General features: G+C 71.9%; 116 protein-coding genes and 2 tRNA genes (2 of these 118 only partly in view). 42 read left to right on the plus strand and 76 right to left on the minus strand.

All coding sequences use genetic code 11. From position 1 onward, the window contains the following. Positions 1-1092, minus strand: partial view of a type I restriction-modification system subunit M gene (locus tag IEX47_RS09840; RefSeq protein ID WP_188783840.1) — the 5' portion only. The gene continues 480 nt to the left of window position 1, outside the view; the window shows 1092 of its 1572 coding nt (coding positions 1-1092); it begins with the start codon at positions 1090-1092; its stop codon lies off the left edge, out of view. A gap of 350 nt (positions 1093-1442) precedes the next feature. Between IEX47_RS09840 and mobF the strand changes: the two genes are divergently transcribed. Next, complete coding sequence (mobF, locus tag IEX47_RS09845; protein WP_188783841.1) at positions 1443-3995, plus strand: MobF family relaxase; 2553 nt, start codon at positions 1443-1445, stop codon at positions 3993-3995. A 58-nt stretch (positions 3996-4053) separates the two neighbouring features. Here the strand turns inward: mobF and IEX47_RS09850 are convergent, their stop codons facing one another. Further along, on the minus strand, positions 4054-4995 hold the full coding sequence (locus tag IEX47_RS09850) for a helix-turn-helix domain-containing protein (protein WP_188783842.1): 942 nt from the start codon (positions 4993-4995) through the stop codon (positions 4054-4056). Between the two features lie 106 nt (positions 4996-5101). Between IEX47_RS09850 and IEX47_RS09855 the strand changes: the two genes are divergently transcribed. The 4 genes from IEX47_RS09855 to IEX47_RS09870 all read left to right on the plus strand — a co-directional run bounded on the left by IEX47_RS09855 (position 5102) and on the right by IEX47_RS09870 (position 6696). After that, entirely contained in the window at positions 5102-5350 is a 249-nt protein-coding gene (locus IEX47_RS09855) for a helix-turn-helix domain-containing protein (protein WP_188783843.1), read from the plus strand. 3 nt (positions 5351-5353) lie between these two features. After that, complete coding sequence (locus IEX47_RS09860) at positions 5354-5662, plus strand: hypothetical protein (RefSeq protein ID WP_188783844.1); 309 nt, start codon at positions 5354-5356, stop codon at positions 5660-5662. A gap of 183 nt (positions 5663-5845) precedes the next feature. Continuing rightward, positions 5846-6364 carry an excisionase family DNA-binding protein gene (locus tag IEX47_RS09865; RefSeq protein WP_188783845.1) on the plus strand — a complete coding sequence of 173 codons (519 nt, stop codon included), beginning with the start codon at positions 5846-5848 and terminating at the stop codon, positions 6362-6364. 2 nt (positions 6365-6366) lie between these two features. Then, a complete protein-coding gene (locus tag IEX47_RS09870; protein ID WP_188783846.1) occupies positions 6367-6696 on the plus strand; it encodes a PIN domain-containing protein in 330 nt (109 codons plus the stop codon). An 86-nt stretch (positions 6697-6782) separates the two neighbouring features. Here the strand turns inward: IEX47_RS09870 and IEX47_RS09875 are convergent, their stop codons facing one another. Next, positions 6783-7544, minus strand: a complete 762-nt coding sequence (locus tag IEX47_RS09875; protein WP_188783847.1) for a helix-turn-helix transcriptional regulator — start codon at positions 7542-7544, stop codon at positions 6783-6785. A gap of 203 nt (positions 7545-7747) precedes the next feature. Here IEX47_RS09875 and IEX47_RS09880 point away from each other — a divergent pair, with 203 nt between their 5' ends. Both IEX47_RS09880 and IEX47_RS09885 read left to right on the plus strand, forming a co-directional pair. Further along, positions 7748-8992: a DUF6880 family protein gene (locus IEX47_RS09880; RefSeq protein ID WP_188783848.1), complete on the plus strand. Its 1245-nt coding sequence runs from the start codon at positions 7748-7750 to the stop codon at positions 8990-8992. Positions 8993-9114: 122 nt separating this feature from the next. Continuing rightward, a complete protein-coding gene (locus tag IEX47_RS09885; RefSeq protein WP_188783849.1) occupies positions 9115-10365 on the plus strand; it encodes an ATP-binding protein in 1251 nt (416 codons plus the stop codon). A gap of 232 nt (positions 10366-10597) precedes the next feature. On the opposite strand, the gene IEX47_RS09890 is transcribed toward IEX47_RS09885, so the two are convergent. The 7 genes from IEX47_RS09890 to IEX47_RS09920 all read right to left on the minus strand — a co-directional run bounded on the left by IEX47_RS09890 (position 10598) and on the right by IEX47_RS09920 (position 16673). Beyond that, positions 10598-10795 (minus strand): DUF255 domain-containing protein, encoded by a 198-nt coding sequence (locus IEX47_RS09890; RefSeq protein WP_188783850.1) that lies wholly within the window; start codon positions 10793-10795, stop codon positions 10598-10600. A 429-nt stretch (positions 10796-11224) separates the two neighbouring features. Further along, the gene (locus IEX47_RS09895; RefSeq protein ID WP_229662775.1) at positions 11225-11989 is read right to left on the minus strand and encodes an FAD:protein FMN transferase; all 765 of its coding nucleotides are present in this window, start codon (positions 11987-11989) and stop codon (positions 11225-11227) included. After that, positions 11986-12495 (minus strand): FMN-binding protein, encoded by a 510-nt coding sequence (locus IEX47_RS09900; protein ID WP_229662776.1) that lies wholly within the window; start codon positions 12493-12495, stop codon positions 11986-11988. The genes IEX47_RS09895 and IEX47_RS09900 overlap by 4 nt, the downstream gene beginning before the upstream one ends. Beyond that, positions 12492-13829, minus strand: coding sequence for a ferredoxin reductase family protein (locus IEX47_RS09905; RefSeq protein ID WP_188783851.1), 1338 nt, complete (start codon positions 13827-13829; stop codon positions 12492-12494). The genes IEX47_RS09900 and IEX47_RS09905 overlap by 4 nt, the downstream gene beginning before the upstream one ends. Continuing rightward, complete coding sequence (locus tag IEX47_RS09910) at positions 13826-14410, minus strand: hypothetical protein (RefSeq protein ID WP_188783852.1); 585 nt, start codon at positions 14408-14410, stop codon at positions 13826-13828. Before IEX47_RS09910 ends, IEX47_RS09905 begins: the two co-directional genes overlap by 4 nt. Before the next feature lie 89 nt (positions 14411-14499). Next, complete coding sequence (locus IEX47_RS09915) at positions 14500-15945, minus strand: sensor histidine kinase (protein ID WP_188783853.1); 1446 nt, start codon at positions 15943-15945, stop codon at positions 14500-14502. Then, positions 15945-16673 (minus strand): response regulator transcription factor, encoded by a 729-nt coding sequence (locus IEX47_RS09920; RefSeq protein WP_188783854.1) that lies wholly within the window; start codon positions 16671-16673, stop codon positions 15945-15947. Before IEX47_RS09920 ends, IEX47_RS09915 begins: the two co-directional genes overlap by 1 nt. 94 nt (positions 16674-16767) lie before the next feature. Between IEX47_RS09920 and trxA the strand changes: the two genes are divergently transcribed. Then, entirely contained in the window at positions 16768-17130 is a 363-nt protein-coding gene (gene trxA / locus IEX47_RS09925) for a thioredoxin (protein WP_188783855.1), read from the plus strand. Positions 17131-17142: 12 nt separating this feature from the next. On the opposite strand, the gene IEX47_RS09930 is transcribed toward trxA, so the two are convergent. Then, the gene (locus IEX47_RS09930) at positions 17143-17364 is read right to left on the minus strand and encodes a hypothetical protein (protein WP_229662777.1); all 222 of its coding nucleotides are present in this window, start codon (positions 17362-17364) and stop codon (positions 17143-17145) included. 14 nt (positions 17365-17378) lie between these two features. After that, positions 17379-18272, minus strand: coding sequence for a mycothiol conjugate amidase Mca (gene mca, locus IEX47_RS09935; RefSeq protein WP_188783857.1), 894 nt, complete (start codon positions 18270-18272; stop codon positions 17379-17381). 41 nt (positions 18273-18313) lie between these two features. Between mca and IEX47_RS09940 the strand changes: the two genes are divergently transcribed. Continuing rightward, positions 18314-18709, plus strand: coding sequence for a DUF4307 domain-containing protein (locus IEX47_RS09940; protein ID WP_188783858.1), 396 nt, complete (start codon positions 18314-18316; stop codon positions 18707-18709). A gap of 132 nt (positions 18710-18841) precedes the next feature. Here the strand turns inward: IEX47_RS09940 and greA are convergent, their stop codons facing one another. The 5 genes from greA to IEX47_RS09965 all read right to left on the minus strand — a co-directional run bounded on the left by greA (position 18842) and on the right by IEX47_RS09965 (position 23440). Continuing rightward, the gene (gene greA / locus IEX47_RS09945) at positions 18842-19339 is read right to left on the minus strand and encodes a transcription elongation factor GreA (protein ID WP_188783859.1); all 498 of its coding nucleotides are present in this window, start codon (positions 19337-19339) and stop codon (positions 18842-18844) included. 131 nt (positions 19340-19470) lie between these two features. Next, positions 19471-20670: a threonine ammonia-lyase gene (gene ilvA, locus IEX47_RS09950; protein WP_188783860.1), complete on the minus strand. Its 1200-nt coding sequence runs from the start codon at positions 20668-20670 to the stop codon at positions 19471-19473. After that, positions 20667-21959, minus strand: a complete 1293-nt coding sequence (locus tag IEX47_RS09955) for an AI-2E family transporter (RefSeq protein WP_188783861.1) — start codon at positions 21957-21959, stop codon at positions 20667-20669. Before IEX47_RS09955 ends, ilvA begins: the two co-directional genes overlap by 4 nt. 10 nt (positions 21960-21969) lie before the next feature. Then, on the minus strand, positions 21970-22284 hold the full coding sequence (locus IEX47_RS09960) for a YidH family protein (RefSeq protein ID WP_188783862.1): 315 nt from the start codon (positions 22282-22284) through the stop codon (positions 21970-21972). Next, positions 22277-23440: a cystathionine gamma-synthase gene (locus tag IEX47_RS09965; RefSeq protein ID WP_188783863.1), complete on the minus strand. Its 1164-nt coding sequence runs from the start codon at positions 23438-23440 to the stop codon at positions 22277-22279. The genes IEX47_RS09960 and IEX47_RS09965 overlap by 8 nt, the downstream gene beginning before the upstream one ends. Before the next feature lie 58 nt (positions 23441-23498). On the opposite strand from IEX47_RS09965, the gene msrA reads away from it, so the two are divergent. After that, entirely contained in the window at positions 23499-24134 is a 636-nt protein-coding gene (msrA, locus tag IEX47_RS09970; RefSeq protein WP_188783864.1) for a peptide-methionine (S)-S-oxide reductase MsrA, read from the plus strand. Here msrA and IEX47_RS09975 read toward each other — a convergent pair. Next, the gene (locus IEX47_RS09975) at positions 24118-24699 is read right to left on the minus strand and encodes a hypothetical protein (RefSeq protein ID WP_188783865.1); all 582 of its coding nucleotides are present in this window, start codon (positions 24697-24699) and stop codon (positions 24118-24120) included. The two genes, msrA and IEX47_RS09975, sit on opposite strands and share 17 nt — an antisense overlap. On the opposite strand from IEX47_RS09975, the gene IEX47_RS18110 reads away from it, so the two are divergent. Next, positions 24698-24973 (plus strand): DUF6131 family protein, encoded by a 276-nt coding sequence (locus tag IEX47_RS18110; protein ID WP_188783866.1) that lies wholly within the window; start codon positions 24698-24700, stop codon positions 24971-24973. The genes IEX47_RS09975 and IEX47_RS18110 overlap by 2 nt on opposite strands. Before the next feature lie 96 nt (positions 24974-25069). Continuing rightward, positions 25070-25477, plus strand: coding sequence for a hypothetical protein (locus tag IEX47_RS09985; protein WP_188783867.1), 408 nt, complete (start codon positions 25070-25072; stop codon positions 25475-25477). Positions 25478-25481: 4 nt separating this feature from the next. Here the strand turns inward: IEX47_RS09985 and IEX47_RS09990 are convergent, their stop codons facing one another. Then, positions 25482-26384: an alpha/beta hydrolase fold domain-containing protein gene (locus tag IEX47_RS09990; RefSeq protein WP_188783868.1), complete on the minus strand. Its 903-nt coding sequence runs from the start codon at positions 26382-26384 to the stop codon at positions 25482-25484. A gap of 67 nt (positions 26385-26451) precedes the next feature. On the opposite strand from IEX47_RS09990, the gene IEX47_RS09995 reads away from it, so the two are divergent. Together IEX47_RS09995 and IEX47_RS10000 are read left to right on the plus strand one after the other, a co-directional pair. Beyond that, on the plus strand, positions 26452-26928 hold the full coding sequence (locus IEX47_RS09995) for a YchJ family protein (RefSeq protein ID WP_188783869.1): 477 nt from the start codon (positions 26452-26454) through the stop codon (positions 26926-26928). Positions 26929-26932: 4 nt separating this feature from the next. Further along, on the plus strand, positions 26933-27160 hold the full coding sequence (locus IEX47_RS10000) for a DUF167 domain-containing protein (protein ID WP_229662779.1): 228 nt from the start codon (positions 26933-26935) through the stop codon (positions 27158-27160). Positions 27161-27165: 5 nt separating this feature from the next. On the opposite strand, the gene IEX47_RS10005 is transcribed toward IEX47_RS10000, so the two are convergent. Further along, the gene (locus IEX47_RS10005) at positions 27166-27945 is read right to left on the minus strand and encodes a sulfite exporter TauE/SafE family protein (RefSeq protein ID WP_188783871.1); all 780 of its coding nucleotides are present in this window, start codon (positions 27943-27945) and stop codon (positions 27166-27168) included. 2 nt (positions 27946-27947) lie between these two features. Then, on the minus strand, positions 27948-29342 hold the full coding sequence (locus IEX47_RS10010; RefSeq protein WP_188783872.1) for a cystathionine beta-synthase: 1395 nt from the start codon (positions 29340-29342) through the stop codon (positions 27948-27950). 70 nt (positions 29343-29412) lie between these two features. Here IEX47_RS10010 and IEX47_RS10015 point away from each other — a divergent pair, with 70 nt between their 5' ends. Next, positions 29413-30426: an SGNH/GDSL hydrolase family protein gene (locus IEX47_RS10015; RefSeq protein ID WP_188783873.1), complete on the plus strand. Its 1014-nt coding sequence runs from the start codon at positions 29413-29415 to the stop codon at positions 30424-30426. A gap of 109 nt (positions 30427-30535) precedes the next feature. On the opposite strand, the gene IEX47_RS10020 is transcribed toward IEX47_RS10015, so the two are convergent. Together IEX47_RS10020 and IEX47_RS10025 are read right to left on the minus strand one after the other, a co-directional pair. Then, entirely contained in the window at positions 30536-31402 is an 867-nt protein-coding gene (locus tag IEX47_RS10020) for a Bax inhibitor-1/YccA family protein (protein ID WP_188783874.1), read from the minus strand. A 138-nt stretch (positions 31403-31540) separates the two neighbouring features. Beyond that, positions 31541-31996: a MarR family winged helix-turn-helix transcriptional regulator gene (locus IEX47_RS10025; protein WP_229662780.1), complete on the minus strand. Its 456-nt coding sequence runs from the start codon at positions 31994-31996 to the stop codon at positions 31541-31543. A gap of 113 nt (positions 31997-32109) precedes the next feature. Here IEX47_RS10025 and IEX47_RS10030 point away from each other — a divergent pair, with 113 nt between their 5' ends. Together IEX47_RS10030 and IEX47_RS10035 are read left to right on the plus strand one after the other, a co-directional pair. After that, the gene (locus tag IEX47_RS10030) at positions 32110-32670 is read left to right on the plus strand and encodes a YceI family protein (protein WP_188783875.1); all 561 of its coding nucleotides are present in this window, start codon (positions 32110-32112) and stop codon (positions 32668-32670) included. Positions 32671-32724: 54 nt separating this feature from the next. Then, complete coding sequence (locus tag IEX47_RS10035; protein ID WP_188783876.1) at positions 32725-33036, plus strand: GNAT family N-acetyltransferase; 312 nt, start codon at positions 32725-32727, stop codon at positions 33034-33036. Between the two features lie 15 nt (positions 33037-33051). Here IEX47_RS10035 and IEX47_RS10040 read toward each other — a convergent pair. Beyond that, positions 33052-33125: transfer RNA gene (locus tag IEX47_RS10040), tRNA-Leu, on the minus strand. 57 nt (positions 33126-33182) lie between these two features. On the opposite strand from IEX47_RS10040, the gene IEX47_RS10045 reads away from it, so the two are divergent. Further along, positions 33183-33980 (plus strand): alpha/beta fold hydrolase, encoded by a 798-nt coding sequence (locus IEX47_RS10045; RefSeq protein WP_188783877.1) that lies wholly within the window; start codon positions 33183-33185, stop codon positions 33978-33980. On the opposite strand, the gene IEX47_RS10050 is transcribed toward IEX47_RS10045, so the two are convergent. The 11 genes from IEX47_RS10050 to mfd form a co-directional block, all read right to left on the minus strand. Continuing rightward, the gene (locus IEX47_RS10050; protein WP_308423267.1) at positions 33977-34810 is read right to left on the minus strand and encodes a uracil-DNA glycosylase; all 834 of its coding nucleotides are present in this window, start codon (positions 34808-34810) and stop codon (positions 33977-33979) included. The two genes, IEX47_RS10045 and IEX47_RS10050, sit on opposite strands and share 4 nt — an antisense overlap. Positions 34811-34837: 27 nt before the next feature. Continuing rightward, positions 34838-35185, minus strand: a complete 348-nt coding sequence (locus IEX47_RS10055) for a hypothetical protein (RefSeq protein ID WP_188783878.1) — start codon at positions 35183-35185, stop codon at positions 34838-34840. A gap of 78 nt (positions 35186-35263) precedes the next feature. Continuing rightward, positions 35264-36202, minus strand: coding sequence for a Ppx/GppA phosphatase family protein (locus tag IEX47_RS10060; protein ID WP_229662781.1), 939 nt, complete (start codon positions 36200-36202; stop codon positions 35264-35266). Further along, on the minus strand, positions 36199-36723 hold the full coding sequence (locus IEX47_RS10065) for a DUF501 domain-containing protein (RefSeq protein ID WP_229662782.1): 525 nt from the start codon (positions 36721-36723) through the stop codon (positions 36199-36201). The genes IEX47_RS10060 and IEX47_RS10065 overlap by 4 nt, the downstream gene beginning before the upstream one ends. Then, positions 36720-37250, minus strand: a complete 531-nt coding sequence (locus IEX47_RS10070) for an FtsB family cell division protein (RefSeq protein WP_188783879.1) — start codon at positions 37248-37250, stop codon at positions 36720-36722. Before IEX47_RS10070 ends, IEX47_RS10065 begins: the two co-directional genes overlap by 4 nt. A 7-nt stretch (positions 37251-37257) precedes the next feature. Next, the gene (gene eno, locus IEX47_RS10075) at positions 37258-38535 is read right to left on the minus strand and encodes a phosphopyruvate hydratase (RefSeq protein ID WP_188783880.1); all 1278 of its coding nucleotides are present in this window, start codon (positions 38533-38535) and stop codon (positions 37258-37260) included. Positions 38536-38626: 91 nt separating this feature from the next. Next, positions 38627-39025, minus strand: coding sequence for a MazG nucleotide pyrophosphohydrolase domain-containing protein (locus IEX47_RS10080; protein WP_188783881.1), 399 nt, complete (start codon positions 39023-39025; stop codon positions 38627-38629). Then, a complete protein-coding gene (locus IEX47_RS10085; protein ID WP_188783882.1) occupies positions 39022-39696 on the minus strand; it encodes a hypothetical protein in 675 nt (224 codons plus the stop codon). The genes IEX47_RS10080 and IEX47_RS10085 overlap by 4 nt, the downstream gene beginning before the upstream one ends. 81 nt (positions 39697-39777) lie before the next feature. Then, positions 39778-40263, minus strand: a complete 486-nt coding sequence (locus IEX47_RS10090; protein ID WP_188783883.1) for a hypothetical protein — start codon at positions 40261-40263, stop codon at positions 39778-39780. A 42-nt stretch (positions 40264-40305) separates the two neighbouring features. Then, positions 40306-41955 (minus strand): LuxR family transcriptional regulator, encoded by a 1650-nt coding sequence (locus IEX47_RS10095; RefSeq protein WP_188783884.1) that lies wholly within the window; start codon positions 41953-41955, stop codon positions 40306-40308. A gap of 108 nt (positions 41956-42063) precedes the next feature. Continuing rightward, complete coding sequence (gene mfd, locus IEX47_RS10100) at positions 42064-45576, minus strand: transcription-repair coupling factor (protein ID WP_188783885.1); 3513 nt, start codon at positions 45574-45576, stop codon at positions 42064-42066. Between the two features lie 113 nt (positions 45577-45689). Here mfd and IEX47_RS10105 point away from each other — a divergent pair, with 113 nt between their 5' ends. Next, positions 45690-46166 (plus strand): hypothetical protein, encoded by a 477-nt coding sequence (locus IEX47_RS10105; RefSeq protein ID WP_188783886.1) that lies wholly within the window; start codon positions 45690-45692, stop codon positions 46164-46166. Between the two features lie 53 nt (positions 46167-46219). Here the strand turns inward: IEX47_RS10105 and IEX47_RS10110 are convergent, their stop codons facing one another. Continuing rightward, positions 46220-47017 (minus strand): 3'(2'),5'-bisphosphate nucleotidase CysQ, encoded by a 798-nt coding sequence (locus IEX47_RS10110; protein WP_188783887.1) that lies wholly within the window; start codon positions 47015-47017, stop codon positions 46220-46222. 147 nt (positions 47018-47164) lie between these two features. On the opposite strand from IEX47_RS10110, the gene IEX47_RS10115 reads away from it, so the two are divergent. Continuing rightward, positions 47165-47683 (plus strand): AMIN-like domain-containing (lipo)protein, encoded by a 519-nt coding sequence (locus IEX47_RS10115; protein ID WP_188783888.1) that lies wholly within the window; start codon positions 47165-47167, stop codon positions 47681-47683. Between the two features lie 34 nt (positions 47684-47717). Here the strand turns inward: IEX47_RS10115 and pth are convergent, their stop codons facing one another. The 5 genes from pth to glmU all read right to left on the minus strand — a co-directional run bounded on the left by pth (position 47718) and on the right by glmU (position 52491). Beyond that, a complete protein-coding gene (gene pth / locus IEX47_RS10120) occupies positions 47718-48299 on the minus strand; it encodes an aminoacyl-tRNA hydrolase (protein ID WP_188783889.1) in 582 nt (193 codons plus the stop codon). Positions 48300-48495: 196 nt separating this feature from the next. Further along, on the minus strand, positions 48496-49149 hold the full coding sequence (locus IEX47_RS10125; protein ID WP_229662783.1) for a 50S ribosomal protein L25/general stress protein Ctc: 654 nt from the start codon (positions 49147-49149) through the stop codon (positions 48496-48498). Positions 49150-49327: 178 nt separating this feature from the next. Then, positions 49328-49762 (minus strand): 50S ribosomal protein L25, encoded by a 435-nt coding sequence (locus IEX47_RS10130; protein ID WP_188783891.1) that lies wholly within the window; start codon positions 49760-49762, stop codon positions 49328-49330. Positions 49763-49957: 195 nt separating this feature from the next. Next, positions 49958-50938, minus strand: a complete 981-nt coding sequence (locus tag IEX47_RS10135) for a ribose-phosphate diphosphokinase (RefSeq protein ID WP_188783892.1) — start codon at positions 50936-50938, stop codon at positions 49958-49960. A gap of 134 nt (positions 50939-51072) precedes the next feature. Next, positions 51073-52491 carry a bifunctional UDP-N-acetylglucosamine diphosphorylase/glucosamine-1-phosphate N-acetyltransferase GlmU gene (glmU, locus tag IEX47_RS10140; protein WP_188783893.1) on the minus strand — a complete coding sequence of 473 codons (1419 nt, stop codon included), beginning with the start codon at positions 52489-52491 and terminating at the stop codon, positions 51073-51075. Positions 52492-52579: 88 nt separating this feature from the next. Between glmU and IEX47_RS10145 the strand changes: the two genes are divergently transcribed. Next, positions 52580-53398 carry a COG4705 family protein gene (locus tag IEX47_RS10145; RefSeq protein ID WP_188783894.1) on the plus strand — a complete coding sequence of 273 codons (819 nt, stop codon included), beginning with the start codon at positions 52580-52582 and terminating at the stop codon, positions 53396-53398. Here IEX47_RS10145 and IEX47_RS10150 read toward each other — a convergent pair. Together IEX47_RS10150 and IEX47_RS10155 are read right to left on the minus strand one after the other, a co-directional pair. Continuing rightward, positions 53336-54043, minus strand: coding sequence for a sensor histidine kinase (locus IEX47_RS10150; protein WP_188783895.1), 708 nt, complete (start codon positions 54041-54043; stop codon positions 53336-53338). The genes IEX47_RS10145 and IEX47_RS10150 overlap by 63 nt on opposite strands. A gap of 5 nt (positions 54044-54048) precedes the next feature. Continuing rightward, positions 54049-54711 carry a response regulator transcription factor gene (locus tag IEX47_RS10155; RefSeq protein WP_188783896.1) on the minus strand — a complete coding sequence of 221 codons (663 nt, stop codon included), beginning with the start codon at positions 54709-54711 and terminating at the stop codon, positions 54049-54051. Between the two features lie 149 nt (positions 54712-54860). On the opposite strand from IEX47_RS10155, the gene IEX47_RS10160 reads away from it, so the two are divergent. From IEX47_RS10160 to IEX47_RS10175, 4 genes are read left to right on the plus strand one after another with little or no spacing between them, the layout of a single operon-like run. After that, positions 54861-55184, plus strand: coding sequence for a hypothetical protein (locus IEX47_RS10160; RefSeq protein ID WP_188783897.1), 324 nt, complete (start codon positions 54861-54863; stop codon positions 55182-55184). Between the two features lie 54 nt (positions 55185-55238). Beyond that, positions 55239-56363, plus strand: coding sequence for an alcohol dehydrogenase catalytic domain-containing protein (locus IEX47_RS10165; RefSeq protein WP_188783898.1), 1125 nt, complete (start codon positions 55239-55241; stop codon positions 56361-56363). Continuing rightward, positions 56363-56818: an acyl-CoA thioesterase gene (locus IEX47_RS10170; RefSeq protein WP_188783899.1), complete on the plus strand. Its 456-nt coding sequence runs from the start codon at positions 56363-56365 to the stop codon at positions 56816-56818. Before IEX47_RS10165 ends, IEX47_RS10170 begins: the two co-directional genes overlap by 1 nt. Continuing rightward, positions 56818-57729 (plus strand): alpha/beta fold hydrolase, encoded by a 912-nt coding sequence (locus IEX47_RS10175; RefSeq protein WP_188783900.1) that lies wholly within the window; start codon positions 56818-56820, stop codon positions 57727-57729. Before IEX47_RS10170 ends, IEX47_RS10175 begins: the two co-directional genes overlap by 1 nt. A gap of 6 nt (positions 57730-57735) precedes the next feature. On the opposite strand, the gene IEX47_RS10180 is transcribed toward IEX47_RS10175, so the two are convergent. The 5 genes from IEX47_RS10180 to IEX47_RS10200 form a co-directional block, all read right to left on the minus strand. Next, a tRNA-Gln gene (locus tag IEX47_RS10180) sits at positions 57736-57817 on the minus strand. A gap of 44 nt (positions 57818-57861) precedes the next feature. Next, entirely contained in the window at positions 57862-58302 is a 441-nt protein-coding gene (locus IEX47_RS10185; RefSeq protein WP_188783901.1) for an SRPBCC family protein, read from the minus strand. 37 nt (positions 58303-58339) lie between these two features. Next, positions 58340-58591: a DUF6752 domain-containing protein gene (locus IEX47_RS10190; RefSeq protein ID WP_188784064.1), complete on the minus strand. Its 252-nt coding sequence runs from the start codon at positions 58589-58591 to the stop codon at positions 58340-58342. Beyond that, the gene (locus IEX47_RS10195) at positions 58575-60143 is read right to left on the minus strand and encodes a class I SAM-dependent methyltransferase (RefSeq protein WP_188783902.1); all 1569 of its coding nucleotides are present in this window, start codon (positions 60141-60143) and stop codon (positions 58575-58577) included. The genes IEX47_RS10190 and IEX47_RS10195 overlap by 17 nt, the downstream gene beginning before the upstream one ends. Continuing rightward, the gene (locus tag IEX47_RS10200) at positions 60140-60571 is read right to left on the minus strand and encodes an FAD synthase family protein (RefSeq protein ID WP_188783903.1); all 432 of its coding nucleotides are present in this window, start codon (positions 60569-60571) and stop codon (positions 60140-60142) included. The genes IEX47_RS10195 and IEX47_RS10200 overlap by 4 nt, the downstream gene beginning before the upstream one ends. 103 nt (positions 60572-60674) lie before the next feature. On the opposite strand from IEX47_RS10200, the gene IEX47_RS10205 reads away from it, so the two are divergent. Together IEX47_RS10205 and IEX47_RS10210 are read left to right on the plus strand one after the other, a co-directional pair. Next, positions 60675-61808, plus strand: coding sequence for an ATP-dependent DNA ligase (locus tag IEX47_RS10205; protein WP_188783904.1), 1134 nt, complete (start codon positions 60675-60677; stop codon positions 61806-61808). 61 nt (positions 61809-61869) lie between these two features. Beyond that, on the plus strand, positions 61870-62427 hold the full coding sequence (locus IEX47_RS10210) for a hypothetical protein (RefSeq protein ID WP_188783905.1): 558 nt from the start codon (positions 61870-61872) through the stop codon (positions 62425-62427). A gap of 27 nt (positions 62428-62454) precedes the next feature. Here the strand turns inward: IEX47_RS10210 and IEX47_RS10215 are convergent, their stop codons facing one another. Then, positions 62455-63780 (minus strand): lipase family protein, encoded by a 1326-nt coding sequence (locus IEX47_RS10215; RefSeq protein WP_188783906.1) that lies wholly within the window; start codon positions 63778-63780, stop codon positions 62455-62457. Positions 63781-63860: 80 nt separating this feature from the next. Beyond that, entirely contained in the window at positions 63861-64937 is a 1077-nt protein-coding gene (locus IEX47_RS10220; protein ID WP_188783907.1) for a DNA polymerase domain-containing protein, read from the minus strand. Between the two features lie 83 nt (positions 64938-65020). Here IEX47_RS10220 and IEX47_RS10225 point away from each other — a divergent pair, with 83 nt between their 5' ends. Beyond that, positions 65021-66064 (plus strand): winged helix DNA-binding domain-containing protein, encoded by a 1044-nt coding sequence (locus IEX47_RS10225; RefSeq protein ID WP_188783908.1) that lies wholly within the window; start codon positions 65021-65023, stop codon positions 66062-66064. Between the two features lie 38 nt (positions 66065-66102). On the opposite strand, the gene msrB is transcribed toward IEX47_RS10225, so the two are convergent. The 14 genes from msrB to IEX47_RS10295 form a co-directional block, all read right to left on the minus strand. Then, positions 66103-66504, minus strand: coding sequence for a peptide-methionine (R)-S-oxide reductase MsrB (msrB, locus tag IEX47_RS10230; RefSeq protein ID WP_188783909.1), 402 nt, complete (start codon positions 66502-66504; stop codon positions 66103-66105). A gap of 47 nt (positions 66505-66551) precedes the next feature. Further along, on the minus strand, positions 66552-67070 hold the full coding sequence (locus tag IEX47_RS10235; protein WP_188783910.1) for a cysteine dioxygenase: 519 nt from the start codon (positions 67068-67070) through the stop codon (positions 66552-66554). A gap of 156 nt (positions 67071-67226) precedes the next feature. Next, positions 67227-69275 carry a S9 family peptidase gene (locus IEX47_RS10240; RefSeq protein WP_188783911.1) on the minus strand — a complete coding sequence of 683 codons (2049 nt, stop codon included), beginning with the start codon at positions 69273-69275 and terminating at the stop codon, positions 67227-67229. A 62-nt stretch (positions 69276-69337) separates the two neighbouring features. Continuing rightward, positions 69338-70105, minus strand: a complete 768-nt coding sequence (hemQ, locus tag IEX47_RS10245) for a hydrogen peroxide-dependent heme synthase (protein ID WP_188783912.1) — start codon at positions 70103-70105, stop codon at positions 69338-69340. A gap of 5 nt (positions 70106-70110) precedes the next feature. Beyond that, a complete protein-coding gene (gene hemG, locus IEX47_RS10250; protein WP_188783913.1) occupies positions 70111-71478 on the minus strand; it encodes a protoporphyrinogen oxidase in 1368 nt (455 codons plus the stop codon). 144 nt (positions 71479-71622) lie between these two features. After that, entirely contained in the window at positions 71623-72183 is a 561-nt protein-coding gene (locus IEX47_RS10255) for a flavin reductase family protein (RefSeq protein WP_188783914.1), read from the minus strand. Beyond that, on the minus strand, positions 72180-73352 hold the full coding sequence (locus IEX47_RS10260) for an LLM class flavin-dependent oxidoreductase (RefSeq protein ID WP_188783915.1): 1173 nt from the start codon (positions 73350-73352) through the stop codon (positions 72180-72182). Before IEX47_RS10260 ends, IEX47_RS10255 begins: the two co-directional genes overlap by 4 nt. Before the next feature lie 9 nt (positions 73353-73361). Beyond that, positions 73362-74579 carry an SfnB family sulfur acquisition oxidoreductase gene (locus IEX47_RS10265; RefSeq protein ID WP_188783916.1) on the minus strand — a complete coding sequence of 406 codons (1218 nt, stop codon included), beginning with the start codon at positions 74577-74579 and terminating at the stop codon, positions 73362-73364. Beyond that, entirely contained in the window at positions 74576-75709 is a 1134-nt protein-coding gene (sfnG, locus tag IEX47_RS10270) for a dimethylsulfone monooxygenase SfnG (RefSeq protein ID WP_188783917.1), read from the minus strand. Before sfnG ends, IEX47_RS10265 begins: the two co-directional genes overlap by 4 nt. 125 nt (positions 75710-75834) lie before the next feature. Further along, positions 75835-77085, minus strand: coding sequence for an acyl-CoA dehydrogenase family protein (locus IEX47_RS10275; RefSeq protein ID WP_188783918.1), 1251 nt, complete (start codon positions 77083-77085; stop codon positions 75835-75837). A 41-nt stretch (positions 77086-77126) separates the two neighbouring features. Continuing rightward, entirely contained in the window at positions 77127-78383 is a 1257-nt protein-coding gene (locus tag IEX47_RS10280) for an acyl-CoA dehydrogenase family protein (protein ID WP_188783919.1), read from the minus strand. Positions 78384-78396: 13 nt separating this feature from the next. Further along, positions 78397-79323, minus strand: coding sequence for a MetQ/NlpA family ABC transporter substrate-binding protein (locus IEX47_RS10285; protein WP_188783920.1), 927 nt, complete (start codon positions 79321-79323; stop codon positions 78397-78399). Positions 79324-79422: 99 nt separating this feature from the next. Further along, positions 79423-80094, minus strand: coding sequence for a methionine ABC transporter permease (locus IEX47_RS10290; protein ID WP_188783921.1), 672 nt, complete (start codon positions 80092-80094; stop codon positions 79423-79425). After that, entirely contained in the window at positions 80091-81104 is a 1014-nt protein-coding gene (locus IEX47_RS10295) for a methionine ABC transporter ATP-binding protein (RefSeq protein ID WP_188783922.1), read from the minus strand. Before IEX47_RS10295 ends, IEX47_RS10290 begins: the two co-directional genes overlap by 4 nt. A gap of 286 nt (positions 81105-81390) precedes the next feature. Between IEX47_RS10295 and IEX47_RS10300 the strand changes: the two genes are divergently transcribed. Continuing rightward, complete coding sequence (locus IEX47_RS10300; RefSeq protein WP_188783923.1) at positions 81391-82296, plus strand: LysR family transcriptional regulator; 906 nt, start codon at positions 81391-81393, stop codon at positions 82294-82296. Positions 82297-82305: 9 nt separating this feature from the next. Here IEX47_RS10300 and hemE read toward each other — a convergent pair whose 3' ends face one another. Further along, positions 82306-83361 carry a uroporphyrinogen decarboxylase gene (gene hemE / locus IEX47_RS10305; protein WP_188783924.1) on the minus strand — a complete coding sequence of 352 codons (1056 nt, stop codon included), beginning with the start codon at positions 83359-83361 and terminating at the stop codon, positions 82306-82308. A 70-nt stretch (positions 83362-83431) separates the two neighbouring features. Between hemE and IEX47_RS10310 the strand changes: the two genes are divergently transcribed. Continuing rightward, positions 83432-84031 carry a DUF3000 domain-containing protein gene (locus IEX47_RS10310; RefSeq protein WP_188783925.1) on the plus strand — a complete coding sequence of 200 codons (600 nt, stop codon included), beginning with the start codon at positions 83432-83434 and terminating at the stop codon, positions 84029-84031. A gap of 2 nt (positions 84032-84033) precedes the next feature. Beyond that, on the plus strand, positions 84034-85335 hold the full coding sequence (locus IEX47_RS10315) for an HRDC domain-containing protein (protein ID WP_229662784.1): 1302 nt from the start codon (positions 84034-84036) through the stop codon (positions 85333-85335). A gap of 19 nt (positions 85336-85354) precedes the next feature. Here IEX47_RS10315 and IEX47_RS10320 read toward each other — a convergent pair whose 3' ends face one another. The 4 genes from IEX47_RS10320 to hrpA all read right to left on the minus strand — a co-directional run bounded on the left by IEX47_RS10320 (position 85355) and on the right by hrpA (position 91812). Further along, a complete protein-coding gene (locus IEX47_RS10320; RefSeq protein ID WP_188783926.1) occupies positions 85355-86713 on the minus strand; it encodes an ABC transporter substrate-binding protein in 1359 nt (452 codons plus the stop codon). A 64-nt stretch (positions 86714-86777) separates the two neighbouring features. Next, positions 86778-87170: a type II toxin-antitoxin system PemK/MazF family toxin gene (locus IEX47_RS10325; RefSeq protein ID WP_188783927.1), complete on the minus strand. Its 393-nt coding sequence runs from the start codon at positions 87168-87170 to the stop codon at positions 86778-86780. 192 nt (positions 87171-87362) lie between these two features. Then, a complete protein-coding gene (locus IEX47_RS10330; protein WP_229662785.1) occupies positions 87363-87947 on the minus strand; it encodes a hypothetical protein in 585 nt (194 codons plus the stop codon). Positions 87948-87966: 19 nt separating this feature from the next. Further along, positions 87967-91812, minus strand: a complete 3846-nt coding sequence (gene hrpA / locus IEX47_RS10335; protein ID WP_188783928.1) for an ATP-dependent RNA helicase HrpA — start codon at positions 91810-91812, stop codon at positions 87967-87969. A 199-nt stretch (positions 91813-92011) separates the two neighbouring features. Here hrpA and IEX47_RS10340 point away from each other — a divergent pair, with 199 nt between their 5' ends. The 3 genes from IEX47_RS10340 to IEX47_RS10350 are packed head-to-tail and all read left to right on the plus strand — an operon-like array spanning position 92012 to position 95654. After that, positions 92012-92407: a hypothetical protein gene (locus IEX47_RS10340; RefSeq protein WP_188783929.1), complete on the plus strand. Its 396-nt coding sequence runs from the start codon at positions 92012-92014 to the stop codon at positions 92405-92407. Further along, positions 92407-94485 carry an ArnT family glycosyltransferase gene (locus tag IEX47_RS10345; RefSeq protein WP_188783930.1) on the plus strand — a complete coding sequence of 693 codons (2079 nt, stop codon included), beginning with the start codon at positions 92407-92409 and terminating at the stop codon, positions 94483-94485. Before IEX47_RS10340 ends, IEX47_RS10345 begins: the two co-directional genes overlap by 1 nt. Further along, the gene (locus IEX47_RS10350) at positions 94482-95654 is read left to right on the plus strand and encodes a bifunctional glycosyltransferase family 2/GtrA family protein (protein WP_188783931.1); all 1173 of its coding nucleotides are present in this window, start codon (positions 94482-94484) and stop codon (positions 95652-95654) included. The genes IEX47_RS10345 and IEX47_RS10350 overlap by 4 nt, the downstream gene beginning before the upstream one ends. Here IEX47_RS10350 and IEX47_RS10355 read toward each other — a convergent pair. Next, positions 95644-96252, minus strand: a complete 609-nt coding sequence (locus IEX47_RS10355) for a TetR/AcrR family transcriptional regulator (protein WP_188783932.1) — start codon at positions 96250-96252, stop codon at positions 95644-95646. The two genes, IEX47_RS10350 and IEX47_RS10355, sit on opposite strands and share 11 nt — an antisense overlap. 72 nt (positions 96253-96324) lie before the next feature. Between IEX47_RS10355 and IEX47_RS10360 the strand changes: the two genes are divergently transcribed. From IEX47_RS10360 to IEX47_RS10370, 3 genes are read left to right on the plus strand one after another with little or no spacing between them, the layout of a single operon-like run. After that, positions 96325-97836: a flavin-containing monooxygenase gene (locus tag IEX47_RS10360; protein WP_188783933.1), complete on the plus strand. Its 1512-nt coding sequence runs from the start codon at positions 96325-96327 to the stop codon at positions 97834-97836. Next, complete coding sequence (locus IEX47_RS10365; RefSeq protein WP_188783934.1) at positions 97833-98663, plus strand: SDR family NAD(P)-dependent oxidoreductase; 831 nt, start codon at positions 97833-97835, stop codon at positions 98661-98663. The genes IEX47_RS10360 and IEX47_RS10365 overlap by 4 nt, the downstream gene beginning before the upstream one ends. A 45-nt stretch (positions 98664-98708) precedes the next feature. Further along, the gene (locus tag IEX47_RS10370) at positions 98709-99551 is read left to right on the plus strand and encodes an SDR family NAD(P)-dependent oxidoreductase (RefSeq protein WP_188783935.1); all 843 of its coding nucleotides are present in this window, start codon (positions 98709-98711) and stop codon (positions 99549-99551) included. A gap of 62 nt (positions 99552-99613) precedes the next feature. Here the strand turns inward: IEX47_RS10370 and IEX47_RS10375 are convergent, their stop codons facing one another. The 3 genes from IEX47_RS10375 to IEX47_RS10385 form a co-directional block, all read right to left on the minus strand. Next, positions 99614-100795, minus strand: a complete 1182-nt coding sequence (locus IEX47_RS10375) for a S53 family peptidase (protein WP_188783936.1) — start codon at positions 100793-100795, stop codon at positions 99614-99616. 144 nt (positions 100796-100939) lie between these two features. After that, entirely contained in the window at positions 100940-102256 is a 1317-nt protein-coding gene (locus tag IEX47_RS10380; protein ID WP_188783937.1) for a threonine/serine exporter family protein, read from the minus strand. Positions 102257-102293: 37 nt separating this feature from the next. After that, complete coding sequence (locus IEX47_RS10385; RefSeq protein ID WP_188783938.1) at positions 102294-103439, minus strand: FUSC family protein; 1146 nt, start codon at positions 103437-103439, stop codon at positions 102294-102296. Positions 103440-103551: 112 nt separating this feature from the next. Here IEX47_RS10385 and IEX47_RS10390 point away from each other — a divergent pair, with 112 nt between their 5' ends. Both IEX47_RS10390 and IEX47_RS10395 read left to right on the plus strand, forming a co-directional pair. Beyond that, entirely contained in the window at positions 103552-104973 is a 1422-nt protein-coding gene (locus tag IEX47_RS10390; protein ID WP_188783939.1) for a WS/DGAT/MGAT family O-acyltransferase, read from the plus strand. A 26-nt stretch (positions 104974-104999) separates the two neighbouring features. Next, the gene (locus tag IEX47_RS10395) at positions 105000-105782 is read left to right on the plus strand and encodes a phosphatase PAP2 family protein (protein ID WP_188783940.1); all 783 of its coding nucleotides are present in this window, start codon (positions 105000-105002) and stop codon (positions 105780-105782) included. On the opposite strand, the gene IEX47_RS10400 is transcribed toward IEX47_RS10395, so the two are convergent. After that, on the minus strand, positions 105743-106966 hold the full coding sequence (locus IEX47_RS10400) for a site-specific DNA-methyltransferase (protein ID WP_229662786.1): 1224 nt from the start codon (positions 106964-106966) through the stop codon (positions 105743-105745). The genes IEX47_RS10395 and IEX47_RS10400 overlap by 40 nt on opposite strands. Before the next feature lie 3 nt (positions 106967-106969). Beyond that, positions 106970-107311 (minus strand): hypothetical protein, encoded by a 342-nt coding sequence (locus tag IEX47_RS10405; protein ID WP_188783941.1) that lies wholly within the window; start codon positions 107309-107311, stop codon positions 106970-106972. A gap of 102 nt (positions 107312-107413) precedes the next feature. Here IEX47_RS10405 and IEX47_RS10410 point away from each other — a divergent pair, with 102 nt between their 5' ends. Next, positions 107414-107791, plus strand: coding sequence for a hypothetical protein (locus IEX47_RS10410; RefSeq protein WP_188783942.1), 378 nt, complete (start codon positions 107414-107416; stop codon positions 107789-107791). A gap of 18 nt (positions 107792-107809) precedes the next feature. Here IEX47_RS10410 and IEX47_RS10415 read toward each other — a convergent pair whose 3' ends face one another. Next, positions 107810-108094, minus strand: coding sequence for a hypothetical protein (locus tag IEX47_RS10415; protein WP_188783943.1), 285 nt, complete (start codon positions 108092-108094; stop codon positions 107810-107812). 40 nt (positions 108095-108134) lie between these two features. On the opposite strand from IEX47_RS10415, the gene IEX47_RS10420 reads away from it, so the two are divergent. Both IEX47_RS10420 and ddaH read left to right on the plus strand, forming a co-directional pair. Continuing rightward, positions 108135-109325: a class I SAM-dependent methyltransferase gene (locus IEX47_RS10420; protein ID WP_188783944.1), complete on the plus strand. Its 1191-nt coding sequence runs from the start codon at positions 108135-108137 to the stop codon at positions 109323-109325. Between the two features lie 41 nt (positions 109326-109366). Beyond that, positions 109367-109469: the start of a dimethylargininase gene (gene ddaH, locus IEX47_RS10425; RefSeq protein WP_229662787.1), read on the plus strand. Its footprint extends 758 nt past the window's final position; 103 of the gene's 861 nt are visible here — the first part of the coding sequence; it begins with the start codon at positions 109367-109369; its stop codon lies beyond the right edge, outside the window.

The raw sequence follows: 109469 nt of genomic DNA on the forward strand, positions 1-109469 counted from the left end.
GAACTCAACGATCGCCGCCGTGCCGTTGACCGCGAGCCAGCTGAGGATGTGCATCGTGAAGGCCAGGTCGGCCTTCGACTTCGGCGCCAGGACACCAGCGGGGGCGTAGCGCGGGTCGTTGATGAGCAGCGGGTTGGCATCGCCGTCCCACTTGATCGAGTACGGCGGGTTGGACACGATCGCCTCGAACGGCTCATCGTCCCAGTGCGCCGGGTCGATCAGGGTGTCGCCGTGGGCGACGTCGAACTTCTCGTACGGGATGTCGTGCAGGAACATGTTGATCCGGCACAGGTTGTAGGTGGTCAGGTTGACCTCCTGGCCGAAGTAGCCCTGGCGGACCTTGCCGTGGCCGAGGACCTTCTCGTACTTCAGCAGCATCGAGCCCGAGCCGCAGGCCGGGTCGTAGACCTTGTTGACCTCGGTCTTGCCGACGACGGTGATGCGGGCGAGGAGCTCGGCGACTTCCTGGGGCGTGTAGTACTCCCCGCCGGACTTGCCGGCCGCCGAGGCGTACATCTGCATGAGGTATTCGTAGGCGTCGCCGAACAGGTCGTTGTTGTTCTCGCGGAAGGTGCCGCCGAGCGGGAGGTCGCCGATCGCGTCGAGCAGCTTGACGAGCTTCTCGTTGCGCTTGGCGACCGTGGGGCCGAGCTTGCTGCTGTTGACGTCGAGATCGTCGAAGAGGCCCTTGATGTCGTCCTCGGAGTTCGCACCGACGGCTGAGCCTTCGATGTTCTTGAAGACGCGGCTCAGGGTCTCGTTGAGGTTCTCGTCGTGGCGTGCCTTCTCGCGCACATTGGCGAACAGGTCGCCAGGCAGGATGTAGAAGCCCTTCTCCTTGACCGTCTCCTCGCGGCCGAACTCGGCGTCGGCGTTGGGCAGGCGGCGGTAATCGAAACCCTCGTTGCCGGCCAGCCGCTCGGCCTCGTCGAGGTACGCGGTCAGGTTCTCGGAGATGAAGCGGTAGAAGAGCGTGCCGAGGACATAGGTCTTGAAGTCCCACCCGTCGACGCTGCCGCGCAGGTCGTTGGCGATCCGCCAGATGGTCTTGTGGAGTTCTGTCCGCTCAGCTTCTTTGCTCGTCACGCTCACGGTGCGCAGTCTTCCAGTCGCCGCCGACGAATCCTCCGGAACCGCTTGATCGTGTCCAGATCGACCGTGGCCCGGGCGCCGTCAAACGCGCCCGTCCCTCATGTCCCGCATCTCTCTCCCCACCGTCTCCCGTCCTTCCACTTTGCCTGCCCCTGCCCCTGCCCCTGACGTCCATCACCAACCACCAATGGCTCCACAATCTCGCTCTCATCTGACCCCTTCTCACACCCCCTTCCAGCGGCACGCATGCTACGAGAGTTCGTAGCGGGACGGGCGCCGATGTACCGCCTGACCTGTGGTTTCACGGTCATCGACGGTTGTTGAGGGAGGTCGTTCGCGTGCACGGCGGGATGAAGATCTACCGCGGCGCCGCCGCCGCTGCGCGCCACTACGTCGAGGCCGATCGCTCCCGAGCCGACGACTACTACCTCGCCGAAGGCAGTGGCGTCGCGATGCACTTCGCGGCAACTCCGAACAGCGTCGAGCCGCGAGCCGATATGGACGGCGAGACGTACGAACGATGGGTCGCCGGATACGACGTCGGTTTCGACAAGCTCGACCAGCGAATGCCGCCGAAGGGGCGACTGCGGAAGGACGACAAGGGCGTGCGATTCGTCGAGGTCACCGTCAACGGGCCGAAGACCTGGTCGCTCGCGGCCGCCCTGCACCCCGAGATCGCCGAGGCATACGACGCTGCCCAGATGGCGGCGGCCGAGGAGATCATCGGCTGGCTCGCATCGCATGCCACCACCCGGGTCGGGCCACGCGGCAACCAGGTGCAGATCCCGGTGGAGCAGATCGAGGCGGCCGTCGTACGCCATTTCACCTCCCGGGCCGGCGACCCACACAGGCACCTGCACCTCCAGATCAACGCCCGCGTGTTGGTTTCGACAGGCTCAACCACCGGATCGGTGTGGCGTGGGCTGCACACGGTCGGGGTTCGCGACAGCCTGGAGGCGATCAACGGGATCGGGCACGCCGCGGTGATGACCAACCCGGGGTTCCGGGAGGCGCTGGCGAGACGAGGGTTCATGCTGGACGCTGACACCGGCGAGGTCGTCGAACTGGCGCCGTACACGGGAGCGTTCAGCGCACGGGCGAAGCAGATCGAGGCCAACGTCGACACCTACGAGGCTGAGTGGCGCTCCGAACATCCCGGCGAGGAACCCGGGCCGGCGCTGCGGCAGGCATGGGATCGGCGAGCGTGGGCCGACGCGCGGCCGGACAAGGTGGTGCCTACAAACGGTGAGGAACTGCGGCACCGCTGGATGGAGGAGTTGCACGAGCTCGGCTACGTCTCGCCGGCGCCAGGCGCTCCGCTACCCGTGCTGCGGACGGGCGCCGTCGACCGCGACGGCGTCGTCGAGCTGGCTCTCGTCCGGCTCGGCTCACGTCGCTCGGCGTGGAACGCGGCCGACGCCCGGGGTGAGGTCGAGCGGATCATCGCGTCCGGCGGAGGCGTGGTCGACCGGGCCGTGCGCCGTGAGTTGGCAGAGGATCTGACCGCTCGCGTCGTCGCCGCATCACGCCCGCTACTCCCCCGATCGGACGTGCCCGAGCACGTGCGTTCGTTCACGTCGGTCGACGTGCTGGCGGTCGAGCACGAGATCGTCGACCGCCTTGCGACTCGCGCCCAAGCCAAGACGATCACCGTGATCGAGGGCGCGGCCGGGGCTGGCAAAACCGCCCGTCTCGCGGAAACCCGCGAGCGAGCGATCGCGGCCGGGCGTCGGATGGTCGTGGTGACACCGACTCTCAAGGCGGCCCAGGTCGCAGAGGGAGCGATCGGCGCGGCGTCGTACTCCGCAGCCTGGCTGCTCCACCAGCACGGCTTCCGCTGGGACGAGGACGGTCGGTGGAGTCGAGGCGACTCCGTGCCCGATGTCAGCGCCCGACTGCGTCGAGGCGACCTGCTCGTCGTCGACGAGGCGGGCATGGTCGATCAGGACACTGCCCGCGCGCTACTCCGTCTGGCCGACGAGACCAAGGCCCTGGTGATTCTGGTCGGCGACCGCCATCAGCTCCCCGCCGTCGGCCGTGGCGGGGTGCTGGATCTGGCGATCAGGTACGCACCCGATCGCGTGCAACAGCTCGACGGCGTACGCCGCTTCAAGGACCTCCGCTATGCCGAGCTGTCGGTGCGGATGCGGACGGGCACCGCGCCCGGCGAGGTGTTCGATGAACTCCTCGCCCGCGGCGAGATCGTCATCCACGCCAGCGACGTCGAGCGGACCCGACGCCTTGCCGCTGAAGCCAGCGTCGGCAAGCTCGTCGTCGCCGACACCCGCGAACAGGTTGGACGGGTCAACGCCTTCGCGCACCGGATCCGCAAGGCGACCGGTGAGGCCGACGAGCAGGTGCTGACCGCGGCAGGTGAACGGCTCGGCGTCGGCGACACCATCGCGACCCGGCGCAACGACCGCGATGCCGGCGTCGCGAACCGCGAGTTGTGGACCGTCGTCTCGTGCGATCGCGGCGCGCTCACCGTCAGGGGCGAGGCGGGGACTCGTGTGTTGCCGCCCGACTACGTGCGCCGCGATGTCGAGCTCGCCTACGCCACGACCGCCTACGGCGCGCAAGGCGCCACTGTCACCGAGAGCCATGTGTTGGTCGGCGAACACACGGGCGCTGCGTCGGCGTACGTCGTGATGACACGCGGCCGCGAGCGAAACGTCGCGCACCTCGTCGCCGAATCCGTCGAGGACGCGCGCAAGCAGTGGTGCGACGTGTTCGGCCGGGACCGTGCCGATCTCGGACCGGCGCACGCACGGGAGGCTGCGGTCGAGGCGATCGAGCGCTACGGACCGAAGGCTCGCAGGCATCGGCCGGTTCCGAGCCTTCCGCCCGAATTCGACCACCGCCGCCCCGCGCCGTCGTCATCGGGCCCGGGCATCGGATTCTGAAGCGCCATCAGCGCAGAGCAGCTGCTGGAGTACCCGTAGCCGGAGGAAGTGTTCGAGCTCAGTCCGATCGCCAGAGCGTGATCAGTTGGAGGCCGACGTCGAGCCTGTCGTCGTAGGGCTCGACCGTTACGCCGACGACGCACCCGGGTCCGCTCGGTGCAAGCACAACGTTGTGGCCGTTGCCCAAGTCCGCCCACCTCCGCGCGAACTCGACTCCAGCGTTCCAGGTGGCTGGGGCGGCGGGGTGCCGCGACGTCGCCAGCTGAGTGGCGAGCCGTTCGGCAATCTCGGCGACGGTCGCTGCCGGTTTCATCCCGTCGCCGCCCGCCGTCGCCTCTGGAGGCCGCGGGTCGAAGCGCGTCCGGATGAACCGCACCCGCGGCTCCTTCGGAGCCGGCGCCCTCCTTGGCACTGCTTCGTGTCCGCGGACCCACGCTTCAGCCGTGAACGAGTCGTCCCCTCGGCCCAGGATCCGCACGGTGTCCGGGTGGGTCGGTCCTCGCGCGATCACAATCGGCCACTTCCACGCCTCGCGGACCGCGTCCGGGAGTTCGAGCTCCTCCCAGACGTCGACCAGGAGGGGGCCGTCGATCCAGCGGATCATCTCCTCGGGCGAGCCACCTTGGAGCAACTGCTCGTAGACACCCTTGCGCTGCGCACGGTCGTGCATGTCCCACTGCTGGACCGGCCCGTCGCCGATGAGGTCGGGGAACGCCAGGATCGCGAAGCAGTCGGGCGTCTCGACGTGCCAGAGGGTGCTCGGCACCCAGAAGTGCCCGACTCCGGGCGCCTCGTGCTCGACCCAGTCGATGAGCCGGCGCAGGTTGAGGTCGTACCCCGCGGCCTCGAGGATCCGCGCGGCGACCTTGAGCGTTGGCGACTTCAGACCACGTTCGTACGCCGACATCGTCGCTTGCGACGTACCGGATCTGGCGGCCAGCTCAGCCTGCGTCAGTCCGCTGGCTCGTCGTGCGACTTCGATCAGGTACGCCCGATCCATCTCTCGACGATATCCGATCGAACGTATTTGGCGCTCTGTGCGGCACGGCCCTCACACCTACCTGTCGCCCACGATCCTCGCGGGCCAACGCCTGACAGGAGGAACCATGAACAGCAACACCCACGACATCCCGTTCCACGCGCGCCACGATGACGAGCTCCTCACGCTCGACGACGTCGCCGAGATCCTGCGGACCCCGGTGAACACCGTCCGCTGGTGGCGACAGGAGGGCACCGGCCCGGAGTTCTTCAAGATCGGGCGGCGCCTCTACACGACCGTCGGCGACCTGCGGACCTTCATCCGCACCCAGCGCCTCGCCTCCCAGCCGGTCCTCGGCAAGCCGAAGGCGGTGTGAGCCGTGCACTGGCCGCCCGACGCCGGAGACGACACCGACCCGCGGCACGTCTTCCTCGACGCGCACGACGTAATGGCGCGCTACGGCTGGGGCAAGACGAAGGGCTACCAGAATCTCAAGGACCGCTCGTTGGTCCCGGCACCGGTCATGACGCATCCGGATCGGTGGCGGCTCGACCAGCTCCTGGCTTGGGAGGAGAAGCGGATGGTGCTGGCCGAGGCAGCGTTGAAGGCTCTGGTCGCGCCCGACCAGGAGCCGACGACCGTCACCGACCTGCTCCCCCAGCCCAAGCGCCAACGCCGGTCGGCGTGACCGCCGATGCCGCGAAGTTGTCAAGTTGTATTTGGTTCGGGCACAACTCAACAACTTGGTGCGAGCGCTTGAAGCGCCTGCTGTCCGGTCGCCGCCCCGACAGGATGCCGACCCGCTCCGGTGATGGCCCGCCGTCGGATTTTGAAGCCAACGCTTTTCGAATATTTCGAGTAGGGTGGAGTAATGGCCACCGTAGAGAAGGCCGCTCATCTGCGGCAGTCGAAGACATACCTGCCTGACCATGAGCGCGAAGAGCTGCTCCAGTTCGCCCAGGTGCTGAACGGCATCAACATCGCCGCCGACAAGCCGGGCCAGGCGATGCTGGTCGGCCCCGACGGTAAGCAGGTGCCGATTCCGGCCGAGCTGTTCCAGGTGCTGGAAGAGGCGGCCAACGTGTTGGCGCTTGGCGACGGGATCTCGATCTTGCCGTACGCGGCGAAGCTCACCACCCAGGAGGCTGCTGACTTCCTCGGGATGTCACGCCCGACCTTCGTCAAGATCCTGGAGTCGGGTGCCATCGAGTTTGAGAAGGTGGGCCGTCATCGTCGCGTGAGACTGCGTGACGTGGTGGCCTACCAGACACGCGCCCAAGGCGAGCGCCGCGCGGCGTTGGCCGAACTCGCGAAGGACTCGATCGAGCACTACGACAAGCTGCCGAAAGGCGTGCCTCCACTGAAGCGGCTCTCAGAAACTGAGGGCTGAGTGTGGCAACTTTCCCAGCGCTCTTCGATACCAACGTCCTCTTCGGCTTCCACCTCAACGATGTCATCCTCGGTCTGGCCGAGCGCGGCCTGTTCCGGCCTTTGTGGTCGGAGAGGATCCTCGACGAGTTGTCGAAGAACCTGACGGAGCACGGCATCCCAGACGCGAGCGTCAAGAGACGCGTCGATGCCATGAGGCATGCGTTCCCGGATGCAACGGTCAGTGGCTTCGACGATCTGATCGGAACGATGACGAACGACCCGAAGGATCGTCATGTTCTCGCGGCAGGCATCCGCGCGAACTGCGAGGTGCTCGTGACGTTCAACCCCTGATTTCGCCAGCGCCGTTCGCCGGTACCTCTGACGCGAGATCGCGCCACGACTCCACTCGATCTCGGTGCGAGGTGCCTTGAACTCCATCACGCCACGCGCCTCCCCATGAGGATGTCGGCCTGCTCGACCATGCGGTCGATCCCACCGTAGGCGTCGATGACGACCTGGTCGCGAGCAACGACCGTCGTGCCGTCGATGTTGACCCGCCCGATCTCGCTGACACCGTCGAAGGGGATGAGAGTGATCCGCATCCCGAACGTGCCAGGCTCCTTGCGCACGAGGCTCGCTGCGCCGGCACCGCCGACGATGTCCTCGACGTACAGGACCGGCCAAGCCTCACCAGCGCTGGAGCGGTAGAGGTTGGCCCCGGCGTCGCCGGTGAGGGCGTAGTCGATTCCAGCCGCGCGAAGCGACTCAGCGACCTCATCCGCGGACGGTCCCGCTGCGAAGTCCACAGCACCGGGTCGCCGGGTCAGGCGAGCAGCGCGACCAGCACGGAACAGCAGGTCGGCTTCCTTGCCGGGTGCGACGCGCCCGTCAGCATCGAGGAGTCCGATGCGCGCCCAGCGCTGGCGCCACACTTCGACGCCCGGCGTCGACGAGACGTCGAGATTCGGGTTGAGCGCGAGACGTGCGGTCGCGATCGCATCAACGTCCGCTACGCCGGTGAAGCCGATCGGCTCCCCGAGCACCGTCAGGATCTCCTGGGCCAGATCGAACGACGGGCTCACGGCGCCGGACTCAATCCGCGTGACCGTCGTTGGAGCAACGTCGACCAGTGCCGCGAGCTGACGAGCACTCAGCCCGTTCGCGCGGCGCAGTGCCGAGATGCGCTCGGCCAGATCCATGCCCCGACTGTACGTGCCTGTTGCATATACGCAACATGTTAAGAATCGGCCGGAAAGTTGACGCGTCATCGCAACGAGTTAGGTCACGCAACACGCCGAGACCCGAGACGTCCCTGCGAAGTTGAGTAGATCTATTCGATCGAGATCTGGCTACTCAAGAACGCACGGGACTCGACATGGCGGCGTGCTGCAAGACTCCCCACATGCCGCCGACCCCGCTGACCGGCCTCGCCGAGCACGTGCTGCCCTTGATCCGAAGCCGGAGCGACCTGCACCGCTGGAGCGCGGCCAATGCCCACGGCCGCGACATGCACGAGGCGATCGACATCCTGGAGCAGGACGGGGCCGCCGGACCCACCGAGCGGTACGCCGTCACCCACAAGGCTCTCGCCAGTGCGATCAGGGTCATCGCACGGGCCGACGACTCCAGCGGCATCATCGGCGACGCGTGCCGACGGCTCCTCGACCTCCACCCCCGCGCCGCGGCCGAGGCGCGGATCAAGCCGGCCAAACTGATCGACTGGATGATCAAGTTCCAGTTCGACGACAACGAGGTCGACTACTTTGAACTCGACGTCGCGGCGTACGCCGAAGCACTCGGAGACGCCGGCGTCGCCGCCTACCGCGAGCGACTCTCGGAGATCGAGGCCAGCCTCGGGCCGCGGCCGAGCCATCAGGACCGTTGGCAGTCGAACAACTCGCACGCCTGGTTCACCCTCGATTGGAACGCCAAGCGTCTCGCCGTGCTCGATCGCGACATCGAGGCGATCATCCGCACGCACGTCGGCGATCGGAAGGTGGCCGCGTGGTTCACCGACACCGCCGAGGCGTTCGAGGAGATCGGCGAATACGACCTCGCGATCGACTGGGCGAGGCAGGCCACCGAGTTCGGCCTCGGCCACCAGTCTGTCACCGCTGCCCGCCACTGGGCCAAGCTGATCGACACCCATCGCCCCACGGAGTCGCTCGAGACCCGCGTCTTCCTCTTCCGACGCTGGCCGAACTCCTCGAACGCATCCGAGCTCTACCGAGCGGCAGGCGACGCATGGCCGACGTACCGCGACGAGGTGATGGAGAAGCTGTCCCACCAGCCGTACGACGCCGTCACCTTCACCCTCCGCACGCTCAACGACCCGCAGGCTGCCTGGGACCTCGCCCACGACCTCAGCCTCGACAGCGATTACGGCTGGGCCGACCTTGCCAACGCCTACGGGAAGATCGATCCACTCGCGGTCCTGCCGATCCACGAGCGTCTTGTCCGCAATGAACTCACCGAGGCAGGAGCCGAGCACTACCGGCGTGCCGCCAAGCGGTTGGCCGGCATGCGCAAGCTCGCGCCCACGCCCGACTCGGCTGCCTGGGTCGACGCCCTGATCGCCGACCTCCGCGAGGAGAACAAGCGCCGGCCGCGGCTTCAGCAGGAGTTCACCCGCGCCGGGCTCCCCTGACCTGGGCCGAGTTCGAGCACGCCAAGCGCAGCCGCAAAAGTTCGACTTCGAGCGATCCGAATCTTCAGATTCATTGACCGTAATAGTTCGACTTCATCCTACGCAAACGTTAGAGTGAGCGGATGGCGAACTACCTACCCCGGATCGCAGACCGGGAGCTCGAGGCCCGACTCAGCGTGATGGGAGCCGTCCTCATCGAGGGACCGAAGGCGTGCGGGAAGACCGCCACGGCATCGCAGATCGCCAACACCATCATCCGTCTCGACGAGGACGCAGCGGCGCGCGCCCAACTCGATTTCGACCCTCAAGCGCTCTTCGCGGGGGAACCACCGATCCTGTTCGACGAGTGGCAGGTCGCACCGGACATCTGGAACCGCGTGCGGCGCCAGGTGGACGACCGCGCCGAGAAGGGGCAGTTCATCCTCACCGGATCCGCCCGACCCCGCGACGCCGCGAACCGGCACTCCGGGGCGGGACGGTTCTCCGTCATGCAGATGCGGCCGATGAGCCTGTTCGAATCTGGCCACTCGACCGGGGAGATGTCGCTGGCCAGCCTGTTGGATGGCGAACGCCAGACGGGCCTGGGGACGCACCTATCCTTCGACGACCTGCTCCGCCGCATCATCACCGGCGGTTGGCCAGAGCTGCTCGACGCCGAGGAGGATTTCGCACGCGACTGGCTGGCCGACTACCTGCGCCAGGTCGTGGAGGTGGACGTCCCCGAGATGGGCCACCGCCGCAACCCCGGCAATCTGCACCGCCTACTCGAAGCCTTGGGTCGCGGCGTCGGACAGCCAGTCAAGCTGAGCGATCTGGCCAAGGACGTCGGGGGCGACGGCGGACCCATCGCGTACGAGACGCTCACTGGCTACCTCGATGCACTCGCCCGCCTGTGGCTCACCGACGACTCCGCGGCCTGGCGACCTCACATGCGCTCGCGAGCCCGACTCCGCACCGCGCCCGTGCGCTACTTCGTCGACCCCTCGATCGGACCCGCCGCGCTGAACATCGGCAGTGCCGAACTCAAGGCCGATCCCCTGGCCTTGGGCTTCCACTTCGAGGCGCTGGTCATCCGTGACCTCCGCATCTATGCGCAGCTGCACCGAGGGCGCGTCGACTCCTGGCGCGACGAGAACGGCAACGAAGTCGACGCCGTGCTGACCGCTCGGGACAACAAGTGGGCAGCCTTCGAGGTCAAGCTCAACCCACGCGACGTCGACGCCGGAGCCGCGTCCCTGCTCAAGTTCGCCGGGAACGTCGACACCGACCGGCACAAGGAACCTGCCTGTCTCGGCGTGATCACGTCGACAGGCGCCGGCGGCCGCCGGTCCGACGGCGTACATGTCATCCCGATCGGATGCCTGGGGCCGTGACGACCGGTCACCGACGACCGCGGCAACCCGTTAGGAATCGGCCGGAAAGTTAACATGTCTTCGCGACGTGTCAGGTCCTTCAACACAGTCGAGATCGGCTGCCACTGGGTTGCCAGTGATGGGCCCAAAAGTGATGCACGAGAGTGATGCACGAAGCCCCGGAATCGGTGTCCAACGGCGGTCTTCGTTGAAACGACACGAACCGCCATACCCCCGCTGACCTGCGGTTTCGTCAATTTTCGCGAACAGCCGCCGGTCGGTTCACGTCGTGGCACCAGTGGCAGGCGGCGTAGCCGACACTCAACAGCACGGGTACGCCGCGGCGCCGGGCCTCCTCGAACGCGTCGGGCCCCCACTCCCACCAGTCGACGGGGTTCTCCGCGTGCTGCAGCAGGTAGGGAGAGGTCGCTGACGCAAGGCGATTGGGCATGGCACCCAGCCTGTCACGTGGCAGGGAGTCGCACCGTCACCACCAGGCCGCCTCCCCCGCGCGGCTCGAGCCGGAGCGAGCCCGTGGTCGGCCCGTTCCCCCGCCGAGGAGCCCGACCCGTGGGCGGGTTCGCACCAGAGGGTGGACACGACTGCGTCATGAACCCGCGGGTCGGCCGTTCCACCGGCGTACGGAAAGCAGGACTCGGCCTGCCCACCAACCCTCGGGGGAACCCATGACCAACATCGTGATCGGCACCGTCGTCATCGTCGCCGCAGCCACCTTCGCCGCGACCACCGACTCCACCACGGCGGAAGCCCCGCACCACCGCGTCGTCGTCAACCACTGACCCGGCACCCTCGACAGTCCCCGACGCTCGGCGCCTTCCGACCTCGTGTCGGCAGCCAGCGCGTCGGGGACTGTCGCGTTTCAGCCGACGACCTCCACGCGACCGTCGTCGTGGACGACGACGCCGCACCGGCCCCGGGCCCGTAGCCACGTGGCAGCCTCCCGGCCCAGCGCGAAGGCGCTCGTCGCGTCGATGTCGACGGCGGTGAGGCTGTCACCCACCACCGTCACCTGCCGTACGCCGAGCGGCGGGAGCCCGGTCCGCCCGTCGACCACGTGGGCCCCACGGTGGGCGGTGCCCGAGGTGGCCACCGCGCCACGCCAGACGGGGAGGCGGGCGATCACGCGCTGCGGGTCGGCCGGATCCTCGACCCCGATCGTCCAGGGGCGTCCGACCGGGTCCGCGGTCCAGGCGAGGACGTCACCACCCGCAGAGAGGCAGTGGTCGGTCTCCGGCAGCTCCGCGAGGTGGCGGGCAGCGCGCTCGGCGGCCCAGCCCTTGACCACGCCGCTCGGGTCGAAGACGGTGCCGCCGTGCCCGTCGGGCCGCGCGACCGCGAAGGCGCCGTGCGAGGCGTGGGCGGCGGCGTTGCCGAGCTCCAGCACCTCGCGCACCTCCGGCGGGCACTCCCCCAGCTCGACCTCGCCGCGGGCGAGCCGCGAGACCCAGGAGTCGGCGCGCCAGGTGCTGAAGACCCGGTCGGCCTCACGCAGGTCCGCCACGACGGCGGCCCACGCCTCCCGGGCGGCGGCGTCGCTGGTGTGGCGTCCCCGCAGGGCGAGGCTGAACGGCAGCCCCATGACCTGCTCGACGTACCGGGCCGGCGCCAGCGCCACGGTGCTCACAGGCCCGCCCGGTCGAGCGCGGACTGCAGCGACTGCCGATAGCCGTCGCTCGTGTAGGTCGCGCCGCTCACCATGTCGATGCCGGCGCCCTGCTTGTCGAGCGTCTCCTGCACCAGGACCGGCAGGGCGTAGCCGTTGATCTGGGCGTCGCGCGAGTCGCTGTTCGGGTACTGCAGCACCGACACCTTGGTGATCGTCGACCCGGACGTGGTGATCTGCACCTGGACCGGGCCGTAGCGCGTGTAGGTCGGGGTGCCGGTCGTCGTCTTCGTGGCGCTCTTCGCGGAGGAGCCCGACGAGCCGCCGCTCCCCGCGCCCTTCGTGGCCGTGGTCGTGTCCGTGGTCGTGTCCGTCGGGGTGGAGGAGGAGCCGGCGAGCGTGCCGGAGTAGGCCGCCGCGGTCTCCGTGGGAGTCGAGCCGCCCAGGGAGGTGTGGTAGCCGAAGAGCAGCGCGAGCGTGGCCACGGTGCCGCTGAGCCAGAGGATGATCCGTCGCACGCCGCTCACCACCCGAACGCCTCGGTGTGGATCCGCCGCGCGGGGACGCCGGCGGCGCGGGCCGCCCGGCGTACGGCCTCGGCCCAGCCGTGGGGCCCGCAGACGTAGACGTCGCGCTCGGCGATGTCCGGCACCCACGCCCGCAGCGCGGAGGCGTCGTCGACGGCGGGCTCGATCCGGCCGAGCCAGGAGTCCGGCGTACGCCGCGGCCCGGGGAGGTCCACGACGGCGAGCCCACGCTCGCGCCGGAGCACCTCGAGCTCGCTGCCGAAGAGCGGCTCGCGGGCGTAGCGGTGCAGGAGCACGGCGTCGCCGGGGGCGTAGTCGAGACCCTCCGCCAGCGCACGGAGCGGCGTGATGCCGACACCGGACCCGATCAGGGCCACGCGCCGGGCCGTGCGGGCCCGCGGCGAGAGGCGGCCGTAGGGGCCCTCGACCAGGGCGCGCATGCCGGGGCGCAGGGCGCGCAGCTCGGCCGATCCGTCGCCGAGCGCCTTCACCGTGATCCGCAGGCTGCGGCCGTCGGGGGCCGCGGAGAGGGAGTACGGGTTGCCGCGCGTCCAGCCAGAGCGACCGAGGAAGCGCCAGACCAGGAACTGCCCCGGCTCCACACGCAGCCGCTCGAGGCGGCGTCCGGAGAGGTAGACCGAGACCACGCCGTCGCCCTCCTCGACGACCGACGTGACCCGCAGGCCGTGGCGCGCCGTGACGGCGAGAGGCAGGGCAACCCGCCAGACCAGGACGGCCGCGAGGCTCGCGCCCCACACGGTCCACCAGAGCGCGGTCACCACCGGGTGGCCCACGAAGTCCTGCCCGGTCCACAGCTGGTGCGGCAGCGCGAGCCCGACCCCGAGGTAGGCGTAGAGGTGGAGCAGGTGCCACGACTCGTAGCGAAGCGCCCGGCGGGCTGCCCGCACGCTGGTCACGACGACCATGACGAGGCACACCGTCCCGGCCAGCGCGAGCAGCATGCCCGGGTAGTCCACGACCAGGTGCCACGTGGAGGTGACCAGCCGGCCCGGGCCGCCGGCGTACGCCCAGGCGATGAGGACGAGGTGCACCAGCAGCAGGTTGAACGAGGTGAACCCGACCAGCCGGTGCTGGCGCGCGAGAGCGTCCTGCCCCCAGGCCCGCTCGAGCACCGGCACGCGAGCCATCAGCAGCACCTGCACCAGCAGGAGCGCGGCGGAGAGCAGGCCCGCGATGCGCCCGAGGGCCATCGCCCCGAGGAGTCCGTCGGCGTGGTTGCCGACGACCCACCAGCCGGTCACGGCGAGCAGGCCGATCGCGACGACGGCCGCCGACGTACGCCGCACGGCCGTGTCCAGCTGGCTCGGGGTCATGACGCGTCGCTGTCGTTCTGCGTGGTGCCGCTGCCGTCCTGCTGCGTCCCGCCCTGCGGGAGCTGGCCCTGCATCTGGCCCTGCGGCAGCTGCCCCGGGAGCTGGCCCGCGCCACCTTGCGGAAGCTGGCCGGGCACGCCGCCGCCGGGGAACCCGCCCCGGCTGCCGTCGCGGTCGAAGCCGTCCTGCCCGAACCGCACGTCGACCCGCTGGTGGTCGTCGCCGGCCTGGCCGATCGCGAAGCCGGTCACCCCGCTGCCCAGCACCAGCACCGCTGCGGCGCCCACGAGCGCGCCCTTGGCACCGCTCGACAGCGCCTTGAGCGCGGCGAACGCCGATGCGCTCGGTGCCTCGTTGACCGGCGTCGGGTACGCCGTGGGGTGCGCGCCCGTCGGGGCAGTGGGCGCGGCGGTGGGCGCGGCCGAGGACTCCGTGGCGGCCGGGCGCCCTGCGGCGGCCGGGGCCGGGCTGGCGATCTGCTCGGTCGGGGCGTTCGGGTCCGGCTCCCAGCGGGAACCGCTCGCCTCCGGCTGCGACTCAGGCTGCTCGGGCCGCTGCGGGTCGGGGGTCTTCTTGCTCATCGGGTTCTCCCTCGTCGGTTGGATGGCTCCAGCCAACGCGCCCCCGCTGGGCGCTCCCTGCGCGTGACCTGTGTGCTTCCTGTGAGCCCTCAGGCGGGCAGCGTGAGGGTGAACGTCGTGTCCCCCGGCGCCGAGGCACAGCTCAGCGTGCCGCCGTGCGCAGCCGCGATCGCGTGCGCGAGCGAGAGGCCGAGACCGGCGCCCCCGGAGTCGCGGGTGCGGGAGGCGTCGCCACGCGTGAACCGCTCGAAGAGCGTCGGCTGCAGCTCGGCGGGAACACCGGGGCCGTCGTCGTGGACCGTGACGACCGCGCCGTCCTCCGAACCCCGCACGGCGACGGTGACCGTCGTGCCCGCGGGCGTGTGGCGCCGGGCGTTGGTGAGCAGGTTGGCCACCACCTGGTGCAGCCGCTGCGCGTCGCCGGTCACCACGACCGCCTCGTCGCCGAGGTCGAGCTGCCAGCGATGGCTGGGCGCGACGACGCGCGCGTCACCGACCGCCTCGAGCACCAGGTGGGTGAGGTCGACCTCCTCGCGGGCGAGCGGCCGCCCCGCGTCGAGCCGGGCCAGGAGCAGGAGGTCCTCGACCAGCGCCGTCATCCGCCTCGACTCGCCCTGCACACGCTCGAGCACGTGGAGGACCCGCTCGGGGTCGGCGTCGGCGCGCAGGCCGAGCTCGGTGTAGCCCTGGATCGTGGCGAGCGGCGTGCGCAGCTCGTGGGAGGCGTCGGCCACGAACTGCCGGACCTGCTGCTCGCTGCGGTGGCGCGCGTCGAGCGAGCTCTCCATGTGGCCGAGCAGGACGTTGAGGGCCGACCCCACCTGGCCGACCTCCGTGCGCTCGTCGGTGAGCGACTCCGGCACGCGTGCGGTCACGCCCACCTCACCGGTGGCGAGCGGCAGTGCCGCGACCTCGTGGGCGGTGCGGGCGACCTGGCGCAGCGGCTCGAGCTGGCGGCGTACGACGACGACAGCGAGGCCCCCTGCGACGCCGACAGCCAGCAGCGTGAAGAGGGCCTCCCACGCGATGATCGTGGCCAGCGTGTCGTCGACCTCGCCGGCCGCGATGCCGGTGACCAGGGTGATGCCGTCGACCTGCGAGGCGAGGAAGCGGTAGTCGCCGAGGCCCTCGACCTCGAGCGCGGTGGGCCGATCGGTCTGGGGCAGCGCGCGGAGCTGGGCGAGCTCGGCCACCGTGAGCTGCTTCCGGCCCCCGCCGGCGGTGAGCACGATGCCGCTGGAGGCACCCTGGGTGAAGTACGCCGTCAGGGTGCCCGCGCCCTGTGCCCGTGCGTCGCGGATGTCGGGTCCGCCGCCGTCCGGGAAGCCGCCGATCGGCAGCCCGTGCTGCAGCGCACGGACGTCGCGGTCGTGCGACTGCATGACCTCCTTGTCGATCTGGCCGGTGAGCCGCTTGTCGAGCGCGGCCGTGGTCAGCGCGGAGACCAGGAGCCCGACGAGCGCCACGAGGAGGACCACGGTCGCGACGAGGCGGGCGGTCAGCGAGGCCGGCACCAGGCGGCGTACGCGCTCCATCAGTCGGCCGGCTTCAGCACGTACCCGGCGCCGCGCATGGTGTGGATCATCGGCGCACGGCCGGCGTCGACCTTCTTGCGCAGGTAGGAGATGTAGAGCTCGACGACGTTGGCCTGGCCGCCGAAGTCGTAGTTCCACACGCGGTCGAGGATCTGCGCCTTGGACAGCACGCGGCGCGGGTTGCGCATCAGGAAGCGGAGCAGCTCGAACTCCGTCGCGGTCAGCGCGATCTCGTCACCACCACGGAAGACCTCGCGGCTCTCCTCGTCGAGGGTCAGGTCGCCGACGGTGAGCACCGGGCTCTCGCGCCGCCGGGTCGCGCCGGCGCGACGGAGCTGCCCGCGCAGCCGGGCGACGACCTCCTCGAGCGAGAACGGCTTGGTCACGTAGTCGTCGCCGCCGGCGGTCAGCCCGGCCACGCGGTCCTCCACGGAGTCGCGCGCGGTCAGGAACAGCACGGGTACGTCGGGCTGTTGCTGCCGCACCCGCCGGAGCACCTCGAGCCCGTCGAAGTCGGGCAGCATCCAGTCGAGCACGATCGCGTCGGGGCGCACGTCCTTCGCCACGGCGACCGCGTCGCGGCCAGTGTGGGCCGTCGAGATCTCCCAGCCCTCGTAGCGCAGCGCCATGCTGAGCAGCTCGGCGATGTTGACCTCGTCGTCGACCACGAGCACCCGCAACGGGGAGCCGTCGGCACGGGTCAGCGGAGCGGCAGCGGGCGGCGTCATGGACCCAGCATGCCGCCCGACACCGACAGCCGGCCATGAGGAACCTGTGTGTCACCTGTGAGCGGACCCTTGGCCGCCGCGTAGCGTTGCTGGCATGGCCACGATCGAGCTGACCGCAGCGAACTTCACCGACCACGTCGAGGAGGACGACATCCTCCTCGTCGACTTCTGGGCGAGCTGGTGCGGCCCGTGTCGCCAGTTCGCGCCGATCTACGAGGCCGCGTCGGAGAAGCATCCCGACATCACCTTCGGGTCGGTCAACACCGAGGAGCAGCAGGAGCTCGCGGGCGCCTTCCGGGTCACCAGCATCCCGACGCTCATGGTCTTCCGCGAGCAGGTGCTGATCTACGCCCAGCCCGGCGCGCTGCCCGAGCAGGCGCTCGAGCAGGTGATCGAGGCCGTCCGCAAGCTCGACATGGACGACGTACGCCGGCAGCTCAAGGAGTCGCAGGGCTGAGCCCTGCGGCGATCAGGCCTTGTCGTCGGTGGACGGCGCCGGGGCCTCGTCGCTGCCGTAGACGCCGGCCTCGTTGGCGGCGTTGGTCTTCTTGAGCTGGCGCGTGAAGCTCCAGAGCAGGAGCACGGTCGCCACGATCATCAGACCGAGCACGAGCGCACCGATCCAGCCTGCGGTGATCTTGTCGGCGTCGCCGTTCCAGTTGGACGTGGCGATGGTCAGCGGGGTGAGCATGGCTCCATTGTCGCTCACGCCTGGCTCACCCCCGGCCACGGGGCGTCGCGCAGGCCCGCGAACAGGTCTGCCTCGGGCAGCTCGGTCGGCACGTGGGTCTCGACGAGCTCGTAGTCCTCGTGCGGCCAGGTCGCCTTCTGCACCTCCATCGGCACCGCGAACCAGAAGCCGTCGGGGTCGATCTGCGTCGCGTGCGCGAGCAGCGCCCGGTCGCGCGTCTCGAACCACTCCGCGCACGGCACCCGCGTCGTGATGCGCGCGTCCCACGCCGGGTCGGGCGTCCAGTCCTTCAGCCGGTCGGCGTACGGCGAGGGCAGGCCGGCGGCCTCCATCGCGTCGTGGATCGCGAGCGCGCGCGGCCGGTTGAACGTGTGGTGGAAGTAGAGCTTGGCGACCTGCCACGGCTCCCCCGCGTCGGGATAGCGCTCCGGGTCGGCCGCGGCCCTGAACGCCTCCATCGAGACCAGGTGGCACTGGATGTGGTCGGGGTGCGGGTAGCCACCCCGCTCGTCGTACGTCGTCATGACGTGGGGCCGGAAGCTGCGAATGAACCGGACCAGCGGCTCGGCCGCCTCCTCGACGGGCACGAGCGCGAAGCAGCCGTCGGGCAGCGGCGGCTTCGGGTCGCCGTCGGGCCAGCCGGAGTCGACGAAGCCGAGCCAGTCCTGCTTGACGCCGAGGATCTCGCGCGCGGCGTCCATCTCGGCGCGGCGGACCGCCTGGATGTCCTCGATCGTCGCCGGGTCGATCTTGGGATTGAGGACGTCGCCCCGCTCACCGCCCGTGCACGTGACCACGTGGACGTCGACGCCCTCGGCGACGTACTTGGCGGTGGTGGCCGCGCCCTTGCTCGACTCGTCGTCGGGGTGCGCGTGCACGTGCATCAGCCGGAGCGGCTCAACAGACATGCGGAGATTCTAGGAGGACGGGCCCGTGGGACGATGCCCGCGTGACCGACGCACTCGCAGACCGCTATGGACGCCGCCCCGACGGGCGCCGCTTCCCGCTCGCCCTCGTCGTCGGGCTGGTGGTCGGCGTGCCGTTCCTGATCTGGGTCGCGTGGGTCTGGTGGAGCATGTCGACGCCCGACGTGCAGTCGACCGACCGCAACTTCACGATCGTCGACGCACACCTCGTCGTGGCCGACATCGAGGTCACGCTCTCGGACGACGCGGTCGATCCGAGCTGCCGGATCCAGGCGCTCGCCGAGGACAAGACGGCCGTGGGGTCGAAGCAGTTCACGCCGGTCGACGGCGCCAACCGCGTGAAGATCCGGACCGAGCGCCAGGCCACTGCCATCGACCTCATCGGCTGCACCGCGAAGGGCCAGAACCGCCCTCGCTGACCCGCCGACCCGCCGCCAGCTCGCACCGGAAATACGCCGAGACGTCAGTTCGTCACGGCGGACCGGTGACGAACTGACGTCTCGGCGGGTGCTCCGCGTGACGGAGCGACGTCGCGGCGTACGAGCGCGGCGTCAGCCGACGAAGGGCTCCGCGTCGAGGACGACGACCTCGAGGGTCTTGCCGTTGGGCGCCTCGTAGGAGACGGTGTCGCCCTTCCTGGCGCCGATCACGGCACCGCCGAGCGGCGCCTGCGGCGAGATCACCGCAAGGCCGTCGGGGTCGATCTCGCGGGCGCCGAGGAGGAACTTCTCCGCCTCGTCATCGTCGTCGCCGACGAACTTGTAGGTCACGACCATGCCGGGCCCGATCGTGCCATCGCCGGCGTCGGCCTGGCCGACCTCGGCCTTCTCGAGCATCGAGGTGAGCTGGCGGATCTTGCCCTCGAGCTTGCCGAGCTCCTCGCGGGCAGCGTGGTAGCCGCTGTTCTCCTTGAGGTCGCCCTCGTCGCGGGCGGCCGAGATGCGGTCGACGATCTCCTGGCGCGCAGGGCCCTTGAGGTCCTCGAGCTCGGCCTGGAGCTTGTCGAAAGCCTCCTGCGTGAGCCAGACGGTGTCCTGCTGCTCGGTCATGATCACTCCTGCATGTTGGTGCGGATAGACGTACGCCGCGGCGTGTGGCCGCGGCGACTCCGTGATGAAGCAAAGAAGCCAGACTAGCAAGGTCGCCCCGCAGAGAGCCCACGGCCGCCGCCGGCGCAGCGTCAGAGGACCTTGTAGCCGAGCTCGCGCAGCCGCCGGATCAGCGACTCGGCGTGCGCGACCCCACGGGTCTCGCACTCGATCCGGACCTCGACCTCGTCCAGCCGCAGCGACGACGAGGTGCGGTCGTGGCCGATGGTGCGGATGTTGGCCTGGGCGGCCGCGATCTCGGTGAGCAGTCCGTTGAGCGCGCCCGGGACGTCGGGCAGCGAGACCGCGAGGTTGAGGAACCGGCCCGCGGACGCGAGGCCGTGGCGGATCACCTTGCCCAGGAGCAGCGGGTCGATGTTGCCGCCGGAGAGCAGTGCCACGACGGTGCCCGAGAACGCGTCCGGGTGCTCCACCAAGGCCGCCACGGCCGCCGCACCGGCGGGCTCGACCACCATCTTGGCCCGCTCGACGAGGCTCAGCAGGGCCTGCGAGAGCGACTCCTCCGAGACGCTGAGGACATCGTCGACGTGGTCCCGGATCAGCGAGAGCGGCACCTCGCCCGGGCGACCCACCGCGATGCCGTCGGCCATCGTGCTCAGCGACTCCAGCGCGACCGGCGCACCGGCCTCGAGCGACGGCGCGATCGCCGCAGCCCCCTCGGCCTGCACGGCCACGACCCGCACGTCGGGGCGCAGCGACTTCACCGCGAGCGCGACGCCGGCGACCAGTCCCCCGCCGCCCGCGGGCACCAGCACGGTGCCCGCGTCGGGCACCTGCTCGAGCATCTCCAGGCCGACCGTGCCCTGCCCGGCCACCACGTCGGGGTGGTCGAACGGGTGGATGAACGTCGCGCCGGTGCGCTCGGCGTACGCCAGGGCCTCGCGGAGCGCGTCGTCGAAGTAGCGCCCGGCGAAGACGACGTCGGCGCCGTACGCACGGGTGGCGCGCTCCTTCGGGATCGGCGCGCCCTCGGGCATGAAGACCGTCGAGGGGATGCCGAGCTGCTGGGCGGCGAGGGCGACGCCCTGCGCGTGGTTGCCGGCGCTGGCCGCGACGACGCCGGCGGCACGCTCCTCCGGCGAGAGGCGCGCGATGCGCACGTAGGCGCCGCGGACCTTGAACGAGCCGGTGCGCTGGAGGTTCTCGCACTTCAGGTGGACGTGCTGGCCGGTGAGGTCGGAGAGCCAGCGCGACTCGACGACCGGTGTGCGCACGGCGACCCCGGCGAGGGTGTCACGGGCGGAGAGGACGTCGGCGAGCGTCAGGCTCACGGGGCGCCGCCCGCGGGGCCTTCGATGGCGTGCACGCTCGCGGCGTACTCCGGGTCGGAGAGCCGGCCGAGGTGCGTGACGACGGCGTTGGCCATGGCGGCGAGGGGCACGGCCATCAGTGCGCCGGCGGGACCGGCGAGGATCACGCCCAGGCCGATCGCCACGATGACGCCGAGCGGGTGGACCGAGACGAAGCGCCCGAGCACGAGCGGCTGCAGCACGTGCGCCTCGAGCTCCTGGACGCCGACGACGACCGCGAGCATGATCAGCGCCTTGAAGGCGCCGACCGTGACCAGCGCAACGAGCGTGGCGACCAGGCCGGCCAGCGTCGCGCCGACCATCGGCACGAAGGCACCGAGGAAGACCAGGACGCCGATCGGCAGCACCAGGGGTACGCCGAGGGCCGCCGCGCCGATCATGATGCCGCCCGCGTCGACGAGCGCCACGATGACGGTGGCCCGGACGAACTGGATGAGCGAGACCCACGCGACGCGGCCGGAGGAGTCGACGGCCTCGCGCGCCGCACGCGGGAAGATCCGGACCACCCAGGCCCAGATCCGGTGGCCGTCGGCGAGGAAGAAGTAGGTCGCGAAGAGCACGACGAACATGCCGGCGACGACGTGGCCCACGGCGGTCGTCCACTCGGTGACCTGCCCGACCTGGATGTGCTTGGACCGCTCGGTGAGCGACTTCTGCGCGGTCGCGATCCAGTCGTTGATCTGCGAGTCGCTGGCGTCGATCGGACCGGTCTGGAGCCAGCGCCGGATCTCGCCGAGGCCGCCGGCGACCTGGTCGGCGAGGTCGCTCGCGCCGGCCGCGACCTGGTTGCCCACGAAGCTGAGCAGGCCGACGACCGAGGCGAGGCCGAGCACGACCGTCACGCCAGCCGAGAGCCCGCGGGGGATGCCGAGCCGCGCCAGGAGCCGCACGAACGGCGACATCAGCGCGCTGATCAGCAGCGCGATGACGAGCGGGAGGGTGAGCACCCGGAAGTGCCAGATCGCCGCGGCAGCGCCGCCGGCCGCGATCGCGATGACGATCAGGCGCCACGACCAGGCGGCCGCGAGGTCGAGGCCCCACGGCACCTGCGCCCGGCTGAAGTTCGACGGACCCGTGCGGATCGGCTCGACGTCGTTGCGGCGCTCGGCGCGCAGCTGGGCCCACTGGTGGGCGAGGAGGTGCGTGAGCTTCTCGGTGCGGCTCTCGTCGGACTCGGCCTGCGCCTCCTCGTCGGAGGTCTGGTCGGCCTCGGTCGCGGAGAGCCCCTCGGGTGCCTGCTCGTCCTTCACGCTCGTGACCCTAGACGAACGCCGAAGCGAGCGCCGCGGCAACCGCGAGCACGACCGCACCCGCGAGCACGGGGGCCAGCACCAGCGGCGGCACGGGCTCGCCCGCGGCGATGGCACGGTCGGCCGCGCGGTAGCGCCACCAGCCGAGGACGGCACTGCCCGCACCGCCCGCCAGCAGCAGCCCGCCGAGCACCCAGACCATCACGGCCCGGTCGAGCAGGTGGAGCACCGCGGCGCCACCACCGAGCATGCCGAGGGCGGTGCGCTCCCAGGCGAGGAAGGTGCGCTCGTTGGCCAGCGAGAAGCGGACGTCGGGCTCAGCCAAGCGCCTGCTCCAGGTCGGCGAGGAGGTCGTCAGCGGTCTCGATGCCCACGCTGAGCCGGACCAGGTCGGCAGGCACCTCGAGGGCCGTGCCGGCGACGCTCTGGTGGGTCATCCGGCCCGGGTGCTCGATCAGCGACTCGACCCCGCCCAGCGACTCACCGAGCGTGAAGACCTTCGTGCTCTCGCACACCCGGAGCGCTGCCTCCTCGCCCCCGTTGACCCGGAAGCTGACCATGCCGCCGAAGCGCTTCATCTGCCGCGCCGCGACCTCGTGGCCGGGGTGCGTCTCGAGGCCCGGGTAGATCACCGTGCCGACGGCCGGGTGGCTGCAGAGGAAGTCGACGACCCTCTCGGCGTTGTCGCAGTGCCGGTCCATGCGGACGCCGAGCGTCTTGAGGCCGCGGTGGGTCAGGAACGCATCGAACGGCCCCGCCACCGCGCCCATCGCGTTCTGGTGGAACCCGATCCGCTCGGCGACCTCGAGGTCGCGGACGACGACCGCGCCGCCGACGACGTCGCTGTGGCCGCCGACGTACTTGGTGGTGGAGTGGACGACGAGATCGGCGCCGAGCGTGAGCGGCTGCTGGAGGTACGGCGAGGCGAAGGTGTTGTCGACGACCAGCAGCGCGCCGGCGTCGTGGGCGAGCGCGGCGAGCGCCTCGATGTCGCCGACCGAGAGCATCGGGTTGGTCGGCGTCTCGACCCAGACCAGCTTGGTCTCCGGGCGGATCGCGGCGCGGACCGCGTCGAGGTCGGCGAGGTGCGCCGGCGTGTGCTCGAGGCCCCACGGGCGGGCGACCTTGTCGAACAGGCGGAAGGTGCCGCCGTAGGCGTCATCGGGGATGACCGCGTGGTCGCCGGGCGACGTCAGGGCGCGGAGGATGGCGTCCTCGGCGGCCAGGCCGCTGGCGAACGCGAAGCCCCGCTCCCCCTGCTCGACGGCCGCGAGCGCGCCTTCGAGCGCGGTGCGGGTGGGGTTGGCCGAGCGGCTGTACTCATAGCCGCCGCGCAGCCCGCCCACGCCGTCCTGCTTGTAGGTGCTGGTGGCGTAGATCGGCGGGATCACCGCGCCTGTGGTGGCGTCCGGCTCGTAGCCGCCGTGGATGGCGCGGGTCTCGAACCCGCCCTTCTGCGTGTGGTCGCTGGACTGGCTCACGTTCGCGAGCCTAGACCTTGGCCCGAACGGCAGAATGGGGGCGAGCTCAGGAGGCCCGATGTTCTTCAAGAAGACCGAGATGGTTTCGCCCGACCGCGCCCTGCCCGGCCGCCCGCAGCAGCAGTTCGCGCTGTCCGACCGCCACAAGGTGCTCGACGCGCCGCTCGTCACCGACGTCGTCCCCGAGGGCCTCGAGGTCGCGCTCTTCGGCCTCGGCTGCTTCTGGGGCGCGGAGGAGATCTTCTGGCGCATGCCCGGCGTCTGGTCCACCTCCGTCGGCTACGCCGGCGGCACGACCCCCAACCCGACGTACGACGAGGTCTGCTCGGGCATGACCGGCCACACCGAGGCCGTGCGCGTGGTCTTCGACCCCGACGAGGTCAGCTATGCGGACCTGGTGCGTGCCTTCTACGAGGTCCACGACCCGACGCAGGGCTACCGCCAGGGCAACGACATCGGCACGCAGTACCGCTCGGCGATCTACTTCTTCTCCGAGGAGCAGGAGAAGGTCGCGCGAGAGATCACCGAGGGCTACGCGCCCGTGCTGCAGCGTGCCGGCTACGGGGCGATCACCACCGAGATCAAGCCGGCCCCGACGTACTACTACGCCGAGGACTACCACCAGCAGTACCTCTACAAGAACCCCAACGGGTACCGCTGCCACTCGGCCACCGGCATCAAGGTGCCCGTCTGACCAGCGGCTCTCCTCGCGGGCAGGGCACGTCCCTTCCCGCGGGATCCCTGATCCAGACGGGCTCTACAGCCATCGGGAACGAGGCCGTGCCGAGCATGAGCTGCGTCGTGACGATCGTTCCGCGCGGCGGTCCCCACACCTTGACGCCGACGACGATGCCGCGCCCGCGGGGCTCGATGAACGGCGCAACGGTGTCGAGTGCGCCGAAGGCGTAGGTCAGGGTGATGCCCCCGTCACTGCGGTGGCAGCCGACGGTGCGGAGCTCCGGGACCTCCCCGCAGCCGCGGCCGGGCGGGCGCCCGTGCATGCGTCCGGGCATGAGGCCGGGCATGAGGCCGGGCATCCGGCCGTGCACTCGGCCGTGCACTCGGCCGCCCACTCGGCCGTGCGTCGCCTGCGGCGGGTCGCAGGGGCGGTGGCCGTGCAGGTGCCCGTGGGGGTGGTGCCCCAGCTGCTCCCAGGAGCCCTGGTAGGTGACGCCGTCGCCCTCGTCGGCGACGTGGACCAGCAGGGCCAGCAGCACGACGGCGGCCAGCGAACCGATGACGAGCGCGAGCTTCCTCATGGACCGACGGTCGCACACCTGGCGGGCGCGAGGGCGTGACAAATCGGAATTGGGGGTACCTGAGGGCAGTCGCAGATCGCGACAACGCCGTCCGCGGCGTTGGACTCAGGAGGCAGCCGTGATCATTCTCGGTCTGGTGCTTCTCATCCTCGGAGCCATCTTCAACATCTCGATCCTGTGGACGCTTGGCATCATCCTCGTCCTGATCGGCGTGGTGCTGTGGCTCGCCGGCTCCATGGGCCACTCGGTAGGCCCGAGGGCTCATTACTGGTGACGCAGGGAGATCCCTGCAGAACAACGTGAAGGCTTTTCGCCACCTGGTGGCGAAAAGCCTTCACGTTGTCCGAGGGAGCACTAGCGTCCCCGTGTGATGTTCGGGATCGCGCTCCTCCTCGCCGTCGTCGTGCCGCTGGCCCTGACGGCGTTTGCCTACGAGCGCGCGAAGCGCGAGCCACAGCCGATCCCGGTCACCCAATGGCGCCGCGCCTCTCCGCGCCCACGTCGACCCCGCGATCCCGGCTACACCTGGGGCGTCGGCATCGGAATCGTCGCTCCGTACGCCGTGGCCGGCATCTTGCACCTGGTCGAGGAGCCGGACGGCACGGGCGGACTGCTCTTCCTCGGCACGATCCTCACGTGCTGGGCGATCCACTTCTTCACCCGGCACCGGACGAGCTTCTTCGGCGCCATCCCGTGGGGCATGGTCCTCGGCTCGTTCGTGCTGCCGTGCGCCGTCGGGCTCGTCCTCGTCCCGGTCCTCGCCGCCTTCGGACTCTGATCCGTCAGCCGCGGATGAAGGCGGCCACCCGCTTCAGCGCACCACGCGCCTCGGAGACGGGCAGGATCGGGTAGACGTGGAGCAGCCCGTGACCGACCTCGAAGACAAGCGGCCACTCGAGTGTGGCGGCGCGCGCGGCGAGCGCCTCGGCGCCGGCGTAGAGCATGTCGTGGGTGCCGCACATCAGCATGGTCGGCGGCAGGTCGGTGAGGTCGCCGAGTGCGGGCGAGACCTCGGGCAGCACCAGGTCGGCCTCCGAGCCGGCCCAGAAGAGCGCGTAGGTGTCGTGGTTGTCGAGTGAGAGCCACGGGTCGCGTGCGGCGGACTCCTCGGTGCCCGGCGCGGAGCGGGTCAGGTCGGCCCACGGCGCGATCAGCACGAGCCTGGCCGGCTGAGCACCCTCGCCGGCACGCCAGCGGTCGCGCAGGCCCAGCGCGATCGCCAGCGCGAGCCCACCGCCCGCCGAGTCGCCGGCGAGCACGACCTCACCCTCGTCGCACAGCCCGCCGACGTACGCCGTCAGGGCGGGCACCGAGTCGCGCCAGGTGAACTCCGGCGCCAGCGGGTACGCCGGGAAGACCAGCCGCGCGCCGGTGGAGCGCGCCAGCCGGGCCGCCCACTTCCACTGGCGGTCGTGCGCGATCGCGGTGAACGAGCCGCCGTGGAGATGCACCAGCGTGCGCGTGAAGGAGCCGCTGCGCGGGGTCGCGACGTACACCGGGAAGCCGCTGCCGATTCGCTCGACGGTGACGTCCCAGTCCTTCTCCAGCCATGCCGGCGGCGTCGTCTGGCGCGAGCGGTTCTTCGCCACCAGGGCCGCGCGGAGCCGCTCGGGGTCGCGGATGACCACGGGCGGGTTGACCTTCGGCAGGGCGAAGGCGATCAGGCGATGCGACAGGCTGGGCACGCCGCCACGCTAGCCCGTCGCACCGACGGTGTGACGGCCACCGCACCTTCCCCCTAGGGTGGGAGTGATGGAGTTCACCGGCTACCCCCGCCTGTGCCCCTGCGGCACCGGGTCCAACTACGGCGTGTGCTGCGGTCGTCTGATCAGCGGCGCCGCCCAGGCGCGCACCGCCGAGGAGCTCATGCGGTCGCGCTACTCGGCGTACGCCCTCGGAGAGCTCGACCACGTCTTCCGCACGTGGCACCCCAAGACCCGGCCCGACGACGTCAGCCCCGCGCCGGGCGTCGAGTTCATCGGCCTCACCATCGAGGACATCGTGGCGGGCGGCCCCGACGACGACCTCGGCGTCGTCGAGTTCACCGCGCGCATGCGCACCCCTCAGGGCGTCGACGAGATGCACGAGCGGAGCCGGTTCACGCGCCGCGCCGGCCGCTGGATGTACGTCGACGGCAACGTCCCCGACGTGGCTCCCACCGATGAGACATCCGCACGGCGGCCCGCCGCGACGACGATCGAGTTCCCCGCGCAGCACGGCCGGGGCTGATGCCGTGGCACGCCACGGCGTGACCGTGAAGCCGGGCTCGAAGAAGGGCCCGCTCGTCGAGGTCGCCGACGACGGCTCGCTGACGCTCTTCGTCCGGGAGCGCGCCGTCGATGGTGCTGCCAACGACGGCGTCGTGAAGCTGCTCGCGGCCCACTTCGGCGTGCCGAAGTCGCGCGTCACGATCGTCCGCGGCCACGCCAGCCGGCAGAAGCTCGTCGACATCGACGACTGAGCGGCTCAGCCCCACAGGCCCAGGACGTCGCCTCCGATGCGGACGACGAAGGCGGAGACCACGAGCACGAGAAAGCCCCGGACGAAGCCCGCGCCCCTGGCGACCGCAATCCGCGCGCCGAGGTAGCCACCGGCGAGGTTGGCCAGGCCCATCGAGAGCCCGGTCGCCCACAGCACCGCACCCTGCGGCACGAAGATCACCAGCGCGGCGAGGTTAGTCGCCCAGTTCGCCATGCGGGCCTTGGCCGACGCCTCGAGGAACGAGTAGCCGAGCAGGCCGACGAGGGACACCACGAAGAACGAGCCGGTCCCTGGCCCGAGCGCGCCGTCGTAGAGACCGACCGCCAGCCCGATGCCCATCGCGCCGAGAAGATGCGCACCCCGGCCGAACCGCAGCGCGGTGAGCTCCCCCAGATCCGGCTTGAGCAGCACCCACGCCCCCACGAGCAGCAGCACGACCAGCACCACCGGCTCGAACGCCGACCGCGGGATCCGGCTCGCCAGCAGCGCACCCCCGAGGGAGCCCGCGAACGCGCACGCCATCAGCGGCAGGAACGTGCCGGCGTGCGGCTTCACGCGCCGGTAGTACGTCGTCGAGGCGACCGTCGTGCCGCAGAACGACGAGAGCTTGTTGGTCGCCAGCAGCTGAACCGGCGTCGCGTGCGGCAGCCCGACGACGAGCGCCGGCAGCTGGATCAGCCCTCCCCCGCCCACCACGGCGTCGACGAATCCCGACGCGAAGCCGGCCAGGACGAGCAGTACGACCACCAGCGGGTCGTCGACCACGCTCAGCCCCGCGCGATGTAGGCGAGCAGGTCCTGCCGGGTGACGACGCCGACCGGCTTGCCGTCCTCCTGCACGAGAAGCGCGTCAGCGTGCTCGAGCGCGGCGACCGCCTCGGAGGCGGCGGCGGTCGAGCCGATCGTCGGCAGCGACGGCGACATGTGCCGCTCCACGGAGTCGGTCAGCTTCGCCTCGCCCGCGAAGAGCGCGTCGAGCAGCGTCCGCTCGTCGACGGCACCGGCCACCTCCGCGGCGACCACCGGCGGCTCGGCGCGGACGACGGGCATCTGGGACACGCCGTACTCGCGGAGGATGTGGATCGCGTCGGCGACCGTCTCGGTCGGGTGCGTGTGGACGAGCGCCGGCAGCTGCCCGGACTTGCCGCGGAGCACCTCGCCGACGGTCTTCTCGCTCGCCTCCTCGGTGCCCGTGGGGAAGCCGTACGACGCCAGCCACTCGTCGTTGAAGACCTTGGTCAGGTAGCCGCGGCCGGAGTCGGGCAGCAGCACGACGATCACCGCATCCGTCTGTCCGGCTGCCGCCAGCTCCTCGGCGAGCTGCTTCGCGGCATACGCCGCCATGCCGGACGAGCCACCGACGAGCAGCGCGTCCTCGCGGGCCAGCCGCCGCGTGAAGGCGAACGAGTCGGCGTCGGAGACCTCGATGATCCGGTCGGCGACGCCGCGGTCGTAGGTCTCGGGCCAGAAGTCCTCGCCCACGCCCTCGACGAGGTAGGGCCGGCCGCTGCCGCCGGAGTAGACCGAGCCCTCGGGGTCGGCGCCGACGACCTGGACGTCGGGGTTCTTCTCCTTGAGGTAGCGGCCGATGCCGCTGATCGTGCCGCCGGTGCCGACGCCCGCGACGAAGTGCGTGATCTTCCCGTCGGTCTGCTGCCAGATCTCCGGGCCGGTCGTCTCGTAGTGCGAGCGCGGGTTGTTGGGGTTCGAGTACTGGTCGGGCTTCCAGGCGCCGGGGATCTCGCGGACCAGCCGGTCGCTCACGTTGTAGTACGAGTCGGGGTGCTCCGGCGCGACGGCCGTCGGGCAGACGACCACGCGCGCGCCGTACGCCTTGAGGACGTTGCGCTTGTCCTCGCTGACCTTGTCGGGGCAGACGAAGACGCACTGGTAGCCCTTCTGCTGCGCCACCATCGCCAGCCCGACGCCGGTGTTGCCCGAGGTCGCCTCGACGATCGTGCCGCCCGGCTGCAGCTCGCCCGAGGCCTCGGCGGCCTCGATCATCCGGGTCGCGATGCGGTCCTTCACCGAGCCGCCGGGGTTGAGGTACTCCACCTTCGCGAGGACCAGCGGGCCGGTCCTGGCCACGTCGTCCAGCGACCGGTTGATCCGGACGAGCGGGGTGTTGCCGATGAGGTCCAGGAGCGAGTTCGCGTAGTCCACGTCACAGAGGCTAGTCCCGCGGGTACAGGAACCCCGGAACAGAGAGAAGGGGTCACCTACAGTGGTGGACATGTCCAGGACCGAGACCGTGCGCAAGGTGGCCTCCGCAGCCGCCGTCGGCGGCGGCAGCGTCTCCGCACTCGGCCTGGGCCTATACGGCGTGCTGCGGGCCGAGGCGATGCTGGCCCGCCGCGCGATCGGCGACCCGCTCGACGAGCCGCCCCCCAACCCGAGCGGCTGGTACGGCCGCAAGCGCCCCGGCCCGGCGATCCGCGTCGCGCTGCTCGGCGACTCCGGGGCCGCCGGCTACGGCGTCGAGAACGTCGAGGAGACCCCCGGCGCGCACCTTGCCACCGGCATCGCCGCGGCCGCCGACCGCCGGGTCTACCTCGGCTGCTTCGCGGTCGTCGGCGCACAGACGTCCAACCTGATGGACCAGGTCGACCGCGCGCTCCTCATCGAGCCCGAGCTGGTCGTGATCTCCATCGGCGCCAACGACGTGACACACGGCGTCCTCCCCGGTCAGTCGATCCGGGAGCTCACCGCCTGCCTCGCCCGGCTGAACTCCGCCGGCGTCAAGATCGTCATGGGCACCTGCCCCGACCTCGGCACGGTCCGTCCGATCAGTCCGCCGCTCAAGCAGTGGGCCCGGATGATGTCGCGCCGCATGGCGACGTCGCAGGCGATCGCGGTCGTCGAGGCCGGCGGTCGCTCGGTCTCGCTGGCCAACACGCTCGGGCCCGAGTTCGACGCGCGGCCGATGGACCTCTTCGGCCCCGACCGCTTCCACCCCTCCGCCGAGGGCTACGCGGCGTTCGCCGGCGTGCTGCTGCCGACCGCGCTCGCCGCACTGGGCATGGGCCCGGTCGACGACGCTCCCCGTGCCGCCCGCGGCGAGGGCATCAAGCCGCTGCAGCGCGCGGCCTCGCAGGCCTCCCGCACTCCGGGCACCGAGCTCGACGGCACCCAGGGCCCCGGCCGCGGCGTACGCGGCCTGCTCGTCGAGCTGCGCCACCGCCGTCGCCAGCCGCAGGTCGAGGCCGAGAAGCCGGCCGAGTCGCTGGAGTCGGCAGAACCCGCCTGACGCCGAGGCGGGCACAACGCACGAAGCCCCTCCCCGTTGCGGGGAGGGGCTTCGCGGATTCCGGGCGGGCCGCTCGTCCTCGGTCGAGCTCGCGCGCGGAACCTGAACGTCAGTCGTTCTGCAGGATAGCCAGGATCCGGAGCAGGTAGAAGTAGACCATCACGAGGCTGGCGGTCAGGCCGAACGCCGCGGTCCAGGCGAACTTCTCCGGGACGCCGGCACGCAGGCCGTTCTCGACCATGTCGAAGTCGAGCAGCAGGCCCACGACACCGAACGCGAGACCCGCGATGGCGAAGATCAGACCCATGCCGCCGTTGCCGAAGAAGCCCATGCCGTGGCCGAACATCGACAGCACGAGCTCGAGCAGGCCGAGGCCCAGGAAGCCGAACGACGCCGCGATGACGCCCCGACGGAACCGGTCGCCGATCTTGATGTCGAAGAACTTGTACGCCGCGAGGACGCCGCCGCCGGCGAAGATCGTGCCGAGCACGGCCTGGAAGACGATGCTGGGCTCGCCCTGCGTGCTGAACTGCGCGTCGTAGATCTTGCTGATGCCGCCCATGAAGAGGCCCTGGAAGGCCGCGTAGGCGAGCACGAGCGCGGGGCTCAGCATCGAGCGCTTGAACGAGCAGATCAGGCCGACGATCAGGCCGCCGAACATGCCGACGCTGGTCAGGGCCACCAGCGAGCTGGTGTCACCGGCGGTGACGTCGCCCGTGCCGACCCAGGTCGCGACGGCCGCGATCAGCACGACACCGAGCGAGATGCCGGTCTTCTGGACGACGTCGTCGATGGTCATCGCACGCGTGGCCTGCGGGGCCTGCAGCGGAGCGCCGTACTGCGGGGCGCCGTAGCCCGGCGGGGGCGGCGGGTAGCCACCCTGCGGGTAGGCCTGCTGCGCGTAGCCACCCTGGCCGTAGCCAGCCTGGCCGTTGAACGCCGGGTTGTTGTTGAAGATCGGGTTGTTGCTCTTCATCGAGGTCCCTCCTGGAGATCTCGCGACGGGCGCCCACCTGGCGCTCCGCCCTGCCCCTCCAGTCTAGGTGGGGCGACACCCGGACAACGGGTGGCTTCTCCACAGAGTTCCCGCGGAGTTCCCGCGGGCATCCCCGGGTCAGTCTGCGTCGATCGCCTCGAGCAGGCGGTCGACGAGCCGGCCGAAGTCGGTGAACTCGTCGGCGGTCAGGTGGTCGACGACCAGGCGGCGTACGGAGGCGACGTGGCCCGGCGCGGCGTCGGCGATGGCGTGACGCCCCGCCTCGGTGACGCCGACAAAGGAGCCGCGGCCGTCCTCCGCGCACTCGAACCGCTCGACGAGCCCGCGGGACTGCATCCGCTTGAGCTGGTGCGAGACGCGGCTCCGCTCCCAGCCGAGGTTGTCGGCGAGCTCGGAGATGCGGGCGCGCCCCTCGGGGACGTCGGTGAGCTGGACGAGCACCCCGAAGTCCGCCATCGACAGGTCGGAGGTCGCCGCGATCTCCCGGGCGAGCGTCGCCTGGAGCTCGCGGTTGAGGCGGAGCCAGTTGCGCCAGATGCGCTGCTGCTCGTCGGTCAGCCACGGGGTCGTCATGAAGACATCATACGCCATTGGTTGACACATCACCTTTAAAGGCGGAGTATGGTGAAAGTAGTTGATGCGTCACTCAATCGGGTGAGCGCCCGCCAACAAAGAGGAGAACAACCATGAGCACCACCACGATCCCCGCCTCGCTCGCCGAGCTGACCGGCTCCTGGACCCTCGACCCGGCCCACACCCGCGTCGGCTTCGTCGCCCGCCACGCGATGGTCACCAAGGTCCGCGGCTCGTTCAACGAGCTCGAGGGCACCGCGGTCGTCGACGGCGGCATCGACTCCGCGCAGATCGACCTCACCATCCAGGTCGGCTCCATCGACACCCGCAACGCCGACCGCGACGGTCACCTCCGCTCGGGCGACTTCCTCGAGGTCGAGAAGTACCCGACCATCACCTTCCACTCGACCTCCGTCAAGGCGAACGGCGACACCCTCGAGGTCACGGGCGACCTGACCATCAAGGAGACGACGAAGTCGGTCACGATCCCGTTCGAGTTCGACGGCGCCGCGCAGGACCCGTTCGGCAACGTCCGCGCCGGCTTCGAGGGCTCGATCGCGATCCAGCGCAGCGACTACGGCATCACCTGGAACGCTGCCCTCGAGACCGGTGGCGTCCTCGTCTCCGACAAGATCACCCTCGAGTTCGAGGTCTCCGCGATCAAGTCCGCCTGACCTCGGCGCTGCAGCGAGCAGCACACCACCACCGCACACCACGCAGGAGCGAAGATGAGCGAGACCGTCGTCCGGGAGAACCCGGCTGAGCACCGCTACGAGATCCACGCCGACGGCGCACTGGCCGGCTTCACCGTCTACGAGCCCGGCGACGGCCTGCTCGCCTTCGTCCACACCGAGATCGACGACGCGTACGCCGGGCAGGGGCTGGCCAAGGTCCTCATCCGCGAGACGCTGGACGACGTACGGAAGCGGGGGCTGGCGGTGCTGCCGTTCTGCCCGTTCGTCCGCGGCTTCATCGCGAAGAACGGCGACTACCTCGACCTGGTGCCCGAGGGCGAGCGCGCCCGCTTCGACCTGGCCTGAGTCTGTCGAAGCCGGTGCCCCCGGTGGGGCTCGAACCCACACTGTGCCGCTTTTAAGGCGGCTGCCTCTGCCGATTGGGCTACGGGGGCGCACCCACCTTAGGGGTGCGCCCCTGTCCCTCATTTGCCGGCGGTAGCGTGCGGCACATGGCCGACGTACAGCTCGCTCCCACGCCCGCCGGCGACCTCGCCTACGTACGCCGCGGAGAGGGCCCGCCGCTGCTGCTGGTCATGGGCGTCGCCGGCCATCACCTGATGTGGTCGGAGCCCTTCGTCGCGGCACTCGCCGAGCACTTCGACGTGGTCGCCTTCGACAACCGGGGCATCGGGCAGAGCTTCCGGGCCGAGCCCGGCTTCACGCTCGATGACCTCGCCGGTGACGCGGCGGCCGTGATGGACCACGTCGGCTGGTCCGCCGCGCACGTCCTCGGCATCTCCATGGGCGGCGCGATCGCGCAGGTCCTCGCACTGGCCCACCCCGAGCGGGTCCAGAGCCTCACGCTCGGCTGCACCTGGCCCGACCCCGAGGGTGCGTGGGCGCCCGGCGTCATGAAGCTCGCCGAGGCGGCCGGCGCGGGCGACGCCCTGGTCGCGGCGAAGCTCATGTTCGAGGCCAACATCTCCCCCGCGGGCGCTGCCGTCGAGGGCGCGTTCGAGCAGTTCTGTGCCGACGCGGCCGCGGTGAAGGTCCCCGGTCCGGTGGTCATGGAGCAGATGCGCGCGGCCACGGCGCACGACGTCGCCGCCCGGCTCGGCTCGCTCGACGTGCCGACGCTCGTCGTCCACGGCACGGTCGACGACGTGGTGAGCGTCGAGGCCGGCAAGCGCCTCGCCTCGCTCGTGCCCGGCGCGCGGCTCGAGCTCCTCGAGGGCGTCGGCCACCTCTTCTTCCGCGAGCAGCCCGAGCGGTCCGCCGCACTGGTCGTCCGGAACGCCGGCCTCTAACGGCAGGCGGCGGCCTCGCCGAGCACGGCGTCGAGCATCTCCTCGGTCAGCTTGCCCGTGAACGTGTTCTGCTGGCTCGGGTGGTAGCTGCCGAGCAGCAGCACCTCGGCGCCGTCGGGCGCGAGCAGCGTCGCGCGCGCGGCGTGGCCGAACTTCGGCTTCGGCCGCGGCACGGTGTAACCCGCCGCCTTGAAGGCACGCAGGCTGGCGTCCCAGCCGTAGGAGCCGAGCGCCACGATCACGCGTACGTACGGCGCGACCAGCGCGATCTCGGCCTCGATCCACGGGGCGCAGGTGTCGCGCTCGACGGTGGTCGGCTTGTTGTCGGGCGGCGCGCAGCGGACCGTCGCGACCATGCGGGTGTCGATCAGCCGCTGGCCGTCGCCCGCGTGCTCGGAGGTCGGCAGGGCGGCCAGCCCGACGCGGTGCAGCGAGGCGAAGAGCCAGTCGCCGGAGCGGTCGCCGGTGAAGATCCGGCCCGTGCGGTTGCCGCCGTGGGCGGCGGGGGCCAGCCCGACGATCAGCACGCGCGGGGTCTCGCTGCCCCAGCCGGCGATCGGGCGACCCCAGTAGGGCTGGTCCGCGAACGATGCGCGCTTCTCGACCGCCACGGCCTCGCGCCAGGCGACGAGGCGGGGGCACGCCGTACAGACGGAGATGGCGGAGCAGAGCTCCGCCAGGCTGCCGGCGCCCGCGGACTCGCGGACACCGGCAGCGGAGGCAGCCGGACTCGTCTTGCGCAGGAAGGGGTCGTCCGGCCACCCCGTTCCAGGCGGCACCGGTGACGGGAAGAACTCACCGGTCAGGGGATGCGGGTGCTCGGATTCCACCCGCACATCCTGCCTCGCCCGGAGGTCTCAGTGCTGGGTGCCCTGGTCGTCCTTCCACATCCCGCCGTACGTCGGGGCGGCAGGGCCGGCACCGGGCATGTCGGCGACTCCTGCCTCGGTGACCAGCGGCGAGTCGTACGACTCGGGCTCCATCGGGTCGACGGCGAACGGGTCCTTGTGGGCCCCCTCCGCATGGCCCGTCACGTGACGGACCTTCTCCGCGGCCGCCATGACCTTCTCCTTCGCCGTCTCGGTGGCGTGCGGAGCCTCGTGCATGGCGTGGCGGATCTGCTCGTACCGGCCGCGGCCGGCCTTGGCCCCGAGGACGTAGCCGACGCCTCCGGCGGCCAGCATGCTCATTCGGTGCAGGCGCATGACATCTCCCTTTCGTTGCGTCGTACGCCCTCCCCTTGCCCGAGGGAGGCGCGCGCAAACGGGGTCAGCGCCCATCGACTAGCCGGGGAACATGCTCCAGGCGATGCCGTCGAGGATGTCCGCCTCGCTGACGACGAGGCTCGTCGCCGACGTGCGCAGCAGGACGCGGTCGAGGATCAGGGCGCCAGCGCCGATGACGTCGGCACGGCCCGGGTGCATGAACGGCAGTGCCAGCCGCTCCTCCACCGTCATCGCCAGCAGGCGCTGCGCGAAGGCATGCACGTCGTCGCGCTCGAGGACCGCCTGGTCGATCGCGTCGCGGTCGTACGCCGTCAGCCCGAGGACGCCGGCAGCGACCGTGATGATCGTGCCGGCGACACCCACGACCGTCTGCGCCAGCGAGGCGTCGACAGGGCAGGCGTCGAGGTGCGCGTCGATGTCGGCGACGGCAGCGGCGATCTCCGCGGCCGTCGGCGGGTCGCTGTGCAGGTGGCGCTCGTGCATGCGCACGGAGCCGATGTCCATCGAGTGCGCGGCCTCCGGGGCCGACGAGCCGAGGATCAGCTCGGTCGAGCCGCCGCCGATGTCGAGCACGAGCACCGGCTCCTGCGGCGCCGAGCGCAGGTTGCGCACCGCGCCGTCGAAGGAGAGGCGTGCCTCCTCCTGGCCGGCGACGACCTCGGGATCGATGCCGAGGCGCTCGCGCACGCCGGCAGCGAAGACGTCGCCGTTGGAGGCGTCGCGGGTCGCCGAGGTCGCGCAGAAGCGGATCCGGTCGACCGGGCGCCCCTCGTCGGCGGACTGCCGGATCAGGGCGGCGTACTCGTCGATGGCGGCGAAGGTGCGCTCCATCGCCTCGTCGGCCAGCCGGCCCGTGCTGTCGACGCCCTGGCCGAGGCGGACCATCCGGGAGGTGCGGACGTGGACGTCGGCGCCCTCCCCGGAGAGGGTCGCGATCATCAGCTTGATGGTGTTGGTGCCGCAGTCGACCGCGGCGACCCGCAGGCCCCCGCTCACGCGGAGAAGGGCTTCTCGGTGCCCGGGCCCACGCAGGGGCCGGGCTTCCACCACTCGCCGATCAGGTCGAGCACCTCGTCGCCGAGCGGGTTGACGCCCCGGCCGCGCGCCAGCGAGTGGCCGGCGAGGACGTGCAGGCACTTCACGCGGTCGGGCATGCCACCGGCGGAGATGCCCGCGATCTCGGGGACGTCGCAGCCGGCGATCTCGCCGATCTCGGTGCGGGCCGCGATGTAGTCCTCGTGCGCCGCGCGGTAGCGCGCTGCCAGCTCCGGGTCGGAGGCGAGGCGGTCCTGCATCTCCTTCATCACGCCGTCGGCCTCGAGGGTGCCGATCTTCGACGCAGCGCGCGGGCAGGTCAGGTAGTACGTCGTGGGGAACGGCGTGCCGTCGTCGAGCCGCGGCGGGGTGGTGACGACGTCGGGGTTGCCGCACGGGCACCGGTGGCCGATCTCGTGGATGGACCGCGGGAGGCGCCCCAGCTGGGCCTCGACCGCGAGCACGTCCTGCTGCTCGATCACTTGCTCTCCTCGGGGTGGCCGGCCGCCTCGACGGAGTCCCAGACGGTGGAGTACCACGCGACGGGGTCGGTGCCGGGGGCGTCGGCGGGGTCGGTCAGCTTCTCGACCGAGCCGATCGGGTTGCCGTTCTCGTCGAGCGCGATGAGGCTGTCCTGGCCGGGCATGACGTAGCCGAAGCGGAGGCGCGCCTGCTGCTTGACGTAGGCGTCGTCCTTCCAGCGCTTCTTCTGCGCCTCGAGCCGGTCGATGTCGGCCTGCGTCCGCGCGATCTGCGCGCGCAGGGAGTCCATCTCGGCACGCTGCTGGAACCACGCACGGAAGCTCGAGGCCCACGAGACGGTCAGCACGGCGAGCACCAGCAGGAGCACGACGGCCCGGCTGGTGATCCGGGGGCGCTCACGCCCCGCGGCGGCTGCGGCAACCGCGGCGTTGCGCAGCGTCGTACGGCCGGCGGCGAGGCCCCGGCCCGGACCGGCCTGGCCGCGGGAGACCCCGCGGCCGGCCGGCGTACGACGCTGCGCAGCCATCAGCTGATCAGCCCTGGTAGCGCGGGAACGCCGAGGCGCCGGCGTAGCGCGCGGCGTCGCCGAGCTGGTCCTCGATGCGGAGGAGCTGGTTGTACTTCGCGACGCGCTCGGAGCGGGCCGGGGCACCGGTCTTGATCTGGCCGCAGTTGGTGGCGACGGCGAGGTCGGCGATGGTGACGTCCTCGGTCTCGCCGGAGCGGTGCGACATCATGTTGCGGTAGCCGGCGCGGTGGGCGAACTCGACGGCGTCGAGCGTCTCCGTGAGCGAGCCGATCTGGTTGACCTTGACCAGCATGGCGTTGGCCTGGCCACCCGCGACACCGCGCTGCAGACGCTCGGTGTTGGTGACGAACAGGTCGTCGCCGACCAGCTGGGTCTTGGTGCCGAGCTCGTCGGTGATCTTCTTCCAGCCGTCCCAGTCCTCCTCGTCGAGGGGGTCCTCGATGGAGACGATCGGGTAGTTGGCGACGAGGTCCGCGTAGTAGGCGATCATCTCGTCGGCCGACTTCTGCTGGCCCTCGAACGTGTAGGAGCCGTTCTCGCAGAACTCGGTGGCGGCGACGTCGAGCGCGAGGACGACGTCCTTGCCGAGCTCGTAGCCGGCCTTGGCGATCGCCTCGGCGATGAGGTCGAGGGCGGCACGGTTGGACTCGAGGTTGGGCGCGAAGCCGCCCTCGTCGCCGACGGCCGTGGCCAGGCCCTTCTCCTTCAGGACGCCCTTGAGCGTGTGGTAGACCTCGGCGCCGACCCGGAGGGCCTCGGCGAACGACGGGGCGCCGATCGGCGCGATCATGAACTCCTGGATGTCGACGTTGGTGTCCGCGTGGGCACCACCGTTGAGGATGTTCATCATCGGGACGGGCAGCAGGTGGGCGTTGGAGCCGCCGACGTACTTGAAGAGCGGCAGGCCGGCCGAGTCGGCAGCAGCGTGCGCGACCGCGAGCGAGACGCCCAGGATCGCGTTGGCGCCGAGCTTGCCCTTGTTGGCCGTGCCGTCCAGGTCGAGCATGGTCTGGTCGATGAGGCGCTGGTCCTCGGCGTCGAGACCGATGATCGCGTCGGCGATCACCTCGACGACCGCCTTGACCGCGCCGACGACACCCTTGCCGACGTAGCGGTCGCCGCCGTCACGCAGCTCGACCGCCTCGAAGGCGCCGGTGGAGGCACCGGAGGGGACAGCGGCGCGACCGAACGCACCGTCCTCCAGCTGGATCTCGACCTCGACGGTGGGGTTGCCACGCGAGTCGAGGATCTCGCGGGCGCCTACGGCAGCGATGGAAGCCACTCTTGCTCCTGGGTTACGACAGGGATGTTGTCGCGCGCCAGCCTATCGGCGTACGACGGCGGGCTGGGGAGGCAGCGCCGCGCGTGGACCACTACTGACCGGTAGCGCGTTCGGCGGCCTTGGCGGCCTGCCACAGCTCCTCGATCTCCTCGAGGGTGAAGGTGCGACCCGACTCCGCCTCCGGGCCGAAGACGTGGGGGTTGCGCCGGCGCATCTTCGCGGTCAGGCCGGCGACGACGTCGTCCATCGCGAAGGCACCGGCCTCCTCCGCGATCGCGGCGTGGAAGTAGATCTGGAGGAGCAGGTCGCCGAGCTCGTCGCAGAGGTGGGCCGGATCTCCCTCGGCGATCGCCTCGAGCACCTCGTCGGCCTCCTCGCGCAGGTACGGCGCGAGGCTCTCGTGGGTCTGGGCGCCCTTCCACGCACACCGCTCGCGCATGGTCCGCATCAGGCCGAGGAACTCGACGAGCCCCTCTCCCCCGGCGGTCATGACGCTGGCGTGCCGCAGCGCTGGTCGGCCGGCAGCGCCGCCGCGGCCTTCTGGTCGAGCGCGTCGGGCGTCTTGCCGGCCGGCACCGAGAGCGAGCCGTTGGCGCCGTCCCACTTGAGCGCGTCGAGGTCGACCCGGCCGAAGCGCGGGTCGATCGTCACGTGCTGCTGCGCGCGCCACGCGTTGAAGAGCTGGGCGCCCTGGGCCATGGCCTGCTGCTGCGAGGTGGCGCCCTGGCGGCCGGCGAGCTCGAGGACCGCGCGCCGCTCACCCTCGAGCTGGAACCGCTTCTGCGCCGCACCCTGCAGGTCGGCGGGGACGTCGACGAGCGACGTCCGGAGCTGCTGGCGTACGCCGCGGTGCACCTCGGCGAGGTCGATGCGGGCCTCCTTCGCGAACGCCGCGAGCAGCGCGTCGGAGACCAGGGACTCGGCCGCAGCGCTGCGCAGGAGCGCCATCGGCAGCACCGCGCCCTGCTGGGCCAGGCCCGGCTTCTCGAGCGCGCAGAAGTCGTCGGCGAAGGCGTCGACCGTCGAGATCCGGATCGCATGGCCGTTGACCACCGCGGCGTCACCGGGGTGCAGGTCCGGCCCGCCCGAGCAGGCGGCCAGGGGGACGACGGCGGCGAGGGCGGTCACGACGAGGGCTGCGCGGCGTACGGAAGGACTCACGACGGCCATCAAACCCGGTGGCCGGTCAAAGCGCACGCATCCGTCCGGGGTGGCGCCGGGCGACGGATCTCGCCGCGGGGCTCACCAGCCGCCGCGGGCCTCACGGAGCAGCCGGTCCTCCTCGACGTGGCGCCACTGCCGGGCGAACCAGCCGGGCTTCTCCGTGCGCGCCGGCGTGACCGTCGCGAGCACACGCTGGACCTCGTCCAGGCCCTCGCGCGGCGTGTGGCCCGGGCGGAGCATCCCGGCGGCCTGCGCCAGGCGGAGGAGGTGGCGGTCGGTCAGCTGGTCGTGGACCGGCTCACCGATGTGGGCGTCGAGGAGCGCCTTGATCTCGCCGGAGTGCTCCAGCGCCCGCGCCCAGGCCGTGCGCAACGTGTCGACCGGCTCGCCGTCGCCGCACTCCAGCTCGGTCTCGAGGCAGCCGTCGACGACGGTCACCCAGCGCTGGTGGAGCAGGCGGAGGGCCTGGTCGGCCTCCGGCACCGCGTGTCGCGGAGCGGGGACGACGGCAGCCCCTGCTGCTGCACGGGGGAGGAACGTGGTGGGGGCGGGCTGCTGGGGCATCGGACTCTCCATCTCGGGGCGGGAGGGCCACCGTGCGCCTGCTCAGCCCCCGACCGCATCGGCCAGATGGCCTAGGGCACGAGCACGTGGCGGAGGCTCCTCTGCCGCGCCCTGCTCCTGGGGGCCCGCGGCCTGAGGGCTGAGGTCGTGCGTCGCGAGGACCGCGGCGAGCTGCACCCGCGACGCGATGGCCAGCTTGGCGTAGATGTTCGACAGGTGCGCCTGGACGGTCCGCGTCGAGAGCGCGAGCTCGTCGGCGATCTGCGGGTTGGTCTTCCCCCGCCCTGCCCGTACGGCGACGAGCCGCTCGGCCCGGGTGAGCCGCTCCAGCGGATGCGGCGCGCGCGGCTGCGGCGGCCGGGCCCCCGCCGCATGCGCCAGCAGCACGCCGGCCTGCGCGGCCGTGCGCGTCGCCCCGAGGTCGTGGAAGACGTCGGTCGCCTCGCGCAGGAGCTGCACCGCCCGTGGGGCGTCGCCGCGGTCCATCCAGGCCCGCGCCAGGTCCACGTCGGCCTTCGCCTGCCAGTAGGGGCGTCGCGCCTCGGCGTACCCCTCGCGGGCGCGGGCGAGCAGACCCACGTCACCGTCGAGCAGCCCGGCGCACTGGTCGGCGCACGCGTGGGCGCCGATGACCCCGGCGAGCTCGGCCCCCTCGGCTGCTGCGCCCGCCACGTCTGCGGCGAGTGTCTGCTCGCCGAGCCGCAGCGACGAGCGGACGAGCGTCGGCGCCAGCACCCGCCACAGCAGGAACCACGGGCGCTGCCGGCTGCAGTACCAGGCTCCGACCAGGTGGCGTTGGCCCTCGGCGAAGTCACCCGCGGTCACTGCGCGACCGAGCAGCACCCACTCCTCGCCGTACGGTCCGAGGGGGCTGAGCCGGTGCGTGCCCGCCTCGGCCAGGAACTGGCGCGCCGACACGATGTCGCCGCGTCCGGCCGCGATCAGCGCGCCGACGCCCCACCCGACCGGGCTGGCGATCCGGTGCGCGGTGGACTCCCCCAGCGACACGAGGTCGCGGCAGTCATGCTCGGCACCGGGCCAGTCCCCACCCAGCAGCCGTACGACGGCCCGGAAGGCCAGCAGCAGCGGCAGCGCCGGCTCGGCTCCCCCGAGGCGGCAGACCTGCACCGCGTCGCCCAGCGCCTTCTCGGCGTCCGCCAGCCGGTCGGCGTCCGCGAGCGCCGCGGAGAGGATCATCGCCGCGACGGCGTGCGAGGTCGCCGCAGGGCCCTCGGTGCCGGCGAGCGAGCGTGCACGGTGGGCGAGCCGGGCCGCACGCACCGGATCGCCACACGCGTGCACCACCGCCGCACTGGCGGCGCTCGCCTCCGCCACGACGTTGGGATCGTGGCCACGCTCGCCCTCGATGCGGGCCTGCGCGGCGAGGAGCTGACTGGCCTCCATGCCGCCGGTGAGGAAGACCGCCTGGGCCGCACGCGCCAGGTGGATCCCCTTCACCGCCGGCTCGACGGCGAGGTCGGCGGCCGACCGGAGCCGGGTCGCGGCCTCGGCCGTGCGGCCCATCCGCATGAGCATGAAGGCGATCGCGCCCTCCGCCTCGGCACGCTCGGCCCGGTCGCGGGCGGTGACGAGGAGGCGCGCCGCGGTGGTGGCCGCCTCGTCCAGGCGTCCGGTCTCCACCTCGACCCAGAGCCGCTCGATGTCGGGACCCGGGCCGCGCTCCGGTTCCATGCGTTCAACCTAGGCCGGTTGGCGGATCCCGAGGAACGGAGGCCTGCCATGACCGGGGCCCCGGAGGTGGTCTAGTCCAAACGGGCCATTGACCGCTCTCCGCGGCGTTCAGTCCTTGGCGTCGAGGACCGTGTCGATCACCAGGCGCGCCCAGTCGAGCAGCTCGTGGTCGCGGATCGGCTGGCCGCCGATCGGCTTGGTGAGCGGCCGCGGCACCAGCACCGTCGAGGTCGCCGGCTTGACCAGCGAGCCCTTGTAGATGCGGTTGAGCCGGACCACCTTCGACTCCGCGAGGTCGACCGGCGCGAACCGGACGTGCTTGCCCGCGATCGTCACCTCGGAGATGCCGGCCTGCCGCGCACGGGCCCGGAATCGCGCGACCTGGAGCAGCGAGGTGACCTGCGTCGGCGGGTTGCCGTAGCGGTCGAGCATCTCCTCCGAGATCGCCACGACGTCGTCGTCGGAACGGACCTCGGCCAGGCGCTTGTACATCTCCAGGCGCAGGCGCTCGGTCGGGATGTAGGTCTGCGGCAGGTGCGCGTCGACGGGCAGCTCGATGCGGACCTCCTCGAGGACGTCGGGGGCCGACCCGTCGGCCTTGAACTCCGCCACCGCCTCGCCGACGAGCCGCACGTAGAGGTCGAAGCCGACGTCGGCGATGTGGCCGGACTGCTCGCCACCGAGCAGGTTGCCCGCGCCGCGGATCTCGAGGTCCTTCATCGCGATCGCCATGCCGCCGCCCAGGTCGGAGTGCTGCGCCAGCGTCGCGAGCCGCTCGTGGGCGGTCTCGGTCAGCGGCTTCTCCCCCGGGTAGAGGAAGTAGGCGTAGGCGCGCTCGCGGGAGCGGCCCACGCGGCCACGGAGCTGGTGGAGCTGGCTGAGGCCGAGCATGTCCGCGCGCTCGATGATCATCGTGTTGGCGTTGGAGACGTCGAGACCGGACTCGACCAGCGTCGTGCAGACGAGCACGTCGAACTTCTTCTCCCAGAAGTCGAGCATCACCTGCTCGAGCTGCTTCTCGTTCATCTGGCCGTGGGCGGTCGCGACGCGGGCCTCCGGCACGAGCTCGCGGATGCGCGCGGCGGCCTTCTCGATCGACTGCACCCGGTTGTGGATGTAGAAGACCTGGCCCTCGCGCAGCAGCTCGCGACGCACGGCGGCGACGACCTGGCGGTCCTCGTAGGCACCCACGTAGGTGAGGACCGGGTGACGCTCCTCGGGCGGGGTCTGGATCGTCGACATCTCGCGGATGCCGGTGATCGCCATCTCGAGCGTGCGCGGGATCGGGGTCGCGGACATCGCGAGGACGTCGACGGAGGTGCGGAGCCGCTTCATCTGCTCCTTGTGCTCGACACCGAAGCGCTGCTCCTCGTCGACGATGATCAGGCCCAGGTCCTTGAACCGGACCTCGTTGCCGAGCAGGCGGTGGGTGCCGACGACGATGTCGATCGAGCCGTTCTCCAGGCCCGCGAGCACCTCCTTCGCCTCCTTGTCGGTCTGGAAGCGGGAGAGCTGCGCGAGCTTCACCGGGAAGCCCGACATCCGCTCGGCGAACGTCGAGTGGTGCTGCGTCACGAGCAGCGTGGTCGGCACGAGCACCGCCACCTGCTTGCCGTCCTGCACCGCCTTGAACGCCGCACGGACCGCGATCTCGGTCTTGCCGTAGCCGACGTCACCGCAGACCAGGCGGTCCATCGGCACGTGGCTGCGCATGTCGGCCTTGACCTCGTCGACCGTGCTCAGCTGGTCGGGCGTCTCCTGGAACGGGAAGGCGTCCTCGAGCTCGCGCTGCCACGGGGTGTCCGGGCCGAAGGCGTGGCCCTTGGTCGCCTGCCGCGCGGCGTAGAGCTTGATCAGCTCGGCCGCGATCTCGCGGACCGCCTTGCGGGCACGGGCCTTGCGCTTGGTCCAGTCGGCGCCGCCCAGCCGGTCGAGCGCCGGGGCCTCGCCGCCGACGTACCGGGTGACCTGGTCGAGGGCATCGGCCGGGACGTAGAGGCGGTCGGCGGGCTGGCCCTTCTTGGAGGCGCCGTACTCGAGGACGAGGTACTCGCGGGTCGCGCCGCCGACCTCGCGCTGCTTCATCTCGATGAACTTGCCCACGCCGTGCTGCTCGTGGACGACGAAGTCGCCGGCCTTGAGCTCCAGCGGGTCGATCTGCTTCTTGCGGCGGGCGGGCATCTTCCGCATGTCGCGCGTGGAGGACTTCTGGCCCGTGAGGTCGTCGCCGGTGAGGATCGCGAGCTTGCTGCCGGCGTGGACCAGGCCGTGGTCGAGACAGCCGGTGAGGCTGCCGACGACACCCGGCTTCGGGTCGCCGAGGGTGGCGGCGACGTCGTGCTCGGCGAGCACCTCGACGATGCGCTGCGCAGGGCCGTGGCCGGTGTGGACGATCGCGACCGTCCAGCCGTCGGCCAGCCAGCCCTTGATGTCGGCGACAGCGGCTTCCATGTCGCCGCGGTAGGCGTTGGCAGGCTGGGCAGGGACGACGATGTCGCCCTCGAGCTCGTCCTCGTCGGCGATCCCGAACGGGCTCAGGGTCCACCAGGCCTTGGACTGCGTCGTGACGTGGTCGCGGACCTCGCCGAGCTCGCGGTACGACGCCTTGCCGAGGTCGATGGGGCTCTCACCGCCGCTCGCAGCGGCCGCCCAGCTCGCGGCGAGGAACTCGTCGGCCGTCGCCACCAAGTCGTGGGCGCGGGCGCGCACGCGCTCGGGGTCGAGCACCAGCACGGTGCTCGCGGCCGGGAGGATGTCGACGAGGAGCTCCATGTCGTCGACGAGCGCGGGCGTCAGCGACTCCATGCCCTCGACGGCGATGCCCTCGGCGAGCTTCTCGGTGAGCTCGCGCAGCTGCGGGTGCGCCTCGCCCAGGAGGCGGGCACGCTCACGCACCTCGGGGGTCAGCAGCAGCTCGCGGCACGGCGGCGCCCAGAGCCGCTCGACCTTCTCGAGCGTGCGCTGGTCGGCGACGGAGAAGCTGCGGATCTCCTCGACGTCGTCGCCCCAGAACTCCACCCGGACCGGGTGCTCCTCGGTCGGCGGGAAGACGTCGACGATGCCGCCTCGCACGGCGTACTCCCCGCGCTTCTCGACCAGGTCGACGCGCGAGTACGCCGCGTCGGCGAGCCGGCGCGCGACGTCCTCGACGTCGTGGGTCTCGCCCGCGCGCACCTCGACGGGGACGAGGTCGGCGAGGCCGGAGACCTGCGGCTGCAGCACGGAGCGGACCGGAGCGACGATGACCTTGAGCGGGCCCTTGGTCGAGCCCTCGGCCGTCTCGGGGTGGACCAGGCGGCGCAGCACCGCGAGCCGGCGGCCGACCGTGTCGGAGCGCGGGCTCAGCCGCTCGTGGGGCAGCGTCTCCCAGCTCGGGAAGTAGGCGACCCGCTCGGGCTTCATGAGCGACCCGAGCTCGGAGACGAGGTCCTCGGCCTCACGACTGGTGGCGGTCACCGCGAGCACGGTGCGGCCCGCACGGGCCAGGCCGGCGACCGTGAAGGGGCGCAGCGCGGCGGGACCGGTGACCTCGAGCTGGGGCGTGGTGGCGGCCTCGCCCAGCGCACGGGCGAGGTGCGGCTCCGCGAGGACGGCGTCGGCGAGGACGGACAGCTGCGCCATTGATGCGACTCCTGAAGACAAGCACGAAAGCCCCAGATCCAGCGGAAGTGGGGGTGCCCGGAAGTCTACGGGCGCACACCGACAGCGACGCCGGCCACCACTACGGTTGCGCCATGCACCGGATCGCGCTCGGCCTCGCCTTCCTCCTCGCGCTGCCCCTGACCGCCTGCTCGGACGACGGGGACGCCACCGGCACGGCCCCTCCGAAGCCGGGGGTCACCTGCATGCAGCACCAGAAGGTGGTCGGCCACCTCGAGCCGACCCACGCTGGCCTGCCCCAGGTCGACGCGGACATCGGGCGATCCTGGGAGCCGCTCAGCGACGCTCCCGACGCCGGGGGCATCGCCTGCGCGAATCTGTCGATGGAGCGCCCGCCCGCGGGCTGGAAGCTGGTCCGCTACCAGCTGCGGATGAAGGACTGGCTGCACACGACCACGCTCTCCGGCCGCACCCTGGAGTCCCTCGACACGGTGCTCCGGCTCGAGGCCTACGAGTGCGTGCGGATCGATGCCACGCTCGTGCTCGCGCGCGCCGGGCACCGCGACCGCTGGACCGGCCACACCACGATCAGCCCCCGCTGCAAGGACTGATCCAACGACGGAGGGCCCCGCGATCACGCGGGGCCCTCCGTCGTACGTCGGCGTCAGACGCCGGTGCCGTGCTCCTTGACGAACGCGACGATGCGCTCGGCGAGCTCGGGGCGGCAGACGATCAGGTCGGGGAGGTAGACGTCCTCCTGGTTGTACTTCAGCTCCGAGCCGTCGACGCGGCTCGTGAAGAGGCCGGCCGCGCGGGCGACGACGACGGGGGCGGCGGAGTCCCACTCGTACTGGCCACCGGCGTGGACGTAGGCGTCGGAGATGTCGCGGGCGACGCTCAGCACCTTCACGCCGGCCGAGCCCATCGGCACGAGCTCTGCGTCGAGCTCCTTCGCCAGCGCCTCGACGAACGCCGGCGGGCGGCTGCGGCTCACGGCGATGCGGATCCTGTCGGACGTGGAGGGCGGCACGACGAGCGGCGTACCGGTGTTGAAGGTCTCCCCCAGCGCGGGCTGCGCGACGGCGCCGGCGACCAGGTCGCCGTCCTGCCAGAGCGCGACGTGGACGGCCCAGTCCTCGCGCGGGACCTCGGAGAACTCACGGGTGCCGTCGAGCGGGTCGATGATCCAGACCCGGCTGGCGCTCAGGCGGGCGGTCTTGTCCTCGGCGGTCTCGAGCGCCTCCTCGGAGAGGACGGCGTCGTCGGGGCGGTGCTGCGCGACGAGCTCCATGAGCAGGTCGTGCGCGGCCTTGTCACCGGCGTCCTTGAGCTCACGGCCCTCGAGCCCGGAGGTCGCGCGGACCTCGAGCAGGCGCTCGCCGGCGACGGTGGCGAGCCAGGTGGCGAGGACGTGGTCGTCGGTGGCGGCTTCCGCCGGGAACGGCGCCTTGAAGTCAGACATGCGGGTCACCCTACGGGACCTCAGGCCTGCCGGAGCGGGGCATCCCGCCCTGTCGTCGCGACGCGGGAAATCGTGTGCTGGAGGTGTCATCCCGCGGCGACCAACGGGCGTCGTACAGGTATCCAACTCCCGGAAGGAGCCGTCACCATGATGCGTCGCATCCTCCGCTTCCTCGCCGCTCTCGTCTCGTCGCTGCTGCTCGCCGCGGTCGTCGCCCCGCCGGCCACGGCCCTGCCGGACTGGCGCACGACCGGCACCACGTGGACCAATCCCCTCGCTCGCCATCCGCTCGTGATCGACCTGCGCTACGCGCGGCACAGCAACTTCGACCGGGTGGTCATCGACATCGAGGGCCGGATCCCCGGCTGGACCACGCGCTACGTCAGCACCCACCACTACGACGGCTCGGGCGCGACGGTGCCGATCCGGGCGGGCATGGACCTGGTCCTCTTCCCGGCGTACGCGCACTTCGCCAACGGCACGTCCTGCTACACCGGGCCGAAGCTGGTCCGCCCCGGGTTCCCGGCGCTCAAGGCGATCGCCTTCACCGGTGACTTCGAGGGCTACGTGTCGTTCGCGTTCGGCCTCGACGGCCACAACCCGTACCGGATCTTCCGGCTCACCGACCCGCAGCGGATCGTGCTCGACTTCCGGCACGCGGGCTGAACCTCGGGGGTACGCCGACCGGGCGGCGTACCGCTCAGGAGTTGAAGCGCTGCTGGGTCTTCTCGAGGCCCTCGGCGACCAGGCACTCGACCGCGTCAGCGGCGTCGATGACCTGGAACTCCAGCTCCTTCTTCTCCGTCTTGGAGTAGTCGGAGAGCACGAAGTCGGCCACCTCCTGGCGACCCGGGGGGCGGCCGATGCCCGCGCGGACGCGATAGAAGTCACCGGTGCCGAGGCTGGAGCGCATCGAGCGCAGGCCGTTGTGGCCGTTGTCGCCGCCGCCGAGCTTCACCCGCAGCGTGCCGAAGTCGATGTCGAGCTCGTCGTGGATCGCGATGACGTGGTCCGGCTCGATCTTGTAGAAGCTGCACAGCGCCTTGACCGGGCCACCCGACTCGTTCATGTAGGTGTGCGGGCGGGCCAGCACGATGCGCGCACCGCCCGGCTGGAAGCGTCCCTCGACGACGTCGGCCCGACCGGCCTTGTGACGCTTGAAGCCTGCGCCCATCCGCGACGCCAGCTCGTCGGTGACGAGGTAGCCCACGTTGTGCCGGTGCCCGGCGTACTTCTCGCCCGGGTTGCCCAGGCCGACCACCAGCCACACGTCGTCACTCATGCCCGCGATTATCCCGTACGCCGAGGCCTCGCCGTGACGCCCTGTCGCGCGACCACGCCGCAGTAAAGCCCTGTTACGGGCACTACCGCCGTCGTGCAAGGCGGCGGTAGTGGCAGTAACAGGGCTTTACTGCACGCCGGGACGCACGAGGGCCCGGCCGCGTGGTGCGACCGGGCCCTCGAGGTACGGCGTGAGGTCACTCCTCGGAGGGAGCCTCCTCGGCAGCGTCGGCCTCGGCCTGCGGAGCGTCGTGCTCGATGCCGGCCTCCGCCTCCGCCTCGGCGAGCTCGGCCTCGACCTGCGCGGCCGTCGGAGCAGCCGTCACGTGGACGACGAGGAGCTCGGCGTCGGAGAGCAGCGACGTGCCCTTGGGGAGCGTGATCTGGCCGGCGAGGATCTGGGTGCCGGCCTCGGCGCCCTCGATGTCGACCTCGATGCCCTCGGGGATGTGGGTGGCCTCGGCCTCGACCAGGATGGTCGCGTTCTCGAGGACGACCAGCGTCTCCTTCGCAGCCTCACCGGTGGTGTGGACCGGGACGTCGACGTGGACCTTCTCGCCCTTGCGCACAGCGACGAAGTCGATGTGCTCGATGACGCGCCGGATCGGATCGACCTGGACCGCCTTGCTCAGCGCGAGCTGGGTCTTGCCCTCGATCGACAGCTCGAGCACCGCGTTGGTGCCCATGTGGCGCAGGGCCATCGTGGTCTGGTGACCGGGGAGGGTCACGTGGATCGGGTCCTCGCCGTGGCCGTAGATGACCGCCGGGATCTTGCCATCGCGGCGCGCCCGACGGGATGCGCCCTTGCCGAACTCCGTACGGAGCTCCGCGGTGATGTTTGCCTCGGACATTTCTTTCTTCCTCACGGTTGGTGTCGTGGCTTCCCACCTAACCATCCACGTGGTGATGCCGACCAGAGTGCGGGACAGGTTCGTCCGACCTGCCCCCGGTCGCCCGAAATGCCCGGCGCGAAATGCGACGCGCCCCACGTCGTACGACGTGGGGCGCGTGCGGAGAAGCGTCAGGCGATCACGCCTGGGCAGCCTCGGCGTCCTCGACGACGGCCTCGGCAGCGGCGACGACCTCGCCGGCGGCCTCGGCGATGGCGGCCTCCTCGGCGGCAGCGGCGACGGCCTCGGCCTCGGCGATGGCGTCCTTGCCGGCAGCGGCGTCGACGACGACGAAGTCGATGTGCTCGATGACGCGGCGGATCGGGTCGACCTGGACGGCCTTGGTCTGCGCGTAGACCTCGGTGCCCTCGATGTCGAGGATCGCGACGACCTGCGTGCCCTTCTTGCGGAGGAGCATCGTGGTGGCGTGGCCCGGCAGGTTGATGTGCTGCGGCTCGCCCACGCCGTAGACGACGGCGGGGATGAGGCCGGCGCGACGGGCACGGCGGGCAGCGCCCTTGCCGAACTCGTTGCGGACCTCGGCGGTGATGTTGTTGGTGATCTCGGCGGCCATGACGGCTCCTCGTGTTTCGGGGCCGACGTGGCCCGGGGCTGGATGTGCCCTGGAAACGAGGAAGAGCGCCGCGCACGACAGCGCGACGCTCTCGAGAGAGTCAGTCGGCCCCGTCGATCACGGAGCAGCTGCTCCCTCGCCTAGGCAATGACCGAATCGTACGGTCCGCCCGGGTCAGGCAACAAATCAGCAGGATCAGGCGTGGCCGTCGAACATCGACGTGACGGAGCCGTCCTCGAAGACCGCGCGGATCGCGCTGCCCAGGAGCGGCGCGATCGACAGGACGGTCAGCTTGTCGAAGCGCTTCGCGTCCTCGATCGGCAGGGTGTCGGTGACGACGATCTCGACGGCGGGGCTGTTCTTCAGCCGGTCGACGGCGGGGTCGGAGAGGATCGCGTGGGTCGCGGCGATGACGACGCCCTCGGCGCCGTCCTTGATGAGCGCCTCGGCGGCCTTCACGATCGTGCCGCCGGTGTCGATCATGTCGTCGGTCAGCACGCAGATCTTGCCGCGGACGTCGCCGACCACGCGGTTCGCGACGACCTCGTTGGCGACATCGGTGCGGCGGGTCTTGTGGATGAACGCGAGCGGTACGCCGCCGAGGCGCGCGGCCCAGCGCTCGGCGACCTTGATCCGGCCGGCGTCCGGGGAGACGACGGCGAGGTCGGCCTCGCCGTACTTCTCCTTGATGTAGTCGGCGAGCAGCGGCAGCGCGTGCAGGTGGTCGACCGGACCGTCGAAGTAGCCCTGGAGCTGGTCGGCGTGGAGGTCGACGCTGATGATGCGGTCGGCGCCGGCGGTCTTGAAGAGGTCGGCGACCAGGCGGGCCGAGATCGGCTCGCGGCCGCGGTGCTTCTTGTCCTGGCGGGAGTAGCCCCAGAAGGGCATGACCACGGTGATCCGCTTGGCGGAGGCGCGCTTGAGCGCGTCGACCATGATCAGGTGCTCCATGATCCAGGAGTTGATCGGCACCGTGTGGCTCTGGATGACGAACGCGTCGCAGCCGCGGACCGACTCCTCGAAACGGACGTAGGTCTCGCCGTTGGCGAAGTCGTACGCCGAGGTTGGGACGAGGCTGACGTCGAGCTGCGCAGCGACCGCCTCACCCAGCTCGGGGTGCGCGCGGCCACTGAAGACCATCAGGTTCTTCTCGGTGGTCTTGGTGTAGGACGTCACCCGGTGCTCCCTCGTTGCTTGCGTTGCCGCCGGGGAGGATTCTGCCCCGGTTCAGCCCGTGCTGGTAACCCGAAGGCGCCACCCGTGAGACATCTCATGCCGCAGGTCGTGCGACGGCGCCCTCCGGGCGCGCCTCAGGCGTCCTCGCCCTCTTCCTCGGCCTTCACCACGGCGGCCTTGCGCGCCTTCCAGTCCTCGAGGGTGCGCTGGGGGCCGGCGGAGACGGCGAGCGCGCCGTCCGGGACGTCCTGGCGCACGGTCGTGCCGCCCCCGGTCATCGCGTCGTCGCCGATCCGGACGGGCGCGATGAAGGTGTTGTTCGAGCCGGTCTTGGTGCGGCTGCCGATCGTCGTGCGGTGCTTGTTGACGCCGTCGTAGTTGGCGAAGATCGTGCCCGCGCCGATGTTGGAGTCCTCACCGATCTCCGCGTCGCCGACGTACGACAGGTGCGGGACCTTCGAGCGGTTGCCGATCTGGGCGTTCTTGGTCTCGACGAAGGCACCGATCTTGCCGGCCGCGCCGAGCACGGTCCCCGGGCGGAGGTAGGAGAACGGGCCGACGTTCGCCTCCATGCCGATGACGGCGAGCTGCCCGTGCGTGCGTACGACGCGGGCTCCCGCGCCGATCTCGCAGTCCTCGAGCGTGGTGTCGGGGCCGATGACGGCGTCCTCCTCGACCTTCGTCGCGCCGAGGAGCTGGGTGCCGGGGAGGATCGTCACGTCGCGCTCGAGCACGACGTCGGCCTCGATCCAGGTGGTGGCGGGGTCCATCACCGTCACGCCGTCCTTCATCCACTGCGTGACGATGCGCTGGTTGAGGATGCGGCCGAGCTCGGCGAGCTGGGCGCGGTCGTTGGCGCCCTCGGTCTCGCGGACGTCGTCGACCTGGTGCGCGGCGACCGTGTGGCCCGCCGCGCGGGCGATCTTGACCGTGTCGGTGAGGTAGTACTCGCCGTTGGCGTTGTCGTTGGTCAGCTGGCTGAGCGCGCCGACGAGGAAGCCCGCCTCGAAGGCGAGGATGCCGCTGTTGATCTCGGCGATCGCGCGCTGCTCGTCGGTGCAGTCCTTCTCCTCGACGATCGCCTCGACGGTGCCGGACGCGTTGCGGACGATGCGGCCGTAGCCGAACGGCTTCTCGACGGTGCCGGTCAGGACCGACACGGCCGCGCCGGAGGCCGCGTGGGCCGCGGCGAACGCCTGGAGCGACTCACCGCGGAGCAACGGGGTGTCGCCGGTGACCACGAGGACCGTGCCCGTCGGCTGCTCCGGCAGCGACTCGAGCGCGACGCGGACCGCGTGGCCCGTGCCGTCCTGGGTCTCCTGCACCGCGAGCACGGCGTCGGGAGCGTGGGACAGGACGTGCGGCCCGACCTGCTCGCGCTGCGTGCCGATGACCGCGACGATGCGCGACGGCTCGGTCGCCTGCACCGCGGTCAGGACGTGGCCGATCATGCTGCGGCCACCGATGCGGTGCAGGACCTTCATGGTCTTGGACTTCATCCGGGTGCCGCCGCCGGCGGCGAGGACGATGACGGTCAGGTCGCTGGAGCTCACGCCCAGCAGCCTAGAGCGTGCCTCCGCCAGCGGGTGTGACGCACGACAGTCAGGATGTGTTCAGGCGCCCGGCCGCAGGCTCTCCGGCATGACGACACGACGTTTTCCCCACGCCAAGGTCCCGGAGGTCTTCGCCCTCTTCTGGGTGGTCAAGCTGCTCACCACCGGCATCGGCGAGACCGCCGCCGACTACATGGGCACGAAGAGCCTCGTCATCGCCGGCCTCGTCGGCGTCCTCGGGTTCTTCGTGGCGCTCGGCATCCAGCTCCGCGCCGACACCTACCACCCGGTCCGCTACTGGATGACGGTCCTGATGGTCGCCGTCTTCGGCACGATGATCGCGGACGGCCCACACGTCGCGCTGGGGTCGCCGTACTGGCTCGACTCGCTGCTGTACGCCGGCGCGCTGGTCGCCCTGCTCGCCTGGTGGCGCACGAGCGAGGGCACGTTCTCCGTGCACTCGATCACCACGCCGCGGCGTGAGCGGTTCTACTGGGGCACGGTGCTGCTGACGTTCGGGCTGGGCACCGCGCTCGGCGACACGACCGCGGCCAACTTCCACCTCGGCTTCGCCTGGTCGATCGCGATCTTCGGCGTGCTGATCCTGCTGCCGCTGCTGGCGTGGAAGCGCGGCGCGGACAGCGTCGTCTGCTTCTGGATCGCCTATGCCCTGACCCGCCCGCTGGGCGCGAGCATCGCCGACGGCATGGCGGTCCGCCCGCAGCACGGCGGGCTCGGCTGGGGCACCGGACCGGTGACCGCCGTCGGCCTGGTCCTCTTCGCGCTCCTGGTCACCTACATCGCGATCACCCGGTGCGACAGCCCGGTCGACGTGGTCGAGCCCTCAGCGGGGAACGCGCAGGACGAAGCGACTGCGCCCCGCGAGCTCGACCTCGCCACCGACTGACCGCGCGAGCCGGCGGGCGATGGGCACCCCCAGCCCGTGTCCGTCGGCGCGCGCGGTCTCCCCCGCGGCGAAGACGTCCACCCCGGCGTCGACGCCCGGCCCGTCGTCCTCGACCGTCACCGTGACGGTCGAGGACGCGTGCTGCAGCGCGTTGTCGACCAGCGGCGCCAGGGCCTGCAGGACCGTCTCGGCACGCTCCGCACCGGGGCGTGGGCGGTCGGCGTCGTCGAGCAGGGTCGCCATCACCGAGCCGAGCCGGCGGGCGGCCGCCGCGATCTCGCGCAGGTCCTCGGAGAGGTCCTCGTCGCTGATCCCGCGCAGCAGCGCCAGGTCGGCGGAGCCCTGCAGCGCGGTCAGCGGGGTGCGCAGCTCGTGGGCCAGCTCGGCGGTGAGCCGCTGCTCGGCGAGCAGTGCCTCGCGGACCTCGTGCTCGGCGTTCGTCGCGACCCGCCAGGTGACCAGGCCGACGAGCACGACCGAGCCGACACTCAGCACCGCGGTCACGGCGAGCACGTCGATCGACGTACGCCGGTGCGGGTCCGCCTCGGTCAGCTCGAGGACCGCCTGGGTCACCAGGACCAGGCCGATCATCACCGCGGTGACGAGGCAGAGCGTCGCGACCACCACCCGCCTGCGGAAGCCCACGGTCCTCATCGGAGCGTGAACCCCACGCCGCGGACGGCCTCGAGCTGCAGCGGTGCCCCGACCTTCCTCAGCTTCCGGCGGATCCGGGCGGCGTACGCATCGACGGTGTTGTCGGCGACGATCGCGCCGTCGGGCCAGGCGGCGGCAACCACGTCCCGGCGGCGGGCGACCTCGCCGGGGCGGGCGGCGATGGCGCCGAGCATGCGGTACTCCGTGGGTGTCAGCCCGACCTCGTGGCCCTCGAAGACGAGTGCGTGGCGGGCCGGGTCCAGCCGCAGCCCGTACGCCGGGACGGGTGCTGCCGCGCGGGCACGGCGGCCGAGCGCCTCGATCCGGACGACCAGCTCCTTCACGTCGAACGGCTTCGGGAGGTAGTCGTCGCCGCCTGCCGCGAAGCCGGCGATCTTCTCGTGGACCTGGCCGAGCGCGGTCAGGAAGAGCACCGGTGCGTGCACCCCGGCCGCCCGCAGCGCCTGGCAGATGTCGCGGCCGTCGGCGTCGGGCAGCCCGATGTCGAGCACGACCACGTCCGGATGGGGCTCGGCGGCGAAGAGCCGCAGCGCCTCCCCGCCGTCGTGGGCGACCTCGCAGTCATGGCCTCCGAGGCGGAGGGCCGAGGTGACCACGCGGCGGATCGCCGGGTCGTCCTCGCAGAGTCCGATGCGCATGGGGCGAGTCTGCCCCCAGAGCATCGGGTCCGGGGTGCACGCGGGCTTGACCACCCGCGCGCGCCATGGCGCGGTGCGCGGGGCGTACCTAGCGTCGAGAGCACCCGACGCCGACACCGGCCGGCGCCCGCTGACCCGGGAGGGATCCCATGCACGTCCCCTTCATCCGCCCGCTCGCCGGCGGCTTCGTCGCCGCCATCGCCCTCACCGTCCTCGGTGCCACGTCGGCCCAGGCCGGGGAGATCACCGGCACCGGCGACTCGCTCAAGCTGCCGGACGGCAGCCTCCACGGTGCCTCGATCTGCGCCTTCTCCGGACTCAACGACGCCTACAGCGGCGACCCGTCGGTACCGGACGAGGACGGCTTCACCCGCACCCAGAACTGGGGCCAGATCTCCAAGGACGGCAAGGAGTTCCTGACCAGCGTCGGGTTCAACCCCGGCAAGTCCTGCAAGCCCGGCTTCGAGGAGTGACATCCTCCGGGCTGGCCCGGGCCTGAGGTCGCGCTGCGTGCCATAGTCGGCTCCGTGAAGATCACCGGCGCCGTGCTCTCGCAGCGCGACCTCCCCCGCCCGTACGCCGAGTCGGCACCGCTCGCGGTCACCTCGCTGGAGCTCGCCGAGCCCGGCCCCGAGGAGCTGCTCGTGCGCATCGAGGTCGCCGGCCTCTGCCACTCCGACCTCTCCGTGGTCAATGGCGACCGGCCGCGCCCGCTGCCGATGCTGCTCGGCCACGAGGCCGCCGGCGTCGTCGAGGCGACCGGCCCCTTGTCGGCCGATGCCGACCTCTTCCCCGTGGGTCAGCGGGTCGTGCTCACCTTCCTGCCGCGCTGCGGTGCGTGCGAGGCGTGCGCGACCGACGGCATCCGTCCGTGCACGCCGGGCTCGGTCACCAACGGTGCCGGCGAGCTGCTCACCGGCGGCACGCGCCTGACGGGCGAGGGGGGCGAGCCGGTGCTCCACCACCTCGGCGCGTCGGCCTTCGCCACGCACGCGGTCGTCGACCGGCGCTCGGTCGTGCCCGTGCCCGCCGACGTGCCCGCCGAGGTCGCGGCGCTGCTCGGCTGTGCCGTCCTGACCGGTGGCGGCGCCGTGCTCAACACCGGCGGCGTGCAGCCCGGCCAGCGCGTGACCGTCGTCGGGCTCGGCGGCGTCGGCATGGCCGCGGTGCTCACCGCGCTCGCGCTCGACGGTGTCGAGGTCTGCGCGGTCGACATGCAGGACGACAAGCTCGCGACCGCCCGGCGGCTCGGTGCCGCGCGGGCTGCGACGCCGGACGAGGCGGCCGCCGACCCGGCGTACAAGGGGGACCTGGTGATCGAGGCAGCGGGCTCGGTGCGCGCCTTCGAGACGGCGGTCGCGCTGACCGCGCCCGGCGGGCGCACGGTGACGGTGGGGCTCCCCCACCCCGACGCGCGCGCGTCCATCTCCCCGCTCGGCCTGGTCGCGGAGGGCCGCACGATCATCGGCAGCTATCTCGGCAACGCGGTGCCGCGCCGCGACATCCCGCGGTTCGTGGAACTCTGGCGCGCAGGTCAGCTGCCGGTCGAGGAGCTCGTCTCCGACCGGATCGGCCTGGCCGACCTCAACACCGCGCTCGACCGGCTCGATGCAGGAGCCGCGCTGCGCCAGCTGATCGTGATGGAGCACTGATGACCGACGCCACCGAGCCCGTGGAGGTCGCCCCCCGCGACCTGCGGATCGACCTCTTCCCGCACCAGCGTGACTACGCGATCCGCTGGGCCGACATCGACCGCTACGGCCACCTCAACAACGCCGTGCAGTACCTGATGATGGACACCCTCATCAACGACTTCGTCGCCGACGCCGCCGGCATGCCGCCGCACCACCTGCCGGCCGTGGGCCTGGTCGTCGAGACCGGCTGCCTCTACCTGCAGGAGATCCTGCCGACGCACCAGCTCCGGCTGGGGCTGCGCTGCCTCAAGGTCGGGTCGTCGAGCATCCGCTACCAGGTCGGCTTCTTCGTCGACACGTCCGAGTCGCCGGCCGCGGTCGCGAAGTTCTCCGTCGTGTACGCCGACCTCGAGACGCGCCGCCCGTCGTCGATCCCGGAGGCCGTGCGCGCCGCCGCCGAGGCGATCCGCTGATGGGTCACCGTCCCCTGCGCTCGGTGCCCCTGCAACCAGCCGACGAGTTCACCTTCACCGTCGAGGACGGCACCCGCCTGGCCCTCGAGGCCGACGGGCCCATCGACGCCCGGGTCTCGGTGGTCTTCGTGCACGGGTTCACGCTCAACCTGACCAGCTTCCGCAACCAGCGCGCGACGCTGCAGGCGGCCAGTGGTGACGTGCGCCGGATCTTCGTCGACCAGCGGGGCTTCGGCGGCAGCGAGCGCGGTCCGCGCGGCAAGGCCTCCATCGACCAGCTCGCGCTCGACCTCGCCGAGATCGTCGAGGCGGCGCCGGGGCGCGTCGTACTCGTGGGGCACAGCATGGGCGCCATGGTCATCCTCGCCCTGGCGGGGCTCCGGCCCGACCTCTTCGGCGGCCGCGTGCGCGGCACGGTGCTGATCGCCGGTGCGGCGAGCGGCGCCGAGATCGATCTCCACGGCCTCGAGGGCATCGCCCGCCGCATCGCCGGCCCGCTCTTCCGCACCCTCCACCGCGGGCGCCCCCTCGTCCGCCTCGCCGGCCGCCTGCCGTACGCCGCGGCCGCGTGGATCTTCCACGACCTCCGCTCCTCGCGCGAGAACCGCCGGGCCTTCGCCGACATGGTCGTCGCCAACCGCCTCGACGTGCTCGGCGACTACGTGGAGGCGATGTTCGCCTACGACGCCCGCCCGTCCGTCGGCGAGCTGGGCCGCACCGCCACCGTCGTCGTGGCCGGCAAGAGCGACCTCGTCACGCCCGTCGCCGCCAACCGCCGCATCGTGCAGGCCGTTCGCGACGCGCGGCTCGTCGTCGTGCCGCACGCCGGACACATGGTGCCGTTCGAGAACGCCCGCGCGGTCGACGAGGCGATCGCGGACGTCGTCGAGAAGGTGCTGGCGCAGCGCTGAGGCCGATGGCTCCCCAGGTAGGAGTCGAACCTACGTCGCTAGTCCTGATTCAAAGTCAGGCGGGCCCTGCCGGCAGACCAACTGGGGAAAGTGCGTCGCCAACCCTAGAGCCCACAGCGCGCCCCCGCGCAGTCAGAGTGCCTCGATGCGACGCACCAGCGCCTCGCTCGTGTGCCGGACCGCCAGCCCGATGAGTGGCTTGACCGCGGCAGCGATCGCGTGTCCTGCCGGCCCACCGGGGAGCGTGTAGCTGATGAGCGCCTCGAGGCGCGTGCGTCCGTCGCCGAGGTCGGTGAACGTCCAGCGCTGGGTGTTGTGGACGCCACTCACCGACTCGATCTCGAGGAGCCGGCCCTGGACCCAGGCGGTGCAGCGGATCCGCGACGTGAGCGTCACCCCGAGCTTCATCACGCCGTCGTAGGTGGCGCCCACGCCGTGCGTCTGCGCCGTCACGGGCCGGATCTCGTGCAGGCCGTAGACCCAGTCGCGCGTGTGCTCGTGGTCGTCGACGTAGGCGAAGACCACGGAGACCGGCGCATCGATCTCCACGCTGTGCTCGACGGTGCTGGCCACGCCGTCAGGCTAGCCCGCGCCCCGCCCCGCCCCGGCATCAGAGCCGGGAGCGGTAGCGCTCCAGGACCTCCTCCACCCGCGCGTCGTCGCGCAGGTGGATCGGGATCAGCAGCTCGGTGACGACGTCGGTCAGCTCGGCGACGCGTCGCTGGAGCTGGCGCGCCTCCTGCGCCTCCTCCTCGAGCGCGCGGAGCCGCGCCTCGATCGCGTGAGGTGCCTGGTAGCGGTCGCGGGCGCGCCGGGCGACGCCCCGGGCCCGGCGTCGGGCGCGGTCAGTGAGCTCGGACATGGATCTCCTCCTCGAGGTCGGACAGGTCGGGTACGGCGCGCGGCCAGCGCACCTGCAGCCGCGCCACGCGCGGGTCCTCACCCGTCGCGAGCAGCTGCTGGTCGTCGACGACGCCACCGGAGGCGGCGATCTCGCGCGCGACGAGGTCGGGGTCGAGACGGCGCACGAGGCCACCGGGTCCCGGCGACGGCAGTGGCCCGGGGCCGGTGGCGGCGTACTCCAGGTGGAAGGCGCCGCCGGCGACCGTGGCCATCCGCGCGAGCCGCCACAGGTGGGCGCGGGCGTGCGGGGTGAGGCAGCCGAGCAGCTGGCGGGAGTAGAGCTCGGGCGCGGACCGGGCCAGCTGCCCGCCGATCGCCGCGACGAAGCGGAGCTCGTCCAGGAGCAGGCGCTCGGCCGTCACCGGCAGGCCTGCGCGCTCGGCGCGGCGGCGTACCTGCGCGACCGCCGGACGGGAGAAGTCGTAGGCACGCACCTCGTGTCCCCGGCGCGCGAAGTGCAGTGCATCCCTCCCCCGTCCGGCCCCGAGATCGACGACCGGCACCTCGGGCGCGAGCCGCGCGGCGACCACCTGGCCGAACTCCGAGGGCGTCTCCGGACGGCCGCGATGGGCGGCGTGGTGCTCGCTCCAGGCCGGCATGTCGCTGCGGAAGCCGCGGAGCCAGCCGTCGAGCCGGCGGATGCCCGCGGGCGGGTCGGCGTACTTGAAGGAGGGGTCGGGCGTGCGCCAGCCCGGGCCGTAGACGAAGGCGAGCATCGCCTCCGGGTCGGCAGGGGCCGGGAAGTCGTGCCCGTGCAGCGACACCGTCGAGACGGGCAGGATCGCGGAGCGCTCGAGCTGCCCGCTGCGGTTGCCGAGCTGGAAGAAGCGGCCGGCGGCGTGGAAGGCGACGAACACGTCGATGTGGCAGTTCCGGCCGTCGCTGAGCGGCAGCAGGATCTTGAAATCCCCACCCGACATCCGCAGCACGTCCCACCCGCGGTCGCGCATGACGCGCTCGACGCGGTAGGACTCGCGGATCACGTCGACCGGGTCCCCGTGGGCGGAGAGGTAGCAGACGTCGGTGTCGGTGTCGTGCCCGAGCATGCGGCCGTCGCGGATCGCGCCGAGGAGCGCGCCGTAGTTGAGGTACGCCTCCACGCCGCCCGGTCCGCGCAGGTCCTCCAGCACGCGGCCGGTGCCGGCCAGGATCTCCTCACGCACCACCTCGGACGTGTCCGCGAAGGCCCGCGCCAGGTGGCCGACCTTGTCGACCGAGAGCGGGTGGCCCTGGCCGTCGACGACGCTGATCCGGCCGTGGCCCGCGCCGAGGGCGACCTCGGCGTCGTGCAGGACGGTCCCGTCGGTCCGGGTGACCTGCACGCGCGAGCGCCCGTCGAGGTACGGCGCGAGGACATCCGGCCAGCCCACCTGGATGCGCCCCGGCAGCTGTCGTACGCCGTCGCGCGCCGGCGTCGTCGACCAGACGTAGGCCCCGTCGAAGGAGACCAGGAGCGGCTCGTCCGCAGCCCCCGTGACGGTCAGGCCCACGTCGTCGACCGAGACGCTCACGAGGCGCGCCCGTCGCCGATCCGCAGCGCGCGGCGCAGCGCCGTGGACGAGGTCTGCAGCGAGTAGGGGAAGTAGACGACCTCGACGCCGAGGGCGGCCATCTGCGCCTCGAGCCGGTCGCCCTTCTCGGTGCCGCGCCAGTCGTCGCCCTTGAAGAGGCGGTGGAAGCCGACGACGGCGTGCGCGTCGGCCTTGCTCGGCGTCTCCTCGGCGTAGACCGCGTCGACGATGCCGATGGCGTCGACGATCGCGAGCCGCTCCCCGAGCGGCACGGTCGGGGTCACGCCCTTGGCGAGCTCGCACATCGCGTCGGAGACGACACCGGCCACGAGCACGTCGCACTGCTCGCGCGCCTGGCGCAGCAGGTTGAGGTGACCCACGTGGAAGAGGTCGTAGACCCCGGGGACGTAGCCGACGAGCGGACCCATGGCGTTGCTCCTTCTCGTTGTTTGTCCAGAAAGTTACTCCACTTTTCATCGAAGGACCAATTGCCACGCCCGCCTGTCGGCACAGACCCCTAGGCTGCGGGGCATGGACCTGCCCGTGATGCCGCCGGTGCTCCCGATGCTCGCCAAGCCCGCGAAGGCGTCCGTCGCCTTCAGCCCGGCTGCGGCGGAGAAGCTCGGCGGCCTCGCCTTCGAGCCCAAGTGGGACGGCTTCCGCTGCCTCGTCTTCAAGGACGGCGACGAGGTCGAGCTCGCCTCGCGCAACACCAAGCCGCTGACCCGCTACTTCCCCGAGGTCGTCGAGGCGATGCGCGCCCAGCTGCCGGAGCGCTGCGTGCTCGACGGCGAGGTCTTCGTCGCGATCGGCGACCGCCTCCAGTTCGAGGTGCTCCAGGAGCGGATCCACCCGGCCGTCTCCCGCGTGACCAGGCTGAGCCAGGAGACTCCGGCGGAGTACGTCGCCTTCGACCTGCTCGCCCTCGGCGACGAGTCCCTCCTCGACCTGCCGTACGCCGACCGGCGGGCGCGGCTCGAGGAGGCGCTCTCCGGGCTGGCGCCCGTGGCCACCACCAGCGAGGCCACCGGGCGGAGCAGCCGCGTCCACCTGACCCGGATCACCACCGACCCCGTCGAGGCCGAGGGCTGGTTCGAGCGCTTCGAGGGTGCGGGGCTGGACGGGGTGATCGCGAAGCCGCTGACCGCGGCGTACGAGCCGAACAAGCGGGCGATGCTCAAGGTCAAGCACGAGCGCACGGCAGACGTCGTCGTCGCGGGCTACCGGCTCCACAAGACGTCCACCGACGAGAAGCCGCTGCTCGGCTCGCTCCTGCTCGGCCTCTACGACGGCGGCGAGCTCCAGCACATCGGCGTCGCAGCCAGCTTCACCGCGGCGCGGCGGGCCGAGCTGGTCGACCAGCTGGCCCCGCTGGTCTGCGACATCGCCGACCACCCGTGGGGGCGCTGGCAGGAGCTCCTGACCGCCAACCCCGACCGCGTGCCCGGCACGCAGAGCCGCTGGAGCCAGGGCAAGGACCTCTCCTTCGTCCCGCTGCGGCCCGAGCTGGTGCTCGAGGTCGGCTACGACCACATGGAGGGGCGACGCTTCCGCCACACCGCGCAGTTCAAGCGGTGGCGCCCCGATCGCGACCCGGCGTCGTGCGGCTACGACCAGCTCGAGGAGCCCGTGAGCTACGACCTGTCAGAGGTCCTGTCGGGCTGAGCCACAGGGCCTGTCCGGGCGACGTACGCATGTCTAGAGTGGAGATCAGGAGGCGATCATGATGGCCGGAACCGAACCGACGTACGACGTGGTGCTGCTCGCCGAGCAGGCCCTCTCCGACGTGGACGCGCACGAGGTCGTGGCGCTCCACGAGGAGCTCGAGACCGACCAGGAGGTCGTCTACCACGTGCTGATCCCCGTCGAGGACGCCGCGGCGCGCGTCGAGGCGACCCTCGGGACCCTCGGTGCCGGCGAGCCCCTCGTGGCGCCGGCGATGGCGATGAGCGACCTCGACATCGAGGAGGTCCGCAAGGAGTGCGTCCAGCGCTCCAGCGAGGCCCTCCAGACCAGCCTGGCCAAGCTCCGCGCCGCCGGGGCCGAGGCCGAGGGCCACACGGTCGACGAGGCACCGGTCGACGCGCTGGCCAAGGCGATCGCGGCGGTCGACGGCCGCGAGGCGATCATCCTGACCCGGCCGCACCTGGTGGCCGAGTTCTTCCACCTCGACTGGACCTCACGCGCGCGCCGCAAGCTCGAGGTGCCGGTGCTCCACCTGCTCGAGCACGAGACGCTCGTCGAGCAGTCGGCGGGCGCGGGCGAGGGCGTGACCGGCGCCTGACGCCGGCCCCGCTGCTCCCCCGCCGGATCAGGCGGGGGCGAGCGGCGTCAGCGGGTTGCCCGGGCGGATCGTCGAGCAGTTCGACGGCGCCGGGCTGGTGCCGAAGCGCTGCATGAGCCACGTCGTCGCCTGCGGCAGCCAGAGCGTGACCGTCGTGAAGTGGCTCAGCGGGTACTCCCGGTGCAGGACGCGCACGCCGTCCGCGCAGTACCTCCGGGCGAGCGAGCGGACGTCGCCGGCGATCATCACGCCGTCGCCGGCCCCGATGCCCGGCGTGCTGCCCGACGTCCCCTCGAGCTCGCCGGCGGTGCCCTGGCCGATGAACATCGGCACGGTCGGGCTCGGCCGCCGGCCGAGGTTGAGCTTGTTGACCGTCGACACGAAGATCGGGATGGACGCCGGGTCGGCGTAGGCGGGCTTGACCAGCTTCTTCCAGGTCAGCCCCGGATAGGCGCCCAGCACCTGGCTGATCGGCGCCTTCTGCATCTTGGCGTAGACGGTCCGGCCGTAGTCGCTGAGGTACGGCGTGAGGTCGATGCCGAAGGAGCGCGAGACGCCGACGATCGCCATCGGGATGACACCCGCCCACACCAGGCTGCCGTCGACGTACGCGAGGTTGGCCGAGGGGCGCACCAGCACGCCGCCCTCGGCGGCACCGACGAGGCGCTTGTTGATCCCCGGGGCGTACGTCGGCGCGAGCATGGCGGCCCAGTTGGTGGCGATCGCGCCGCCGGAGTAGCCGATCAGGCCGGCGCGGGCGCCGGGGGCGATGCCGGTGCCGGTGGCGTGGAAGGCGGCGCGCAGCGAGTCGAGGGTGACCCGGCCGTACTCCGGGCCCGCGGCGAAGTCGGCCGTCGGTCCCTCGGTGTCCGCGATGACGAGCGCATAGCCCTGGAGCAGGAACGACACCATCATCGTCGTCTCGGCGTGGCCCGAGAGGCCACCCGGGTTCAGGCCACCGGCGATCGCCCGCGACGGACCGTCCTCGGGGTTGAGCGAGTCGTAGAACGACCCGTAGCCGATCACCTTCGAGGTGGCGCCGGTCAGCGGCCGGATCACCGAGGTCACCCCGGCGATCGCCCGGCCGCGCTGGTCGGTCGTGCGGAAGACGATCTGCCGGACCGACAGGGGCGTCGCGATGCCGGCCAGGGAGTACGGGATCGTGCGGGTCTTGAGGACCGCGCCCGGGGCGTAGTCGGAGAGCGGCCGGCTCCCGCTGTAGGTGAAGAACGGGTCCGGGGTCGCAGCCGTCGCCGACGCCTGGACCAGGCCCGGCGCGAGCAGCGACGCCAGCGTGACGACGAGGGCGAGCACCCTCCGGACCGAGGCACGACGACCCGAGGTCTCCACCATGACAACTCCCCCGCACAGCCGAGGCCCCGCGGCCATCGGTCGGCACATCGTCCGCACTGGCAACGGGTGCTGTCAATGGGTCACTCGATGCGGTTGCCCTCGGCGTCCCAGTGCTCGGCGACCTTCTTCGAGGGCTGCACCCGCGGAGGCTCACCCGGCATCTTCGGGTAGTCCGGCGGCCAGTTGGCCTCGTGCGGCTCGGCCTCCCACAGGTCCAGCAGCGGCTGCAGGTCGCCCTGCTCCCCGGCGTACGACGGGTGGTCGCCGCGGGCGACGCGCTCGCGGACGGTGACCAGGTTGAAGGCGCGGGGGTCCTCGACCTCCGCGAGCTCCGCCCAGGTGACCGGGGTGCTGACGGGCGCTCCGGGGAGAGGGCGCAGCGAGTAGGCGGAGGCGATCGTGCGGTCGCGGTTGTTCTGGTTGAAGTCGACGAAGATCCGCTCGCCGCGCTCCTCCTTCCACCACGCGGTGGTGACGCCGGCGTCGCGCTTCTCGAGCTCGCGGCCGAAGGCGAGCGCCGCGTGGCGGACCTCCTCGAAGCCCCACTCCGGGCGGATCGGCACGAAGATGTGGACGCCGCGGTTGCCGCTGGTCTTGGGCAGGCCGGTCAGGCCGAGCTCGACGAGCAGGTCGTTGGCGAGCCCCGCGACGCGCACGGCGTCGCGGAAGGTGGTGCCGGGCTGCGGGTCGAGGTCGATGCGCAGCTCGTCGGGATGGTCGGTGTCGGCCCGACGGCAGGGCCACGGGTGGAAGGTGAGCGTGCCCATCTGGGCCGCCCAGACCGCGGTCGCCGGCTCGGTCAGGCAGACCTCGTCGGCGGTGCGGCGACTGGGGAAGGCGATGCGGGCGGTCTCGACCCAGTCGGGAGCGCCCTTGGGGATCCGCTTCTGGTAGAAGCCGTCGGCGTCCTTGTCCTGCGGGCCGGTGGCGAGCTTCATGCCCTCGCGCCAGCCGTCGGGCCACCGCTCGAGTGCGGTCGGACGGTCGTGGACCCACTCCTGCATCGCCTCGCCGACGGCCGCGAAGTACTCCGCCACGTCGAGCTTGCTGATCGCCGGGGTCCGGTCGGTGGCCTCGTAGATCACCCGGTCCGGGCTGGAGATGCGGACCTCGCGGCCGCCCGCCTCGACGTACGCCTCCTTGCGACTGCCTGCCATGGCGCCACGCTACCGAGTGCGCCGCACGACGCGGGGCTCCCACAGCCGCGCCACCTGTCAGTGGTCGGTGGGACGATCGCGGCATGAGGGCATCACTGGCTCCGTGGCGGCTCGGGCCGCAGCGCCTGGTCGGCGCTCCGCTCGGCTCGTCTGCCGAGGTCGTCGGCCACCTCGGCGCCGTCCAGTCACAGCTCCACGACATGTCCCTGTGGGCGGTCGGCCGGAGGTGCGACGCGACCCAGGCGGAGGTCGCGGCAGCCTTCGAGGGCGGTGGCTTCGTCCGCACGCACGTGCTGCGACCGACGTGGCACCACGTGCTCGCGACCGACCTGCGCGACCTCATCGAGGTCACCGGGCCCCGCGTGCGGCAGGCGATGGAGAGCAACAACCGGCGCGACGCCCTGCCCCGCGAGGCCATCGAGCGCTGGGCAGCCCTGGCGGTGTCGGTGATCCGCGAGGAAGGGCCGCTGACCCGTCCCGAGGTCGAGGCGCGCCTCGAGGGCGAGGGCTTCGCCCGCGTCGGCAACGGCATGGCACACGTGATGATCGAGGCCGAGCTGACCGGCGAGATCCACAGCGGGCCGCCGCGCGGCAAGCAGCAGACGTACGTCGCGGCCGCGCTCCCGCCGTCGCGTCGCACTCCCGACGAGCGGCTGGCCTGGCTGGCGCGGATGTATGCGCAGGGCCACGGGCCGATCACCGCCCGGGACCTCGCCTGGTGGTCCTGCCTGACGCTGGGACAGGCGCGCGAGGCGATCCGCCTGGCGGAGCTCGCGCCGCTCACCCTCGGCGGAGCGGACCTGTGGGCGGCGGAGCCGGTGGAGGAGGCCGAGGTGCCCGCTGCACTCCTGCTCGCCAACTTCGACGAGTTCATCTCCTACGCGCGCTCGGCCGACGACTACGCCGGCATCGACGGCGACGTCGGCTCGTTCCTGCGCGCGACCGGGCTGCTCTTCGTCGACGGCGGCCTCGCCGGCTCGTGGACGCGCCAGGTGGGGCGGCAGTCGGCACGCGTCACGGTGACACCGGGGCGCCCCCTCGATGCCCGGCTCCTGCGGGCCGTCGAGGCGGAGGCCGAGCGCTACGCGCGCTTCCTCGGCGTACCGGTGGAGCTGGCGTTGGCCTGACGTCGAGGCGGCGCGTGGTCGCGCCGCGTCGGCGCGGCTCAGTCCTGCTTCGGCTCGAGCGTCAGCGCGATGCTGTTGATGCAGTAGCGGTCGCCGGTCGGCGTGCCGTAGCCGTCGGGGAAGACGTGGCCCAGGTGCGAGCCGCAGTTGGCGCAGCGCACCTCGGTGCGCTTCATGCCGTGCGAGGTGTCCTCGATGTACTCGATCGCGTCGGACTCGGGCTGGTAGAACGACGGCCAGCCGCAGCCGGAGTGGAACTTCGTGTCGCTGCGGAAGAGCTCGGCCTGGCAGGCCTTGCAGCGGTAGACGCCGGTGGTCTCCGTGTCGGTGTACTCACCCGTGAACGCGCGCTCCGTGCCCGCCTGGCGCAGCACCTGGTACTCCGCGGGCGAGAGCTGCTCGCGCCACTCCTCGTCGCTCTTCGAAACCTCGTAGGCCATGGCGCCAGCCTAGGGCTGCGCGCAAGCCGCGCCGAGGCGGACGAGGGTCAACGGCCGGGCTCGGCGCCGAGGAGGCGGATCCGGTCGCCGAGGAACTCGTAGTGGTTCATGGCGTCCAGCCGTCCGCCGTACACGTGGAGGGAGACGGCGGGCTCGCCGCTTCGGTTCTGCACATCGTGGACGTGGCCGGCGCCGTGGATGCGGATCGTCGAGCTGGTGACGTGGGCGAGCTTGAGGCCGCCGCCCCAGTTCTGCTCGACGAGGCGGCCGCGCAGCACGGTGAAGGCACCCGCCGCGGTGCCGTGGTCGTGCCAGCCCGTGCTCGCGCCGGCGGGCCAGCTGATCAGCCAGGCCTGGTGCTCGTCGGTCTCCTCGAGCAGGTGGAACGCCCGCTCGGTCGCGCCGTCCGCCAGCTCGGGGGCGAAGGCGAGCAGCTCGGGCAGGTCGGCGTGCTCCTCGAGCACGCGGACGAGGTGGTCGAGGCGGGTGCGCGTGGGCCGGCCGTACGCCGTCCGGCTGCGCGCCGCCTCGAACTGCGGGGACGGGGACTGCGGGGAGAAGGTCATCGTGTGCTCCTGGAGGGGGAGGAGGGGCCCGCCCCGTGGCAGGCGCGGGCCCCCNGAGAAGGCCGGCGGTCAACAACAGCCGTGCCGGCGCGGCATCACCCTCGACAACATGTAATGAATCTAGACCTACTTACTCGACTTTTCAACCCGTCATGGTCAGGCGAGCAGCTCCGGCGTCGTCAGCTCCTTGCCGAGCACGTGGTGGCCGAGGAAGGCCCGGCAGGTCTGGTACCAGACCCGGGAGTGCTCGGGCGTGAGGATCCAGTGGTTCTCGTCGGGGAAGTAGAGGAACCGGTGCTCGGTGCTGCCGTCCTCGGCGGCGGGCAGGCCGGACTTCGTCAGCAGCTCGTACCAGAGCCGCAGTCCCTCCCCGATCGGCACCCGGTAGTCCTTGTCGCCGTGGATGACGAGCATGGGCGTGACGATCCGGTCGACGAACCGGTGGGGGCTGTGCGCGGCCATCATCTCCGGCGACATCTCGCGCTCCCAGTAGAACGCCCCGTCGGTCGTCGGCCCGAAGCCCTCGAGCGCCCACAGGCTCGCGTGCGTGACGATGCAGCGGAAGCGGTCGGTGTGCCCGGCCACCCAGTTGGCCATGTAGCCGCCGAACGAGCCACCCATCGCCGCCGTGCGGCTCTCGTCGATGTCCGGCCGTTCGACCGCGACGTCGGTGATCGCCATCAGGTCGGTGTACGGCGCATCGCCCCACGCGCCCCAGCCGCGCTGGATGAACTCCTGCCCGTAGCCCGTCGAGAGGGCCGGGTCCGGCAGCAGCACGGCGTAGCCCTGCGCCACCATGAGCCACGGGTTCCACCGCCACGACCACGCGTTCCAGCTGCCGAGCGGCCCGCCGTGGATCCACAGGAGCAGCGGCGCCGGGTCATCGGCCGAGGCCCCCTCGGGCAGCGCCAGCCAGCCGCGCACCCGCGCGCCGTCAGGCGCCGTCGCCTCGACCTCGGTCAGCGTGCCGGGCAGCGTGGGCGCCTCCACCGGTCCCCGCAGGAGCCGGGCAGCGACGGGCTGGCCCGACGTACGGAAAGCGGCGAGGTCGATGCTGACCGGCTCCGCCGGGGCGGCGTACGACGAGCGCAGGGCGTACGCCGTGGCCCCGTCCGGCGCGATCCGTACGTCGGAGAACGCCGCGTCGTCGGCGGTGACCTGGCGGACCGTGTCGGGGTCCTCGAGCTCGAGCAGGAAGGCCGGAGCGCGCCCGTCGGAGTCGGCGGTCACCACGATGCCGCTGGAGTCCGGCAGCCAGGCGAAGGAGCCCGGCCAGCGGTCCCAGCCGGGCGCGAGGATCCGCGGCGGCTCGCTGCCGTCGAGCGGCACGAGCGTGATCCGGACCGCGGGTGCGGTGGTCGCGGTCGAGCGGATGAAGTGCTTGACCACGACCCAGCGGCCGTCGGGCGAGACCACGGGGTCGACGTACTCCGCCTCGGGGTCGTCGAGCAGCGTGCGGCGCTCGCCCGTGGCGCAGTCGATGACGACGACGGACTCGCGCTCACCGGCCCCTTCCCGCACGAGCCAGGCGGTGACGAGCGCCGTGCCGTCGGGGGTGAGCGAGGCGGCGACGTACTCGCCCTGGAGCTGGCGGCCCGGGCCGGTGAGCTGACGCAGGTCGAGCTCGCCGTCGCCGACCGTGGCGACGTGGCGCCGGGGCTGGTCCGGGCCGAGGTCGTGGTCCCAGAGCCGCACCGGGTAGCCGGTGTGGAGGATCGCGCTGACCTTGCGGTCCTTGCGGGCCTTGCGCCGCTCGGCGTCGTCGGCGAGGTCGGCCGAGCCACCGAGCACCGCTGCCGTGACCGAGACGACCGGGACGTCGCGAGCAGTCACGACGTCACCGAGACCGCCCGCCGCCTTCGCGACGACGCGGGCCTCGCCGCCGCCCGCGGGCAGCAGCCAGAGCATCGGCTTGGGCTCGTCCTCGTCCTTGGCACCCGGGTCGGGGCGGGCCGAGGTGAAGAGCAGGTCGCCGGTGCAGAGGAACCGCGCGGACGACTCCCCCTTCGCGCTCCGGGTCAGGCGCCGCGCGGGCCGCTCCCCCGTCGGGTCGACCTCCCAGAGCCCGGAGACCCACTTCGTGCCGTCGGCGTCCAGGCTCGCCACCGAGGTGACCAGGCGGGTGCCGTCGGGCGAGAGCTCCAGCCCGGAGAGGCGCGGCAGGCGGAGGAAGGCGTCGAGGTCACCGGCGGAAGGTTGCGTCATGCAACCCTTGCTACCACGTGGCTGGTCGCCCGGTCACCGGGTTTTGGCGCGCCCGGGACCGGTCAGGGAAGGGCGGTGAGGAGATCCGCGATCTCGACCCGGCGACCGGTGTAGAACGGCACCTCCTCGCGCACGTGGCGGCGCGTCTCGGAGCCACGCAGGTGCCGCATCAGGTCGACGATGCGCGACAGGTCGTCGGCCTCGAAGGCGAGCAGCCACTCGTAGTCGCCGAGCGCGAACGCCGGCACCGTGTTGGCGCGCACGTCCGGGTAGTCGCGGGCCATGCCGCCGTGCTCGGCGAGGAGGCGGCGACGCTCCTTGTCATCGAGGAGGTACCACTCGTAGCTGCGCACGAAGGGGTAGACCGCGACGTAGTCGTGCACCCGCTCGTCGGCCAGGAACGCCGGCAGGTGCGAGCGGTTGAACTCCGCCGGGCGGTGCAGCGCCATCTGCGACCAGACGGGCGCGAGGCGCCGGCCGAACGCCGTACGACGAAGGCGGTGGTACGCCGCCTGCAAGGCGTCGGACGAGGAGGCGTGGAGCCAGAACATGACGTCGGCGTCCGCGCGGAGCCCGGCCACGTCGTAGATGCCGCGGGTGGTGACGTCGTCAGCCGCGAGCTCGTCGAGGAGCGCGGTGAGCTCGATCGCCTCGGACTGGCGGGTGGCGTCGTCGACCGCGCCGTAGACGTCCTCGAGCTTGAAGACGCTCCACATCGTGTAGCGGATCAGGTCGTTGAGCTCGTTGATCTTCGCGGCGTTGGACTTGATGTGGGCCTGCGGGTCCGCCTCGGTGGGGACGTCGGTCGGCTGCACGGGAGCGTCGGTCATGGCCCCTATTGTGCCGAGCGCACCTGAGCCGCCGCGCGCCGGGCCGAGCCGATGACCGCAGGGATCCCCACGCCGTCGTACGCCGCGCCGCAGACCGCGAGGCCGGGCACCTCACCGACAGCGTCACGCACGGAGACGACGAGGTCGAGGTGGCCCACGGCGTACTGCGGGAGGCCGGCGGGCCAGCGCTGCACGTGCGTCGCCACCGGTTCGAGGCGGACCCCGGTGGCGGCGTGGAGGTCGGCGAGCGAGCCGACCTCGAGGAGGTGGTCCTGGAGCTGGAGCACGCGCTCGCCCGCGCGACCCAGCGAGGTGCGCAGGTAGAGCAGGTCCTCGCCGTGGGGGCCGGCGCCGCGGCCGGCCCGGCGGACCCAGTCCCACTTGGCGAAGGAGAACGTCGACGCCTTGATCGCACGACGCTCCCGCGGCGGGACGAGGAAGCCGCTCGACGCGAGGTCGAGGAGGGGACGCGCCTCGATCTCACGCACCGCGAAGGTCACCACGACGACGTCGGCGGAGGTGATCCGGGCCAGCGTGGCTGCCGCGTCGGGGACGAGGTCCATCAGCAGGAAGGCGCTGGGAGCGGCGGGGGTCGCGAGCACGACCGCATCGGCTTCCAGCACCTCGCCGGCCACCGTCACCCGGAAGCCCGAGCCGTCACGCACGATGCGCTCGACGTCGGCCCCCGTGCGCACCGCGAAGCGTCCCGACGCGGCGAGGGCCTCGGGCAGGCGGCCCATGCCGCCGGGGATGCCGGCGAACACCGGGGCGTCGCTGACCGGGAGCGCTGCTGCCGCCTCCGTCAGCGAGCCGCGGGCGGCCATCGCCACCAGCTGCGGCACCGCGGCGCGGGCGGAGATCTCGCGCGCCCGCCCGGCGTACACGCCGCCGAGGAGGGGCTCGACGAGCTGGTCGACGACCTCGTCGCCGAAGCGCTCGCCGACGAGCTGCCCGACGCTGATGTCGGCACCCAGGTCGGTCGGGGGCAGCGCAGGCTCCTGGCGAACGCGGGCCATGCCCTCCGGGGAGAGCACGCCGGATGCCTCGAGGTCGTCGAGGTCGAGCGGGACGCCCATGAGGGAGCGCGGGAGGGGCTTCAGCGCGTCACCGGTCCACAGCCGCGACGCGGCGATCGCGGGGTGCTCGAGCTCCAGCCCGGCCTCGCGCGCGAGCGCCACGCCCTCGGGCCGGCGGTTGAGCATCGCCTCGGCGCCGACGTCGACGCGGGCGCCGGCGATCTGCTCGACGCGCAGCTTGCCGCCGACGCGGTCGCTCGCCTCGAGGACCGTGACGTCATGGTCGGCCGCGAGGTCGTGCGCAGCAGTGAGGCCGGCGATGCCGCCGCCGACGACCAGGACCCTGCGACGACTCATGCCGGAAGCCTAGGCCGAGCCCACACCCGGCCCCGCAACTGGTCGTCTCCGGCAGGTTTCCGAGCCGAAGAGGTGCCCCTCGAGACCAGGTGCGGGGGCAGGTTGCGGGGCAGGTCGCCGAGGCAGGTCGCCGGGCAGCAGCAGTCAGTCGACCGGCTTGCCGTTGATCCGGCCGTCGAGGCGCGAGGCGTCCAGGCCGGAGCGGTCCAGCTGGGCGAAGGCGGAGCGGTGGAAGACGAGCGGGTGCTCACCCTCCCCCGCGTCGACCGCGAGCACGCGCAGCAGCACGATGACGTGGTCGCCGGCGTCGAGCTCGTCGTGCAGCACGGTCGTGAACGTCGCGACCGACTCGCGCAGGAGCACGCCACCCCCCGACGACACCGCGAAGCGCAGCCCCGCGAAGCGCCGGTCGGCCGGCCCGGCGAGCTGCCGGCAGAGCGCGTCGTGGTGGTCGGCCAGCACCGAGACGCCGATCTCGCCCGCCTCGCGCAGCGCGGGCCAGGTGTTGCTGGACTTCGCGACCGCGACGGAGACCAGGGGCGGGTCGAGCGAGACCGAGGTGAACGACGAGGCCGCGATGCCGGTGAGCCGCCCGCCGACGTGGGCGCCGACGGCGACCACACCCGAGGGGTAGTGGCCGAACGCCTGGCGCAGGGTGGCGGCGTCCAGCACGGGCGCCTCGGGCGAGAGCGGAAGGGCAGTCATGCCGGAATCTCCTGACGGACGGGGGCGGAACCGAAGGGGACGGCGGGCGCACGCAGGCCGAGGGCGGAGGGCGCCGGATGCGTCCAGCGGCCGCGGCGGGCCAGCTCGGGGAGGACGCCCTCGCCGAAGCGGTACGCCTCCTCGAGGTGCGGGTAGCCGGAGAGGACGAACTCGGAGATGCCGACGGCGGCGTACTCCTCGATGAGGTCGGCGATCTCGGTGTGGCTGCCGACCAGGGCGGTGCCCGCGCCACCGCGGACCAGGCCGATGCCGGCCCACAGCCCGGGGTGCACCTCGAGGCCGTCGCGCGAGCCTCCGTTGAGGTCGAGCATGCGGCGCTGGCCCTCGGACTCGCTGCGGCGCAGCCCGGCCTGGACGCGCGCGATCTCCGCGTCCGAGATGCCGGCGAGGAGGCGGTCGGCCTCGGCCCAGGCCTCCTCGTGGGTGTCGCGCGCGATCGTGTGGAGCCGGATGCCGAAGCGGATCTCGCGTCCACGATCGGCCGCCCGGCGGCGCATGTCCTCGACCTTGCGGGCGACGGCCGCGGGCGGCTCGCCCCAGGTCAGGTAGACGTCGGCGTGCTCCGCGGCGATGTCGTGCGCAGCCGGCGAGGAGCCGCCGAAGTAGATCTCCGGCAGCGGGTCGGGGCGCTGGGCGAGAACGGCGTCGGCGAGCGCGAGGTGCTCCCCGTGGTAGGTCACCCGCTCCCCCGCCCACAACCGGCGTACGACGTCGAGGAACTCGCCACAGCGGGCGTAGCGGGCGTCCTTGTCGAGGAAGTCGCCGTAGGCGCGCTGCTCGTGGCTCTCGCCGCCGACGACGACGTTGAGCAGGAGCCGGCCGCCGGTGAGGTTCTGGAACGTGCCGGCCATCTGGGCGGCGAGGAGCGGCGAGACGAGGCCCGGCCGGAAGGCGACGAGGAACTTCAGCCGCTCCGAGACCGTCGCGAGCATCGCGGTCGTCAGCCAGGCGTCGTCACACCACGCGCCCGTCGGCGTCAGCGCGGCTTCGAAGCCGAGCTGCTCGGCGGAGCGGGCGACCTGCCCGAGGTAGGGCACCGAGGCGGGGCGGACCGACGGACCGGCGGTGACGCCGTGGCCGCCGCCGACAATCTGCGGGCTGTCGCCGCCGTTCGTCGGGAGGAACCAGTGGAACGTGAGGTCGGGCATCAGAGTCCTTCAGAGCTGTCCGTGGTTGGGCGGCAGGGTGCCGTCGACGACCCAGCGGCCGAGGTGCTGGACCTTCCAGCCGGCCGGGTCGTGCAGGGTGTGGGTGCGCGCGTTGCGCCAGTGCCGGTCGAGGTTGAGCGCGCCGAGGGCGGACCGGGTGCCGGCCACCTCGAAGAGCCGCGTCGCCGCGGCCAGCGACGCGTCGGTGGTCGCCGCCCGTGCCGCCGCGACGGCGAGGCTGGCGGTGCCGGCGGACTCGGCGGTCAGGTCGCGGTTGGCCGCGTCGATCGCGGTGGCCGCCTCCCGGAGCAGCGCCTCCGCGGCCCGCACCTGGAGCTCCAGCTGGCCCAGCGCCTGGACGACGAGCGGGTCGTCCGCGGCCCGCTCGACCCCGGCGTCGGGGTAGGGCCGCGACCGCGTCCCCACGAACGCCGCGGCCTCGCGCAGCGCCTCCCGCGCGATGCCGGCGTCGATCGCGGCGTGCAGCACCTGGGCGAACGCGCCATAGGTCTGGGGCCGCTCGAAGGTGAGGTGGTAGGGCATGACCAGGCCGGGCGCGACCGCGACGTCCTCGAGGCGGACCGAGCCGCTGGCGGTCGTTCGCTGGCCCATGCCGTCCCAGTCGTCGACGACGGTCACCCCGGGCGCGTGCCGCTCGACCCACGCCACGTGCAGCGGCCCGTCGGCGTACCGATGGGTGAGGACGGGGATCCAGTCCGCGAGCAGCGCGCCGGTCGCGTAGCCCTTGAGGCCGTTGAGCCGCCACGCGCCGTCGGGGTCAGTCGGGTCGGGCGTCAGCGTGGTGCGGATGTCGCGCACGTGCCTGGTGCCGATCTCCGACTGCGCGTTGCCGAACCGCTTGCCCGCGAGCACCTCCCCGAAGAGGAGCTCCTGCTGCTCCACGGTCCCCTGCTCACGCAGCGCGTTGACGTAGGCGAAGTGGCTGTGCGGGATCTGCGCGACGTTGGGGTCGCCGGCGGCGAGCAGCCGGACCACCTCCGCGACGACGCTCACCGGCAGGTCCGACCCGCCGTACGCCGCGGGGACGGTGATCGCGAGCAGGCCGGACGCCGTGACGGCGTCCAGCTCGGCGACGGGGAGGACGCGGTCGCGGTCGCGCAGCGAGGCCGAGGCGGCGAGCTCGCGGCCGAGGGTCCGCGCGGTCGCGAGCGCCTCGTCAGCGGTGAGCACCGGGACCCGGGTCTCCGGCGTGACGGTGACCGTCATCGCAGCGCGGCCTCACCGGCGTTCTCCCGCTCGGCGGCCTCGAGCTCGCGCACGATCGGGAGGACCTTCTCGCCAAAGTAGACGACGTCCTCGTGGTAGTGCAGGAAGCCGAGCAGGAAGAGGTTCACGCCCTTCTTCTTGTACTCCAGCATGCGGTGCGCGATCTGCTCGGGCGTGCCGACCAGACCGGTGCGGAAGCCGTCGTTGTACTGCACGAGGTCGGTGAACTCGGAGTCCTGCCACATGCCCTTGCCGTCGTGCGCGGACTTGCCGGCCTGCTTCACGGCACCGCCGAACCCCTCGACCGCCTCACGGTCGGCCTTGTCGATGATCTCGCGCAGGACGTCGCGCGCCTCGGCCTCGGTGTCGCGCGCGACGAGGAAGCCGTTGACGCCGAAGCGCACGGTGCGGTTGTGCACCTGGGCGACCTCGGAGACGTCGCGGACCTGCTCCTCGATGCCCTCGGGGGTGTTGCCGTTGGCGAAGTACCAGTCGGCGACGCGGCCGCCCTGGCCCCGGGCGGCCGTCGAGTTGCCGCCCTGGAAGATCTCCGGGTGCGGACGGCCCTCCGAGGTCACCGGTCCGGGCTTCAGCTGGAAGTCGTGGATCTGGTAGAAGTCGCCGCGGTGCTCGAAGGGGCCCTTCTCGGCCGACTCGAAGAGGCCGCGCAGCACCCGGATGAACTCCTCCGACTGGCGGTAGCGCTCGTCGTGCTCGAGCCAGCGGACGCCGAGGTCGACGGCCTCGTCCTTGAACCAGCCGGAGACCACGTTGACCGCCGCGCGGCCGCCGGAGATGTGGTCGGCGGTGATCAGCCACTTGGCGAGCACCGCGGGGTTCCAGAAGTAGGGGTGGACGGCGGCGATCACCTTGAGCCGCTCGGTCTGGGTGAGGAGCCCGAGGCTGAAGCTCGTCGACTCGTGCTGCTGGTCCGCGCCGTACGACGCGGTGTAGCGCACCTGCGAGAGGGCGTAGTCGAAGCCGTTGTTCTCGGCGAGCTGGGCGAGCTTGACGTTGTAGTCGTAGCCCCAGTCGGTGCGCTGCTCGATCTTGCTGACGACCAGGCCCCCGCTGACGTTGGGGACCCAGTAGGCGAACTGGAGGGGCTCGGTGGCGGGGGTGGTGGTCATGGGCGTTCCTTCTGGTTTATCTACATCGAATAACTAGACTTTACAACGGCGGGGCCCCTCTGCGGACACGGGGCCCCACCGATGTGCCGATCCGGTGACAGGCGACGCCTGTCACCCGGCGGCGCTCACGTGTACCAGCTGGGCTCCGGCACCTTGTTCAGCAGGGCGAACTCGCCGACCTCGCGACGCTTGTAGGCCACCGGGTCGTGCAGCGAGTGGGTGCGGACGTTGCGCCAGAAGATGTCGAGTCCGACCTTGTTGCTCGTCGCACGGGCACCCGTCAGCTCGTAGACCTTCGTGCCCGCCTCGAGGGCGATGTCGATCGCCTTCACCTTGCCGGCAGCGACCCGGACGGCCGCGTGACCACGCTGTTCGGCGGTGACGGACTCCCGCTCCGCGTGGAGCAGGCCGGCGAGCTCCTCCCCCGCGGCGTCGGCCAGCGCCTCGGCAGCCCAGAGGTCGGCCTGCAGGCGGCCGTAGCCCTCGAGGATGTACCACTCCTCGGTCGCCTTCTCCTTGTTGTCACCGCCGTAGGGCCAGGCGCGCGTGACGTCCTGCGTGTACGCCGTACCGGCCTTGAGCGCACCCTTGGCGATGCCGAGGTAGAACTCCGTGAAGACCTGCTGGATGGCCGGGAGGTTGAGGGTGGCGTAGTTGAGCGGCTCGAACGGCGCGAACTCCTTGTCGACGTACCCCGCAGCGGCCGCCCACGGCACCCGGACGCCCGTGATCTCGACGCCACCCGACTCGGTCAGGCGCTGGCCGAGGTTGTCCCAGTCGTCGCGGTAGACGATGCCGTCCTGCTTGCTCGGCACGATCGCGAAGATGTGCTTGTCGGTGCCCTCGAGGACGCCCTCCAGCACGGTGAGGTCGCTGATCTTCGAGCCGGTCGAGAAGGTCTTCCGCCCGTTGAACTCGATCTCCTCACCCAGGTCGGTGATGACCAGGTCGTTGTCGCGCGGGTTGACCGCACCGCCGAAGAAGAGGTTGTCGGTCGTGTAGAGCTCCTCGACCGCCGTGACCTGGTCGGCGGTGCCGACCAGGCGGACCGCCCAGGCCCACAGGTAGTGGTAGGCCAGCAGCTGGCCGATCGAGCCGTCGCCCGAGGCGACCTCGCGGATCACCTTGTAGGCCACGGTCCAGGGCTGCTCGGCGCCGCCGTGCGCAGCGGGGCCGAGCAGGGTCACCAGGCCGGCCGCCTTGAGCAGGTCGACCTCGGCCTGCGGCACGGCCTGGGCGCGGTCGCGCTCGACCGCGTCGACGGCGAGGATGCCGGCAACCTCGGCGGCGCGGGCGATCCAGCCCTCGCCGGTGGTCGGGCGCGGCTGGTCGGCCCATGGGGAGGCGCTGAGCGCCTGGGTCACGGAGATGGTCATGGTTGTTGCTCGCTTTCGTCGGTGGAGGTGAGGACAGCGGGTCAGAAGTAGGCGTTCGCCGGGAACGCGGCGCCGTTGACCAGGTGGTCGCCGACCGCCGAGGCCTTGAGGAACGTCGGGTTGTGCGTCGAGATCGTCCGGACGTTGCGCCAGTGCCGGTCGAGGTTGCTGGCCGCCGACGTCGCGGAGGTGCCGCCGACGTCGAAGAGCCGCGCCGCGGTCGCGTAGGAGAACCGGTCGATGGCGACCTTCGCGTGGGCGGCGGCGAGCTGGGCCGCGTCGGCCGCCTCCGCCGTCGGTACGCCGTCGACGACCGAGTCCGCGGCCGCCTGGATCGCCTCGGCCGCGCGCAGCACGATCGCCTCGGCCGCGAAGACGTCCGCCGCGATCTCGCCGACCACCTGGAGGACCTGCGGGTCGCTCGTCGGGCTGCCCGGCGCGGTCGCGTGGCTGTAGTTGCGCGCCCGGCGCCGCACCAGCGCCACCGCGTCGTTGCGGACGCTGCGCAGGATGCCGGCCGTGACCGCCTGCAGGAAGAGCTGGAGGAACGCGCCCTGGTACCCGGGCACCGGTTCGGCCGGGTCAGGCTCGCCGAGGTCGAAGAACTCCTCCGCCTCCACGCGCACGTTGTCGAGCACCGTCGTGCCGGTGCCGGTCAGCCGCTGGCCGAAGCCGTCCCAGTCGTCGAGGATCGTGACGCCCTCGCGGTCGACCGGGATCACTGCGCCCGCGATCCGGCCCTCAGGCGCAGCCGCCCAGATCTGCGTGTGGTCGGAGTAGATCGAGCCGGTCGAGTAGTACTTCGTGCCGTTGAGCCGGTAGCCGTCGCCCTCGGGCGTGAACGCCGTCTCGAAGGCGAGGCCGACCGGCTTCCGGCTCTGCTCGCTGAAGCCGTTGCCGACGAGGCTGTCGGAGCCGGCGAGGTCCACGAGCCGACGCCGGAAGGCCGGGTCCTCGATCGCCTGCAGGTGCTGCTCGACGAACCAGAAGTGCGTCCGCAGGATGTGCGGGACGGCCGAGTCCGCCTCCGCGAGGTCGATCAGCGCGGCGAAGAGCTCCGGGATCGAGAGCCCGGCACCGCCGAGCTCGACGGGCAGCCGGAGCCGGCCCACGCCGGCCTCCTTGAGCCACCCGATCACCTCGTACGGCGCGGTCCGGGTCCGCTCGCGCTCCGACGCGCCCTCGGCGATGCGGGCCAGCAGGGCCGTCCACTCGGGCGACCCGGGCCGGACGACGGGGCGGGGCTGAGCGTCGGACTGGGGGCGGGCCGAGGCCTGCGCTTCTGTCTGGAGGGTCATCTCACTGCTCCTGTCAGCTCGCCGACACGGGGGCCAGCTGGCCCTTCAGCGCGGGGTCGTGGTTGGTCTTCAGGTACTCCTGCACGGCGGGGTCGAAGAAGATCTCCTTGAGGACCTTCACCTGCGGGTCGTCCGCGTACTTCGTGCCGATGACGAGCTGGCCGGCGAAGTCCTTGGGGGCGTCGGGCGCGAGGATGCGCTCGGAGTCGGGAGTGCCGGCGTCGACGAAGCTCATGTTGTAGTCGATGACCGCGTCGACGGAGGGCAGCGAGCGCGGGCCCGCGCCGTACTCGATGTACTGGAACCTGAAGCCCTTGGGGTTCGTCGCGATGTCCTGCTCGGTGGCCTCGGCGGGGTCGACGCCGTCCTTGAAGGTGATCGCCCCTGCCCGCTCGAGGATCCAGAGCGCCTGCGCCGTGTTGGCCGGGTCGTTGAGCAGCGCGATCGTGGCGCCCTTGGGGAGCTTGTCGAAGCTGGGGTACTTCTCGGAGTAGACCGAGTAGGACCACTGGAAGACCGGTCCCAGCGCGGTCAGCTTCCACCCCGTGGAGTCGGTGACCTGCTTCAGCCAGTGCTTGTGCTGGTAGATGTTGGCGATGTAGCGGCCGTCGGCCGTGGCCTGGTCGAGCTGGTTGCCGTCCTCGATGCCGACGGGCTTGATCGTCACGCCGTGCTTCGGCGCGATCTCCGTGCCGAGGTAGGTGAGGAACGCCTTCTCCGAGGCCGAGCTCGCCTGGTAGGCGATCTGCAGCTCGTCGCCGAAGTGGCTGCCGCCGGCAGCAGCCTTGTCGTCGTCGCCGCCGGCGACCCGCCAGGCCACCAGCGCGGCCGTGACCAGGACGGCCAGCGCGACGAGGGCGATCACCAGCCGTCCGCGGTTGCGGCCGCCGAGGTCGAGGTCGTCGAACGCATCAGGGAGGTTCTTGTCGGTCAGGGACATGGGTTCTTCCTTCGGGAGAGGTACGCCGGGAGGCGGGGCGGGGCGGCCGGCCGGCCGGTGCACGCGGAGGTGGGAGCTGGGCGCGGAGGCCAGGGGGCGCTAGCGGGTGAGGGCGCGGACGGCGCGGTCACCACCGAACTGGAGGGCCTGGACGATCGCGACGAGCACGACGATGCAGGCGAGCATGATGTTCTGGTCGAAGCGGCGGTAGCCGTAGTTCACGGCGAGGTAGCCGACGCCGCCGGAGCCGATCGCCCCGGCGATCGCGGAGTACTCGATCATCGCGACGAGGTTGATCGTGAACCCGGCGACGAGCCCCGGGACCGCCTCCTTGAGCTGGATGCCGGTGACGATCTGCCACCGCGTGGAGCCGCCTGCCAGGCCGACGTCGAGCAGCTCGCGCGGCACCTCGCGAACGGCGTTCTCGGTGATGCGCGAGAAGAACGCGACGCCCGCGATCGCCATCGGCAGCAGCGCCGCCTTGAAGCCGATCGTCGTGCCGAAGAGGAGCTTCGTCACCGGGATGACGGCCGCCATCAGCACGAGGAAGGGCAGCGAGCGCCCCAGGTTGGAGACCCAGCTGACGGAGAGGTGCAGGAGCCGGTGGGGCGTGAGCCCGAGCGGCGAGGTGTTGAAGATCAGCAGGCCCAGGGGCAGGCCGAGCGCGACGACGACGGCCATGACCAGGCCGACCAGGCGCACGGTCTCGCCGAGCGCTGGACCGAGGAGCGACGGGACCTGTGGCCACGGCGTCGAGAGGAGGGCGATCATGCGACGGCCTCCCCCACGGCGCGCACGGGGGCCTCGGCGTCCGGCCGCTGCTCGGGCACGAGGCCGCGGGAGACGAGGGCGCGCTCGACGCTGCCGGCGTCGACCCGCCCGTCGACGGCGACCGTCACGCGGCCCACACCGGTCCGGCCGGCCTCCTCGACCAGGGCGGAGAGGACGGCGAGGTCCGAGCCCAGGTCGCGGCTCACCTCCGCGACCCAGAACGGCGAGACCGTGGCCGCGTCGTACCGGAGGGTCCAGGTGCGGTGCCCTGCCGGTGCAGGAACGGCCGGCGGCAGGGGAAGCAGCGCGCGGGAGAGCTCGGAGTCCGAGCGGCGCACCACCTGGTCCACCGGACCCTGCTCGATGATCCGGCCGTGGTCGAGGCGGGCGACGTGGTCGGCGAGGCCGCGCACGACGTCCATCTCGTGGGTGATGACGAGGATCGTGACGCCGAGGTCGTCGCGGAGCTCGCGCAGCAGGGTGGTGATCGAGAGCGTCGTCTCGGGATCGAGCCCCGACGTGGCCTCGTCGCTGAGCAGGACCGAGGGGCCGAGCGCGAGGCCGCGGGCGATCCCGACCCGCTGGCGCTGCCCGCCCGAGAGCTGCGAGGGGTAGTGCCGCGCCCGGTGCAGCATGCCGACGCGATCGAGCAGTGCGTGCACCCGGCGCTTCACCTGGTGCTCCGGTACGCCGTGGTGGCGCAGCGGCAGCGCGACGTTCTCCGCGGCCGTCAGGCGGCGCAGCAGGTTCGCCGACTGGAACACGGTGCCGATCTCGCGGCGCGCGGCACGCAGGTCGGCGCCGCGGAGCGAGGCCAGGTCCTGGCCGTTGACGACGATCGAGCCGCTGGTCGGCCGCTCGAGCAGGTTGACCGTGCGCGCCAGGGTGCTCTTGCCCGCACCGCTCGGGCCGACGACCGCACCGATCTGTGCGTCACCGACGGTCAGGTCGATGCCGTCGAGCACGACGGTCGAACCGTAGGACTTGGTGAGTCCGGAGATCTCGATCATGAGGACTTCCTGGTCGAAGGCAGGCCGGACGGGGTCCGGTCGGCACCGGGAGGAGGAGAGGGGCGTCGCGAACGGCGACGCGGGCCGGGAGCCCGGCCGGGCGCGGTCAGCGACAGGACCGACAGAGGCCGCGCGGCATGGCGGCACGGCCGGACGTGATCGTGGTGCGGGACATGGGGCGACCTCCTTCGGACTTAATAGTAGTATTTCGCTATACATTGTCCAGTGCGTGGCGACCGGGATCGACGATCACCCCCTCGCCGCGCCCGATCACCGGGATGACCGCATGCGCATCGAGCAGCTGCAATACCTCGTCGCCGTCACCGAGCACGGCTCCGTACGCCGGGCGGCTGACCACCTGCACGTCTCCCAGCCGGCCGTCAGCGACGCCCTCGCCCGCCTCGAGCGGGAGCTCGGCGTCGACCTGCTCGAGCGGCAGCGCTCAGGCGCGCGGCTCAGCCCGGCCGGGCGCGAGCTGCTGCCCCGGATGACCGACGTGCTCGACGCCGTCGCCCGGCTGCGCGCGGCGGCCGACGGACGCGCAGCAGCCAGCCACACCGTGCGCATCGGCTCGGTGCACGCGGCGACGAGCGTGCTGCTCCTGCCGGCGGTCCAGCGGCTCCGCGAGCAGCGACCCGAGACGTCGATCGAGCTGCGCACGATGCAGCAGCACGAGATCGCGCTCGGCCTCGTCGAGGGGTCGCTCGACTTCGGCCTGGTCAACCTCCTCGACGGCGACGACGTGCCCGCCGGACTCGCCGGCGCGGAGCTGCGGCGCGGTGCCCCGGTGGCTGTCCTGCCGGCGGGCCACCATCTCGAGGCGGGCGCCGACGTCGGCGCCGACGACCTCCGCGCCGAGCCGTTCATCGGCATGCGCGCGGGCTACCTCATGCACCGCTACGCCCACCGCCTCTTCGGCGACGACCTGCCGCGCACGTGGCACAGCACCGACGGCGCCGAGATGGGCAAGCTCATGGTCGCCGAGGGCATCGGCCTCACGATCCTGCCCGACTACAGCGTCGACCAGGATCCGCTCGCCCGGACGGGGCTGATCACGACCAGGCCGATCCGCGACAGCCCTGCCGGCGTACGCCTCGTGCTGCTGCACCGCCCGCGGGACGGTGCGACGGACGCGGCCCGCACCCTGCTCGGTGCCCTCCTCGACCAGGCCCGGTCACTGCGGGCTGCGTGAGACCGGCGCTCAGTCCAGCGGGTAGCCGTGGACGAAGTCGGTCAGCTTCTTGAGCTGGTCGGGGTCCGTCGACGGGATGACACCGTGGCCGAGGTTGAAGATGTGGCCCTTCGCGGCACGGCCGGCATCGATCACCTCGGCGGCGCGGTCGAGCATCACCTCGGTGGGCGCGAAGACCAGCGTCGGGTCCAGGTTGCCCTGGACAGCGCGGTCGCCGACACGTGCGATGCCGTCGGCCAGCGGCGTGCGCCAGTCGACGCCGACCACGTCGGCGCCCGCCTCGCCCATCAGGGTGAGGAGGTTGGTGGTGCCGACGCCGAAGTGGATGCGCGGGACACCCAGCTCGCCGGCCTCGGAGAGCACGCGCGAGGAGTGCGGCATGACGTGCTCGACGTAGTCGCGCGGCGTCAGCGCGCCGGCCCACGAGTCGAAGAGCTGGACGGCGGAGGCGCCGGCGGCCACCTGCACGCGGAGGTACGCCGCGGAGTGCTGCGCGATCTTGCGCATCAGCGCGTCCCACACCTCGGGGGCGCTGTGCATCATCGCCTTGGTCTTCGCGTGCTCCTTGGAGGGGCCGCCCTCCACGAGGTAGCTCGCGACCGTGAACGGCGCGCCCGCGAAGCCGATCAGCGGGGTCGGACCGAGCTCGGCGACGAGCTGCTTCACCGCCTGCGTGATGTAGGGGACGTGCTCGGGCACGAGGTCCGGGATCGCCTCGACGTCGGCCAGCGTGCGCACCGGCGAGGCGACGACCGGGCCGATGCCGGGCTTGATGTCGAGGTCGACGCCGACCGCCTTCAGCGGCAGCACGATGTCGGAGAAGAAGATCGCCGCGTCGACGCCGTAGCGGCGTACGGGCTGGAGGGTGATCTCGGTGACCAGGTCGGGGTCCATGCAGGACTCGAGCATGCCGATGCCCTCGCGGACCTTGAGGTACTCCGGCAGCGATCGCCCGGCCTGGCGCATGAACCAGACCGGCGTGTGGGGCACCGACTCTCCGCGCGCAGCGCGGATGAAGGCGGAGTCGCGGGTGGCGGAGGCGTCGGCCGGAGTCGTGGGAGTCACAGGACAATCCTCTCAGGTGGCGCGGCGTGGCAGGGCATCGCCGGGTGTGAGCAGTCCTACGCTGGACGGCATGGTCGTCCGTCAGGAGACGCCCCCTAGCCCGGGCGCCCCCCTCCAGCCCGAGGAGTTCCGTCGCGCCGTCGCCAGCATGCGCTCGGCGAAGCTGCGCAGCGAGGTCTTCTGTGAGGACATGCCCGCCCCGCAGCGCATCGCGCCGTACGCCGCCGCGCTGAGCGCCGACGTCACCGTCGACGACGAGGACCTCGGCACCGGCCGGATCATCCTGCTCCACGACCCGGCGGGCAACGACGCCTGGCAGGGCGAGTACCGCTGCGTCGCCTACGCCCGCGCCGAGATCGACCCGTCGATGATCACCGACCCCCTGCTCGCGGAGGTCGGCTGGGCCTGGCTGACCGAGGCGCTCGAGGCGCACGGCGCCAGCTTCCACGCGGCCTCCGGCACCGTCACCCGCGTGGCGACCGAGGGCTTCGGCGGGATGTCCGACGACGACTCCTCCGCCCAGCTCGAGATCCGCGCGTCCTGGACCCCCGACACCCTCGACATCGCCTCCCACGTCGAGGCCTGGGCCGAGCTCCTCTGCACTGCCGTCGGCCTCGAGCCGGTCCCCGAGGGCGTCGCCGCCATGCCGAGCCGCCGAGGGCAGCGCTGAACGTGACTGATCCTTCCGCTCCCCGACCGAACGACGACGCGTCGGCCGACGACGCTGTCGCGCCTGCGGCCGAGCTCGCTCCCCTGCTCACCCTGCGCGACGGCCTGCCGCCGATCATCGAGACCGATGCCGACCTCGCGGCGTACGCCGCGCAGCTCGCCGCCGGCAGCGGCCCGGTCGCGATCGACGCCGAGCGCGCGTCGGGCTACCGCTACTCCGCGCGGGCCTACCTCGTGCAGCTGCGCCGCGAGGGCGCCGGCACCGCCCTGGTCGACCCGATCGGCCTCTCCACGCTGGCCCCGCTCGCCGAAGCGCTCGAGGGCGCCGAGTGGATCCTCCACGCCGCCACCCAGGACCTCGCCTGCCTGGCCGAGATCGGCCTGCAGCCCGGCTCGCTCTTCGACACCGAGCTCGCCGGGCGCCTGCTCGGCTACCCCCGCGTCGGCCTGGCCACCCTGGTCGAGGAGCTCCTGGGCCAGCGCATGCGCAAGGAGCACTCCGCGGCCGACTGGTCGAAGCGCCCGCTGCCCGAGTCCTGGCTGGAGTACGCCGCCCTCGACGTCGAGGTGCTGATCGAGCTCCGTGACCTGATGGCCGCCGAGCTCGAGGCCGCCGGCAAGGCCGAGTGGGCTCGCCAGGAGTTCGAGCACCTCCTCGGCTTCACGCCCAACGTGCGGGTCGACCCTTGGCGCCGCACCTCGCAGATGCACCGGGTCCGCAGCCGCCACGGCCTCGCCGCCGTCAAGCTGCTGTGGGAGGAGCGCAACGCGATCGCCGCCGAGCGCGACGTCACCCCCGGCAAGATCATCCCCGACTCCGCGATCGTCGAGGCCGCCCTCGCGATGCCGTCGGACCGCAGTGCCCTGCTCGCTCTCAAGGGGTTCCACGGCCGCGGCGCCGAGCGCTACTCCACCCGCTGGATCGCCGCGATCCGCGAGGCCGCCGCGCTCCCCGAGGCCGAGCTCCCGCCGCGCACCCTGCGCGGCGACGGCCCGCCGGTCCCCCGCGCCTGGGCCGAGAAGGACCCGGTCGCTGCCCGCCGCCTGGCCCACGCCCGTGACGCGGTCGCCGCGCTCGGTGAGCAGGTCGGCACGCCCGTCGAGCAGCTCCTGCAGCCCGATGCGCTGCGCCGTCTGCTCTGGACCCCGCCGCGCACGCGGCAGCCCGACGAGCTGCTGGCCGCGGTCGGCGAGCAGCTCACGACGTACGCCGCACGGCCGTGGCAGGTCGAGCTCGTCGCTCCCCTGCTGCGCGACGCGATCATCGCCGGCGACGTCGAGCCGGCCACCACCGACGAGGCCTGAAGCCCCGCCGGGCGACCGGTCAGTTCTTGCCGGACGCCGAGGCCGAGGGCGACGGCGTGACGGACGCCTTCGGGGGCGACAGCACCGCCTTCGACTCCTCGTCGATCTTCTTGGTCAGCGCCTCGATGTCGATGACGCGGCTGTAGAAGAGCTGGTACACGTCGCCGTGGACCGCCCGCTCGAGCGCCGGCCACGACTCGATCAGCGGCAGCGTCACGATGTCCTTGACCGAGCGGTTGAAGACGTAGGCGTGGGCCGGCATCCGGTCCTGCTGGAGGAAGGCGTCGGACTCGGCGACCTCGGTGTTGGCCGGCACCATGTAGCCCGCGGCGGCGACGTCGGAGACCGCGTCCTTGCCGATCGCGTGCACGACGAAGTCGGCCGCGGCACTGGTGTTGACGGCCTTCGCCGAGATGCAGAGACCGCTCGCGTCACCGAGCGTGCGGTCGTCGGGCAGCGCCGGCATCGGCATGACGTCGAAGCTGAGCCCCGGCGTACGCCGCAGCTCGGGGGTGAGCGTGCGGAAGCCGGCCATCATCGCGAGCTTGCCGGCCTTGAAGAGGTCGAGAGCACTGGTCGAGCGGAGCTCGCGCGGCGTCGGGGTGATCGCGCCCTTGCGCAGCAGCTCCAGCGAGGTCGTCAGCGCCTCGAGACTGCCGTCGGAGGCGAGGTCCAGGCGCTTGGGGTCGCGGTCGTCGTCGAAGAGCGAGCCGCCCCCGGAGTAGACGAACGGGGCGAGGCCGCTGAGGCTCGGGTCGACGTAGACGCCCTTGGCGCCGCGGCGCGCGCCGAACCTGGCCGCCTCGGCGAACTGGTCGAAGGTCCAGGTCGCGTGGTTCTTCGGGACGTCGAGGCCCGCCTCGGCCATCTCGGAGAAGTCGACGAGGTTGGTGTTGTAGTACATCACCATGGGTGAGATGCCGTAGGGCATGCACTCGAGCCGGTCGGAGTGGGAGAAGGCGCGGATGCTGTCGCGCTTGTAGAGGTCGGTGAAGTCGACACCACGCGAGTCGAGGAGCTCGTCGATCGGCTGGTTGATGCCGGCGTCGACGATCTCGCCGAGGTCGCGGCGCGACATCAGGAAGACGTCGGGGACCTCGCCCTTGCGCAGCCGGCGGAGCGCCGCGTCGGCGCTCGACACCTCGACGAGGTGGACCTTCACGCCCGGGTGGTCGACGTCGTACTGCTTGACCATCGAGCGGTAGGCCTTGACCTCCGCGGGCGCGCCGTAGACCAGGAACGAGATGTCGGTGGGCTTGCCCGACGGGCTCGCGCTCGCGGCACTCGTCGTGGGCGCGGGGTCGGTCGGGTCGCTCGAGCAACCCGCGGCGACAGTCGAGACGATCGCCATCACAGCCACCAGCACGGAACGCCTCACGGCAGCAGGCCCTCCTCATCGTGTTCCCCAGTACAGCGGCCCCACCCTAGCGGCCCGATGGTCGTCAGGCCGGGGCTCCCGGTGTGAGGTACGGCGCGGCTGCGGCCACGACCGCTGCGAACACCTCGGGCGCGAGCGCGGCACCCTCGCGGCGTACGGCGGTGGGGGCGAGGCGGAGCAGACGGTCGAGCCGGACCTCGCTCGCGCGGCCACGGTGGTCCCACGGGCCCGTGCCGACGTCCATCCAGTGACGGCCGACGGAGGCCTCCTGCGCCGCGTCGCGGTCGTGGTCCTTCGACGTCATCGGGAGGGCCAGCCAGGCATCGCCCTCGCGCGCGAGCAGGAGGACCGGCCGGTCCTTGCCCTGCGTCGGGTCCTCCTCGTAGGGGACCCAGGCCCAGACGACCTCGCCCGGATCGGGCTGTCCGTCGGCCTGCGGGGCGTACGTCGCGTCCATGCCGGTGACCCTACGTCGCCGAGGCGGTGGAGCGAGGTGCGCCGGACCGGGAGCGCCTCACGGCGCGTGGCCGCTCGCAGCGGCTGATTTTGGGACCCGGGGCTGCCACGGCCCGGCGCACCCGAGAAGTGTAGGTCGGCCCGGGTGATCACGCACGTGGACCGGGTGGGTCTGTGACCAGCGTGACGTGGGTCAGGAGAGACCGTGGTCGAGCTCGACGTGCGCGGCGCCCTCGAGCTGCTCGCTGAGCGTGAGCACGGGCTCGTCGTTCGCCCGGCCCAGGCTGGCCCGGCCGACCGCCACCACCCGCGCGAACGCCGCCGCGCGGAGCAGCACGTCGGCGAAGTCCGTGCGCACGATGCCGCGCAGCACGTCGTCGACCATCAGCCGCACCTCGTCGGGCCCGGGCGGCTCGGAGACGCCGGCCACCACACGGGCGACCTCGGCGGCGTGCCGGCCCGCGTCGTACTCCTCCGCGGCGGAGAGCGGAGCGGCATGGACCCACCCGCGCAGCAGGTAGAGCCGCCACAGGCAGCCGGCGAGCGTGTGCGCGGGTGCGTGCGACCAGAGCTCGGCGAGCGTCTCCATGCCCTCGGTGTCGGCCAGCGTGAGGACGCGCTGCGCGGTCACCTCGTCGCCGGCGGCGCGGGCTCCCCGGACGAGGACCGCGGCCGCCACCTCGGCAGCCTCGGTCACCGCAGCGGGGTCGACGCCGTTCTCCAGGGCGGCGAAGAAGCGGTCCCCCGGGATCATCGGGCGGTGGTGCTGGCGGCTCACCCGACCAGCCTAGGCGCGCTCAACCCAGCGCCTTGCGGATCCGGGCGTCGCTGACGGGGAACGCCGTGCCGAGCTGCTGCGCCCAGAGCGAAATGCGGTACTCCTCGAGCATCCAGCCGACCTGGCGCAGCTGCTCCCCCGCGGGCCGGCCGTCGGGCAGCGCGGCGAGGCGGTGGAGGTAGGCCTCCTGGAGGTCACCGATGGTGTCCATCAGCTGACGGTCGCGGTTGACCTGGGTCTCGAGCTGCTCGCGGCGGCGCTGCAGCGCCAGCAGCTGCACGGGCATGCGGCGCAGCCAGGCGGTGCCCTTCTCGGCGACGAAGCCCCTGTGGACAAGGCGCGCGAGCTGGGCCTTCATGTCGGTGAGCGCGGGCAGGGTGGTCATGTCAGCCCGGCCCGAGAGGAGGCGATCCACCGTGCGCGTCGCTGCGAGCACGCGCATCACGTCGTCGAGCACGGCGCGGGTGCGCTCGGCCAGGTCGCCGCCCGCCACCTTCCGCAGGGTCGCATACTCCTCCGGCGTCCGCACCGGAGGACGGGCGTCGACGTGCTGCTGCAGCACGGCCGCCCGGCACTCCTCGAGCAGCTCGGCGACCGTGGGGTAGGGCGAGCCGGCGAGGGCCAGCTTGGCGGTGTTGTCGAGGGAGTCCAGCAGCTGCTTCGTCGGGTCGGGCAGCTCGAGCTGCAGCAGCCGGCGTACGCCGAGGCGGTGGCGCGCGAGCTGCTCGTCCTCGGAGCCGAAGACCTGCAGGCCGACGGCGCTGCCCTCGTCGACGAGCGCCGGGAAGCCGCGCACCTCGTGGCCGGCGCGGGTCTGGGTGAAGGACTTCTCGATGACGTCGAAGGTCCAGACGGTCTGGCCGGTGACGCTGATGCCGGACTGCTCGGCCACCTCGGCCATCGCGGCCGCGAACTTCGGTCGCAACGGTGCCTTGAGCGCCTCGAGGTCCTTGCCCTTCGCCTGCTCGCGGCCGTTGTCGTCGACGACGCGGTAGGTCGGCCTGAGGTGGTCGGGCACCTTCGACCAGTCCCACGCGTCGCGGGGCACGACGACCCCGACGGTCGCGCGCACGTGGCGCTCGAGCGCGTCGAGCAGCGGCTCCTCCCCCGGCGGGACGGCGTCGAGGAAGGCACGGGCGTGGTTGGGCGCAGGCACGAGGCTGACGCGGAGCGGTTTGGGCAGGGAGCGGATGAGGGCCGTGACAAGCTCCTCGCGCAGGCCGGGCACGAGCCAGGAGAACTCCTCCTCCTCGACCCGGTTGAGCGTCGCCAGCGGCACGTCGATGGTCAGGCCGTCGTCCTTCGAGCCCGGCTCGAAGTGGTAGCCGATGGAGAACGTCAGGCCGCCCTCGGAGCCCTGCCACTCGGTCGGGAAGTCACTCGCCGCGACCTCGTCGGCCGTGTCGTGCGTGAGCATGTCGAGGTCGAAGGTGAGCAGCTTCGGGTCGCGCTGCCGGGCCTGCTTCCACCAGGTGTCGAAGTGGGCGCCGCTGACGACCTCCTTGCCGACGCGGGCGTCGTAGAAGTCGAAGAGCGTGTGCTCGTCGACGACGATGTCGCGGCGACGGGCGCGGTGCTCGAGCTCCTCGGCCTCCTCGAGGAGGCGCTTGTTCTCCGCCATGAAGCGGTGCCGCGTGTGCCACTCGCCGTAGACCAGCGCGTGGCGGATGAAGAGCTCACGGCTCAGCTCGGGGTCGATCCGGCCGTAGTTGACCGGACGGTCGGCGACCAGCGGCACGCCGTACAGCGTGACCTTCTCGTACGCCGTGACGGCCGCGCGCTTGCGTGACCAGTGCGGCTCGGAGTAGCTGCGCTTGACCAGGTGGGCGCCCAGGCGCTCAGCCCACTCGGGCTTGATGGCGGCGTTCTGCCGGGCCCACAGGCGGCCGGTCTCGACCAGCTCGCCGGCCATCAGGAACTGCGGCGACGATCCCTTGAGCGAGGAGCCGGGGAAGATCGCGAACCGGGTGCCGCGGGCGCCGAGGTACTCGCGCGGGCCGGGCCGCTTGCCCTTCGGCACGTCCTTCTTGTCGCGCTCCTCGAGCGCGCCGACGTGCGAGAGGAGGCCGGAGAGCAGCGCCTGGTGGATGCCGTCGGCGTCGGGAACGTCAGCGGGATGGCCGAGGTCGACCTTCATCTCCTTGGCGACCTGGCGCAGCTGCGACTCGAAGTCCTGCCACTCCCGCACGCGCAGGTAGTTGAGGAACTCGTCGCGGCACATCCGCCGGAACGCGGACGAGCCCATCTCCTTCTGGCTCTCCTTGAGGTGGCGCCACAGCTGGAGCCAGGCCAGGAAGTCGGAGCCGTCGACCTTGAACCGCGCGTGCAGCTGCGCCGCCCGCGCCTGGTCGGCGGGACGGTCGTCGCCGGGGCGCTCACGCGGGTCCTGCAGCGAGAGCGCGGCGGCGATGACGAGCACCTCGCGCACGCAGCCGAGCCGCTCCGCCTCGAGGATCATCCGGCCCAGGCGCGGGTCGAGCGGCAGGCGGGCCAGCCGCTGGCCCAGGCGAGTCAGGCGCGGGCCCTGCTGGCGGCCGTCGTGCGAGACCGAGCCTGCGGTCGAGAGCGCGCCGAGCTCCTCCAGCAGCTGGACGCCGGCCTGGACGTTGCGTGAGTCGGGCTTCTCGACGAACGGGAACTTCGCGATGTCACCGAGCCGCAGCGAGGCCATCTGCAGGATGACGCTGGCCAGGTTGGTGCGCAGGATCTCGGGGTCGGTGAACTCCGGGCGGCCGAGGAAGTCCTCCTCGGAGTAGAGCCGGATCGCGATGCCCGACGACACACGGCCGCAGCGGCCGCTGCGCTGGTTGGCGGACGCCTGCGAGATCGGCTCGATCGGCAGTCGCTGCACCTTGGTGCGGGCCGAGTAGCGCGAGATGCGCGCGACGCCGGCGTCGACGACGTACTTGATGCCGGGCACGGTCAGCGAGGTCTCGGCGACGTTGGTGGAGAGGACGATCCGGCGGCCGGTGTGCGGCGAGAAGACCTTGTGCTGGTCGGCCGCGGAGAGCCGCGAGAACAGCGGGACGATCTCGACGAGGCCGCGCCTGTCGTCCTTCTTGATGCCGAGCGCGGTGCGCAGGGCGTCGGCGGTGTCGCGGATCTCGCGCTCGCCCGGGAGGAAGCAGAGGATGTCGCCCGGCCCCTCGGCCGAGAGCTCCTTGACCGCGGCGACGATCGCCTCGGTCTGGTCGCGCACGACGGGCTCTCCCTCGCCGTCGAGCTCCTCCTGCATCAGCGGGCGGTAGCGGACCTCGACCGGGAAGGTGCGACCGGAGACCTCGATGACGGGCGCGGGCTCGCCGGTGCGCGGATCGGCGAAGTGCTCCGCGAAGCGCTCCACGTCGATCGTCGCGGAGGTGACGATCACCTTGAGATCCGGGCGCTGCGGCAGCAGCCGCTTGAGGTAGCCGAGCAGGAAGTCGATGTTGAGCGAGCGCTCGTGCGCCTCGTCGATGATGATCGTGTCGTACTTCTCGAGCTTGCGGTCGCGCTGCATCTCCGCGAGCAGGATGCCGTCGGTCATCAGCTTCACACGGCTCGTCGGCGACGTCCGGTCGGTGAACCGGACCTGGTAGCCCACGACATCGCCGAGCTCCGTGCCGAGCTCCTCGGCGATGCGCTCCGCCACGGAGCGGGCAGCGATGCGGCGGGGCTGCGTGTGGCCGATCAGCTTGCCCTCACGGCCCCCGACGCCACGCCCCAGCTCGAGGCAGATCTTCGGCAGCTGCGTCGTCTTGCCCGAGCCGGTCTCACCGGCGATGACCACGACCTGGTGGTCACGGATCGCCGCCGCGATGTCGTCGCGGCGGGCACTGACCGGCAGGTCCGGGTACGTGATGGAGAGAGTCACAGCGCCGACCATTCTCCCGTACGCCGCCAGTGGGTTTCGCCGCGGGCGCTGCGCCACCCGGCCTCCCCCGCAACTGGTGGTGATGGGCAGATTCCCGGGTCGGAGATCCGCCACCCGAGACCGGTTGCGCGTGGCAGGGCGGCCGGGCACTCACAGACACCGCACAGGCTGGTCAGGGTTCGCGCCTGAGTTGGCCCGCGAACGTCGGGGCATGAGCGACAACCTCCCCCTCCAGCACAGCGCGAGCCGCTGGCGCGACCGCCTGTTCGGCTGGCGCGCCGTGGCCGCGACCACTCTCGCCTCCGTGATCCTCGGCAGCGCCGGCGGCGCCGCCCTCGCCGCAGCCGCCGACGGCACTGGCACCGGCCGTGGCGGCTTCCCCGGCCGGGGCCAGTTCCCGGGCGGCCAGGTCCCGGGCAGCCAGGTCCCGGGCAGCCAGGTCCCGGGCAGCCAGGTCCCGGGCAGCCAGGTCCCCGGCGGCCAGCTCCCCGGCGGCCAGGTCCCCGGCGGCCAGCTCCCGGGCCTCCCGCCCCAGGGCCAGCTGCCCGGCGCGGTGGCACCGACCCAGCCCGCCACGCTCCCCCGCACCGACGGCGAGGAGGCGTGATGACCGCCGTCGCCTCCGCACCCCCGACGGCCCCGACCGACAGCACGACCCCCGCCCGCCGGCGTACGACGGAGCGCGCGACGCTCGCGGGGCTGCTGCTGGCGACCGCCGTGCTCTATCTCTGGGGCCTCGGCGCCAGCGGCTGGGCCAACTCGTTCTACGCCGCGGCCGCGCAGGCGGGCTCGGAGTCGTGGAAGGCGTTCTTCTACGGCTCCTCCGACGCGGCGAACTCGATCACCGTGGACAAGACGCCGCTCTCGCTGTGGCCGATGGCACTGAGCATCCGGTTCTTCGGGCTGAGCTCCTGGAGCCTCCTCGTGCCGCAGGCGCTCGAGGGCGTCGCGGCCGTCGCGCTCCTCCACACGACCGTGAAGCGGGCCACCGGCAGCCACCTGACCGGCCTCCTGGCCGGCGCAGTCCTCGCGCTCACGCCGGTCGCGGTGCTGATGTTCCGCTTCGACAACCCCGACGCGCTGCTCGTGCTGCTGCTGGTCGGGGCGGTGCACGCCACGCTCCGCGCGACGGAGTCGCCGAGGGCCGTGCGCTGGCTGGTGCTCGGTGGCGGCCTCGTCGGCCTGGCCTACCTGACCAAGATGCTGCAGGCGTTCCTCGTCCTGCCGACGCTGGCGCTGACCTACCTGCTCTTCGCCTCGGCCACGGTCACCCTCGGCAAGCGCATCCTCCACCTGCTCGCCGCGTTCGCCGCGTTGATCGCCGCCGCGGGCTGGTGGATCGCGATCGTGGAGCTGGTGCCGGCGGGCATGCGGCCCTGGATCGGCGGGTCCCAGCACAACTCGATCCTCGAGCTCACCCTCGGCTACAACGGCCTCGGCCGGCTCAGCGGCAACGAGACCGGCTCGGTCGGCGGCGGAGGCCGCGGAGCCGGCGGCGGCATGTGGGGCTCGACCGGCCTCTTCCGCCTCTTCGACAGCGAGAACGGCGCCCAGGGCTCCTGGCTCCTCCCCGCAGCCCTCCTGCTCGCGGCGGCGACGCTCGCCCTCGCGGTCCCGGCGGTCGCCCGGCGGCTGCGCGTCACCCCACTCCCCCGGCGTACGTCGGCGGCGGCGACCGTCTGGGCCGGCTGGCTGGTGGTCACGTGGCTGACCTTCAGCTTCATGGCCGGCATCTTCCATGCGTACTACGCCGTCGCCCTGGCGCCCGCGATCGCCGCGTCGTCCGCGATCGGTGCCCACGTCCTCTGGACCCGCCGCGACCACCTCGTCGCGAGCGCGCTGCTCGCCGCGACGACATCGCTGAGCGCGGTGTGGGCCTTCGAGCTCCTCGGCCGGACCGACTGGCAGCCGTGGCTGCGCTGGGTCGTCCTCGTCGGCGGCATCGGCGCCGCACTCGCCCTCGGAGCCGCGCGACTCGCCGGCCGCTGGGCCCCTGCCATCGCCGTCGTCGCCCTCGCCGCGGTGCTGGCCGGGCCCACGGCGTACTCCCTGTCGACGGCGGCCACACCGCACACCGGCTCCATCCCGACCGCCGGCCCCGCGGGCACAGGCGGCATGGGCGGCATGGGCGGCATGGGCGGCATGGGCGGGCCCGGTGCCATGCGCCCGGGCATGCCGAACGGCGCGCCCAACCTGCAGGGCAACCAGCAGGGCAACCAGCAGGGCATGCCGGCATTCCCGGGCGGCACCACCGGTGCCACCGGCCCGACCGGTGACGGCCGCGGGACCGGCGGCGGGGGCGGCCTGCTCAACGGCTCGACGCCGACCACCGCGGTCACGAACCTGCTCCTCCAGGACGCCGACAGCTACACGTGGGTCGCGGCGGCGGTCGGCTCCAACTCCGCCAGCGGCTACCAGCTCGCGACAGAGCGCCCGGTGATGGCGATCGGCGGGTTCAACGGCTCCGACCCGAGCCCGACGCTGGCCGCGTTCAAGCAGCTCGTCGCCGACGGCAAGGTGCACTGGTTCATCGGCGGCGGGATGGGCATGGGCGGCGGGATGCCGGGCAACCAGCAGGGCGGCTCCGACGCCTCCAGCCAGATCGCGACCTGGGTGAGCAGCACGTTCACCGCACGCACCGTCGACGGCGTCACGCTCTACGACCTCACCCAGGCGTCGTCGTGAGCGCGCTGGAGTCGCCGGCCGCCGAGCCGGTGGTCGAGTGGGTGATCCCGGTCCACAACGAGGAGGTCGCCCTCCCCGCCGCGGTCGAGCGGCTCACCACGGCACTCCGCGCCTTCCCCTGGGCCTGGCGGATCACCATCGCCGACAACGCCAGCACCGACGCGACGCCGCTGGTCGCGCGCCAGCTCGCCCGGCAGTACGCCGGCGTCTCGGTGCTGACGCTCCCCGAGAAGGGCCGCGGCCGGGCGCTCAAGCGGGCCTGGGCGGACTCCGCGGCCGACGTCGTCGCCTACATGGACGTCGACCTCTCGACCGACCTCAACGCCCTCGTCCCGCTCGTCGCCCCGCTGCTCAGCGGCCACTCGGACCTGGCCATCGGCTCGCGCCTGCACCGCTCGAGCCGGGTGACCCGCGGCCCCAAGCGGGAGCTGGTCTCGCGGAGCTACAACGTGCTGCTCCGCGGCGCGCTCCGGGCCCGGTTCAGCGATGCCCAGTGCGGCTTCAAGGCCGTACGCCGTGACGTCGCCGACGCGCTCCTGCCGCTGGTCGAGGACGACGCGTGGTTCTTCGACACCGAGCTGCTGGTGCTCGCCGAGCGCACCGGCCTGCGGATCCACGAGTTGCCGGTGGACTGGGTCGACGACCCCGACTCCCGCGTCGACATCTGGCGGACCGCGGTCGACGACCTCAAGGGCATGCAGCGGCTCGGCTGGGCCCTGCTCACGCGGCGAGTGCCGCTGGCGGCGGTGCGCGAGCAGCTCGACGTACGCGGGCAGAGCGGGCGGCTGGGCAACCAGCTCGGGCTCTTCGCGCTCGTGGGCCTGGCCAGCACCCTCGCCTACGCGCTGCTCTTCCTGCTGCTGCGGCAGGTCGTGCCCGCGCAGGGTGCCAACGCCCTCGCGCTCGGGCTCACGGCCGTCGCGAACACCGCGGCCAACCGGCACCTCACGTTCGGCGTACGGGGGAAGGAGGCGCTGGCCGCGCACCACGGCCAGGGACTGCTGGTCTTCGGCGCGGGACTGCTGCTCACCAGCGGCTCGCTCTTCGTGCTGGACGCCGCCGCCCCGGGGGCGCCGCACGGGGTGGAGATCACGGTGCTGACGGTGGCCAACCTGGTCGCGACCGGGCTCCGGTTCGTCGCGATGCGGTGGTGGATCTTCAGGAGCTGAGCGCGACGACGGCGAGCACGCCACCGAGGGAGAGCGTCATCGACCCGATGAGCTCCTCCTCGGTGATGCCGCGTGGGTCCTCGAGCCAGCGCAGCATCACGTCCTCGACCATCGAGGCCCAGCCGCGTGCGAAGAGCCGGGTGGCAGCCGTGTCGACGATGCCGAAGACGGCGAGCTCCTCGGCGCTCGCGGAGTCGAAGATCCGGTCCGTCAGGGCAGAGCGCGCCTCCTCGTAGACCGCGCGGACGTCGGGGTGGCTGCCCCCGAGCGCCGCCGCCACGAAGGACCGGTACGACGCCGGGTGGTCGCGCACGAAGCCGACGTAGTTCTGCAGCGAGACCCGGAGCCGCTCGGCCATGTCGGGGTGGTCGACCGGCGCGGTCGCGGCGTACAGGTCGTCGGCCATGCGCCGCAGCACCGCCAGGAGGAACTCCTGCTTGCCGCCGAAGTAGTGGTAGAGCAGCCCGCGCGAGACGCCGGCCTGCTCGGCGAGGAGGTCGATCGAGAGCTCGTCGAGCGGCCGGTCGGCGATCAGCTGCACGCCGAGGTCGAGCAGCTGCTCGCGGCGCTGCTCCGGCGACAGGCGGGTCCGGCTCATGTGGCGCACCTTACTGAATTGCCGTCAACAACGCTATTGACGCTCGTTCAACAGCCTCCCTACTCTCGACTCATGACTCAGCACACCGAGGTGGACCACCTGATCGTCGGAGCCGGCTTCGCCGGTCTCTGCGCCGCGATCAAGCTCGACGAGGCGGGCGAGACCGACCTCGTCGTGATCGAGAAGGACAGCGACGTCGGCGGCACCTGGCACATCAACACCTACCCGGGCGCCGAGTGCGACGTCCCGAGCCAGCTCTACAGCTACTCGTTCGCGCTCAACCCCGACTGGTCGAAGGTCTACTCCCCGCAGCAGGAGATCTGGGAGTACACCAAGAAGGTCGCCACCGAGGCCGGCATCCTCGACCGCGTCGTCCTGGAGACCGCGGTCCTCGACGCCACGTGGGACGACGGCCTCAAGCGCTGGATCGTCACCGTCGCCCCCGTCAACGGCAAGAAGAAGCTCACGTACGCCGCCCGCACCCTGATCTCCGGGTCCGGGGGCCTCTCCGAGCCGTCGCTCCCCGACATCAAGGGCATCGACTCCTTCGCCGGTGAGACCTTCCACTCCGCCCGCTGGAACCACGACGTCTCGCTGGAGGGCAAGCGCGTCGCCGTCATCGGCACCGGCGCCTCCGCGATCCAGCTCGTGCCCGAGGTGCAGAAGGTCGCGGCGCAGGTCGACGTCTACCAGCGCACCCCGAACTGGATCATCCCCCGCAACGAGCGCCGCTTCACGCGTGTCGAGAAGGAGCTCTTCCGCCGCGTGCCCGGCGTCCAGCGCGCGGTGCGTGCCGGCGTCTACGCGACCCTCGAGGGCCGCGTGCCGGCGTTCGCGAAGTTCCCCGACCTGCTCAAGGTCGTCGAGCGCCAGGGCAAGGCCAACATCGCCAAGGCGATCAAGGACCCCGAGCTCCGCGCCAAGGTGACCCCGGCCTACCGCGCCGGCTGCAAGCGGATCCTCGTCTCCAACAAGTGGTATCCCGCGCTGGCCTCGGCCAACGTCGAGCTGGTCACCGACGGCATCGCCGAGATCACCCCGACCGGCATCGTCGACACCCTCGGCAACACCCGCGAGATCGACGTGCTCGTCATCGCCACCGGCTTCCACGTCACCGACCCGCCGATCGCCGCGCACGTCACCGGTCGCGACGGGCGCACGCTGGCCGAGGTGTGGAGCGAGAAGGGCATGCGCGCCTACAAGGGCACGACCGTCCACGGCTTCCCCAACCTCTTCCAGCTGGTCGGCCCCAACACCGCGCTCGGCCACAGCTCGATGATCTTCATCATCGAGTCGCAGGTCCGGTACGTCGTCGAGGCGGCGCGCCACCTGCGGCGTACGGGCGCTGTCACCGTCGAGCCGACCCTGGAGGCGCAGGACGCCTGGAGCGACGCGATCCAGGAGCGGATGAAGCCGACCGTGTGGACCACCGGCGGCTGCGCGAGCTGGTACCTCGACGAGTTCGGCCACAACACCACCCTCTGGCCGGGCCAGACGTTCACCTTCCGCCACCACCTGTCACGCTTCGACGCCGACAAGTACGTCGTCGACTCCGCCCCGACCCGAGAGGCCGTCACCGCATGAAGTCCCTGAAGGACAAGGTCGTCGTCATCACCGGCGCCGGCTCCGGGATCGGCCGGGCACTCGCGGTCCACGCGGCGTCGAAGGGCGCCCTGCTCGCGATCAGTGACGTCAACGTCGCCGGTCTCGCCGAGACGGTCGCGCTCGCCAAGGACGCCGGCGCCACCGACGTCCACAGCACCCAGCTCGACGTCGCCGACCGCCCCGCCTTCCTCGCGTACGCCGACGAGGTGGCCGCTCACTTCGGCCGGGTCAACGTCATCGTCAACAACGCCGGCGTCACGATGACCGGCGACTTCGAGGACATGACGCTGGAGGAGTACGACTGGCTGATGTCGATCAACCTCGACGGGGTCGTCACCGGCACCAAGGCGTTCCTGCCCCACCTGATCGCGTCGGGCGACGGCCACGTCGTCAACATCAGCTCGCTCTTCGGCCTGGTCTCGATGCCCGGCCAGACGGCGTACAACGCGGCGAAGTACGCCGTCCGTGGCTTCACCGAGGCGCTTCGCGAGGAGATGCTGATCGCGCGGCACCCGGTCGGCGTGACCTGCGTGCACCCGGGCGGCATCCGCACCAACATCGTCCGCAACGGCCGCACCACCGCCCACGAGGACGCCGACGCGCTCAACGCGCTCTTCGACCGGGTCGGCCGGATGGAGCCGGCGAAGGCCGCCTCGATCATCTGGGGCGCCGTCCGCAAGGACCAGGCGCGCCTGCTGGTCGGCTACGACGCCCACGTGATCCACCAGTTCGCCAAGCTCACCGGCTCGCGCTACCAGGACGTCTTCGCGCTCGCCAAGAAGCGCATCCTTCCCGTCGTCCGCTGACTCAGGCATCATCGCCGCACACCCACCACTCGCAGGAGAACCCCCATGAAGTCCCTGAAGGACAAGGTCGTCGTCATCACCGGTGCCGGCTCCGGCATCGGCCAGGCCCTCGCCGTCGAGGCCGCCAAGGAAGGCGCCCTGCTCGCCATCTCGGACGTCAACGAGGTCGGGCTCGCCGAGACCGCCGGCCTCGCGAAGGACGCCGGCGCGACCGACGTCCAGACCGCGCGGCTCGACGTCGCGGACCGCGCCGCCTTCCAGGCGTACGCCGCCGACGTGGTCAAGCACTTCGGCCGGGTCAACCTGGTCGTCAACAACGCAGGCGTCGCCCTGGCCGGCGACTTCGTCGACCTGACCTACGAGGACATCGACTGGATCTTCGGCATCAACCTCCACGGCGTCGTCAACGGCTCCAAGGAGTTCCTGCCGCACCTGATCGAGTCGGGCGACGGCCACCTGGTCAACATCTCCTCGCTCTTCGGCCTCGTCTCGATGCCCGGCCAGTCGGCGTACAACGCGACGAAGTACGCCGTCCGCGGCCTCTCCGAGGCGATCCGCGAGGAGATGCTGCTCAACAAGACGGGCGTCGGCGTGACCGTCGTGCACCCCGGCGGCATCAAGACCGCGATCGCGCGCAACGCCCGCGTCTCGGAGAAGGAGGACCAGGCGAAGACGGCCGAGCTCTTCGACAAGTACCTCGCGCGCACCACCGCCGAGTCGGCCGCGAAGCAGATCCTCAAGGCCGTGAAGAAGAACAAGGCGCGCCTGCTGATCGGCCTCGACGCCCACGCCGTGCACAACTTCGGCAAGTTCACCGGCTCGCACTACCAGGACCTGATCGCCCTCGGCTCCGGCCGGGTCATGAAGGCGACCAAGGCCAAGCACTGATCCACCGCTGAACGACGCACGGGCCCGGCTGCAGCTGCAGCCGGGCCCGTGCGCGTTGTGCCTCAGAAGGCGCCGGCGCCGTTCGGCGTGCCGAGGCCGGTCGGGCCGTCCCAGCCCGTGCGGGCGTTGCACCACTGCGTCGTCGGGCAGGTGCCGTTGCTGCCGCTGGTGACGTCGAAGAGGCTGGCCGTGTGGGCGTACGGCACCGCGTTGGGGTAGCCGGCCAGCGAGTTCGAGCCGAGCGCGTAGACCGACGCGATGATCGGCGACGACTCGCTCGTGCCACCGACCTGCGCCCACGTCGACGTCGAGCGGCTGGTCGGGTAGTAGACCGCCATGCCGCCGTGGCCCGGGTCGGCCGCCGCGGAGACGTCGGCCATGGCCCGCTTCGCGCAGCCGGTGACCGTGGTCGACTGGAAGGCCGGCTGCGCGTTGTACGTCGAGCAGCCCGAGCCCGCACCGCTCCACGCGGCCTCGCGCCAGCCACGGGCGCTGCTGTCCTTGTCGAGCGAGGTGCCGCCGACCGCCGTGGTGTACGTCGAGGACGCCGGGTAGGAGCCGCCCTGGTAGCCGTTGTCACCGGTCGAGGCGGTGATCGCGATGCCCGGGTGGTTGTAGGAGCTGCCGTAGGTGGCGTCGGAGGCGTCGCCGTTGGAGCCGTAGGAGTTGGAGATCGCCACGACGCCGGGGATCTTCGCCGCGGTGTTGACCGCCGCGCCGAGGTTGGCGAACGACGCCGTCTTCGCCTGGACCACCACGATCTTGCAGTCGGGGCAGATCGCCGAGACCGCGTCGACGTCGAGCGCCTGCTCGCCGGCCCAGCCGACGTCCATGCGCGGGTAGCTCGTGCCGCCGTTCTGGTCGATCACCTTGAGGCAGCCGCTCGCCGAGGTGCAGGCAGGCAGCCCCCAGTAGGAGCGGTACGTCGCCAGGTCGCTCTCGAGGCCCGGGTAGCCGTAGGCGTCGACGATCGCGACGGTCTTGCCACCCGAGGCGAGCCCGGTCAGCTTGTACGCGTCCTGCAGCTGCGCCGGGGAGAGTGCGGACGCCGCGGGCGTGGTCGAGGCGGGCACGGCGCCCGACGCGTCGACCATGACCTTGGCGTGGCAGGCGGCCGAGCCGTGGGCCGGCGTGCCGCAGACGGCACGCGGGTGCAGCGGCTGGGCGGCGTCGGCGGCGGGCGGCGCGAGCCACCCCGATCCTGCGACCATCGCCAGCACGAGCGACAGAAGTGACTTCCTCATCAGTGGTGACTCCTGGAGTAGCAGCCGGCCCCACGGCGCGCCCACGCACCCGGCTCCCCCCACGGTGCACCCGCGACGCCGTCGGTTGCAATGGACAAGTCGGACCGATCCGGGCCCTCGGGTCACAGACGGGTCACGGACCGGTCAGCGCCCGCCGGCCTTGGCGCGCAGCGGGCCGACGAGGCGCGGGCCGGCGAGACGGCGCTCGAGCTTGCGGGCCTCGCGGGTGACCGGCTGGGCGACGTACTCACCGAGGATGACGCCGGCCGCCAGCGCGAGGGAGATCGACGCCGCGGTGACGAGCGAGAGGATGCCGGCCGCCGGCGTGGCGGTCTCGCCGCCGAGCTGGGAGAGGCCGCCGTAGATGGAGAAGCCGGGCAGCATCGGCACGACGGCCGAGACGACGATGACCAGCGGCGGCACCGAGAACCAGCGGCTCAGCGTCCAGGCGATCAGGCCGACGACGAACGCCGCCACCCCGGTGCCCCAGGTGGCGCCGAAGCCTCCGGTCTGGATCGCCCGGGAGATGACGAGCGCGAGCGCGGCCAGGGCCGCGACCGGCACCAGGGTCCGCTTCGGCGCGTGGGAGGCGTAGGCGAACCCGGCCGCACAGATCGCGGCGCCCAGGGCGATCAGCGCGACACCCTGCAGGCTCGTGTGCCACTGCTCGATCCGCCCGACGTCGACGTGGACGACGTGGGCGAAGGAGAGGCCGCCGCTGACCCCGGCGATGATGCCCGCCGTCGCGAGCAGCGCCTCGGTGATGCGGGCACTGCCGGTGACGTAGAAGCCCGTGAGGCAGTCCTGCAGGGCACCCATGAAGCCGATGCCGGACAGGAGCATGACGATGTTGGCGGTGACGACGAGGGACGGGTCGAGCGAGGGGTCGAGCGAGGCGGTCACCACCGCGATGATGGTGGCGACCGCACCACCGGCGACCTGCTGGTAGAAGCGCGGGAGCCGGCGACGCGCCATCGCACTCTGGAGCCGGTCGATGGCGGCCGCAGCAGCGAAGGCGATGACGCAGACCAGCGCACCGCCGCCGAGCATGAGCGCAACGCCGGCGCACATCGCGCCCCAGCCCAGCGTCACCTTCGCCCGGCCACGCCGGTGGCCGGTCGAGCTCACCCTCGCCACGGTCGCGCGGGCCTCGGCGAGGTCGACGGAGTCGTCGAGGATCTGCCGGACCAGGTGGTCGACCCGGCTCAGGTCCTCGTAGTCGATGTCGCGCTGGACGACGTTGCGCAGCAGCGCGACCGGCGGCTCCCCCGGGTCCGGCTGCCACGACATCGCCAGCGCCGTGAACGTCACGTCGACGTTGGCGTTGCGCAGGCCGAGGTGGCGGGCGACCGACTGCATGGTCGCCACGACGTCGGCCGCGCCTGCGCCGGAGGAGAGCAGCAGCTCCCCGATGCGCAGGCAGAGGTCGATCGTCATGTGGCGCTGACGCGTCTCGGTCATGGGCTCATCGTCCCAAGGTGGTGGTGACTCGGAACCATCAGCCCGGCTCGGGGCGGTCCGCGCTGTCGATCCAGTTGCGGCTCGGCAGCGGGATCGCGTCGGTCGCCTCGAGCGCGCGCATCCCGGTGAGCTCGAGCAGGTCCACGGTGAGACCCCGGAGCATCGCCAGGACGACCTCGATCGAGAGGGCGTGCGAGCGGCCCAGTCCCGAGGTCCGGTGGCCGACGGCGAGCAGCGCCTCGCGGGCCGGCAGCAGGTCCGTGCCGTCGGCGAGCGCCCTCGCCACCAGGTCCGCGGCGTCGGCGAGCTCGCGGCAGACCTCGGCGTACGCCGGCGGGACGGGCGCGCGGTGGTACGCCGCCACCGCCGTACGCCGCACCAGCACGCGCGTCGTGCGCAGCGCCTTGTCGACGGGGTCGGCCAGCGCGACCATCTGCTTCATCCGCTCGCGGTGGTGGTGGCGCAGCGGCGACACGGTGACCGCCAGCGCCTCGTCGGCAGCGGCGCGGAGCTCGCGGACCAGGCGGTCGGTGGTGCGGGCGTCGGCGAGCAGCTCGAGCGCCGGCTCCACCTCGCCCTCGACCATCACGTCGGCCGCGGCCCGGAGCAGGCCGGCGACCTTGCGCACCACGACGGCCGCCTGCTCGCCGGGCCTGCGCAGCGCGGCACCCGGCACGACGGCCGCCGCCAGCAGCGCGAACCCACCGCCGACCAGCGCGTCGATCCAGCGGTCGATCGGCTGGCCCGTGCCGGTCTGGGAGGCGAGCGCGGTGACGATGATCGACTGGACGGCCGCCTGCGTGACGATCAGCTGACCACCGTCGAGGAGGATCGCGGTGCTCATCGCGATCACCACGACGAGCCCGATCTGCCACCAGCCGCTGCCGAGCAGCAGCACGAGCATGTCGCCGATGAAGACGCCGAGGGCGACGCCGACCGCCACCTCGGCGACCCGCCGCAGCCGCTGGCCGAACGACGTGCCCAGCGCGACGACCGCCGCCACCGGCGCGAAGAAGGGCGTCGCGTGGCCGAGCACGTCGGCGGCCACGAACCACGCAAGCGCCGCCGCGACCGCGCACTGCCCGATGTGCCACGCCTTCGCCCGCAGCCGGCGACGGCGCGCGGCAAGCGAGGTGCGCCCCCGGGTGCGGACGACGTCGAGCGGGGGCAGCGGGAGCTCCATGTCCGAATCCTTCCAGACCGGACCGGCGGGGGGAGCGGGTGGCTAGGCTGCCCTGCATCCGGCCCACCCGGCGTACGCCGCGGCGTACGACTGGAGGAGAAGAGGCAGCACCATGGCGACCCCCATCGATCCGCAGTCCCTGGCGTTCTTCCTGGCCGAGAGCCGGAACATGCCGATCCACGTGGGCGGGCTGCTCCTCTTCGAGAAGCCCGACGACGCCGGCGACGACTACGTGCGCCGCCTCTACGAGGAGCAGCTGCTCACCGACCGGCTCAACCCGCTGTTCGCCAAGCGGCCGCACCGCTCGCTCGCGACGGCGGGCCAGTGGGTGTGGACCGAGGACGAGAACTTCGACATCGAGCACCACGTCCGCCACAGCGCCCTGCCCTCGCCGGGACGGATCCGTGAGCTCCTCGACCTCACCTCGCGCCTCCACGGCCAGCGGCTGGCGAGCGACCGGCCGCTGTGGGAGACGCACCTGATCGAGGGCCTCGCCGACGGCCGGATCGCGATGTACACCAAGATCCACCACGCCCTCGTCGACGGCGTCTCCGCTATGCGGCTGCTCTCGAGCAGCTTCTCCCCCGACCCCGACCAGCGCGGCATGAAGCCGCCGTTCGCGTGGCAGGAGAAGGCGCCGCGCGAGGCCCGGGAGCGGAGCCGCAGCGACCACGCGAAGGCGCTGGCCGAGATCCCGCCGAGCGCGATCCGCTCGACGCTGGCCGCGATCGCCGACGCCGCCGGGCTGCCGGGCGCGACCCTCAAGTCGCTGGGCAACTCGCTCGCGCTGCCGAAGGCCGGCCCGGTCTCCTTCGCAGCCCCGAAGACCATCCTCAACCAGCGGATCACGGGCGCCCGCCGCTTCGCCGCCGACGACTGGTCGTTCGAGCGGCTCAAGCGGGTGGGCAACGCCACCGGCACGACGATGAACGACGTCCTCCTGGCGATGAACGGCGGCGCCCTGCGCGCCTACCTCGAGGACCTCAACGCCCTGCCCGACACCTCCCTGGTCTCGATGGTCCCGGTGGGGCTCAACGCCAAGCAGTCGGGCATCGCCTCGACCGCGGGCGGCAACGCCGTCGGCACGCTGATGGTCCGGCTCGGCACCGAGCTCGCCGACCCGGCCGACCGGCTCCAGTCGATCCACGAGTCGATGGCCGCCGGCAAGGAGATGATGGCGTCGATGACGAAGTCGCAGATCATGGCGATGGCCGGTCTCGGCATGGCGCCGTCGATGCTGACCCCGCTGCTGCGCCTCAACAGCGTGGTCAACCCGCCGTTCAACATCACCATCTCCAACGTGCCGGGGCCGAAGCAGCCGATGTACTACAACGGCGCCAAGCTCGTCGGCATGTACCCCGCCTCCGTGCCCATGCACGGTCAGGCGCTCAACGTCACCGCGGTCTCCTACAACGGCCAGGTCGGCCTCGGCCTGACCGGCTGCCGCCGCACCGTGCCGCACCTGCAGCGCCTGCTGGTCCACCTCGAGGACGCCCTGGTCGACCTCGAGCGCGCCGCCGGCGTCCAATCCTGACGTCTGTGTAGTACAACTGGGGAGTGATGGGGCGCCTTCGGAGAGGGCTCGGGCCGGCTACACGTGAACTCGCGCTTATCGCAGCGCTCTACCTCTTCTACTGCGCTGCGCGCACCGCTGCGAGCAGCGACCTGCGGGCAGCCACCGCCCGTGCGACCCAGCTCCGGCGCCTCGAGCGTGTCCTGCACCTGCCCGGCGAGGGCTGGTTCAACCGGCTCGCGACCGACCATGCATGGGTCGGGGTGACCGCGGACTACTGGTACGCCAGCCTCCACTACCTCGTCACCGCGGGCGCCCTGGTCTGGCTCTTCGGCCGTGGCCGCACGACGTACGTCCACGCCCGCCGCGCCCTCGTGCTGGCCACCCTGGTCGCGCTCGGCTTCTACCTGACCCTGCCGACCGCACCGCCCCGGATGATGGACGGGTTCACCGACATCATGGCGCTCCACTCCGACCTCGGCTGGTGGGGCTCCTCCGGCTCGGCGCCCCAGGGCCTCGGCGGCCTGACGAACGAGCTCGCGGCTCTCCCCTCGATGCATGCCGGCTGGGCGCTCTGGGTCGCACTCGCCATCTGGTCCGTGACGGCCTCGCGACTGCTGCGGTGGCTCGGTGTGGTCTACGCGCTCGGCACCGACGTGGTCGTGGTCGTCACCGCCAACCACTGGCTGGTGGACGTCGTGCTCGGCCAGGCGATCATCGCGGCCGCGTGGTGGGTCGTCCACCGCACGCCGTCCGCACCGCGCCCGGCCCGCGTGCCGGGCGAGGTCGCTCAGCCGACGAACCGGTACGCCGCCACGCCCGCGCCGTAGGTCGCTGCAGCCGCGCGGAGCCGTGCCTCGGTGATCTCGCTGACCCGCTCGAAGCCGGCCGCGCGGGCAGGCGAGCCGGCACGGGTCGGCTCCGGGGCGTTGACGCTGATCGAGAGGCGCGAGCCCCCGTCGGCCGCGTCGGCCAGCAGCGCCGCGTGCCCCGTCGTACCGGAGCCGGCGTAGAAGTCGAGGACGACGGCGTCGGGCGGGTAGGTCTCGAGGATCCTCCGGAGCAGGCCGGTCGGCTTGGGTGACTCGAAGACCTTGCCGACGAGCGCCTTGACCTCGGCGACCGCGGTGTCTGTCGAGCCGACCTCGTCGTGGGTCCAGATCGTGCGGAGCTTCTTGCGACGGTCGGGGTGGAGCCAGTCGCGCTGGAAGATGTCGACGCGCTCCCCCAGCCGGCCGCGGATCGTGCGGCAGACGAGGTCGTCGGGGCGCTCCGCGGCGAGCGCGACCGACCAGCGCCACACGGCAGGGGCGCCGTCGCCGAAGACCGGCCAGATCTCCCGGGCGCCCTCGAAGGCCTGCACGCCGACGCGGCCGGTGACCGGGTCGCCGTACAGGGGGTAGGCGAGCGTGCGGCACGTCTCGGGGTTGGACTTCTTGTTGGTGTTGCGCAGCGGGAGGTGGCGGAAGCGGCGGCCGTCGTCGTGGACCTGCGGGAAGTCGAGCTCGCTCACCTCGTGTGTGCTCGTCGGGTCGAGCGCGCAGTCGGCCAGCGAGCGGGCGTAGACGAGGAGGTACTCGTGGTTCGTCGCGAAGAAGGGACCGAGCTGACGGCCCTTGGCGTTGAGGTTGACGACCACCTGGGCCACGAAGTTCCGCTCGCCGAAGACCTCGTCGAGCAGCAGCCGCAGGTGCGCGACCTCGTTGTCGTCGATGCTGGCGAAGAGCGCCCCACCCGGCGCCATCAGGTCACGCGCCGCCTCCAGCCGGGGTCGGAGCATGCCGGTCCAGGCCTCGTGGCGCCCGCGCCCGTAGCCCTGCTTGTCGGCGTACGCGAAGCCGTTGCCGGTGTTGTAGGGCGGGTCGATGTAAACCAGGTCGACCTCGCGCCCGCCGAGCTCGGGCAGCTTCGGGAGCAGCGGCAGCACGTCGAGGTTGTCGCCCTCGACGAAGACCGTGCGCGCGCCGTCGGGACCCGCCGGCGGGTTGCCCGGGTCGGGGCGCAGCTCGGCCACGCCTCAGGCCCGCGGAGCCCGGACGCGCCTGGCCAGGTCGGCGTGCGCGAGCAGCACCTCGAAGGGCAGGTTGGACGGCGGGTACGTCGCGATCGGCTGGTTGCCGGTGAACACGACGTACGCCGTGGTGCCGCCGGGCGCGACCTTGAGGATCGAGCCGTCCTTCACCGTGGCCGCCTGCTTCATCGCCTTGCGGCGGGCGGTGACGGACTTCGCCCGCTTCGCCGCGGCGGCACCAGCCTGCTTGCCGCCGTTGTCCCAGGCGATCTTGGCCTGCGGGCCGTACTTCACGGCGAGCTTCGCGCCCGCCCCGAGCACCTTCGCGGTCGTGGTGGCCTTGCCCATCGGCTCTCCCCTTGTCGTGCGCCCGCCGGTGCGTGCCGGCCGGCGTGTGAGGTGCCCCGCGTCATCGACCGGCGGGACCCTTCCGACGATATCGTCCGGCGCATGAAGAAGCCGCGCCTGCCACAGATCCCGAAGGCAGCCCTGCCCGCACCCCTCTCCGCGGCGCTGCCCTCGCCGGCGACGGTGCGGACGTCGGTGCGGACCGCCCGGCTCGCGGTGAAGGTGACGGTCGCGGCCGTCCCGCCGGTGATCCGGCACGGCGACCTGCGCGCCGTGAAGCACCTGCCGTTCGTGCTCACCCACCTCGACGACGCGGCCGTCGTGGCCGGCGCGATCACCGACCCGGTCGGCAGCGCGGTCCGCGCGCCCGGCGCAGCCGCGCGCCTCGGCGTACGTGGTGCCGTGGGCGGGGCCCGCCTCGGTGTGCGTGGCGGCAACGCGGTGCTCCGCACGCCGGGTCGCGTGATCCGCCGCCGCTGACGCGCGGTCTCCCCGCTGTCAGGCGGGGCTGTTGCCGGCCGTGTCCGTGCCGGCGAGCGGGTCGGCGGGGAGGTCCTCGGGCTTGACGTTCTCCGGCTGCAGCCACTGCAGCCCGTTGCCCATGAAGGTGTGCACGAAGCCGCAGCGCAGGCAGACCGCACCGTCGGCGGACTTGTTGGCCCAGTCGAGGTCGAAGAAGGACATGCCGCTCGTGTTCATCTTGATCTCGCGCTGCAGGAACCGGGTGCCACCGCAGACGTGGCAGGCCAGGAAGCGCTTCAGCGGCATCAGGTAGACGTGCATGGCCTCAGGGTCCCACGCACGACTTCGTTACGCTCCGCGCGTGGACCTCGATGCCTTCCGCTGGCTGCTCACCGACGCCGGCCAGCAGCTGCTCGGCCGCGCCGCCCATGCGTACGCCGACGCGGCCGGCGACCCGGTGGCCGCGGCGTCCGCGGTGCGCAGGATCGAGCCGGACGCCGCGCGCGCGACCGCCGCGCTGAGCCAGGTGCAGCTGCGGGTGCGCGCGGTGGCGAAGTTCGGCGACGACGCGCTGCGGATGTACTTCGTGCCCGACGCCCTCGAGCAGGCCACACGCCCGCGGATCGCCGCGCACCGGGCCGCACGACTGGCCGCCTTCCAGCCCACGAGCGTCGTCGACCTCGGCTGTGGCATCGGCGGCGACCTCGCGGCGTTCGCGCGGGCGGGGCTGACCGCCGCCGGTGTCGACCTGGACCCGCTGCGCGTGGAGGTGGCCCGGGCCAACCTCGAGGCGCTCGGCCTGCAGGGTGCGGTGATGGTCGCCGACTCCACCCAGCTCGACCTCGACGGCTTCGGCGCCTGCTTCGCCGACCCGGCGCGGCGCACGAGCTCGGGAAGGGTTTTCGACGTCAACGGCTGGACGCCCTCGTGGGAGTTCGTGCTCGGCCTCTTCGCCCGCGCCTCGGTCGTCAAGGTCGCCCCCGGCATCCCCCACGACCTGCTCCCCGAGGGCGTCGAGGCCGAGTGGGTCAGCGAGGCCGGCGACCTCAAGGAGGCCGCGCTCTGGTCCCCGTCGCTGGCCACCGCGCGCCGCCGCGCAACCGTCATCCCGGCCTCCGGCGGGCTCGCGACGCTCACCGACGAGGACGACCCGTGGCAGGGGCAGGCCGAGCGGCCGGTCCGCGCGATGGGCGGCTACCTCTACGAGCCCGACGACGCCGTGATCCGCTCCGGCCTGGTCACCGCCGTGGCCGCGGGCGTCGACGGCGGCCTGGTCGACGAGAAGATCGCGTGGGTCACCGCCGACAGCGCGTTCCGCACTCCCTTCGCGCGCACCTATCGCGTCGTCGAGGAGCTCCCCTACCGCGAGAAGCAGCTCAAGGCGGCCCTGCGCGAGCGGGGCATCGGACGCCTCGCGATCAAGCCGCGGGGCGTGCAGGTCGTGCCCGAGCAGCTGCGCAAGCGGCTCGCGCTGAGCGGCGACAACGAGGGCACGCTGGTGATGACCCGCGTGGCCGGCGCCGGGGCGGCGTACCTCGTCGAGCCGCTCTGATTCAGCCGCCGCGGGCATCAGCCCGGGAGTACCGTCGTCGCATGGCGGAGATGGCAATCCCGGACACGCCTGTGAACGGCCCCCTGACCCGGCGGGCCCGCAGGCGGCGCTACCTCATGTGCCCGCCCGACCACTTCGCGGTCA

Source organism: Nocardioides phosphati (assembly GCF_014646375.1).
In the GTDB taxonomy this organism is placed as follows: Bacteria; Actinomycetota; Actinomycetes; order Propionibacteriales; family Nocardioidaceae; genus Nocardioides; species Nocardioides phosphati.

What these genes read in the sequence shown, in the direction of transcription:
- IEX47_RS09885 (WP_188783849.1), top strand. Translation starts at nt 9,115, where the DNA reads ATGGCGAACTACCTACCCCGGATCGCAGACCGGGAGCTCGAGGCCCGA.
- IEX47_RS10175 (WP_188783900.1), top strand. Translation starts at nt 56,818, where the DNA reads ATGGGTCACCGTCCCCTGCGCTCGGTGCCCCTGCAACCAGCCGACGAG.
- IEX47_RS10380 (WP_188783937.1), bottom strand. Translation starts at nt 102,256, where the DNA reads ATGACCGAGACGCGTCAGCGCCACATGACGATCGACCTCTGCCTGCGC.
- IEX47_RS10020 (WP_188783874.1), bottom strand. Translation starts at nt 31,402, where the DNA reads ATGAAGAGCAACAACCCGATCTTCAACAACAACCCGGCGTTCAACGGC.
- IEX47_RS10355 (WP_188783932.1), bottom strand. Translation starts at nt 96,252, where the DNA reads ATGAGCCGGACCCGCCTGTCGCCGGAGCAGCGCCGCGAGCAGCTGCTC.
- IEX47_RS10210 (WP_188783905.1), top strand. Translation starts at nt 61,870, where the DNA reads ATGGCCGGAACCGAACCGACGTACGACGTGGTGCTGCTCGCCGAGCAG.
- IEX47_RS10080 (WP_188783881.1), bottom strand. Translation starts at nt 39,025, where the DNA reads ATGACCGCCGGGGGAGAGGGGCTCGTCGAGTTCCTCGGCCTGATGCGG.
- IEX47_RS09995 (WP_188783869.1), top strand. Translation starts at nt 26,452, where the DNA reads ATGGAGTTCACCGGCTACCCCCGCCTGTGCCCCTGCGGCACCGGGTCC.
- IEX47_RS09920 (WP_188783854.1), bottom strand. Translation starts at nt 16,673, where the DNA reads ATGACGCCGCCCGCTGCCGCTCCGCTGACCCGTGCCGACGGCTCCCCG.
- IEX47_RS10160 (WP_188783897.1), top strand. Translation starts at nt 54,861, where the DNA reads ATGCACGTCCCCTTCATCCGCCCGCTCGCCGGCGGCTTCGTCGCCGCC.
- IEX47_RS09975 (WP_188783865.1), bottom strand. Translation starts at nt 24,699, where the DNA reads ATGAGGAAGCTCGCGCTCGTCATCGGTTCGCTGGCCGCCGTCGTGCTG.
- IEX47_RS10340 (WP_188783929.1), top strand. Translation starts at nt 92,012, where the DNA reads ATGAGCGACAACCTCCCCCTCCAGCACAGCGCGAGCCGCTGGCGCGAC.
- IEX47_RS10255 (WP_188783914.1), bottom strand. Translation starts at nt 72,183, where the DNA reads ATGACTGCCCTTCCGCTCTCGCCCGAGGCGCCCGTGCTGGACGCCGCC.
- IEX47_RS10290 (WP_188783921.1), bottom strand. Translation starts at nt 80,094, where the DNA reads ATGATCGCCCTCCTCTCGACGCCGTGGCCACAGGTCCCGTCGCTCCTC.
- IEX47_RS10370 (WP_188783935.1), top strand. Translation starts at nt 98,709, where the DNA reads ATGAAGTCCCTGAAGGACAAGGTCGTCGTCATCACCGGTGCCGGCTCC.
- IEX47_RS10325 (WP_188783927.1), bottom strand. Translation starts at nt 87,170, where the DNA reads ATGGACGCGACGTACGCCCCGCAGGCCGACGGACAGCCCGATCCGGGC.
- IEX47_RS10025 (WP_229662780.1), bottom strand. Translation starts at nt 31,996, where the DNA reads ATGACGACCCCGTGGCTGACCGACGAGCAGCAGCGCATCTGGCGCAAC.
- IEX47_RS09985 (WP_188783867.1), top strand. Translation starts at nt 25,070, where the DNA reads ATGTTCGGGATCGCGCTCCTCCTCGCCGTCGTCGTGCCGCTGGCCCTG.
- IEX47_RS10405 (WP_188783941.1), bottom strand. Translation starts at nt 107,311, where the DNA reads ATGGGCAAGGCCACCACGACCGCGAAGGTGCTCGGGGCGGGCGCGAAG.
- IEX47_RS10235 (WP_188783910.1), bottom strand. Translation starts at nt 67,070, where the DNA reads ATGACCTTCTCCCCGCAGTCCCCGTCCCCGCAGTTCGAGGCGGCGCGC.
- IEX47_RS10125 (WP_229662783.1), bottom strand. Translation starts at nt 49,149, where the DNA reads ATGTCCGAGGCAAACATCACCGCGGAGCTCCGTACGGAGTTCGGCAAG.
- IEX47_RS10240 (WP_188783911.1), bottom strand. Translation starts at nt 69,275, where the DNA reads ATGACGCAACCTTCCGCCGGTGACCTCGACGCCTTCCTCCGCCTGCCG.
- IEX47_RS10390 (WP_188783939.1), top strand. Translation starts at nt 103,552, where the DNA reads ATGGCGACCCCCATCGATCCGCAGTCCCTGGCGTTCTTCCTGGCCGAG.
- sfnG (WP_188783917.1), bottom strand. Translation starts at nt 75,709, where the DNA reads ATGACCACCACCCCCGCCACCGAGCCCCTCCAGTTCGCCTACTGGGTC.
- IEX47_RS09875 (WP_188783847.1), bottom strand. Translation starts at nt 7,544, where the DNA reads ATGGATCTGGCCGAGCGCATCTCGGCACTGCGCCGCGCGAACGGGCTG.
- IEX47_RS10045 (WP_188783877.1), top strand. Translation starts at nt 33,183, where the DNA reads ATGGCCGACGTACAGCTCGCTCCCACGCCCGCCGGCGACCTCGCCTAC.
- IEX47_RS09880 (WP_188783848.1), top strand. Translation starts at nt 7,748, where the DNA reads ATGCCGCCGACCCCGCTGACCGGCCTCGCCGAGCACGTGCTGCCCTTG.
- IEX47_RS10170 (WP_188783899.1), top strand. Translation starts at nt 56,363, where the DNA reads ATGACCGACGCCACCGAGCCCGTGGAGGTCGCCCCCCGCGACCTGCGG.
- IEX47_RS10105 (WP_188783886.1), top strand. Translation starts at nt 45,690, where the DNA reads ATGCACCGGATCGCGCTCGGCCTCGCCTTCCTCCTCGCGCTGCCCCTG.
- IEX47_RS10030 (WP_188783875.1), top strand. Translation starts at nt 32,110, where the DNA reads ATGAGCACCACCACGATCCCCGCCTCGCTCGCCGAGCTGACCGGCTCC.
- IEX47_RS10035 (WP_188783876.1), top strand. Translation starts at nt 32,725, where the DNA reads ATGAGCGAGACCGTCGTCCGGGAGAACCCGGCTGAGCACCGCTACGAG.
- IEX47_RS10385 (WP_188783938.1), bottom strand. Translation starts at nt 103,439, where the DNA reads ATGGAGCTCCCGCTGCCCCCGCTCGACGTCGTCCGCACCCGGGGGCGC.
- mfd (WP_188783885.1), bottom strand. Translation starts at nt 45,576, where the DNA reads ATGGCGCAGCTGTCCGTCCTCGCCGACGCCGTCCTCGCGGAGCCGCAC.
- IEX47_RS10130 (WP_188783891.1), bottom strand. Translation starts at nt 49,762, where the DNA reads ATGGCCGCCGAGATCACCAACAACATCACCGCCGAGGTCCGCAACGAG.
- IEX47_RS10205 (WP_188783904.1), top strand. Translation starts at nt 60,675, where the DNA reads ATGGACCTGCCCGTGATGCCGCCGGTGCTCCCGATGCTCGCCAAGCCC.
- msrA (WP_188783864.1), top strand. Translation starts at nt 23,499, where the DNA reads ATGTTCTTCAAGAAGACCGAGATGGTTTCGCCCGACCGCGCCCTGCCC.
- IEX47_RS10200 (WP_188783903.1), bottom strand. Translation starts at nt 60,571, where the DNA reads ATGGGTCCGCTCGTCGGCTACGTCCCCGGGGTCTACGACCTCTTCCAC.
- IEX47_RS10415 (WP_188783943.1), bottom strand. Translation starts at nt 108,094, where the DNA reads ATGCACGTCTACCTGATGCCGCTGAAGCGCTTCCTGGCCTGCCACGTC.
- greA (WP_188783859.1), bottom strand. Translation starts at nt 19,339, where the DNA reads ATGACCGAGCAGCAGGACACCGTCTGGCTCACGCAGGAGGCTTTCGAC.
- IEX47_RS09905 (WP_188783851.1), bottom strand. Translation starts at nt 13,829, where the DNA reads ATGACCCCGAGCCAGCTGGACACGGCCGTGCGGCGTACGTCGGCGGCC.
- IEX47_RS09855 (WP_188783843.1), top strand. Translation starts at nt 5,102, where the DNA reads ATGAACAGCAACACCCACGACATCCCGTTCCACGCGCGCCACGATGAC.
- mca (WP_188783857.1), bottom strand. Translation starts at nt 18,272, where the DNA reads ATGTCTGTTGAGCCGCTCCGGCTGATGCACGTGCACGCGCACCCCGAC.
- IEX47_RS10360 (WP_188783933.1), top strand. Translation starts at nt 96,325, where the DNA reads ATGACTCAGCACACCGAGGTGGACCACCTGATCGTCGGAGCCGGCTTC.
- IEX47_RS10260 (WP_188783915.1), bottom strand. Translation starts at nt 73,352, where the DNA reads ATGCCCGACCTCACGTTCCACTGGTTCCTCCCGACGAACGGCGGCGAC.
- IEX47_RS10190 (WP_188784064.1), bottom strand. Translation starts at nt 58,591, where the DNA reads ATGTCCGAGCTCACTGACCGCGCCCGACGCCGGGCCCGGGGCGTCGCC.
- hemG (WP_188783913.1), bottom strand. Translation starts at nt 71,478, where the DNA reads ATGAGTCGTCGCAGGGTCCTGGTCGTCGGCGGCGGCATCGCCGGCCTC.
- IEX47_RS10070 (WP_188783879.1), bottom strand. Translation starts at nt 37,250, where the DNA reads ATGGCTGCGCAGCGTCGTACGCCGGCCGGCCGCGGGGTCTCCCGCGGC.
- IEX47_RS10155 (WP_188783896.1), bottom strand. Translation starts at nt 54,711, where the DNA reads ATGCGCATCGGACTCTGCGAGGACGACCCGGCGATCCGCCGCGTGGTC.
- IEX47_RS18110 (WP_188783866.1), top strand. Translation starts at nt 24,698, where the DNA reads ATGGACCGACGGTCGCACACCTGGCGGGCGCGAGGGCGTGACAAATCG.
- IEX47_RS09910 (WP_188783852.1), bottom strand. Translation starts at nt 14,410, where the DNA reads ATGAGCAAGAAGACCCCCGACCCGCAGCGGCCCGAGCAGCCTGAGTCG.
- IEX47_RS09865 (WP_188783845.1), top strand. Translation starts at nt 5,846, where the DNA reads ATGGCCACCGTAGAGAAGGCCGCTCATCTGCGGCAGTCGAAGACATAC.
- mobF (WP_188783841.1), top strand. Translation starts at nt 1,443, where the DNA reads ATGAAGATCTACCGCGGCGCCGCCGCCGCTGCGCGCCACTACGTCGAG.
- IEX47_RS09850 (WP_188783842.1), bottom strand. Translation starts at nt 4,995, where the DNA reads ATGGATCGGGCGTACCTGATCGAAGTCGCACGACGAGCCAGCGGACTG.
- trxA (WP_188783855.1), top strand. Translation starts at nt 16,768, where the DNA reads ATGGCCACGATCGAGCTGACCGCAGCGAACTTCACCGACCACGTCGAG.
- hemQ (WP_188783912.1), bottom strand. Translation starts at nt 70,105, where the DNA reads ATGACCGACGCTCCCGTGCAGCCGACCGACGTCCCCACCGAGGCGGAC.
- IEX47_RS10090 (WP_188783883.1), bottom strand. Translation starts at nt 40,263, where the DNA reads ATGCCCCAGCAGCCCGCCCCCACCACGTTCCTCCCCCGTGCAGCAGCA.
- IEX47_RS10300 (WP_188783923.1), top strand. Translation starts at nt 81,391, where the DNA reads ATGCGCATCGAGCAGCTGCAATACCTCGTCGCCGTCACCGAGCACGGC.
- IEX47_RS10265 (WP_188783916.1), bottom strand. Translation starts at nt 74,579, where the DNA reads ATGACGGTCACCGTCACGCCGGAGACCCGGGTCCCGGTGCTCACCGCT.
- IEX47_RS10280 (WP_188783919.1), bottom strand. Translation starts at nt 78,383, where the DNA reads ATGACCCTCCAGACAGAAGCGCAGGCCTCGGCCCGCCCCCAGTCCGAC.
- IEX47_RS10285 (WP_188783920.1), bottom strand. Translation starts at nt 79,323, where the DNA reads ATGTCCCTGACCGACAAGAACCTCCCTGATGCGTTCGACGACCTCGAC.
- msrB (WP_188783909.1), bottom strand. Translation starts at nt 66,504, where the DNA reads ATGGCCTACGAGGTTTCGAAGAGCGACGAGGAGTGGCGCGAGCAGCTC.
- IEX47_RS10015 (WP_188783873.1), top strand. Translation starts at nt 29,413, where the DNA reads ATGTCCAGGACCGAGACCGTGCGCAAGGTGGCCTCCGCAGCCGCCGTC.
- IEX47_RS10110 (WP_188783887.1), bottom strand. Translation starts at nt 47,017, where the DNA reads ATGTCTGACTTCAAGGCGCCGTTCCCGGCGGAAGCCGCCACCGACGAC.
- pth (WP_188783889.1), bottom strand. Translation starts at nt 48,299, where the DNA reads ATGAGTGACGACGTGTGGCTGGTGGTCGGCCTGGGCAACCCGGGCGAG.
- IEX47_RS10220 (WP_188783907.1), bottom strand. Translation starts at nt 64,937, where the DNA reads ATGGCAGGCAGTCGCAAGGAGGCGTACGTCGAGGCGGGCGGCCGCGAG.
- IEX47_RS10410 (WP_188783942.1), top strand. Translation starts at nt 107,414, where the DNA reads ATGAAGAAGCCGCGCCTGCCACAGATCCCGAAGGCAGCCCTGCCCGCA.
- hrpA (WP_188783928.1), bottom strand. Translation starts at nt 91,812, where the DNA reads ATGGTCGGCGCTGTGACTCTCTCCATCACGTACCCGGACCTGCCGGTC.
- IEX47_RS10295 (WP_188783922.1), bottom strand. Translation starts at nt 81,104, where the DNA reads ATGATCGAGATCTCCGGACTCACCAAGTCCTACGGTTCGACCGTCGTG.
- IEX47_RS10055 (WP_188783878.1), bottom strand. Translation starts at nt 35,185, where the DNA reads ATGCGCCTGCACCGAATGAGCATGCTGGCCGCCGGAGGCGTCGGCTAC.
- IEX47_RS10365 (WP_188783934.1), top strand. Translation starts at nt 97,833, where the DNA reads ATGAAGTCCCTGAAGGACAAGGTCGTCGTCATCACCGGCGCCGGCTCC.
- IEX47_RS10095 (WP_188783884.1), bottom strand. Translation starts at nt 41,955, where the DNA reads ATGGAACCGGAGCGCGGCCCGGGTCCCGACATCGAGCGGCTCTGGGTC.
- IEX47_RS10215 (WP_188783906.1), bottom strand. Translation starts at nt 63,780, where the DNA reads ATGGTGGAGACCTCGGGTCGTCGTGCCTCGGTCCGGAGGGTGCTCGCC.
- IEX47_RS10275 (WP_188783918.1), bottom strand. Translation starts at nt 77,085, where the DNA reads ATGACCATCTCCGTGACCCAGGCGCTCAGCGCCTCCCCATGGGCCGAC.
- IEX47_RS10145 (WP_188783894.1), top strand. Translation starts at nt 52,580, where the DNA reads ATGACGACACGACGTTTTCCCCACGCCAAGGTCCCGGAGGTCTTCGCC.
- IEX47_RS10375 (WP_188783936.1), bottom strand. Translation starts at nt 100,795, where the DNA reads ATGAGGAAGTCACTTCTGTCGCTCGTGCTGGCGATGGTCGCAGGATCG.
- IEX47_RS10310 (WP_188783925.1), top strand. Translation starts at nt 83,432, where the DNA reads ATGGTCGTCCGTCAGGAGACGCCCCCTAGCCCGGGCGCCCCCCTCCAG.
- IEX47_RS09930 (WP_229662777.1), bottom strand. Translation starts at nt 17,364, where the DNA reads ATGCTCACCCCGCTGACCATCGCCACGTCCAACTGGAACGGCGACGCC.
- IEX47_RS10395 (WP_188783940.1), top strand. Translation starts at nt 105,000, where the DNA reads ATGGGGCGCCTTCGGAGAGGGCTCGGGCCGGCTACACGTGAACTCGCG.
- IEX47_RS10345 (WP_188783930.1), top strand. Translation starts at nt 92,407, where the DNA reads ATGACCGCCGTCGCCTCCGCACCCCCGACGGCCCCGACCGACAGCACG.
- IEX47_RS09890 (WP_188783850.1), bottom strand. Translation starts at nt 10,795, where the DNA reads ATGCCCAATCGCCTTGCGTCAGCGACCTCTCCCTACCTGCTGCAGCAC.
- IEX47_RS10115 (WP_188783888.1), top strand. Translation starts at nt 47,165, where the DNA reads ATGATGCGTCGCATCCTCCGCTTCCTCGCCGCTCTCGTCTCGTCGCTG.
- IEX47_RS09915 (WP_188783853.1), bottom strand. Translation starts at nt 15,945, where the DNA reads ATGGAGCGCGTACGCCGCCTGGTGCCGGCCTCGCTGACCGCCCGCCTC.
- IEX47_RS10225 (WP_188783908.1), top strand. Translation starts at nt 65,021, where the DNA reads ATGAGGGCATCACTGGCTCCGTGGCGGCTCGGGCCGCAGCGCCTGGTC.